Annotated in this window: 48 protein-coding genes and 1 pseudogene; 36 read left to right on the plus strand and 13 right to left on the minus strand. The window is 42.3% G+C overall.

Annotated features, from left to right (window positions below):
• Nucleotides 1-512 precede the first annotated feature (512 nt).
• From NBH01_RS17520 to NBH01_RS17590, 15 genes and pseudogenes are all read left to right on the plus strand, one after another.
• Entirely contained in the window at nt 513-3,665 is a 3,153-nt protein-coding gene (locus NBH01_RS17520) for a glycosyl hydrolase (protein WP_074856153.1), read from the plus strand.
• A 329-nt stretch (nt 3,666-3,994) separates the two neighbouring features.
• Nucleotides 3,995-6,141: pseudogene (locus NBH01_RS17525) on the plus strand (TIM-barrel domain-containing protein).
• Nucleotides 6,142-6,363: 222 nt separating this feature from the next.
• Complete coding sequence (locus NBH01_RS17530; RefSeq protein WP_074856155.1) at nt 6,364-8,217, plus strand: RagB/SusD family nutrient uptake outer membrane protein; 1,854 nt, start codon at nt 6,364-6,366, stop codon at nt 8,215-8,217.
• Nucleotides 8,218-8,239: 22 nt separating this feature from the next.
• Nucleotides 8,240-8,695, plus strand: a complete 456-nt coding sequence (locus tag NBH01_RS17535) for a DUF5004 domain-containing protein (protein ID WP_225680373.1) — start codon at nt 8,240-8,242, stop codon at nt 8,693-8,695.
• 17 nt (nt 8,696-8,712) lie between these two features.
• Nucleotides 8,713-9,768: a DUF4961 domain-containing protein gene (locus NBH01_RS17540; RefSeq protein ID WP_074856159.1), complete on the plus strand. Its 1,056-nt coding sequence runs from the start codon at nt 8,713-8,715 to the stop codon at nt 9,766-9,768.
• A 51-nt stretch (nt 9,769-9,819) separates the two neighbouring features.
• Nucleotides 9,820-12,945 carry a SusC/RagA family TonB-linked outer membrane protein gene (locus NBH01_RS17545; protein ID WP_143919434.1) on the plus strand — a complete coding sequence of 1,042 codons (3,126 nt, stop codon included), beginning with the start codon at nt 9,820-9,822 and terminating at the stop codon, nt 12,943-12,945.
• Nucleotides 12,946-12,956: 11 nt separating this feature from the next.
• The gene (locus tag NBH01_RS17550) at nt 12,957-14,717 is read left to right on the plus strand and encodes a RagB/SusD family nutrient uptake outer membrane protein (RefSeq protein WP_074856287.1); all 1,761 of its coding nucleotides are present in this window, start codon (nt 12,957-12,959) and stop codon (nt 14,715-14,717) included.
• Nucleotides 14,718-14,723: 6 nt separating this feature from the next.
• Nucleotides 14,724-17,813 carry a SusC/RagA family TonB-linked outer membrane protein gene (locus NBH01_RS17555; protein WP_129655015.1) on the plus strand — a complete coding sequence of 1,030 codons (3,090 nt, stop codon included), beginning with the start codon at nt 14,724-14,726 and terminating at the stop codon, nt 17,811-17,813.
• 22 nt (nt 17,814-17,835) lie between these two features.
• On the plus strand, nt 17,836-19,161 hold the full coding sequence (locus tag NBH01_RS17560) for a DUF5005 domain-containing protein (RefSeq protein ID WP_074856164.1): 1,326 nt from the start codon (nt 17,836-17,838) through the stop codon (nt 19,159-19,161).
• A 173-nt stretch (nt 19,162-19,334) separates the two neighbouring features.
• Nucleotides 19,335-21,323, plus strand: a complete 1,989-nt coding sequence (locus NBH01_RS17565) for a sialate O-acetylesterase (protein ID WP_074856166.1) — start codon at nt 19,335-19,337, stop codon at nt 21,321-21,323.
• Between the two features lie 56 nt (nt 21,324-21,379).
• Nucleotides 21,380-23,659: a GH92 family glycosyl hydrolase gene (locus NBH01_RS17570; protein WP_074856168.1), complete on the plus strand. Its 2,280-nt coding sequence runs from the start codon at nt 21,380-21,382 to the stop codon at nt 23,657-23,659.
• A 47-nt stretch (nt 23,660-23,706) separates the two neighbouring features.
• Entirely contained in the window at nt 23,707-25,863 is a 2,157-nt protein-coding gene (locus NBH01_RS17575; protein ID WP_074856170.1) for a GH92 family glycosyl hydrolase, read from the plus strand.
• 29 nt (nt 25,864-25,892) lie between these two features.
• Nucleotides 25,893-27,026 (plus strand): beta-1,2-mannosidase, encoded by a 1,134-nt coding sequence (locus tag NBH01_RS17580; RefSeq protein ID WP_074856172.1) that lies wholly within the window; start codon nt 25,893-25,895, stop codon nt 27,024-27,026.
• A gap of 11 nt (nt 27,027-27,037) precedes the next feature.
• The gene (locus NBH01_RS17585) at nt 27,038-28,576 is read left to right on the plus strand and encodes a family 43 glycosylhydrolase (protein WP_143919648.1); all 1,539 of its coding nucleotides are present in this window, start codon (nt 27,038-27,040) and stop codon (nt 28,574-28,576) included.
• A 40-nt stretch (nt 28,577-28,616) separates the two neighbouring features.
• Entirely contained in the window at nt 28,617-29,999 is a 1,383-nt protein-coding gene (locus NBH01_RS17590; RefSeq protein ID WP_074856175.1) for an SGNH/GDSL hydrolase family protein, read from the plus strand.
• A gap of 102 nt (nt 30,000-30,101) precedes the next feature.
• On the opposite strand, the gene NBH01_RS17595 is transcribed toward NBH01_RS17590, so the two are convergent.
• The 3 genes from NBH01_RS17595 to dxs all read right to left on the minus strand — a co-directional run bounded on the left by NBH01_RS17595 (nt 30,102) and on the right by dxs (nt 35,001).
• Nucleotides 30,102-31,553: a TrkH family potassium uptake protein gene (locus NBH01_RS17595; protein ID WP_011109098.1), complete on the minus strand. Its 1,452-nt coding sequence runs from the start codon at nt 31,551-31,553 to the stop codon at nt 30,102-30,104.
• Between the two features lie 161 nt (nt 31,554-31,714).
• On the minus strand, nt 31,715-33,055 hold the full coding sequence (gene trkA, locus NBH01_RS17600) for a Trk system potassium transporter TrkA (RefSeq protein ID WP_074856177.1): 1,341 nt from the start codon (nt 33,053-33,055) through the stop codon (nt 31,715-31,717).
• A 2-nt stretch (nt 33,056-33,057) separates the two neighbouring features.
• Nucleotides 33,058-35,001 carry a 1-deoxy-D-xylulose-5-phosphate synthase gene (gene dxs, locus NBH01_RS17605; protein WP_008764325.1) on the minus strand — a complete coding sequence of 648 codons (1,944 nt, stop codon included), beginning with the start codon at nt 34,999-35,001 and terminating at the stop codon, nt 33,058-33,060.
• A gap of 665 nt (nt 35,002-35,666) precedes the next feature.
• Here dxs and NBH01_RS17610 point away from each other — a divergent pair.
• The 5 genes from NBH01_RS17610 (at nt 35,667) to NBH01_RS17630 (ending at nt 43,937) form a co-directional block, all read left to right on the plus strand.
• Nucleotides 35,667-36,656, plus strand: coding sequence for a GSCFA domain-containing protein (locus NBH01_RS17610; RefSeq protein ID WP_008764326.1), 990 nt, complete (start codon nt 35,667-35,669; stop codon nt 36,654-36,656).
• Nucleotides 36,632-39,181, plus strand: coding sequence for a bifunctional UDP-N-acetylmuramoyl-tripeptide:D-alanyl-D-alanine ligase/alanine racemase (locus tag NBH01_RS17615; RefSeq protein ID WP_055229293.1), 2,550 nt, complete (start codon nt 36,632-36,634; stop codon nt 39,179-39,181). Before NBH01_RS17610 ends, NBH01_RS17615 begins: the two co-directional genes overlap by 25 nt.
• Before the next feature lie 208 nt (nt 39,182-39,389).
• On the plus strand, nt 39,390-39,611 hold the full coding sequence (locus tag NBH01_RS17620; protein ID WP_008760985.1) for a Sec-independent protein translocase subunit TatA/TatB: 222 nt from the start codon (nt 39,390-39,392) through the stop codon (nt 39,609-39,611).
• A 6-nt stretch (nt 39,612-39,617) separates the two neighbouring features.
• Nucleotides 39,618-40,448 carry a twin-arginine translocase subunit TatC gene (gene tatC, locus NBH01_RS17625; protein ID WP_008760986.1) on the plus strand — a complete coding sequence of 277 codons (831 nt, stop codon included), beginning with the start codon at nt 39,618-39,620 and terminating at the stop codon, nt 40,446-40,448.
• Between the two features lie 114 nt (nt 40,449-40,562).
• Nucleotides 40,563-43,937 (plus strand): DEAD/DEAH box helicase, encoded by a 3,375-nt coding sequence (locus tag NBH01_RS17630; protein ID WP_225678974.1) that lies wholly within the window; start codon nt 40,563-40,565, stop codon nt 43,935-43,937.
• A 370-nt stretch (nt 43,938-44,307) separates the two neighbouring features.
• Here the strand turns inward: NBH01_RS17630 and NBH01_RS17635 are convergent, their stop codons facing one another.
• The 3 genes from NBH01_RS17635 to NBH01_RS17645 form a co-directional block, all read right to left on the minus strand.
• Nucleotides 44,308-45,825 (minus strand): MFS transporter, encoded by a 1,518-nt coding sequence (locus NBH01_RS17635; protein ID WP_008764329.1) that lies wholly within the window; start codon nt 45,823-45,825, stop codon nt 44,308-44,310.
• A gap of 259 nt (nt 45,826-46,084) precedes the next feature.
• A complete protein-coding gene (gene kduI / locus NBH01_RS17640; RefSeq protein WP_061474330.1) occupies nt 46,085-47,005 on the minus strand; it encodes a 5-dehydro-4-deoxy-D-glucuronate isomerase in 921 nt (306 codons plus the stop codon).
• 32 nt (nt 47,006-47,037) lie between these two features.
• On the minus strand, nt 47,038-48,435 hold the full coding sequence (locus NBH01_RS17645; RefSeq protein ID WP_061474329.1) for a PTS galactitol transporter subunit IIC: 1,398 nt from the start codon (nt 48,433-48,435) through the stop codon (nt 47,038-47,040).
• 301 nt (nt 48,436-48,736) lie between these two features.
• Here NBH01_RS17645 and NBH01_RS17650 point away from each other — a divergent pair, with 301 nt between their 5' ends.
• From NBH01_RS17650 to NBH01_RS17665, 4 genes are all read left to right on the plus strand, one after another.
• Nucleotides 48,737-49,936: a glycoside hydrolase family 88/105 protein gene (locus tag NBH01_RS17650; RefSeq protein ID WP_225678975.1), complete on the plus strand. Its 1,200-nt coding sequence runs from the start codon at nt 48,737-48,739 to the stop codon at nt 49,934-49,936.
• Nucleotides 49,937-49,945: 9 nt separating this feature from the next.
• Entirely contained in the window at nt 49,946-50,914 is a 969-nt protein-coding gene (locus tag NBH01_RS17655) for a pectinesterase family protein (RefSeq protein ID WP_011109103.1), read from the plus strand.
• Between the two features lie 140 nt (nt 50,915-51,054).
• On the plus strand, nt 51,055-52,767 hold the full coding sequence (locus NBH01_RS17660; protein ID WP_061474328.1) for a pectinesterase family protein: 1,713 nt from the start codon (nt 51,055-51,057) through the stop codon (nt 52,765-52,767).
• A gap of 65 nt (nt 52,768-52,832) precedes the next feature.
• Nucleotides 52,833-57,368 carry a hybrid sensor histidine kinase/response regulator transcription factor gene (locus NBH01_RS17665; RefSeq protein ID WP_143919647.1) on the plus strand — a complete coding sequence of 1,512 codons (4,536 nt, stop codon included), beginning with the start codon at nt 52,833-52,835 and terminating at the stop codon, nt 57,366-57,368.
• Between the two features lie 888 nt (nt 57,369-58,256).
• Here the strand turns inward: NBH01_RS17665 and NBH01_RS17670 are convergent.
• From NBH01_RS17670 to NBH01_RS17690, 5 genes are all read right to left on the minus strand, one after another.
• Nucleotides 58,257-59,834: a DUF5123 domain-containing protein gene (locus tag NBH01_RS17670; RefSeq protein WP_008764335.1), complete on the minus strand. Its 1,578-nt coding sequence runs from the start codon at nt 59,832-59,834 to the stop codon at nt 58,257-58,259.
• 13 nt (nt 59,835-59,847) lie between these two features.
• Nucleotides 59,848-61,668 carry a RagB/SusD family nutrient uptake outer membrane protein gene (locus tag NBH01_RS17675; protein WP_008764336.1) on the minus strand — a complete coding sequence of 607 codons (1,821 nt, stop codon included), beginning with the start codon at nt 61,666-61,668 and terminating at the stop codon, nt 59,848-59,850.
• A gap of 19 nt (nt 61,669-61,687) precedes the next feature.
• Nucleotides 61,688-64,909 carry a SusC/RagA family TonB-linked outer membrane protein gene (locus tag NBH01_RS17680; protein ID WP_225678977.1) on the minus strand — a complete coding sequence of 1,074 codons (3,222 nt, stop codon included), beginning with the start codon at nt 64,907-64,909 and terminating at the stop codon, nt 61,688-61,690.
• A 219-nt stretch (nt 64,910-65,128) separates the two neighbouring features.
• The gene (locus tag NBH01_RS17685; RefSeq protein ID WP_008764338.1) at nt 65,129-66,622 is read right to left on the minus strand and encodes a pectate lyase; all 1,494 of its coding nucleotides are present in this window, start codon (nt 66,620-66,622) and stop codon (nt 65,129-65,131) included.
• A gap of 6 nt (nt 66,623-66,628) precedes the next feature.
• Nucleotides 66,629-68,200: a pectate lyase family protein gene (locus tag NBH01_RS17690; RefSeq protein ID WP_008764339.1), complete on the minus strand. Its 1,572-nt coding sequence runs from the start codon at nt 68,198-68,200 to the stop codon at nt 66,629-66,631.
• A gap of 283 nt (nt 68,201-68,483) precedes the next feature.
• Here NBH01_RS17690 and NBH01_RS17695 point away from each other — a divergent pair, with 283 nt between their 5' ends.
• The 9 genes from NBH01_RS17695 to NBH01_RS17740 all read left to right on the plus strand — a co-directional run bounded on the left by NBH01_RS17695 (nt 68,484) and on the right by NBH01_RS17740 (nt 84,518).
• Entirely contained in the window at nt 68,484-69,278 is a 795-nt protein-coding gene (locus NBH01_RS17695) for a LiaF transmembrane domain-containing protein (protein WP_225678978.1), read from the plus strand.
• Nucleotides 69,279-69,281: 3 nt separating this feature from the next.
• Entirely contained in the window at nt 69,282-70,094 is an 813-nt protein-coding gene (locus tag NBH01_RS17700) for a LytTR family DNA-binding domain-containing protein (protein WP_225678979.1), read from the plus strand.
• Nucleotides 70,095-70,665: 571 nt separating this feature from the next.
• Nucleotides 70,666-71,547 (plus strand): hypothetical protein, encoded by an 882-nt coding sequence (locus NBH01_RS17705; RefSeq protein WP_225678980.1) that lies wholly within the window; start codon nt 70,666-70,668, stop codon nt 71,545-71,547.
• Between the two features lie 12 nt (nt 71,548-71,559).
• A complete protein-coding gene (locus NBH01_RS17710) occupies nt 71,560-73,365 on the plus strand; it encodes a DUF5123 domain-containing protein (RefSeq protein ID WP_225678981.1) in 1,806 nt (601 codons plus the stop codon).
• A gap of 36 nt (nt 73,366-73,401) precedes the next feature.
• Nucleotides 73,402-75,801 (plus strand): BACON domain-containing protein, encoded by a 2,400-nt coding sequence (locus NBH01_RS26705; RefSeq protein ID WP_309569205.1) that lies wholly within the window; start codon nt 73,402-73,404, stop codon nt 75,799-75,801.
• A 43-nt stretch (nt 75,802-75,844) separates the two neighbouring features.
• Complete coding sequence (locus tag NBH01_RS17725; RefSeq protein WP_225678982.1) at nt 75,845-79,054, plus strand: SusC/RagA family TonB-linked outer membrane protein; 3,210 nt, start codon at nt 75,845-75,847, stop codon at nt 79,052-79,054.
• Between the two features lie 24 nt (nt 79,055-79,078).
• On the plus strand, nt 79,079-80,980 hold the full coding sequence (locus NBH01_RS17730; protein WP_250700204.1) for a RagB/SusD family nutrient uptake outer membrane protein: 1,902 nt from the start codon (nt 79,079-79,081) through the stop codon (nt 80,978-80,980).
• Between the two features lie 18 nt (nt 80,981-80,998).
• The gene (locus NBH01_RS17735) at nt 80,999-82,642 is read left to right on the plus strand and encodes a DUF5123 domain-containing protein (RefSeq protein WP_225678984.1); all 1,644 of its coding nucleotides are present in this window, start codon (nt 80,999-81,001) and stop codon (nt 82,640-82,642) included.
• A gap of 295 nt (nt 82,643-82,937) precedes the next feature.
• Nucleotides 82,938-84,518 (plus strand): glycoside hydrolase family 28 protein, encoded by a 1,581-nt coding sequence (locus NBH01_RS17740; protein WP_225678985.1) that lies wholly within the window; start codon nt 82,938-82,940, stop codon nt 84,516-84,518.
• Nucleotides 84,519-85,269: 751 nt separating this feature from the next.
• Here the strand turns inward: NBH01_RS17740 and xyl3A are convergent.
• Complete coding sequence (gene xyl3A, locus NBH01_RS17745) at nt 85,270-87,861, minus strand: xylan 1,4-beta-xylosidase (RefSeq protein ID WP_225678986.1); 2,592 nt, start codon at nt 87,859-87,861, stop codon at nt 85,270-85,272.
• A gap of 89 nt (nt 87,862-87,950) precedes the next feature.
• Nucleotides 87,951-92,324 (minus strand): hybrid sensor histidine kinase/response regulator transcription factor, encoded by a 4,374-nt coding sequence (locus tag NBH01_RS17750; RefSeq protein WP_225678987.1) that lies wholly within the window; start codon nt 92,322-92,324, stop codon nt 87,951-87,953.
• Between the two features lie 443 nt (nt 92,325-92,767).
• On the opposite strand from NBH01_RS17750, the gene mnmL reads away from it, so the two are divergent.
• The 3 genes from mnmL to nagB are packed head-to-tail and all read left to right on the plus strand — an operon-like array spanning nt 92,768 to nt 95,852.
• Entirely contained in the window at nt 92,768-93,742 is a 975-nt protein-coding gene (gene mnmL / locus NBH01_RS17755; protein WP_225678988.1) for a tRNA modification radical SAM protein MnmL/YtqA, read from the plus strand.
• A 55-nt stretch (nt 93,743-93,797) separates the two neighbouring features.
• On the plus strand, nt 93,798-94,994 hold the full coding sequence (locus NBH01_RS17760; protein ID WP_195584303.1) for an FprA family A-type flavoprotein: 1,197 nt from the start codon (nt 93,798-93,800) through the stop codon (nt 94,992-94,994).
• 45 nt (nt 94,995-95,039) lie between these two features.
• Complete coding sequence (gene nagB / locus NBH01_RS17765) at nt 95,040-95,852, plus strand: glucosamine-6-phosphate deaminase (protein ID WP_008761009.1); 813 nt, start codon at nt 95,040-95,042, stop codon at nt 95,850-95,852.
• The last annotated feature ends 243 nt before the right edge of the window (nt 95,853-96,095 follow it).

Raw genomic sequence — 96,095 nt, forward strand, 5'->3', positions numbered from 1 at the left:
TCGAACGATAGAAATCGCCAAGAAGTTCAAGCTGATAAGGACTAAAGGTCATGTCACTCTTTTTCATCTTTTATTCATTTTAGTTGATACTTATAGTAGTCAACCAAATCCAGGGTAAGACATCTACGTATTGTCTGATTACGGGAGATGGGAAATGGGATTGTAATGTGATGGCAACATTTGCCGTCACGTTGCCGTCACCTATTGCTGTCACGGACTTATTGGTTGATAACCATTGTGTTATCGCTGTCTGGTGACAGGTGATGGCAAATAATCGTTTTAATTCTCGTAGAAGAGAAGTGAGGTCATTCGATTATTTTTCATTTCTCTTTAGTGGTATTCCTGCTCTTGGACGTTCATAGTATATAGTTCAATAGATATTAGGTAAAAGATTAGGATTGGTGTTTGAAATTCTACAATATTCCTCCGGTTTGTTTATCCCCATTCTTTGTTAATGGCCGGAGGAGTTGCTGGAAATCCTCTGTTTTGACTAAAGTGAAAAATATGATATCATGAAAAATGTATTGGTAATACTTGCGAGTGCTGTGATTTGCTTTCTGTCAGGGTGCTCGAATGTGAAAGATGTGCCTTCGATAGCAGTTATTGAAAAAGGATTTCGTGAGATTCCTGATAGTATCCGGGTGGGATGTTATTGGTATTGGATTTCGGATAATATCTCCAAGGAAGGAGTGATTAAGGATTTGCATGCCATGAAGGAGGCGGGAATTACCCGTGCCTATATTGGCAATATTGATATAGGAGGAAATTCTTATGGAGACGTGAAGATCTTCACACCCGAATGGTGGGAAGCAGTGCATGCAGCACTGAAAACTGCAACGGAACTGGACATAGAAATAGGAATATTCAATAGTCCGGGATGGAGCCAGTCGGGAGGACCGTGGGTGAAGCCGGAGCAGAGTATGCGTTATCTGGCAGCTACCGATATGCAGGTGAAAGGTCCGCAAACTCTCTCGTATACAGTGCCCGAATACTCAGATTCCATGCAGCTGGTTCGTGTCATCGCCTACCCTGCACAAAGTAACGTGTTTAGAAAAGAGTGGAAAGTGCAACAGAAAGGATACGAACCGGTTGTCTTTGATATGCACCTTGATGAACCTCAGCCGATCCGCAGTTTTACTTTAACAACGAACAATTATGTATGGACGAAAGCCGAACTACAAGCGAAAGTCGGTGATTCTTATCAAACGATCCGGAAATTTGAGATAGATCGGACCAATGGTATGCGGTCTGTTGGATTTTTTACAAATGCTCCGGTCGTTCTATCTCTTCCTGCGACGAAATCCGGTGATTTTCGTCTCTTGCTGCATAAACCGATTAATTCTTATGGAGATATAGAAGCCACAGTCGCTCTTTCTACCGCGAAAATGGTGGAACGATATCCAGAGCAGTCTTTAGCGAAGATGTATCAGCGGCCTGATCCTAAATGGGACTCATATATGTGGGCTAAGCAGGACTGGTATAACGATTCGGAAGGATTTGTAATACCACAGGATAAGGTGACGGATCTGACGGCTTCTCTTTCGTCAGACGGAACTCTGACTTGGAATGTACCCGAAGGCGACTGGATTGTTTCCTGTCTGGAAATGAAAACGACCGGTGTGACGAATACACCTGCTACTCCTGAAGCTACCGGACTTGAAGTGGATAAGATGAGCAAAAAACATCTCAGCGCACACTTTGATGCCTATATGGGAGAAATCCTTCGCCGTATTCCCGAAGCAGATCGTAAGAGTCTGAAGATTGCCGTGCAAGACAGCTACGAGACGGGTAGTCAGAACTGGACCGATGATATGTTAGAGCGTTTCAAAAAGGTTTATGGATATGATCCTCTGCCATATTTGCCGGTTTTGTATGGTAAAGTCGTTGGTAATGAAGATGTGTCTTCACGCTTTCTTTGGGATTTGCGTCGTTTGATAGCCGATGGTGTTTCGTATGATTATGTAGGCGGACTGAGAGATATCTGCCATCAGCACGGACTTACTACCTGGTTGGAAAACTATGGACATTGGGGATTCCCCGGAGAGTTCCTGCAATATGGCGGACAGTCGGATGAGATCAGTGGTGAGTTCTGGAGTTTTGGTGATTTGGGAGTGATTGAGAACCGTTGTGCCTCTTCCTGCGGGCATATTTATGGTAAGAAACGTGTCTGGGCTGAATCATGTACGAGCGGAGGGCCTAACTTTACTCATTATCCGGGCAATATGAAAGCGCGAATTGACCGCTTCTTTTCTGAAGGAATCAATGCCTCTTTGCTTCATTTGTATATTCATCAGCCCTATGAAGATCGTAATCCCGGTGTAAGCGCCTGGTTCGGAAATGATTTTCATCGTAAAAATACGTGGTTCAGTCAGATGGATTTGTTTACTGACTATTTGCGGCGATCGAATTTCCTTTTGCAACAAGGTCTTTATGTGGCGGATGTTGCTTATTTCATTGGTGAAGATGCTCCGAAGATGACAGGTTCGATAGATCCCCAACTGCCTACAGGTTACTCTTTTGACTTTATCAATGCCGAAGTTCTTTTAACGAGAGCTACAGTGAAAGATGGCCGCTTGACTTTGCCTGATGGAATGAAATACCGTTTATTGGTGCTGCCTAATCAGAAATCTATGCGTCCCGAAGTCTTGAAAAAGATCAGTGAATTGGTACAGGCTGGTTTGGCTGTTTATGGCGATGCTCCCGAATACTCTCCGAGTTTGTCAGGTTATCCTGTAGTTGATAAGGAAGTACAACGGATTGGAAAAGACTTGTTTACTACTGATAACTATGGAACAGGAAAAGTATTCCATCGGGGCGTCGGCCTGCAGGAAGTGCTGGATAAACTGAATATCCGTCCCGATTTCTTCTGTAAAACGAATGCACCAGTCTTATTTATACATCGTACTTTGCTGGATGCAGAAATTTATTTCCTATCCAATCAGCAGGATAAAAAGATCACTTTCGATGGAGAATTCCGCGTTTCACAAGAGTTGTCACCGGAACTTTGGAGTGCTGCTACAGGAGAGATCCGTCGTTTGTCGGATTTTGAAAATACGGGAGATCATACCGCTTTGCAAATGGAACTGGAAGGAAATGAAAGTGTTTTCCTTGTCTTCCGCAAGAACGATAAAGCAACGGAAAAGAAAAATAATTTCCCAGTGAAAGAGACTGTCTATAGTGTAGATACTCCTTGGAAAGTCACTTTCGAAGCAGGTAAACGTGGACCGGAAGCACCGGTTGTCTGGTCTCAACTGACAGATTGGATGAATTCGGAAAATGATAGCATCAAATACTTCTCCGGACAGGCTGTTTACGAAACTGCTTTCACATTGGGAGAACTCCCGCAGAAGAGTTTGTATCTTGATTTGGGTCATGTAATGGTCATGGCAAAAGTGACTTTAAATGGACAGTATGTAGGTGGTGTCTGGACTTTCCCATATCGCCTGAATGTGACAGAATATCTGAAGAAAGGTGAGAATAAATTAGAAATAACGGTGGTCAACAATTGGCAGAACCGTCTTATCGGTGACCAACATCTTCCGGAAGACCAGCGTCCGACGTGGACGACAATTAATCCGTGGAAAGCTGATTCGCCCTTGCAGTCTTCAGGTCTGCTCGGTCCGGTGGAGATACAGGCTTTCGATTATGAAATAATTAAGCCTTAATGAATAGTCTCTATATGAGGAGTCACGCTCTGGGGAGAAGAATAAGTGATTCGGAAAACAACTTATTAACAGATAATTTTTCATCTTCATTTAGTGGTATTTTGGTACTGAACCGTTCTTAGTCTAAACGTGGTTTTTCATAGATTAAAGGTTAGTATAGGTATTTGATTGTTTTTTAGGTTTTTTCTTCCTCCGGCTAATGGTTTCTCTTTTTTTAGATGCCGGAGGAACCTTATGGTTATGTTGGTAAATAGGTAGATACTTTTTTAAAGTAAGAAGTATTTGTTTTCAGCTAGTTAATTTAGTAGATCAAAAAGTAGAAGATAAAAATGAAAAAGAATCTGTCATTGCTATGTCTTATAGCTATGCTGTTTGAAGTGCATACCGCTTTTGCCGGTGATGTGAAGACGGAAAAAGTCACATTAGTAGGAACAAGAATTGTAGAATTTGTCCCTGAAGGCTATGATGCCTCCCGAACTCCATCATTAATGTTGGTACGTGAACCGAAGAAAATTGGAGAAGTACCGCTGAATTGGACCTTGATATCACAATTTACATCAGTTGACGGTAAAGCTAACGCTTCATTGAATGTGCCTGCAGGAACCAGTTTGTATGGAGGCGGTGAGGTGACAGGTCCACTGTTGCGTAACGGGCAGAAAATCAAATTATGGAATACGGATAATGGAATGTACAGGGTAGACGGTGGTTCACGCCTGTATCAAACTCACCCATGGGTATTAGGAGTCCGTCCCGACGGTACAGCTTTCGGAGTTTTGTTTGACAGTTTTTGGAAAGCGGAGTTAATTACCAATTCTGATAAAATAGAATTCAATACCGAAGGAGCTCCCTTCCGTACATATGTGATTGACCGCAAAACTCCACAAGAAGTATTAAAGGGGCTGGCTGAATTGACAGGTACTATTAGTATGCCTCCAAGATGGTCACTAGGGTATCATCAATCACGTTTCTCCTATGTACCGGAGGCTAGAGTAAAAGAAGTAGCCGATACATTTCGTGAGAAAAAGATTCCATGTGATGTGATTTGGTTTGACATCAATTATATGGATGAATTTCGTGTATTTACCATCAATAACAGAGACTTTCCCGATCCTAAGCGTATGAATGATTATCTGCATGGCAATGGATTTCGTTCTGTTTATATGATAGATCCTGGAGTGAAAGTAGACGAGAATTATTATGTATATAAAACAGGGAAAGAGCAGGATGTATTTGTACGTGATGCTTATCGTAATGAATTTCATGGTAAAGTATGGCCGGGTGATTGTGCTTTTCCCGACTTTACGCGTCCCGAAACACGTACATGGTGGGCAGGTCTTTATAAAGACTTTTTGGCTAATGGTATAGATGGTATCTGGAATGATATGAATGAACCCTCTGTTTTTGACGGGCCTGGCGGTACAATGCCGGTGAGCAATATTCATTTAGGCGGTGGAAACTTGCCTACAGGTACACATCTGATGTATCATAATGCATATGGAAGATTGATGGTAGAAGCGTCTTATAATGGTATTTTGGCAGCTAATCCGGATAAACGTCCTTTTGTACTTTCACGTTCCAATATTCTTGGCGGACAGCGCTACGCAGCAATGTGGACGGGAGATAATGAAGCTACTTATGAACAAATGAAACTATCTGTTCCAATGTCTATCACTCTCGGACTTTCCGGGCAACCGTTCAATGGTCCGGATATAGGTGGATTTGCTGGAAATACAATTGCTGATCTTTGGGGACATTGGTTGGGATTCGGTGCATTTTTTCCGTTCTCTAGAGGACACGCTTCCTGTGATACAAACAACAAAGAACCTTTTGGGCATTTATTAAGGATATATAGAGAGAGTCACGTATTGCATTAGAACGGTGCTATCGTTTGATGCCTTATATTTATACCGCTTTTCATACAGCTCATACAGACGGACAGCCTGTTATGGCCCCTGTCTTTTTCGCCGATCTGAAAGATCAGGCACTGCGTGCTGAAGAACAAGCCTTTATGTTGGGCACTGATATACTGGTAGTTCCTGCTTTTGCAAAGAATCCCTCTTTGCCGAAAGGTATCTGGGAAGAGCTGTCTTTAATTAAAGGTGATACAAAAGGAAAATATCAATCGACATTGAAAGTGAGAGGTGGTGCTATTATTCCTGTTGGCAAAGTGATTCAAAACGTAAATGAAAACTCATTTGATCCGTTGACATTGATTGTTTGTCTAGATAATGAGGGCAAGGCAGAAGGTTCTTTGTATTGGGATAAAGGTGAAGGCTGGGAGTTTCAGAAAGGAGATTATAAGCTATTTTCTTTTGAAGCTGGACTGCAAGACGAGCATCATTTGACTTTGAAACTGGTAGATAGTAAAGGAACTGGTCGGATAGATCTGGGCGTAATAAAAGTGGAAGTATTACATAAAGGTAAACTATATAAAGGCAGTGGAACTTTAGATAAAACTATTACAATTAAAGTCTGATTGTATGTAATAGCGTTACAGCATTTTTAAAGGATTTCAATAAAGATATATTGCAGACCACAAAAAATGCAATTTTGTTTAGTGGTATCATGTTCTTTAATCGTTCTTATTGAAAAATTAAAATAAATATGTAAATGCAATCTAATAAAAAAAACTAATAATAATGAATATTACCGTTCACAGAGTTTATAAACGATTTATTAACTGCTATTTCTATTGTATATGAAAAGCTTATTTTATTTATTTTTACCTATTGCAGGTGTATGGTTGTTTTCATCTTGCGCTAATTTAGAGCAAGTTGAAACGACGGATCTTGATCGGGAATCTGTCTTTGCAGATAGTGCATATACGGCAGGGTTCCTTTCTCAAATTTATGTAGATGTTGGTTATGATGTTAAGCCCAATCGATACGCAACTAATGCTTTCGGGGTAACCAAGGAACATGGAGGTTTACAGACCGCTTGTGACGAGGCTGCCTATAAAGTTGTCTCTGATGTGACTAATGATGTGATGTTTGCTACTGGGACTATTAATTCGCTTAATGTATTGGAAGATGATGTTTGGAAGAAGGCGTATACTAATATCCGAAGGGTGAATTTATTTATGAAGTATGTAGATGGTGCTCCGTTACTTGAATCTACTAAGGTTCAGTATAAGGCGGAAGCCCGTTTCTTACGTGCATGGTATTACGCAATGATGTTACGTCATTATGGTGGAGTACCTTTGCTTGGTGATACCATATATGAGGTAGCGGATGATATGAAAACAAAGCGTGATACGTATGCTGATTGCGTGAAATACATTGTAGATGAATGTGAGTTGGCTGCGAAAGATTTGCCTGTTGTATTCAGCGGTATGAATAATGGACGCGCTACAGCCGGAGCATGTAAGGGACTGATTTCGCGTATTCGTTTATACGAAGCTAGTAAATTATTCAATGGTAGTGATTTTGGTATATCTACTAGTTGCCCAAAAGAATTGGTTGGTTATCCTGAATACGATAAAGAACGTTGGAAAGCAGCTGTCGATGCAGCTCTTGATGTGATAAAGCTGAACCGTTATGCCATTTATATACGTCATATAGAACATGGTGGATATCATCAAGGAAGTCCTGAACCAGGTTGGGGCTTTTATGCAATCTTCCATAACAATGACTTTGGTACAGTGACGGATGGTGATGGGGTGACTTACCCGAATGGATCCTATTGTGAGGCATTGTTCGAATGTAGACCAGGTGAAAGTAATCATCGTGAAGCGTTGTTTGGACCTCCTACTTGCGGTGGTAATGGTAATGGTGGTTATATTTATCATGATTTAGTAGAACAGTTCCCAATGAAAGATGGAAAACCAATAGGAACTAGCAGTGAATATCCTTATGATCCTTTGAACCCTGCAGAAGGCCGTGACCCACGTTTTGCCAATACAGTTGTTTGGAATGGTAGTGTAATGATGAGTGGAGGTGATAAAGACCACGTCGTCTATACTCATAAAGGGGTGGGGGCGACTACCGATGCTTTTGGAAGTGGTACGCCGACTGGATATTATATTCGTAAATTTAGTCATCGTCAATTGGCGGGCAATTGGTTTGTAGGTACTTCTCAAGCGTTTGACCTGATTCGCTATGCTGAGATTTTGTTGAACTATGCAGAAGCGGTCAATGAATATTATGGTCCGGATCATGAAGATGTTTTAGGCGAATATACTATAAGTCCTTTGGCAGTGTTGAAGTTGCTTCGTGAGCGCGCCGGAATCGATGCTGGAAAGGATGGCAGGTATGGATTAGCGGAAGACATAGATAAGGATTATGTGAAAATGCGAGATGCTATTCGCTTGGAACGTCGTATTGAACTGGCTTTCGAGGGACATCGTTTTTTTGACGTGCGCCGTTGGATGATTGCTGAGGAAACTGAAAATAAGCAGATGCATGGATTCGAAATTACGAAAAGTATAACAGAAAAAGGTAAGAAGGTTCCGGTACGTAAACATACCTTCCGTAAAGCAATGTATTTCCTTCCTATTCCTTATAAAGAAACGGTGAAATCTGACGATTTAGTACAAAATCCTTATTATGAATAATTTTAAGAAATAGAATATAGGTATGAAATTAAATATGCGATTTACAATAGGGGTTTTCTTTACATTGGCAATAGCTGTCAGCTCTTGCGATACGTTTAAAGACGAAATAACCCCTGACAATTATTCAGAAGTAGCTAAAAAAATAAATGCTAACTGGCAATTGTCGGCTGTTTCTAGAAATGGAATAGACATTACGGACATGATGGATTTTACGCGTTTCCATATTGTGCTGAATGAAGATAATACATACGAGATAGAAAATTATTTACCTTTTATTGTGAAGGCTAATGGTAGCTGGAGTGTAGATGATCCCATATATCCGTTTCATCTTCTTCTTAAAGAAAATGGAACCGAGGAAGAAGTGAAAACACTTATTGGGTTTCGAACAGTGGATGGAAAACGTCAGATGACCATCACTTTAAGTCCGGGATGTCATACAAATAAGTATATCTATACTTTTAAGCAAGTAACAGAATAACGTATTAAAGTAATTTTATGAAAACGAATATCAAAAAAAATAGGATTGCTTGGGTAGGGAGTAGCATTCTGATGGCGCTTGTTGTAGTCGGATGTGTTTATCTTGATAAAGTTAATATCAACCAAGGCACGGAAGAGAATCCCATTTATTGGACAAAAGCAGGAGAATTTGCAACTTTTACTATTGATGCGCATATCGAATGTGCACAAGATCAAACGAGAAAATTTCTTATGGCAATCTTAGTTCCGAAAAGTTGGAATGCACGTGAGAATACGACAGTGACCTATACGGCTACTGGTAAGGAAGATGGAGTAACCCCGTTTCCCATGTCACCTGTTGATCCCCAGTTAGTACCTAAAAATGTGGATGTACCTTGGTCGGAAGTGTTGAGGGCTGAATATGGTGTGGGCACCAATGTATTGAACGATATGGAATGGGTAGCCTTTAGTACGAATAAGATCTATACAATGCTTGAGCATGAGAACGCTACTATCAAAATAACGTTGAAATGTAAAACCGGACCTAAAAATCTCCGTTTTAAGCCTGCTTTCTTTATTAATTTTGCGGAAGACGACTTTCCTGGAGATGAAAAATATAGAAAGTATGTATCTAGTAACGAATGTTTCGAAGTGGTAGAAGGGGTAGGAGAAGTAACAGATTTCTGTGCTTTTCACTATAATAAAACTGAACCATTGGCTGCATTGCAAGATGACTTTGTGACATTCACTTTTCTAGGTGATACATATGAGAATGAACTTAAGGATGCTGACGCTGTCTATATGGAAGCTACAGCATATACTGATAATGGAAATACGTATGAAGTAAATGAAAAGAGTGCAAAATCATTAATGCCTAAGGAGGAGAGTGCTGTCAGTAATACCTTTAATTTAACAATTTGGCCAGCTGAATATTTTGGTATTCCAGAGGGGGAAACAATAACTCGTATTGAATACATATTCACAAACAAGGACGGTACACTTAATATTACGCGTACTGATGATAAAATAGCTGCAGAAGGGGGAGAGGCAGAAGGTGAAGAAGAACCTTTTATCTGCGAACTTGCCTGTGAATAAAATCATTAGGTGCTTATTCTTTTTATTAATGCTAAAAGAAAGATAAATTATATGTATAATATAGTAACTAAAAAAAGTGGACGGTTTTATTTTGTATTGCTTACTATGGGTATGCTTTGGGGAATAATGATATCTCCGAAAGTATTTGCACAGAAAGTAAGTAATGCTAACATTACTGGTAAGGTGGTTGACCAATATGGTAATCCGGTTTCGGATGTAACGATCACCATGAAAAATAGTGATTTTAAGGTTGTAACAGGGACTGATGGAGTTTTTTCATTTCAAATGAAAAAAGGAGATGTATTGCGTTTGTCGCATCCGGAGTTCATTCACAAAGAAGTCAAGGTTAATAAGTTGAAGAATACTGAGCGTGTATTCAAGGTAACATTAAATGAACAATTTATTAAAAATAAGGAAACTGTTAGTGGTCCTTACGAGTCTAAAAATAAAAAAAACTTTTTAGGATCTGCTGCTACTGTGTATACGGATGAATTGTCATCTATGATGGGGACAACGATTCTGCCAGCCTTACAAGGTCGTATGGCAGGTTTGAATGTTAGTCAATTTGCGGGAGCTCGTGCACATCAGATTGCTGCTAATTCAAGAAATGATCTGGCTGGTAGCATCCCTTTGTTTGGTGAAGGATTTTATAGTGACAACACTGAATTCAGCGTCGGTTCGCGTGGTAATGCTCCGATAGTGGTTGTTGATGGTATCCAAAGAGAATTATATTCACTCGACCCGGAAGCAATCGAGTCGGTATCTATCCAAAAGGATGCATTGTCATCAATGTTTTTGGGTATGCGTAGTTCGCGTGGTGCTTTACTGATTACGACTAAAGAACCTATAAAAGAAGGTTTCCAATTGTCCTTTACGGGGCGTTTTGGAGTACAGAGTGCATTGAAAACTCCTAAACCTTTATCGTCTTATCAATATGCATATCTGTTGAATGAAGCATTGCAAAATGACGGAAAGGATCCGCTTTATTCATATGATGACTTTAATAAGTTTCGTATGCATTCTAGCCCATATACACATCCTGATATAAATTGGTTTGATGAAATTTTGAATAAAAATGCTACTACACAGGCATATAACCTAAATGTGACAGGAGGTAATAAAGTTACGCAATATTTTGTTAGTATAGGTTATCAAGGTGAAAAAGGATTGTTTGCAAATCCTACAGATGGCGATGCGCATGATACTAATTTATCATATTCACGTTATATGATTTCTTCAAAAATAAACATTAACATTACTGACGACTTTACAGCAAAAGTTACTTTGCTTGGTCGCGTGGAAGATGGTAATCAGCCTGGTGTATCTTATGGAAGCTTGTTAAATTCTATTTATAATACTCCTAATAATGCCTATCCTATTAAAAATCCCAATGGAACATGGGGTGGTAATAAAACATTCGATAATAACTTGGTGGCACAATCAATAAACTCAGGTTATATTAAGGATAGCGCACGAGATATGGTAGGAGGTGTTAACTTGAAATACGATTTTGGCAAATTTGTAGAAGGTCTGTCGGTTCGTATGGTGGGTAATGTTTCTATTCAGAACCGTTCGTATGTTCAAAGAAGTAAACGTGCTCCGGTATATGCTTATGGATTTGATAAAGAAGGGAAAGAAATTTATACTTTGCATGGAGTCACAAATACGCAATCTAATTTCTTTAATTCTGTGACTAGTTACCAGCAGATGTATGGTCAGATTGCCATTGACTATAACCGGCGTTTTGGAAAGCATGGAGTAAAAGCCACTTTAATGGGCGATACTCGTCAAACATTGGTTAACTATGATTTGCCACAGTTACCTTCCAATATTATAGGTGATATAGCTTATGATTATGCAGAGAAATATTTTGTACAGGCTGCTTTGAGTGAAAGCTATTTCAACCGCTATGCTCCGGGCAACCGCTGGGGAACCTTCTATGCGTTCGGTCTTGGATGGGATATAAGTAAAGAGAATTTTATGGAAGATGCTGATTGGTTAAATCAGTTAAAGATACGCGGAACATTTGGTAAGACGGGTAATGGTATGGATAACTCTGGTTATTATGGATATCAACAAACCTTCTCAAGCAATGTAGCAGCAGGTTACCCAATGGGAACGAACTTGGGTGCGGGAAATCTTACAATGGAAAATACTCCATTGGCAAATCCGTACTTGACATGGGAGAAAGCGTATAAGTTGAATGTAGGTGTTGATTTATCATTGTTTGACAATCGTTTGAAACTGGCTGCAGATTATTATAATGATAAATATTTTGATTTGTTGCAAAGCAGAGGTAAGAGTATCCAGTTAATCGGACAATACTATCCAGCAGAAAATATAGGTAAGGTGCGTCGTTTTGGTGGAGAACTCTCTGTGACTTATCAAGATCGTGTGAACAATTTCAATTATTATGTTTCCGCTAACTGGAGTTGCGATCAAAGTAAATTGCTTTATATGGACGAACAGTATGTTCCGGAAGAATATTTGCGCCAGACAGGTCGTCCTGTAGGAGTAATGTACGGATTGGTAGCCGATGGATTTTTTACCTCCAAAGAAGAAATCGAAAATAGTCCGGTAATCGAAGGATTTAAAAATATTCAGCCGGGTGATGTCAAATACAAAGATTTGAATGGTGATAAAGTGATTAATGAGTTTGACCGTACTGTAATTGGCGGTGATAAACCGTACTCTTACTTTGGAATTGATTTGGGCTTTGAGTGGAAAGGATTGGAATTTTCTATGCTTTGGCAGGGAGCTTATAACCGTGATTATTATTTAGGTGATGTGACTTTGACCGAAGGTTTCCAACAGAATGGTCAGTTTTATGGTCAGGCATATGAAAATATGTTGGGACGCTGGACTCCGGAAACTGCTGAAACAGCCACGTTACCAAGACTGACGGCCGGTGGAAATAATTATAACCGTGGTAATGGCTGGAATTCTTCTTTTTGGTTACGTTCCGGAAACTATATCCGTTTAAAAAATATCAGCTTGGGATATAATCTGCCCGATTCATTCTGTCGTAACTACTTAGGTGGTTTGCGTGTAAAACTGTTTGTTAACGGACAAAACTTGTTTACGAAGTCTGCGTGCGATTTAGTTGATCCGGAAGTTAGTTTCACAAGCTATCCGTTGCAACGTTGCATTAGTACAGGTATTAATATCAGATTTTAATGAATTATTGTATGGTACGAAATAAATATTTAACATTTTTAGGTGCAGGCTTGTTGTTCATGGCTTCGGCTTGTAACGATGGATATGAGAAAGAACCGGTGGAGCAATTTACACTTGATTATTTGTTTTCCAGAGTTGATTCGGCTGGTGTACAATCCAGACGATTTCTGAACAATATCTATTATGAACATTTATATAGTGGATACAATCGGGTAGACGGTGATTTCTTGGATGCTGCTTCGGATGATGCTGTCTCCGTCAACAATAATGACCCGGCTGTTTATAAATTGCTAATGGGACGCTATTCGGCATTGACTCGTGTGACAGATATGGAATGGAGTGAATATTATCAAGGAATTCGTAAAGCAAATATCTTGATTAACAATATTGATGTAGTTCCTTTCAATCTGAAATATACAAATGCGTTGGGAGAGGTAAAACCTTTGAACTATACAATGAAGGCGGAAGCTCGTTTTTTGAGAGCTCATTTCTACTTTGAATTAGTGAAACGCTATGGCGGTGTTACTTTGGTGGGAGATCGGGTATACGAATTAAATGATGATATGGAACTTCCTCGAAATACATTTGCTCAGTGTATTGATTATATTGTTCGTGAACTGGATGAAATAAAGAATGACCTTCGTTCATTACCGATGCCGGATGGCGGCGATTATGCACATACACCTACGAAGGAGGCTTGTATGGCAATGAAAGCTAGGGTGTTGCTGTATGCAGCTAGTCCTTTATTTAATGAGAGACCTATAGAACCAGGGAATGAATTGATAGGATATGCTTCATATGATCCGGAACGATGGAATTTGGCGGCTCAAGCGGCTAAGGAGCTAATTGATGAGTTTGGGCCTAATGGTAAAAAAACGCTAGATTTGACAGCTGATTATCGTAATATATTTACAGAATTCTATAGCTCAACGGGTAATCCGGAATTGATATTCTTTCGTCCTATAGGTAAAGGAAAAGGTCTTGAAACGGCTAATGGTCCATTGGGATTTTCCGGAAATGCTTTGGGATATGGAAACACTAATCCGACACAAAATTTAGTGGAATCATTTCTAATGAAAGATGGAAAAACTCCGGGTAATAGTACAAAATATAAATATAATGCGAATGATCAATATAGAGATCGTGATCCTCGTTTGGAATTAACAGTATTGCATCACGGTTCTTTTTGGTTGAATACAGAACTTCAAACAAACTTCGGTGGAGAGAATAATCCTACAGGGGCAGAATATAGCCGAACTAGCTATTATATATCTAAGTTTATGAAAGATTATAAAACGCGAGGTGATTATGATGGTGAAGCATTACATCTGTGGGTGATGTATCGTTATGGAGAAGTATTACTGAACTATGCTGAAGCATTGAATGAATATCAGTCGGCACCTTCACAAGAAGTATTTGATGCCATTATTGCATTGAGGAAACGTGCGGGTATCGAAGAAGATGATAATTGTGGTTTGGGAGCATTAGAGTCGATGAATAAAACAGATATGCGTAAAATTATTCAAAACGAGCGACGTATTGAGATGGCTTTTGAAGAACAGCGCTATTGGGATATCCGTCGTTGGAGAATAGCTGAAGATATTTTCAAAGCACCTCTGGAAGGTTTGAATATTCAAATTGCCGGTGCTGTAACGACTTATCATAAAATAAATGTACTGTCAGCTACATTTGATGTGAAGCGTTACTTCTATCCTATCCCGTACTCGGAAGTGATAAAGAATAAAAATATGGTTCAAAACCCGAATTGGTAATATGTTATGAAAAGAATACTTTTAATATTATTAAGTATAAACCTGTTTGCGTTTGCCTTTGGACAATCGATAACAGTAAAAGGAAAGATTTCTTCCACTGATGGTGAACTGCTTCCGGGAGTAAATGTAAAAGTGAAGGATGCGACAATTGGTACAATTACGGATTTTGACGGTAATTATCAGTTGAAGGTAAACAAGGGTGAAGTGTTGGAATTCACTTATATTGGCTTTAAGAAACTTGCGATAAAAGTCGGAAATCAACGAGATTGGAATATAGAGCTAACCCCGGACTTAACTAATCTTGATGAGGTGGTGGTGGTAGCTTATGGTAAGGCTAAACGTCTTACGATGACTGGTGCCGTAAGTGGTATACAAGCACGTGAAATTCGTAATGTACCGACTAGTAGCTTGCAGAATGCATTAACTGGGAAACTGCCGGGATTTTTTAGCCAACAACAATCTGGACAGCCGGGTAAGGATGCTTCCGATTTCTTTATTCGTGGTGTGAGTTCATTGAATGCGGATGGTAATAAGCCATTAATTATAGTGGACGATGTTCAGTATACGTATGATCAGTTGTCGCAAATCAATGTGAACGAAATCGAAAGTATATCTATCTTGAAGGATGCTTCTACGACAGCCATCTATGGTATTAAGGGTGCTAACGGTGTGTTGGTGGTGAAGACTCGAAGAGGAGAACAAGGGAAGCCTCAAATCAATGTACGTTTGGAAGGCGGTATGCAGATTCCAGTGCGTACTCCAAAATTTTTGGACTCATATAATACGGCCATTCTTGTGAATGAAGCTTATGAAAATGATGGTATGCCCAGACCATTCTCAAAGGCAGATGTGATGGCTTTCAGAGATCATACAGATCCTTATGGACATCCGGATGTAAATTGGTATGATGAGATTTTTAAGAAAAGCGCTTTTCAGGAGAATGTGAATGTGGATATTTCCGGTGGTTCTAAAAGATTGAAATATTTTGTTTCTGCTGGTTATTTTACACAAGATGGTATGGTGAAAGACTTTGGAACGAAGGATAGTGGAGTGAATTCTAACTATTTTTACCGTCGTTTTAATTATCGTACTAACATTGACTTTGCTGTGACGGATAACCTAAGTATGCGTTTGGATATATCATCGCGTTTTATGAATATCAATGAACCTTGTAATATGAATGCAACAGGTGAAATTTACGACTTCTCAAAAATGCATCCTTATTCAGCTCCGGTATTGAATCCTGATGGTTCTTATGCTTATCTCAATGATACAGAAGGGTATAAACCAACCTTGAATGCTCGTTTGGCAAATGAAGGTTATAAGCGTACCCGTCGTAATGATAATAATATTCTGTATGGTGCTACTTGGAAAATGGATTTCCTGACTGAGGGACTTTCTGCCAATTATCGTTTGGCGTATTCAAGTGTAGATGAAAATCATCGTCAGGCAAACCGATCTCAATATCCTACCTATCATTACGATTCGTCAACTAATGGATATGTAATTAATCCGAATAAGGTGTATGATTATGGAACGTTTTCGGTGACCAGTGGTACGGATAAGGCTACCAAAGATTTGAATATCCAGGCTTCGGTGAACTATGCTCGTGTATTTAATGGAGGAGATCACGACATCAGTGCTATGTTTCTGTACAATCTTCAGACTACTACAGTAGATAGAGATGGGCTTGTATCAGCGGCTGTTCCCAGCAACTTTGAGGGATATACCTTGACAATGGGGTATAAGTATAAAAGCAAATATTTGATTGATCTCAATATGGCTTATAACGGAACCGACCGTTTCGGCAGGAATAACCGTTTTGGATTCTTCCCTGCAGTGGGCGTTGGTTATGCCATTTCGGAAGAAGACTTTTTTAAGAACGTAGATTGGCTGGCAGATAAAGTGCAACTTTTGAAAGTGAGAGCCTCTTATGGTCTGGTTGGTTCGGATGTGGCAGCAGGTAACCGTTATTTGTATGATCAGGTATATCAGAAGGGTGATGGTTATTCCTTTGGTGATTATCCAAAATTCACAGATGGTTATAAAGAAGGGGATTTGGGAACTCCTAATGCTACTTGGGAAAAGGCAAAGAAGTTTGATATCGGTTTGGATATGAACTTTTTAGATAAGTTCTCGTTTACTATCGACTACTTTTTAGATAAACGTTATGACCAATTGGTGACGAGAAATGATGTTCCGTTGGTTCTTGGTATCGGCTTTTCTCCGAACAATATAGCTAAGACAACTAATCAAGGTTTTGACGGGCAGATTAGCTATCAGGATCGTTTTGGTGATTTTGATTTTAATACAAATTTAGTTTTCTCTTATGCAAAGAATAAAGTCGATTATAAGGCTGAAGCTCAGCAGAGATATCCGTGGTTGGCAGAGACCGGAAAACCATTGAACCAGCCGTTTGGTTATAAATGGATTGGGTATTATACTCCGGAAGATGTTGCAAAGATACAATCTGGTGCTTCAGATGCCCCGGCAACTCCTTATACAGATATCCCAGTACAAGCCGGTGATTTGAAATATGCCGATTTAAATAATGATGGAACGATTGATGATTATGATAAAGGAGCTATTGGTAAACCGAACTTGCCTTCTACTACTTTAGGATGGTCGTTTGGTGGATACTGGCGAGGATTTAGCTTCAATGTATTGTTCCAAGGTTCATTCGATTATAGCTTTGCTATTAATGGTACAGGTATTGAGTCGTTCAAGAGTCAGTTCCAACCTATCCATACCAGTCGTTGGACATTGGAACGCTACCAAAATGGTGAACAAATAGATTTCCCGCGTTTGACAACCAATCCTTCTACAATTAATAGTGCCAGTACCTATATGTCAGATTTCTGGCTGATTAATGCTTGGTATATTCGTTTGAAAACAGTCGATTTGGGATATCAACTTCCAAAGAAGATATTGCCGAAAGCTATAGACAATATTCGTTTCTATGTGAATGCTTACAATTTGTTGACATTTACAGGTTATGATAAATATCAGCAAGACCCTGAAATTAAAACAAATACAGCAGGTGATGCATACATGAATCAACGTGTTGTGAATTTAGGTGTGCAATTGACATTCTAATTAACTGATAAAAGATATAGTTATGAATAAATATAAAGTTGGAAAATTCTTAATACTTCCTTTGTTGTGTGGAACATTTGAAGCTTGCGACAAATTCGAAGCCTTTCCTTTGGAATACAAGAACACTCCACAGGATGATGCAGTGGAAAATGTATTAAATTCTATAGATTCGGCATGGGAATTGGAACTATTGGAGTGTAATGATTATGTGGTGGCTTTTAAAGATAAGAAATACGATAAGTTATTTACTCGTACTTTAGGATGGAATGGAGGGGATGGAGTGCTAACGACTCAGTTGCCTGATGGAAATACCTTTTGGTCATTTAATGATAGTTTTTATGGAGTTGTAGATGGAGAAACCCGGTCGCGTGATGGAAATAAAGTAAATTTCCCACGTAACACTATAATGGTACAAACACCTGGAGATAAGGAAGAGAATCTTGTTTGGTTAGCTGATTTTATTCAGACTACTGATCCTGATGGCCCGCGCTATTATCAGGCACGTACTCATATTCGTCATCCGAAAGCATCTAAAACAGATGAGCAGATTCAGGACGGAGATATTGATCAAGACTGGTTATATTGGGCTGGCGATGCTACAGTGTATAATAATCAATTGCAAGTTCTTTGGAATGGAGTGGATAATACAGATGAAGAACATCTGATGAGACATGAAGGCATTTGTCTGGCTACTTATAGTTTAGAGGGAAAGCCGGGTGATGAAAGCTATATGAAACTCATAAGTGCGAATCATCATTTTAATGATGCTGATATTTATGGATATGGTTCTACTATGTATGAAGATGAAGACGGACATATTTATTTGTATGGTTCATATAATAATTATGATGTTATAGTTGCACGTACGGCTACACATAGTTTAGATAGTCCATGGGAATATTATGTGTGCAATGAAGAAGGAGAATATTCTTGGCAAAATACTTATCCAACTCAGGAACAAGTTGCTCTTTCGAAAATTCAGGCAGAGGATTGTAGTATGCCTTGGGTCTTTAAGAAAGGAGATAGCTATTATATGGTAGCACAAGCTAAATGGTTTGGACGTGAAATGTATATTTTCCGGAGTGATAAGCCTTATGGCCCTTTTGTAGATCGTAAAACTTTATTTGGATTTCCGAATACTTTGGATAAATTAGGGGTACAGACTTATGGTAATTTGTATATGGTGAATTTACATCCTCATTTGTCGCGGGAAGGTGAATTAGTATTTTCTACTAATACGGATCCTGCTGATGGCTTTGGAGGGAATTTTAATGCAGTAGGTAGTGCGGATCTTTATCGTCCTTATTTCTATCGTGTATACAATTGGGAAAAGCTTTTTGAGGAATAAATTCAATGGGTATTAAAAAAGAGGATTGTTTCTTGACTTAAACAGTGAGAAATAATCCTCTTGCTGTTATTTGAAAATATAAAAAAATAAAGAGATTAGTGGTAAATGCTCTTTTATTCGTTCTTATACTAAAGATCTTGTTATTTGATAAAATGTATAAAGTATAATCTGAAATGAACAAGTTATTTACGTTTTCATTATTCTGGTTATTGTGTGCGACTGGTATTGCGGCACAAGTAAAACTATCTCCGATATTCTCGGATAATATGGTGTTGCAGCAGCAAATAAAAGCTCCTATATGGGGTGAAACTAAACCTTATAAAAAGGTAGAGGTTACTACTTCCTGGGATCAGAAAAAGTATAAGGTACAAGCTGACCCTCAAGGGAAATGGAAGACGGAAGTCGTAACTCCGGTAGCCGGAGGTCCTTATAGTATCACTATTTCTGATGGAAAAAAGGTGAAACTTTCTAATGTGATGATTGGGGAAGTCTGGGTTTGTTCCGGACAATCCAATATGGAGATGCAAGTAGAAGGTTGGGGGAAGGTAATGAATTATCAGCAAGAGAAGGAAGAAGCGGAGAATTATCCGAATATCCGGTTCTTGTTGGTTGAGAAAGCAACAAGTCCGCAGCCGATAAATGAAATCAAGGTTGCAGAAAACGGCTGGCAGGTTTGTTCCTCAAAGAGTGTAGCCGACTTTTCTGCGGCAGGTTATTTCTTTGGACGTGATCTGCATAAATATCAGAATGTCCCTATTGGTTTAATTGATACTTCTTGGGGAGGTACGTATATAGAGACATGGACAAGCAAGGAAGCGCTAGCAACCATGCCGGATATGCAAAAAAAACTAGACGTACTGAATGGACTTCCGATAACAAAAGAAGACCGGGAGAAGAAGTTCCATTCGGATGTGGAAAACTGGAAAAAGGATGTTGCGAAGATTGATAAAGGATTTGTAAACGGTGAAGCTGTGTGGGCAGCTACAGGTCTGGAGGATTGTGCGTGGAAAACGATGAAAGTTCCAGGTCTGATGCAGGAGCAGGGATTAGAAGGCTTTAATGGTATTGTCTGGTTTAGAAAAACAATTGATATTCCGGCTAATTGGACTGATAAAGAGTTAACTTTGAATGTAGGTGTGATTGATGATAATGATTTCACCTACTTCAATGGTGTACAAGTAGGTCATACAGAAGGATGGATGGCACCCAGAAGCTATAAAATTCCGAAAGAACTGGTGAAAGGCGGAAAAGCTGTGATTGCCGTACGTGTAATGGATACCGGTGGTACGGGTGGTATTAATGGCAGCCCTGAGAGTATTTCACTCCATCGTTCTGAAACAGATGCAGTTCAGTTGGCCGGAGACTGGAAATATCAGATTTCTTTGAATATTAAAGATATCCCGCAGATGCCGGTTAATACGGCAAATGAACCGAATGTTCCTAGTTTCCTGTTTAATGCAATGTTGAATCCTCTTATCCCATTTGCTATTAAAGGAGCTATCTGGTATCAAGGAGAAGCTAACACAGGACAGGCATATCAATACCGTGAATTGATGCCGTTAATGATAAAAGACTGGCGGGATCGCTGGGGATATGACTTCCCGTTCTATATGGTACAACTAGCTAGTTTTACTGCTCAGCAAACTGCTCCTGTAGATGCAACCTGGGCAGAATTACGGGAAGCTCAGACGCAAACCCTGCATCTTGGGAATACCGGGATGGCTGTGACAATTGATATAGGCGATGCTTTCGATATTCACCCGAAGAACAAGCAGGAAGTAGGAAGACGTTTGGCGTTAGCTGCACGAGCGCAGACTTATGGAGAGAAAATTCCATATTCCGGTCCTATGTATGATACATATCAGATTGAAGGCAATAAAATACGTATTTACTTCAAACATACGGATGGTGGCTTAAAAACTAAAAACAATGAAATTCCGAAAGGATTCACTATTGCCGGTGTCGACCATAAATTTCATTGGGCTGACGCTGTGATTGACGGTAATTCGATTGTCGTTTCTTCTCCGGAAGTTGCTTTTCCGATAGCTGTACGTTATGCCTGGGCAGATAATCCAATCTGTAATTTATATAATGGGGCTGATCTTCCGGCATCTCCGTTCCGTACGGATGACTGGCAAGGGATTACTTATGGCAATAAATGATCATCGCTTCCTGGCATTTATCAACTGAAATATATGTTACACATTAAATAAAAACCATGAATAAACTTATTTATTTAGTAATCTTCTCTTTCTTTTCAACGGGGATATATGCCCAGATGAAAGATCTGGTACAATATGTGAATACATTGCAAGGTACCGATTCTCATTTTGGGTTAAGCTATGGGAATACATATCCTACTACAGGTATGCCTTATGCTATGCATACCTGGTCGGCACAGACAGGAAAGAATGGTGAAGGCTGGAAATATCAATATTTTGTAGATAATATCAGAGGATTCTGTCAATCTCATCAATGTAGTCCGTGGATGAGTGATTATGCTGTTTATTCGTTTATGCCGATGGTAGGTGATCTGGTGGTTAATCAGGATAAACGCGCTACGAAGTTCAGCCATGATAATGAGATTGCGAAGCCGCATTATTATAAGGTGACATTGGATAATGGCATCATGACTGAAATGGCTCCTACTACTCGTGGGGTACATCTGCGCTTTTCTTATCCTTCAACCGGAGATGCTTATCTGGTTATTGACGGATATACGGATATGAGTGAGATTAAAATCGATCCGGCAAAAAGACAGATTTCCGGTTGGGTAAATAACCAACGTTTTGTGAATGATTCGAAATCTTTCCGTAGCTACTTTGTTGTGCAGTTTGATAAAGCGTTCGAAGATTATGGTGTATGGGAAAATCAGAAAGACGAGATATTCCCTCAAAAACAGGAGGGAGAAGGCAAAGGATATGGTGCTTATATAAAATTTAAGAAAGGATCAAAAGTTCAGGCGAAAGCGGCTTCTTCCTATATCAGCGCAGAACAGGCACTGGTTACTTTAAACCAGGAACTGGGGAAGGATAAGAATTTGGAAACTACGAAAGTTCGTGGACAAAAAACATGGAATGAATTACTGAACAGAGTATTGGTAGAGGGTGGAACGGATGAACAGATGAAAACTTTCTATTCCTGTCTTTTCCGTGCCAACCTGTTTTCTCGTAAATTCTACGAACGTAAGGAGAATGGAGAACCTTATTACTATAGTCCGTATGATGGTAAAGTATATGATGGATATATGTATACGGATAATGGCTTCTGGGATACTTTCCGTTCTCAGTTCCCATTAACCAATATTCTTCATCCGACTATGCAGGGACGATATATGAATGCACTCCTTGCAGCACAGGAACAATGCGGCTGGTTACCTTCCTGGTCGGCTCCGGGTGAAACCGGCGGTATGCTGGGCAATCATGCTATTTCATTATTGGCGGATGCTTGGGCAAAAGGAATTCGTTCCTTTGATCCGGAAAAAGCATTGAAAGCCTATGCGCATGAGGCTATGAATAAAGGACCTTGGGGTGGTGCTAACGGACGTGGTTTCTGGAAAGAATATTTTGAACTGGGATACGTTCCTTATCCTGAATCAATGGGATCGAGTGCTCAGACAATGGAATATGCATATGATGACTTCTGTGGTTATCAATTGGCTAAAATGGTTGGCAATAAACATTATCAGGAAGTTTTTGCCCGTCAGATGTATAATTATAAAAACGTATTTGATCCGTCTATCGGATTAATGCGCGGAAAAGGTACGGATGGTAAATGGCAGGAACCCTTTGATCCGCTAGAATGGGGCGGACCATTTTGTGAAGGTAACGCATGGCATTACACCTGGTCGGTGTTTCATGATGTGCAAGGATTAATAGACTTGTATGGAAGTGATGAGAAGTTTACCACAAAAATGGATTCCGTATTTATTCTTCCCAGCGTTATTAAGCCCGGCACATATGGAGGTGTAATTCATGAAATGAAAGAGATGGAACTGGCCAATATGGGACAATATGCTCATGGTAACCAACCTATCCAGCATATGCCTTATTTATTTAGCTATGCCGGTCAGCCATGGAAAACCCAGTATTGGGTACGTCAGATCGTTGAAAGACTTTATAATTTTACAGAAAGAGGTTATCCGGGTGATGAAGATCAGGGGGGAATGTCCTCATGGTATATATTAAGCTCTTTAGGCATCTATGCTGTGTGTCCGGGTACGGATGAATATGTAATTGGAAGCCCTTTATTTAAGAAAGCTACAATAACACTGGAGAACGGAAATAAATTTGTGATTGAAGCTCCGGATAATAGTAAAGAAAACTTGTATATACAGTCGGCAACATTGAATGGAAGATTGTTGGATAAGAACTTTATTCGTTATGATGATATATCAGATGGTGGAGTGCTGAAATTTGAAATGGGAAGCCAGCCTAACAAGGAAAGATGTACTTCCAAATATGCGGCACCTTTCTCCTTATCTAAGAAAGACAAGTAATGAAGAACGATCAAGTCTGACAGGTAATACAATAAAGAATATTTATAATGAAGCATAAATTTTTATTTAGCCTTTTATTAGCTTTCGCTGTGGGAGGAGAAATGGTTGTGGGGCAGACTTCGACGGGGGATTATGCCCGTCAGGTCAACACATTGATTGGTACAAAAGGAACGGGGCTGACATCCGGATATCTTTACCCAGGGGCTACCTATCCTTACGGAATGGTACAGTTTACACCTTCTTATTTTTCCAAAAGTTCAGGATTTGTAATCAATCAGCTGAGTGGTGGCGGTTGTGACCATATGGGTAACTTTCCTACTTTTCCTGTGAAGGGAAAACTGAGTATGTCTCCAGATAATATCCTGAACTATCGTGTCAATCTCTCTGAAGAAAAAGGGCACGCAGGCTATTATGAGACCATGGTACAGGAAGATATCAAGGCTAAACTGACAGTGACCGAGAGAACCGGTATGGCAAACTATGAATATCCTGCCGGTCAACAGTATGGAACAGTGATTATCGGCGGGGGGATTTCTGCTACTCCGATAGAACAGGCTGCTGTCGTAATCACTGCGCCGAATAAGTGTGAAGGATATGCGGAAGGTGGCTATTTTTGTGGTATCCGCACCCCGTACAAAGTGTATTTCGTTGCAGAATTTGATACGGACGCCTTAGAGACCGGAACCTGGAAAAGGAATGAACTGAAACCAAATTCCTCTTTTGCAGAAGGCGAATACTCTGGTGTTTATTTCACCTTTGACGTCAGTAAGAAGAAAAATGTCCAATATAAGATTGGGGTATCTTATGTTTCGGTAGAGAATGCACGTGAGAATCTGAAGGCGGAGAATACCGGATGGGATTTTGTGCAGATTCAGAGTCAGGCAGAAGCTAAATGGAATCATTATCTGAGTAAGATTGAGGTAGAAGGCACCAATCCTGACCGTACTACCCAATTCTACACACATCTGTACCGTTCCTTTATTCATCCGAATGTATGTAGTGACGTCAATGGAGAATATATGGGAGCGGATTTCAGAGTGCACAAATCCCGTTCAAAACATTATACTTCTTTCAGTAACTGGGATACCTATCGCACACAGATTCAGTTATTGGCAATGCTTGATCCGGAAGTTGCTTCCGATATTGTTATTTCCCATCAGTTGTTTGCAGAACAGTCAGGCGGCTCTTTCCCTCGCTGGGTGATGGCGAATATAGAAACCGGAGTAATGCAAGGAGATCCGACTCCGATTCTGATATCCAATGCGTATGCTTTTGGTGCTCGTAACTATGATCCGAGACCCATCTTCAAGATTATGAGAAAAGGAGCTGAAGAACCGGGATCCAAGTCGCAGAACGAAGAAACTCGTCCGGGCTTGAGACAATATCTGGATAAAGGGTACTATAATGCTTCCGCTCAGTTGGAGTATACATCTGCGGACTTTGCTATCGGACAGTTCGCTTTACACGCTGTTGGTGATGAATTTTCAAGCTGGCGTTATTTCCACTTTGCCCGCTCCTGGAAAAATCTGTATAATCCGGAGACAGGATGGCTGCAGTCGCGCAATCCGGATGGATCATGGAAATCATTAGGTGAAGACTTCCGTGAATCGACTTATAAGAATTATTTTTGGATGGTACCTTATAACATTGAAGGACTGGTAGAGATTATTGGCGGTAAGGCAAATGCAGAAAAGCGTCTGGATGAATTCTTTACCCGTCTGGATGCCGGTTATAATGATGCGTGGTTTGCGTCGGGTAATGAACCGAGTTTCCATATTCCATGGATATACAATTGGATTGGTCGGCCGTATAAGACTCAGGAGGTTATCAACCGCGTTTTGAATGAACAATACTCCAGCAAGATTAATGGTCTGCCGGGTAATGACGACTTAGGTACAATGGGAGCTTGGTATGTATTTGCTTGCATTGGTCTGTATCCGGAGATTCCGGGTGTCGGAGGTTTAACGGTGAATACTCCGATCTTCTCATCTGTAAAAGTGCATTTGAAAAAAGGAAATATTGTGATTAAGGGCGGTTCGGAAAAAAACATCTATATTAGATCAATGAAACTGGATGGCAAGCCATATGACAGTACATGGATAGACTGGGATCAGCTTTCCAATGGTGCTACTATCGAATATGACACATCAAACAAACCGGATGTAAAATGGGGAATCAAAGTGCTTCCTCCATCTTTCCCTTAATTAGGTTTAACTATTAACTCTTATAAAGAATGAAAAGAAGATTCTTACATACTGCCTGGTTACTGATGGCCGCTGCGATGGTAACTTCGTGTGGTGAAAAGAAACAGGTAACCGAGTTCCCGGACTGGGCATGGGCTGACTTTCAGCGTCCGGAAAATACAAATCCGATTGTTTCGCCGGATACGACAAACTTGTTTTATTGCCCGATGAGGCAGGACTCGGTAGCATGGGAAGCCGGAGATACTTTCAATCCGGCTGCTACGATTTATGATGGAAAGGTAGTTGTCCTTTATCGGGCAGAAGATAATTCGGCAGTCGGTATCGGTTCACGTACTTCCCGTCTGGGATATGCTTACTCTGATGACGGATTACATTTTAACCGGATGCCGGTTCCCGTTTTCTATCCGGCAGATGACAGTCAGAAAGAACTTGAATGGCCGGGTGGTTGTGAAGATCCTCGTGTTGCAATGACGGAAGACGGATTGTATGTAATGCTTTATACGCAATGGAATCGTAAACAGGCGCGTCTGGCGGTAGCCACTTCCCGCGATCTGCAAAAGTGGGAAAAGTATGGACCGGCTTTTGCGAAGGCTTATGACGGACGTTTCTTTGACGAATTTTCAAAATCGGCTTCTATCGTTACAAAACTGGTAGATGGAAAACAAGTGATTGCCCGGATCGACGGTAAATACTGGATGTATTGGGGTGAAAAGTTTGTGAATGTAGCCACATCAGAAGATTTGGTGAACTGGACACCGATGCTGGATGAGAATGGTGACTTCTTGAAGGTCATTGTCCCCCGTGAAGGCAAATTTGACAGTGACCTAACAGAGTGCGGTCCTCCAGCTGTGCTGACTGATAAAGGTATTCTGTTGCTTTATAACGGCAAAAATAAAGCCGGTGCGGAAGGTGATACACTGTATACTGCCAATTCTTATTGTGCAGGGCAGGCGCTGTTCGATGCAAAAGATCCTGCAAAATTGATTGACCGACTGGACAAGCCATTCTATATTCCTGAATCTGATTTTGAAAAGAGTGGTCAATATCCTGCAGGAACTGTATTTATAGAAGGACTTGTATTCCACAATCAAAAATGGTTCTTGTATTATGGCTGTGCTGATTCGCGTGTAGCAGTTGCCGTATATGACCCGTCTAAAAAATAAAGAAATATTCCATGAAGAAGATAGGACTTTCTCTGTTTAGTATTTTTCTTGCGTTGCAGATAGTAGCGCAGGAAAAAAGCTATTTTACTAATCCTGTGATTCGGGGAGATATGCCCGATCCTTCCATGATTCGGATAGATGATACATATTATGCTACCGGAACATCCTCGGAGTGGGCTCCTTTTTATCCGGTGTTCACCTCAAAAGACCTGATCAACTGGAAACAGACAGGACATATCTTTAATGAACAGCCGTCATGGACTTCTAATTCTTTTTGGGCACCGGAATTGTTTTATCACAATAATAAAGTATTCTGTTACTATACAGCCCGTCAGAAAAGTACTGGAATCTCATATATAGGGGTAGCTGTTGCAGATTCCCCTTTGCATGAGTTCAAGGATTACGGTCCGGTTGTAGAGTATGGGACAGAGGCGATTGACGCTTTTATTTATGATGATAATGGTCAGCTGTATATTAGTTGGAAAGCTTATGGGCTGGATAAGCGTCCTATTGAATTGCTGGGATGTAAGCTCTCTGTCGATGGACTGCGCTTGGAAGGCGAACCATTTTCTTTATTGGTAGATGATGAAGAGATCGGTATGGAAGGTCAGTACCATTTTAAGCAGGGAGATTACTATTATATAGTATATTCTGCTCATGGCTGTTGCGGTCCATCCAGTGATTATGATGTATATGTGGCACGTTCCAAAAGTTTCCGCGGGCCCTATGAAAAGTATAGTGGAAATCCTGTTCTGCATGGTGGTGAAGGAGATTACAGGTCATGCGGACATGGTACGGCTGTGAAGACTCCTGACGGACGTATGTTCTATATGTGTCATGCATATCTGAAAGGGGAAGGATTTTATGCCGGTCGTCAGCCTATCTTACAGGAAATGGAAGTGACAGATGATCATTGGGTACGTTTTAAGACAGGAAGTGTAGCAGTTATGAAGCAGCCTGTCCCTTTCAAAGGTACAAAACAAAATCCGATACCGGGCTTTGAGGATAACTTTACGGGGAATAAGCTGAAGGTTGACTGGACATGGAATTATCCTTATTCAGATATAGATGCTGTGCTAAAGAGTGGAAAACTGCTCTTATCCGGCACTCCGAAAAAAGGAAATAAGTATGGGACGGCATTATGCTTGCGTCCCCAGTCTTCTCATTACAGTTGCGAGACAAAACTGACGAATGTCAATGAGAGTCTGAAAGGACTGACATTGTATGGGGATGATAAGAACCTGGTCGTTTGGGGAACCCAAGGAGATAAAGTTCTTTTGAAAGTAATCAAAGAAGGTGCTGAATCGGTACTTTATGAATCGGCTTTTGCCGGTAGAAATATATATTTGAAGATAGAGGTCGAACAAGGTTGTATTTTCCATTTCTATCAAAGTAGAGATGGTAAGACATGGCAATCTGTACGGAATACTTCTTTTAAGGGAGAATCTTTAATCCGATGGGACAGAGTGCAACGTCCCGGGTTGCTGCATAGCGGCGATAAGAATGTTCCGGCAGAGTTTGCCTATTTTAAAATGAAAAACTTGAAATAACAGAGATTGAATTGTAATTTCATAAAATATTAATTGAAACATGAAAAAGTTTATCGTATTGGTAGCAGCTGTCTGTATGGCATATACTGCTACATTTGCACAAACAGTAAAACCTTTCAAAGAAGGTGAAAGAGCAGTCTTTTTAGGAAATAGTATAACAGATGGCGGACATTATCATTCATACATCTGGTTGTATTATATGACGCGTTTTCCGAATATGCCTATTCGTATATTCAATGGCGGTATCGGAGGAGATACGGCATTTGACATGAACAAACGTCTGGATGCAGATATTTTTGCTATGCAGCCTTCCGTATTGATGGTTACATTCGGTATGAATGACTCCGGATACTTTGAATACAATGGTGATAAAGCGAAGGAATTTGGGGAAGAGAAATATCAAGAGAGCATTAAGAACTACCAGCAAATGGAAAAGCGTTTCAAGGAACTGCCCAAGACACGTATTGTAATGTTGGGAACTTCTCCTTATGACGAAACTGTTCAATTGAAAGAAGGGAATCTTTTCAAGACCAAAAATGAGACTATCAAAAGAATCGTAGAATACCAGAAGGAATCTGCAGCAAAGAACGGCTGGGAATTCTCTGATTTGAATGCGCCGATGGTAGCTTTGAACCAGCAATTCCAGCAGAAAGATCCTGCTTTCACTCTCTGTGGCTCCGACCGTATCCACCCGGATAATGACGGACATATGGTGATGGCTTATCTTTTCCTGAAAGCACAAGGTTTTGTGGGTAAAGACGTAGCGAATATGGAGATTAATGCCAATAAAAAGGAAGCTGTGAAGGCTGAAAATTGTACAGTCTCCAATATTAAGAAGATTGGTAATGAATTGAGTTTTGATTATCTGGCTGAGGCTTTACCTTATCCTCTGGATACGATTGCCCGTGGATGGGGACAAAAGAAAAGTCAGGCAGAAGTTACGAAAGTTGTTCCTTTCATGGAAGATATGAACCGTGAGATGCTGAAAGTATCGGGCTTGAAGGGTAACTATAAACTGCTGATTGACGATGAAGAAATCGGTACATGGAGTGCAGGCGAACTGGCAAAAGGCATTAACCTTGCAGCCGAATCAAAAACGCCTCAATATCAGCAGGCATTAACTGTAATGCATCTGAACGAATATCGCTGGGAAATTGAAAGATCATTCCGTGAGTTTGCATGGACACAATTCGCATTCTTCCAACAGAAAGGATTGCTTAATGCGAATAACAGAAAAGCTATCGAGGTGATGGATGAAAACGTGGAAAAGAATGCATGGCTGAAGGGACACCGGGATTCATATACCCGAATGATGTCTGACGCTGTTCGTGAAGCTCGTCAACAGGAAATGGATGTTCTTATTTCTAAGATTTATGAGGTAAACAAACCTGTAGTAAGAAAGATCGTTCTTAGAAAGATCTGAGTGTGATAAGGTTTTTTAAGGTGAAAAAGGTGTCGGTTGAAAAGCAGACACCTTTTTTAAATTATAAGCAGACTGCATATTCGATAGCCAGCTCCGTCCGATTTAATTTCTTTTCCAGAAATCGGAACTGAACAGCAGCAATACCGTAAACAACTCCAGACGTCCGAGAAGCATCAAAAAGGAGAGCAACCATTTGGCTGCATCAGGCAATTCACTCCACGAGAAGGCAGGGCCACACGTGCCGAGTCCCGGTCCCATGTTTCCTATACTTGATATGACCGTTCCGATAGATTCGAGAAATCCCACTCCGAAGCCCATCATGACAAGAATGCTGATAATGGCGATGATTGCATACAAAAATGTAAATGCCAGTACGGTAGACTGGATAGAGGGGGAGATCACCTGTTTATTCACCCGTACGGGCAATACTGCATTGGGATGCAGAATATGTTTAAATTCATTTTTGGCAACTTTGAAGAGGATAACCATGCGGATACATTTGATACCACCTGTCGTACTGCCTGCGCAAGCACCCATTATCATTACGATAAGAAGACAGCCCCAGAGAATGGAAGGCCAGAGCATATAGTCGGCAGTGGCAAAACCGGTTGAAGTCTGTAAGGAGATTACTTGGAACAGAGATTTCCGGAATGCTTCTTCTGCTCCCATCGAACTGGTCTGATAAAGCCAGACTGCTATGAAAACCGTGAAAAAGGCAACAGACATAAAATAAAACTTCAGCTCGGCATCATGGATAAACTTCTTTATTTTCCCATTGAACATCAGCAATAATAGCGTGAAGTTGACTCCCGAGAGGAACATGAAAACAGATATTACATAGTCTATGTAAGGCGAGTGGTAATATTCGATACTTGTCTGCTTGGTGGAGAACCCACCTGTACTGGTCGTGGTGAAAGCGTGGCAGATACTGTCGAAAAGTCCCATGCCCCCGAATACCAGTAATATAATCAATGTCCCCGTCATACCGGCATAGATGCCCCAGATCCATTTGGCGGTAACACCAATACGGGGATGTACTTTGTCATGAGTCGGCCCGCTGGCTTCGGCGGCAAATACCTGAATACCTCCCATACCGAAAATCGGAAGAACGGCAATCGTAAAGAATACAATTCCCAGACCGCCGATCCACTGAGTCATTGCCCGCCAGAAAAGGATTCCGTGAGGCATCGATTCTATATTATTCATGATGGTGGCACCGGTACTGCTGAAGCCGGACATTGTCTCGAAGAAGGCATCGGTGACACTTGGAATATACCCGCCTATATAATAGGGCAACATTCCAAAAAAGGAGAAAGCAATCCAGGCTACACTGACAATCACATATCCATCGCGGCGGTTGAGTGACTTTTCGGCCCCTCTTCCAATAGCAAGCATAATCACACCTACAAAGGCCGTGATAGCTGATGAAAGCAGAAAACTGTTTAAATCATCTTCCTTGTAAAATAGTGAAACACCACCGCAACACATTAACATAGCCGTTTCTATCAGTAACAGAAACCCCATGATGCGATATATCATCCTCGAATTAATCATTTTTTAAGTAATAGGTATTAAGTAATAGGTATTAAGTAATAAGTAATAGGTATTAAATATTAAGTATTATGCGCCAAGTATCAGATATAATGTCAAGTACAAGCAGCTACGGTTATTACCTATTACCTAATACTTATTACTTATTACCTAATACCTATTACTTAATTAAAGAACTTCTCAATCTTCTTGATCATCATACTCAGGCAGAATACAACGACATGGTCTCCGGGACGAATCAGCGTATCTCCGGTTACGAGCACTCCTTCGCCATTGCGAATCATACCTCCGATGGTTGTTCCTTTGGGCAATCCCAGATCCTTGATTAAATTTTTAGTAATCTTTGCTCCGGCGGGTACGGTAAATTCAGCCACATCGGCGTTGGCAAACGTCAGGCATTTGACATTGGATACATCGGCATCCAGCATCATCTGATAAATGTGGCTGGCGGCAATCATTTTCTTATTGATGACCGTGCCGATATCAAGACTTTCCGCCATGCCGATATAGTCGATATTCTCTACTTCCGCCACCGTCTTTTCCACTCCCATACGTTTGGCGGCGAGACAGGCGAGGATGTTCGTTTCCGAATTGTCCGTCAAGGCGACAAATGCTTCGGTATTCTTTAAACCTTCTTCGATGAGCAGGTCCATATCACGACCATCGCCGTTGATGATCATGGTTTTGTCGTCCAATAATTCAGTCAGCCGGTTGCAACGGTTGATGTCGTTATCTACAATTTTTACCTGCATATAATCCGGCACGTACTGAGCGGTACGGACGGCGATACGGCTTCCGCCCATGATCATGACGTTGCGTACATCGGCATAATCCTCCTTGCCGGCTATTTTCCGGATATAAGGAATATATTTGCGTGTAGTGGTGAAATAAACAATATCGTGCAGTTTGATAACATCGTCTCCGCGCGGAATGATGGTTGCCGTTCCGCGTTTGATGGCTACCACGTGGTAAGGGATGTCCGGTGCACCCAGTTGATGGAGGGGAATATTCAGTATTTCCGCTTTTTCGCGCATCTTGGTACCGATCAGTATCAAGGCGCCTCCGCAGAATTCCCACCATTGACGTACCCAGCTCATACGCATGGAAGATACGATTTCTTTGGCAGCAAGCATTTCCGGATAGATCAATGAGTCTACACCCAGTTTCCGGAAGAATTCCTTGTTTTTGGGCAGAAGATATTCGTAGTTGTCGATGCGGGCGACAGTCTTTTTGGCACCCAGATTGGTGGCTAGCATACAGGCAGTCATATTCCTGCTTTCGTCGGGGGTGACTGCGATGAACAAGTCCGCTTCTTTCACGCCTACCTCTTTCAGTCCCGAGATGGAAGAAGGAGAAGCCGTGACAGTCAACAAATCGAAGTTGGCGCTGAGGGCACTTAGTTTTTCTTCGTCATCGTCCATCAGGATAATGTCCTGTTTTTCCCGGGACAATAATTTAGCCAGGTGGGTGCCTACGTTTCCGGCACCTGCGATAATTATCTTCATCTTTAGTTAGTTAATTCTTTTATTTTGCTCATGTCGGGCAGAAGTTCACATTGCTTCAGCAATTCTTTTGTCAGGCTGTCTTCATCCATTCCGCAGAGCTGATATAACTCGGCTACCGTGCCGTGTTGCACGAATTTATCCGGAATTCCGATGCGTTTGACTGTCGGGGTATATTCATGGTCGGCCATGAATTCAAGTACGGCACTTCCCATTCCTCCCTGAATCGTTCCGTCTTCTATGGTGACGATGTGGCGGAATGTGCGGCCCACTTCGTGCAGCAGTTCTTCGTCCAGCGGTTTGAGGAATCTCAGATCATAGTGGGCGATGCTTCTTCCCGATTCGGACTCGGCACGGGCGATGGCACTCCTTGCTTTATTTCCGATAGGTCCTATGCTGATGACAGCTATATCTTTTCCGTCCTTCAATTTCCGTCCTTTGCCTACAGGAATTTCTTCAAGCGGGCATTTCCAGTCCACCAATACGCCACGGCCACGCGGATAGCGGAGTACGAACGGACCTTTATCCGGCAGTTGTGCCGTGTACATCAGTCGTCGCAGCTCATGCTCATTCATAGGGGAGGCGATGGTCAGATTAGGTATCGGACGCAGATAAGCCATGTCGAACGCACCGTGATGTGTCGGACCGTCTTCGCCTACCAGTCCGGCACGGTCGAGACAGAGAACTACGGGAAGATTCTGAATAGCCACATCATGGATAATATTGTCATAAGCCCGTTGCATGAACGATGAATAGATGTTGCAGAAAGGCTGCAAGCCATCCTTTGCCATTCCTCCGGAGAAGGTGACGGCGTGGCCTTCGGCAATACCTACGTCGAAAGCCCGCTTGGGCATTTTGGACATGAGGATGTTCATCGAACAGCCGGAAGGCATGGCGGGAGTTACACCTACGATCCTTGGATTGGCTTCCGCCAGTTCCACCAGTGTATTTCCGAAAACGTCTTGGAACAGGGGAGGCATTCCTTCCGTATTGGCTACGAAACGCTCTCCGGTGACGGGATCGAACTTGCCGGGAGCGTGCCATTCGGTGGCGTGTTTCTCGGCAGGGGCGAAGCCTTTTCCTTTGATCGTGTGGAGATGCAGTATTTTGGGACCTTTGAGGTCTTTAATGTCACGCAATACCCTCGAAAGGTTCTTTATGTCATGGCCATCGATAGGACCGAAGTAGCGGATGTTCATTCCTTCGAATATATTCTGTTGCTGGGCGGCCATTGACTTCAGACTGTTGCCGAAGCGGATCAGTGCCTTGCGACGTTCATCGTTCAGGATGCCGAGCTTGAACAACAGGCGGGAAGCCTTGAAACGCAGTTGGTTGTAGCGGTTCGAGGTTGTCAGGTTGAACAGGTATTGTTTCATACCGCCGACACTGCGGTCGATAGCCATGTCGTTATCATTCAGGATAATAAGCAGGTTGTTCGGGGTGGTAGAAGAATTGTTCAATCCTTCAAAAGCCAGTCCTCCGCTCATCGAACCGTCTCCGATGATGGCTATCACATGACGTTGGTCGTCTCCCTTCTTGGCGGCGGCGACAGCCATGCCGAGGGCTGCGGAGATCGAATTGGAAGCGTGTCCGCAGGTAAATGTATCGTATTCGCTCTCTTCGGGAGAAGGGAAGGGGCGAATACCTCCCAGTTTCCGGTTGGTGGAGAATGCTTCACGCCGTCCTGTGAGGATTTTGTGGCCGTACGCCTGATGTCCCACGTCCCATACAATACGGTCATAAGGTGTATTGTAGACGTAGTGCAGGGCTACGGTCAGTTCCACTGTTCCGAGGCTGGCAGCGAAGTGCCCCGGATTGCAGGAGAGTTCTTTAATAATGTCTTGCCTTAATTCATCGCATACTTCCGGCAGTTGGTCTACTTCCAGACGGCGCAGATCATCGGGGCTGTTGATTGAGTTTAGCAAGTTATATATCGGTTCATTCTTCATGATTCGAGAAAATTTGGTGCAAAAATACGAAAAAGAAAGCGGAAGCCCTTTCTTTTTACCTAAATTCTTATTGTTAAAGCGAAGTACGAGGGTGGAATGGCATTCGGTCGATGGTATATTGAAGTATGTGCCGTCGGGTTCCCGGAAGAACTGTAACTTTCTTTTTATTATGTGAAATGTGGATTAATATTACTAATCAAATGACATCTCTATTAGGGAAATAAAAGTTGCATGAAAAAAGAGAACATGAACTTGCAGAAACGTTCGTATCGTTATTAATAAATTTGATGATCGTTTATTATAGACGTGTCTTCCGTTTATTAGAAACTCTAAAATGAGATTTTGTAGGAAAAAGATTGAATTAATGCAACAAAAAAGGCTGCAAACTTCATAGAGCTTGCAGCCTTTGGGCTATATCAATCGTCTTATTCCTTAGTAAAATGAGAAGGAATAAGCTGTATTTGTTGTAATATGATACTGTATTTTATCCATGTTTTCTATTCTTTTATATCCGTTATTCATTGATTTTCTGTTTTCGGTCTACAAATATACAACATAAAAAGCCATTTGTCAAGTCTTGAATAGATTTGCGATTAAAATAAAGCGGAATATCGTATCTTTGTCGTACTTTTGCAAGAGAGAAACAATCGAAAGAAGGAGAATATATGGATTTTCAAACAAAGGTAGAACTACCGGCGGGCTTGCCGCCTGTCAGTCATGCGGAACGGATTCTTTTGATGGGGTCTTGTTTTGCAGAGAACATGGGCAGGTTGCTGGCAGAAAATAAATTTCGCGTTGACATGAATCCTTTCGGGATTCTCTATAATCCGCTGTCGGTCTCTACGGCTTTGGTGGAGATATTGAAGGGGAAGGTGTATCAGGAGAAAGACTTATTCCTATATAAGGAGTGCTGGCATAGTCCGATGCATCATGGCTTGTTCTCTGCGTCATCGCCGGAGGAAGTACTTGAAAAGATAAACACTCGCTTGTCGCAGGCCCACCGTTCGGTCCACGAACTTGACTGGCTGATGCTGACTTTCGGCACTGCCTATGTATATGAACAGAAAGAAACAAGGCAGGTAGTCTCCAATTGTCATAAACTGCCGGAGAGCTGCTTCAACCGCCGAATTCTTTCGGTAGATGAGATTGTGAACGAATATACTTCGTTGATAACCAGTATGGTGGCGCGCAATTCCCACTTGAAGGTCTTGTTCACGGTCAGCCCTATCCGGCATATACGTGACGGGATGCATGCCAACCAGTTGAGTAAATCGACCTTATTGCTTGCCATCGACCGCCTGCAACAGCTCTTTCCGGATCATGTGTTCTACTTTCCTTCTTATGAGATCGTTTTGGATGAACTGCGTGATTATCGCTATTATGCCGATGACATGCTTCATCCGTCTCCGTTGGCTGTCCGTTATTTGTGGGAACGCTTTTCGGAGGCCTTCTTTTCTGCCGAAACGAAGCAGGTGATCACTGCCATCGAAGATATTACTAAAGACTTGTCACACAAGCCTTTTCATCCGGAGTCGGAAGCGTATCAACGCTTTTTAGGACAAATAGTGTTAAAAATCGAACGACTTAACGGAAAATACCCGTACTTAGACTTTCAAAAAGAAACAGAACTATGTCATATACGATTGAATCCATAGCCGAATATATCGGTGCACGCCGTGTCGGAGAGCATGAAGCGACGATTGATTGGCTACTTACAGATAGCCGCTCTTTGAGCTTTCCGGAAGAAACCCTTTTCTTTGCTTTGCCCACCAAACGTAATAATGGTGCACGCTATATCTCCGAACTATATGATCGGGGAGTGCGCAACTTCGTGGTTACGGAAGAAGACTTTAAGAGAATGGAGAATGGAGAATGGAAAATGGAGAATGCTATGCAGCAGGATGGTGCGCAGCCTACTCCCAACTCTCGACTCTCCATTCTCGATTTCTCCAATTTCTTGATCGTGGCGAATCCTTTGAAAGCTTTGCAGAAGCTGGCCGAGGCTCATCGGGAGAATTTCAAGATTCCGGTAATCGGTATCACGGGCAGTAATGGAAAGACCATTGTGAAAGAGTGGTTGCATCAATTATTGAGTCCGGACCGCTGCATTGTCCGTTCGCCCCGCAGTTATAATTCTCAGATCGGCGTTCCCTTGTCCGTCTGGCAACTGAATGAAGAAGCCGAATTGGGCATTTTCGAAGCCGGTATCTCCGAAATGGGGGAGATGGGGGCCTTGAAGCGCATGATTAAACCGACTATCGGTATTCTGACTAATATAGGCGGTGCCCATCAGGAGAATTTCTTCTCATTGCAGGAGAAATGTATGGAGAAGCTGACACTCTTTAAAGATTGCGATGTGGTGATCTATAATGGAGATAACGAGCTGATCAGTAATTGTGTGGCAAAGTCGATGCTGACAGCCCGTGAGATTGCATGGAGCTGCAAGGATATCGAGCGCCCTCTTTATATCAGCAAGGTGACAAAGAAAGAAGATCATACTGTGATTGCTTACCGCTATCTGGATATGGATAATATCTTCTGTATTCCTTTTATAGACGATGCTTCCATCGAAAATGCGTTGAACTGCCTGGCAGCCTGTCTTTATCTGATGACTCCTGCCGATCAGATTACCGAACGGATGGCACGGCTCGAACCGATCGCCATGCGCCTGGAAGTAAAAGAAGGCAAGAATAGTTGTATACTCATCAACGATAGCTACAATTCGGACTTGGCTTCTCTGGATATAGCACTGGATTTCCTGGTACGCCGTTCGGAAAAGAAAGGACTGAAACGGACACTTATCTTATCGGATATTTTGGAGACAGGGCAGAGTACGGCTACGCTTTACCGTCGGGTAGCACAACTGATAAAGAGCCGGGGCATCAACAAGCTGATCGGTGTAGGAGCGGAGATTTCTTCGTGTGCCGCTCGCTTCGAAGGTACGCCGGAACGATACTTCTTCCCCGATACAGACGCCTTGCTAAGATCGGGCATTTTCAAAACCCTTCATTCGGAAGTCATTCTGATAAAAGGTTCCCGCGTATTCAACTTTGATCTGGTATCGGAAGAACTGGAACTGAAAGTGCATGAAACGATTCTGGAAGTGAACTTGGGTGCGATGGTTGCCAATCTGAATCACTATCGCTCCATGCTCCGCCATCCGGAGACGAAAATGATCTGTATGGTGAAGGCTGCTGCCTACGGAGCCGGATCATACGAGATTGCCAAAACATTGCAGGAGCATCATGTAGATTACCTTGCTGTAGCCGTTGCCGACGAAGGCTCCGAACTGCGTAAAGCAGGCATCACCTCCTCCATTATCATCATGGACCCCGAACTGACATCGTTCAAAACGATGTTCGATTATAAACTCGAACCGGAAGTGTACAACTTCCATTTGCTCGATGCACTGATTAAGGCGGCCGAGAAAGAAGGAATCACCAACTTCCCGATTCATGTCAAACTGGATACGGGTATGCACCGTCTTGGTTTTTCCGTCGATGAAATTCCGTTGTTGATCCGTCGTCTGAAAAGTCAGAATGCGGTTATTCCCCGGTCGGTATTCTCTCATTTTGTGGGAAGTGATTCGGCGCAATTCGACTTCTTCACCCGTCAGCAGATTGAACTGTTCGAGAAAGGTTCGCAGGAATTGCAGGAAGCTTTCTCACACAAGATTCTGCGTCATATCTGCAATACAGCCGGTATCGAACGTTTTCCCGGTGCGCAGTTTGATATGGTGCGTCTGGGGATAGGACTCTATGGGGTAAGCCCGATCGACAATTCGATTATCAATAATGTAAGCACGCTTAAGACTACGATTCTTCAGATTCGGGACGTGCCCGGAGAAGATACGGTAGGCTATAGCCGGATGGGACATCTGACGCGTCCTTCCCGCATTGCGGCAATTCCTATCGGGTATGCCGATGGCTTGAACCGCCATCTGGGACGTGGCAATGCTTACTGTCTGGTGAATGGCAAGAAAGCTCCCTATGTAGGAAATATCTGTATGGATGTCTGTATGATTGACGTGACGGATATCGATTGCAGGGAAGGGGACAAAGCTGTCATCTTCGGTGACGACCTGCCGATAACCACACTTTCGGATAAGTTGGGGACGATCCCTTACGAAGTGCTGACCAGCATCTCGAACCGTGTGAAGCGAGTCTACTATCAGGACTAAAGCGCAGGCGGTAAAAACAGAATTATATGTAGTAGAATAGTGAATGGAAGACTATAAAGGTTAACGATGGATAAATGGGCGGTAAATGATAACGGGTATACTTAAATTATTTCCCGTTTCCCGTTTATAGTTTCCTGTTTTTCTTTTATAGTCTGCCGTTTTTCTTTATATTTGCACCAACTAATAAACCTCTATAATTAATAAACATATGACAAACTTATTATTATTAGGCTTTTTGCCTAGTGGCTCTGAATGGATCATTATTGCTCTTGTTATTCTTCTCCTTTTCGGTGGTAAGAAGATACCCGAACTGATGCGTGGCTTAGGTAAAGGAGTAAAGAGCTTTAAAGATGGTGTGAACGAGGCAAAAGAAGAAATCAATAAGGCAAAAGACGAAATCGACGCACCGGCAGATTCAGCTAAGAAATAATAAGCAATGGCAGAAATGACCTTCTGGGATCATTTGGATGAGTTGCGTCGGGTACTTTTTCGTGTTATCGGAGTCTGGTTTGTATTGGCAATCGGCTATTTCGTAGCGATGCCTTATTTGTTCGACCATGTAATACTGGCGCCTTGCCATAATGATTTTGTATTTTACGACTTACTACGCTTTATCGGTCAGAAATTCGATTTGACTGATGAATTTTTTACGCAGGAGTTTAAGGTGAAGCTTGTCAATATCAATTTGGCAGCTCCTTTCTTTATACATATGTCGACAGCTTTCTGGATGTCGGTAGTGACGGCTATGCCCTATATTTTCTTTGAGGTCTGGCGTTTTATCAATCCGGCCCTTTATCCGAATGAGCGGAAAGGAGTCAGGAAAGCCTTGACCATAGGAACCGGTATGTTCTTTATCGGGGTGCTTATGGGATACTTTATGGTATATCCGCTGACACTCCGTTTCCTCTCTACCTATCAGCTGAGTTCGGAAGTCGAGAACATTCTGTCGCTCAATTCGTATATCGATAACTTTATGATGCTGATTCTCTGTATGGGACTGGCTTTTGAACTTCCGCTGGTGACTTGGTTGTTGTCTTTGCTGGGAGTCGTCAATAAGTCTTTCCTGCGCAAATATCGCCGTCATGCAGTTGTCATTATCGTAATAGCTGCCGCTATCATCACTCCGACGGGCGACCCGTTCACACTGAGTGTTGTGGCTATTCCGCTTTATCTGCTCTATGAAATGAGTATTCTGATGATAAAGGATAAGAAGGAAGTTCCTGAGTTGGAAGAAGAAGAGGAAGAAGAAGGCGTGGCAAAAGTCTGATAAGCCAATTATTTATCGTTCGTTTCCCCAAGTGTGTGTCAAAAGTCGATAGTAACTCAATTGAGGCTGACTTTTGACACACACATGTAATTTTTATAATATCCCTTTTGTCGTATGGAAAATGAAGGAAGAGAATCTTATGAAATTCTTTTAGCCGTTTGTAAGGCGGATCATTTGCAGCTGACTATTGGCTACAAACAGATGCGCGACTTGCTGGAAAGGCTTTGCCGCCTACATATGCACAACGGTAGTCTGCAGATGACCGATCTTTCCGCACGAATTAGTTTTGTAGCGGCCAAAGTGGGGCTTTCTGTAGCGGAGCAAAACAGACTGCATACCTTCCGACTGACCTCCAATGCCATTCTGAACCGACAACAGGAACCTACCCGCGAACACCTTCTGCGGGATGCGAAAACGCTGGCTTTCTTCATCCGTAAACTTTTTGAGGAAGATATTCCACAGGAACTGTATCGTTTGCTTCCCCGGACGGATGCAACTTATATCGTAGCTCCTCCAGCACACAAGCAGGTGCAGCGGATGCGCGTCTGTTTCCAGTATTCCGACGAGCAGTATCTGTATGTGACTCCTTTGGATGAAATAGCTGACGAACCGTTGCGTGTCCGTTACAATATTCCTCAGATCAATGAAGAATTTGCGGAAACCTGTCAGTTGCTCTGGCGCCATGCACAACTCAACTTGCTGGATGTCGCTGTTGACGAAGCAGGAATTCTGACCCCTTCGTTCATTGTCCTTGAACCGGATTATCTGCTTGATATCAGTTCATTGGCAGAATGTTACCGTGATTATGGACATCATCCGGCAAACTATTTCCTTTCCCGTCTTCAGCCGATAGAGAATGCACGCCCGTTGCTTTTAGGAAATATAGCCAACCTTTTCCTCGATGAGTGGATACATGCGGAAGGGGAGGTGGATTATCTGAAATGTATGCAGAAAGCTTTCCGGCGTTATCCGATTGAACTGGCTGCTTGTGCCGACCTGCGTGATCGGGAGAAGGAACGTCAGTTCTTTGATGACTGCAAACTCCATTTTGATCATATCCGTGAGACGGTGAATGATACTTTTCATGCCGCCGGCTACGAACTGGACAAGACGGATGCCGTGCTCGAACCTTCTTATATATGTGAAGCGCTCGGCCTGCAAGGGCGGCTCGACTATATGCAGCGCGATATGTCTTCTTTCATCGAAATGAAATCGGGAAAGGCTGACGAATATGCGATTCGCGGAAAAGTGGAACCGAAAGAGAATAATAAGGTGCAGATGCTGCTTTATCAGGCAGTTCTGCAATATTCGATGGGGATGGATCACCGGAAGGTAAAGGCTTATCTGCTCTATACACGCTATCCGTTGCTTTATCCTTCCCGTCCTTCATGGGCAATGGTCCGCCGTGTGATCGATCTGCGCAACCGGATTGTAGCGGATGAATATGGCATCCAGTTGCAGAACAGCCTGGAATATACGGCACAAAAACTGGAAGAAATAAAAGCCTCGGTACTAAACGAGCGGGGATTGTCGGGACGTTTTTGGGAGACGTATCTGCGCCCTTCTATCGATAATTTCCAGGAGAAGTTGAAATCTCTCTCCACTTTAGAGAAAAGCTACTTCTATGCACTCTATAATTTTATAACGAAGGAACTTTATACGTCCAAGTCCGGTGATGTGGATTATGAGGGACGTACAGGAGCCGCTTCTTTATGGCTTTCCACTTTGGCGGAGAAATGCGAATCGGGGGAGATCATCTATGATTTAAGAATTAAAGAGAATCACGCAGCCGATGAACATAAATCCCACCTGTTGCTGGTGCCGTCCGGAGAACTTCAGAGAACGGTGGCGGATGATGCGCAGCACACCCTCCCTAACTTCCGTCAGGGCGATGCCATCGTGCTTTACGAACGGAATGCGGATACGGATAACGTCACCAACAAGATGGTATTCAAAGGCAATATCGACTATCTGAACGAGAATGAAATCTGCATCCGTCTGCGTGCGACCCAGCAGAACTCTTCCGTACTTCCGTCTGATAGCCTCTATGCTATTGAGCACGATGCGATGGATACTACTTTCCGTAGCATGTACCAGGGACTTTATGCTTTTATGTCTGCTACAAAAGAGCGTCGTGATTTGCTGCTCTTTCAACGGGAGCCGCAATTTGATGTGGCATTGGATAAGCAGATAGCCGAAGCTGCCGATGACTTTACTCGTATTGCTTTGAAAGCGAAAGCAGCAAAGGACTATTTTCTGCTGGTAGGGCCTCCGGGAACCGGTAAAACGTCTTGTGCACTGAAGAAGATGGTCGAAACCTTTTATAAAGAGGAAGGAGCCCAGATTTTATTGCTCTCATACACTAACCGTGCCGTAGATGAAATCTGTAAAGCACTTTCTTCCATTCGTCCGGAAGTAGATTTCATTCGTGTGGGAAGCGAGCTTTCATGTGACGAGAACTATCGGGATCATTTGATAGAGAATGAACTTGCTACCTGTATGCGTCGTACAGAGGTTTGCGAACGTATTAACCGCTGTCGTATATTAGTCGGTACAGTAGCATCTATCTCCGGCAAACCGGAACTTTTCCGATTGAAGCATTTCGATGTGGCTATTGTAGATGAGGCTACTCAGATACTGGAACCTCAGTTGTTGGGTATACTTTGTGCCAAAGGGGAAAACGGGAAAGAGGGTGTTGGCAAATTTATCCTGATAGGCGATCATAAACAACTTCCGGCTGTCGTCTTGCAGAATTCGGAACAATCGGAAGTATATGATGAAGCCCTGTCTGCTGTCGGACTGAAGAACTTGAAAGATTCTCTGTTTGAAAGACTGTATCGCACAGCCCGTCAGCATACCGATGCCCATCGTACTTACGATATGCTCTGCCGTCAGGGACGTATGCACCCCGAAGTGGCTCTGTTCGCCAATCAAGCTTTCTATGAAGGTCGGCTGCTGCCTGTCGGACTGCCGCATCAACTGGAAGATTCCGGAAATATCAACCGGCTGTCTTTCTATCCTTCGCAGCCCGAACCGATGGGGTCTTCTGCTAAAACAAACCATTCGGAAGCAAAGATTGCTGCCCGTCTGGCCGCAACTGTCTATAAAGAACACTCGGAAGCATTTGATGCCTCCCGCACATTGGGGATCATTACTCCATATCGTAGTCAGATAGCTTTGGTCAAGAAGGAAATAGAAGCTCTCGGCATTCCCGAACTGAATCAGATATTAATTGACACTGTAGAACGTTTTCAGGGAAGTGAACGCGATGTGATTATTTATTCATTCTGTGTGAACTATCCGTATCAGTTGAAATTCCTTTCCAATCTGACAGAAGAAGACGGAATTCTGATTGACCGGAAACTGAACGTTGCCTTGACACGTGCAAGAAAACAGATGCTGCTGACAGGTGTGCCGACGCTGTTGGAGCGTAATCCACTCTATAAAAGTTTATTAAAATTAATAGAGAGCCTCCGGAATATTGCATAATTTTTGCAGACGTTAGTTTTTATTCTCTCTTTATGCAATTCATTAACACCTATTTGTTGAACAAACCCCTATCTTTGCAATACGTTTTTTTCATAGAGATTTAGATTTAAGGTTAGAAGAATTGTGGAAGTCGTGAGACTTCCCTTTTTTTCATCTTAACGTTTACTATCCTTCATTGTTTGAATGTGCAAGATATTTTGTAAAATAGTACAGGATGGCTATGAAGAATAAGTAAACCTAAAAAGCCTTCTTCGTGAGAAGAGGCTTTTTTGTTTTTGGAACTTTTTGAATAAATAATTGGTTAAAAAAACAGGAGGACAAACTCATGCTGAGTGCCCTCCTGTTTTTTATTCTATATAATTATATCGGATTAATCCAATACGATAGGCTTATATTTAGGAACCAGTGCTTTCATAATAACCCAACCGATCAGGTAAGCTACTGCGCATACGCAGAAGATTACAAAGTAACCGGCAGGCTTGCCTTCGAAGCCCATGAATGTCATCGCAGGATGTACAAACTGTGCTCCTTGTTCCAGTAGTTCTTTTGTCATTTCCACTTCTTTGCCGTCAACCATTGTCGTTCCGGAAGCATATACAAATAAGTTACCTGCCACTTTCTGAAGAATCATTGAACCGATACCACCGGCCATACCACCGATACCGGTGATACTTGCAATTGCTGTTCGGGGGAACATATCACCTACTGTAGAGAAGATATTGGCCGACCACGACTGGTGGGCAGCTCCGCCGATACCGATCAGGATCACGGGGAACCACGGAGAGAATGTTCCCAATGGCTGTGCCAGCAATACCACTAACGGGAAGAATGCGAAAATCAACATTGCTTTCATACGTGCCGCATAAGGGTTCATGCCGGTCTTGTTGATGAAGATAGTAGGAAGCTTGCCACCGTAGATGGATAACATCGTGATTGCGTAAAGCGTGAAGATAAGTCCCATTCCCAGAGGATCGGAAGTTTTGATACCGAATTGGGAGTTCAGGTAAGACGGGGTCCAGAACAGGAAGAACCACCATACACCGTCAGTGGTAAATTTACCGAAGACAAATGCCCAAGTTTGTTTGTAGCTGAAACATTGCCAGAATCTCATCTTTTTCTCGTCTTTCTCCTCTGTTTTCGGACCTGCACCGGCCTCATTCTGGTCTTGTTCGATATATTCAAGTTCGGCTTTGTTTACGTGCTTGCTCTTTGAAGGAGCATCATACATAAATACCCAGAAGCCCATCCAGATAAAACCAAGTCCACCAATAACGATAAACGCCATTTCCCAGCCGAAAGCTTTGGCAAGGATAGGAATGGTGAGCGGAGCGATCAAGGCACCGATAGAAGCACCGGCGTTGAAGATGGAAGTAGCATAAGCACGGTCCTTCTTCGGGAAGTACTCGGCAGTTACTTTAATAGCAGCGGGGAAGTTACCGGCTTCTCCGAGAGCAAGTATACAGCGTGCAGCCAGGAAGCAGTACATACTGACAGTAGCGATGGTTACCACCACGTCTCCGGTAGCTCCGGCAAGTTCGGCAGCACTGTGCAGTCCTACCTGTGCTTCTGTTACAATACCACAGACTGCGTGCAGACAGGCACCGGCAGACCATACGCCGATAGCCCAGAGGAATCCTTTCTTCGTTCCCATCCAGTCCACAAAGCGACCGGCAAAGAGCATACATATTGCGTAAACAATAGAAAATACGGAAGTGATAGTACCGTAGTGTGATTCATCCCAGTGAAATTCCGGTTTGATAAATTCATCCCAGGTGAGCGATAGTACCTGGCGGTCGAGATAGTTAACTGTAGTAGCAAAAAATAGCATCGCACAGATCGTCCATCTGTAGTTTGTCATTTTTTCGCCTGTTTTTTGAAATGCATTCATGATAATGGATTTAAATAGATTTTGATTTGCTGACAAAGGTCGGTATTTCAGCTGGATTTTTTTTGTAATAATTGGTCAAAATCATGTATAATTCGTTGCATTATACATATTATTTGTACATAGTAATGTATTATCGTAACAATTTGGTCTCTTTGGGGGAAGAATATGACAAATCCGGAAAGCTTCATTCCTTTCCCGTTTCGAGGAAAGAATGAAGCTTTTCGGATCACTTGATATGTACTAAAGAGCTGCGCAAAGATTAGCGCATTTCTATATATTTGATCTTATCCATGTCGCCATAGTCAAGATTTTCACCGGCCATACCCCAGATGAACATATAGTTGCTGGTTCCGGCAGCTGCGTGGATAGACCATTCCGGTGACATGATAGCTTGTTCGTTCTGCATCCATACGATGCGTTCTTCCTGAGGTTCGCCCATGAAGTGGCAGATGGAGTTGCCTTCCGGCACGTTGAAGTAGAAATATGCTTCCACACGGCGACTGTGAGTATGTGCCGGCATGGTGTTCCATACACTACCCGGTTTCAGTTCAGTCAATCCCATTTGCAGTTGGCAAGGACCTTCTTCAAGTACGTTGTTAACAATCAGTTGGTTGATAACGCGGTCGTTGCTTTCTTCCATCTTTCCTGCCGCGAAAGAGTTTGCTTTCAGAGAACCTTTGCGTCCGTCGATAGTGATCAACTGAGTTTTGTACTCCTTGTGAGCAGTAGCGGAGTTGATATAGAATTTTGCAGGTTTGCTGGCATCTTTACTCTTGAAAGTAACTTTCTGCTTGCCTCTGCCTACATACAATGCATCTTTGAAGTTCAGCGTATATTCCTTGCCGTCAACAGTTACGATACCTTCGCCGCCAATGTTGATAACACCCAGTTCGCGACGTTCGAGGAAATACTTAGCTTTCAGCGGATCGATAGTTTCAAGTACCAGCTCTTTTGTTGCAGGTACGGCGCCACCGAAGATGAGGCGGTCGTACATGGAATAAGTCACGTTGATTTGATCAGGAACCATTACTTTTTCCATCAGGAAGCTACCACGCAGGCGGTTTGTATCATACGTTTTCACGTCTTGCGGATTGCAAGCCACCTGCATCTTGTAATTTACCTGGGCAGAAGCAGACATAGCTGCGATACCCATCATCATTGCAATTGCTAATTTTTTCATCTTTCGAATCTTTATTTGGATTATACTTATATTTAATCGTTAGCTGCGTTTTTCGCATCATTTCTTTTCATGCGGATGCGATTGTAGACTGCCATTCCCAGTGCAAGGGCTACGAGGATGGCAGGACCGACAATCTTCAGACTGTAAGTCAGATGGAAGATACCCCAGCAGAAGAGGCTGGAAGCAAAGTCGAGCGCTCCGCCTTCGAAGCCGGTGGGGATATTTACTGTCGGGTCACCCGTAGCGGCATATACGTCTTTGGCAGCCATCGTGAAGAATCCTGCCAGTTCTGTTACGAAGTACAGACCTACGATCAATGCTACCAGTCCGATGATGAATGATTTCACCACATTACCTTTGGTAATAGGCAGAATCATCGGGAATAGGTAGAACATACCGGCCAGAGAAGCCAGCGGTAAGAAACGGTTACCCGGAAGGATCACTGCAAGGAAGATAGTAACCGGGATCAAAAGCAGGGATACAACCAGCGTTGTCGGGTGGCCGATAACAAGTGCAGGGCTCATACCGATGCTCAGGCCTGTATTACTCTTATATTTTTTAGCGATGAGTTCTCGGGTTGCATCAGAGATAGGTTTCAAACCTTCAATGAAAAGGCTGGTGATACGTGGAATCAACTCCATAACCGCTCCCATTTTGATACCCAATCCAAGGATACCCGGAATGCCGTCCAGTACTTCTTTCCAACTGGCACAGCCCAAAGCTCCGATACCGCAACCAATCACGATACCCAGGAATAACGGTTCACCCATCAGACCGAATTTCTTCTTCATTCCTTCAGAGTCGATATTCAGTTTGTCGAATCCCGGAATTTTATCTAAAAGCTTGTTGATTACAATCGCGAACGGAACGAAGCTCTGGCAGAAAGGCTGCGGGATAGAGATACCGTCCATCTTATCATAGAACTTCTGAAAAGCAGGAGCAGTCATGTCTGCCATTACCAATGTTATAATGTAGCAAATGATAGCGGCGAAAAATCCCCAGAAAATACTATCGGAGGCGAAGTATACGATAGCCCCGATAAATGCGAAGTGCCAGTAGTTCCAAAGGTCAATATTAACAGTACGGGTTGTTTTGGTCAGCAGCATTAACAGGTTTACTCCCAGACAAACAGGGATAATGAAAGCGCCGACCGAGGTATTATAGGCAACTGCTGCTGCCGAAGGCCATCCCATGTCGAAAATACCGAGTTCCAATCCGTAGATTTCTACCATTTTACTTAATGCCGGACCAAGACTACTGGTCAACAAGGCTGTGACTACAGATAAGCCGACGAAACCGACTCCCACCAACAAACCGCTTTTGAGCGCTTTGGGGAGTTTAATACCGATACATACTCCTAAAATTGTGAAAATGATCGGCATCATTACTGCCGCTCCCAGACCGATAATGTACTTGAATACTTCTTCCATTCTGTTCTATTTTTTCTCTGTTTTTAATGATAAATTACTGTGTTTCCCCAGAGGGTATTAGTTGTAAACCGTGCCAAAAGTACGACCTTTTCCGCTTTATTCCAAAACGAAACTCTTAATTTATCAGTTAATGCATCAAAAATGGACATTTTTGACGTTTACGTGCACAAAATTAGTCGTTTCCGTGCACGAAAAACAAAAAATACACCTTCTTAACTAAAAAATCCCACTCTGTTTGGAGGAAATACACTACTTTCGTAGCATGAAAAAATAGCATGTATAATCCTTAAAACAATAAACCATGAGACGAAGCTCTTTTTATAAATTTTTGATATTAGTAATAATAATGTCAAGCACCATTTCACTGTCGGCGCAGCAGGTGGATGAAAAACTGCCTTGGTCGGTGCGGATGACTGAATCGGAGATGATTCGTTGCCCGGAATCCTGGCAGCTCGATTTTCAGCCCAGACTGAAATGGGACTATTGCCACGGACTGGAATTGGGGGCGATGCTTGATGTATACGATACTTATGGAGACAAGAAAATACGGGATTATGCAATTGCTTATGCAGATACGATGGTGCATGAGGATGGAAGTATTACTGCATACAAATTGACCGATTACAGTCTGGACCGTATCAATTCCGGAAAAATCCTGTTTCGTATCTATGAGCAGACCAAGGATGAAAAGTATAAGAAGGCATTAGACTTGCTCTATAGCCAGTTTGCCGGACAACCTCGTAATGAAGACGGAGGATTCTGGCATAAAAAGATATATCCGCATCAGATGTGGCTGGACGGACTTTATATGGGAGCTCCTTTTTATGCAGAATATGCTTTCCGTAATAATCGCCCGCAGGATTATGCAGACGTCATAAATCAGTTTATTACCTGTGCCCGTCATACGTATGATCCGAAGAATGGTCTTTATCGTCATGCGTGTGATGTAAGTCGCACGGAGCGCTGGGCCGATCCGGTGACAGGACAGTCAAAACATTGTTGGGGACGTGCATTAGGCTGGTATGCGATGGCGTTGGTAGATGTGCTTGATTTTATTCCGAAGCATGAGGCCGGAAGAGATTCGTTGCTTGCAATCTTGGATAATGTAGCAGTTCAGGTAAAGAAACTGCAAGACCCGGAGACCGGTGGATGGTATCAGGTGATGGACAGAAGCGGTGACAAGGGTAATTATCTGGAATCATCCTGTTCGGCAATGTTCATATACAGTCTGTTTAAAGCCGTACGTATGGGATATATCGATCCGTCTTATCTGGATGTAGCAAAGACTGGTTATGAAGGTTTTCTGAAAAATTTCATTGAAGTGGATAAAGATGGAGTGGTGACTATAACGAAGGCCTGTGCAGTAGCAGGGCTGGGAGGGAAGGTTTATCGTTCCGGCGATTATGACTATTATATAAATGAAACGATCCGTAATAACGACCCGAAAGCAGTAGGACCATTTATTATGGCGAGTCTGGAATACGAACGTTTGCAAAAGTAATTTCGATCGATGAAAAGGAGTATTTTGAAAGGAATGGCGTTGTTTCTTCTGCTTTGTTCAGGAGGAACTTTGGCCTGTGCACAACAGCAAAAACAAGACACGATAGTCGTGTCACGTGACGGAACGGGAAAGTATCGGGATATTCAGGAAGCCGTGGAAGCGGTACGTGCTTTTATGGATTATACGGTGACTATATTTATAAAGAATGGTATATACAAAGAAAAACTGGTGATTCCTTCATGGGTGAAGAACGTGCAGCTGGTAGGTGAAGATGCCGAAAAGACGATCATCACGTATGATGATCATGCCAATATCAATAAAATGGGCACTTTCCGCACTTATACTGTAAAGGTAGAAGGAAGTGACATTACTTTTAAGAATCTGACCATTGAGAACAATGCCGCTCCTTTGGGGCAGGCAGTTGCGCTCCATACCGAAGGAGACAGGCTGATGTTTGTCGGCTGTCGTTTTCTGGGAAATCAGGATACTATTTATACAGGATCGGAGGGTAGCCGCCTGTTATTTACTAACTGCTATATTGAAGGAACTACAGACTTCATCTTCGGCCCTTCTACAGCTTTGTTTGAATATTGCGAATTGCATAGCAAGCGCGATTCATATATTACCGCGGCTTCTACTCCGAAGGAGGTGGAGTTTGGTTATGTTTTCAAGAACTGTAAGCTGACAGCCGCTCCCGGTATCAAGAAAGTCTATCTGGGACGTCCTTGGAGACCTTATGCTGCTACGGCTTTTATTAATTGCGAGTTTGGCGGACATATCCGTTCGGAAGGCTGGCACAACTGGAAGAATCCGGAAAACGAAAAGACTGCCCGTTACGCTGAATTTAAAAACACGGGTGAAGGTGCGGATGCTTCCGGACGTGTGAAATGGGCTAAACAGCTGACTGATAAAGAAGCGGTGCAATATACTCCGCAGAATATATTTAAGGAATGCAGTAATTGGTATCCTTATAAATAACATCAGTTCGATATAAGAGTAATCCGCATGGTTTCCCCTCCTTTTGGAAGGAGGAGAATTGAGTTACTCAAATTTATATCGAATTCACGTTAAATAGAAGTCATAAGGGAACTTTAATTTTGAACCAACAAAATAAGATTATGAAAAACAGACTGCTATTGCTGTTTATAGTATTTATCCTTTTCTCCGCCTTTCGTGCGGATAAGCCCGTATTGACCATCTTTACGATAGGTGACTCTACGATGGCTAACAAAAATCTGTACGGTGGAAATCCCGAACGCGGCTGGTGTATGGTGCTCCCCGGATTTTTTTCAGAAGATATACGTGTTGATAATCATGCCGCCAATGGCCGCAGTTCCAAAAGTTTCATATCTGAAGGCCGATGGGCAAAAGTGATTTCCCAGGTAAAGAAGGGAGATTATGTCTTTATCCAGTTCGGACACAATGATGAAAAGGCTGATTCTGCACGCCATACTGATCCGGGAACGACCTTTGATGACAATCTCCGTCGTTTCGTCAATGAAACTCGTGTTAAAGGAGGGATTCCTGTGTTGTTCAACTCCATTGTTCGTCGTAATTTTGTACAGCCGGAAGATGCCTCGATTGCCACAGATGCCCGTCGTGCTCCGGGTGAACAGGAACTGCCGAAAGAAGTAAACGTCTTGTACGATACGCACGGTGCCTACCTTGATTCTCCGCGTAATGTGGCAAAAGAGATGGGAGTGGCGTTTATCGATATGAACAAAATTACCCATGATCTGGTGCAGGGACTGGGCCCCGCAGAATCGAAGAAGTTGTTTATGTTTGTCGAACCTGAGAAAGTTCCGGCTTTTCCGAAAGGCCGGGAGGATAATACCCATTTGAATGTGTACGGAGCACGGACTATCGCCGGGCTGACTGTAGATGCTATCGCAAAGGAAATACCGGAACTGGCAAAATATGTCCGTCATTATGATTACGTAGTGGCACAAGACGGAACAGGTGATTTCTTCACAGTGCAGGAAGCGATAAATGCAGTACCCGATTTTCGCAAGAATGTGCGTACTACTATCTTGGTCCGTAAAGGCACTTATAAAGAGAAGATTATTATTCCGGAATCCAAAATAAATATCTCTCTGATAGGAGAGGATGGTGTGGTACTGACAAATGATGACTTTGCCAATAAGAAAAATGTGTTTGGTGAGAATATGGGAACTTCGGGATCGTCGAGTTGCTACATTTATGCTCCCGATTTCTATGCGGAGAACATCACTTTTGAAAACTCGGCAGGACCGGTAGGACAGGCTGTTGCCTGTTTTGTATCTGCCGACCGTGCGTTCTTTAAGAATTGTCGTTTTCTCGGTTATCAGGATACCCTTTATACGTATGGCAAGCACAGCCGTCAATATTACGAGGATTGCTATATCGAAGGAACGGTTGACTTTATCTTCGGATGGTCTGTAGCTGTATTCAATCGTTGTCATATTCATAGCAAACGTGATGGTTATGTGACGGCACCCTCTACAGATCAAGGCAAAAAGTATGGATATGTCTTTTATGATTGCCGGTTGACTGCTGATCCGGATGTTGCCAAAGTATATCTGTCTCGTCCGTGGCGTCCGTATGCACAGGCTGTATTTATCCGTTGTGAACTGGGGAAACATATCCTTCCGGAAGGCTGGCACAACTGGGGAAAGAAAGAAGCGGAGAAAACCGTATTTTATGCCGAATACGATAGTCATGGCGAGGGAGCCAATCCGAAAGCCCGCGCAGCTTTCTCTCGTCAACTGAAGAATCTGAAAGGCTACGAGATGGAAACGGTTTTGGCTGGTGAAGACGGCTGGAATCCGCTAAAGAACGATTCTGTTAAATAAACACCGAATATAGATGTAAGTTCAGCTAAATCATTATCTTTACACCATTCAATATGTGTGTAATAATGATAAAAAGAATCTTATATCTAATTCTTTTGTGCCTGACCGCACCTGTAGTGCAGGCACAACAACACAGTTTTTTCACCCATTATTCTACCGAGGATGGGTTGTCTCAAAACACGGTGATGAGCATGTTGCAGGATCACAAAGACAACCTCTGGTTTGCCACATGGGATGGAATCAATCGTTTTGATGGCTATAACTTTAAAACTTATAAAGCACGTCAGGGCAATTACATCAGTCTGACCAATAACCGTGCCGACCGGATGTATGAAGACCGGTACGGCTTTCTGTGGTTATTGACTTATGACAACCGTGTCCACCGTTTTGACCCGAAAACGGAGACGTTCGAACAAGTTCCGGCAGCAGGTGAAGAAGGTAGTACATACAACATTCACGCTATTCAGGTATTGCCCGATGGTACGGTCTGGCTACTGACAGAACATGATGGAGCTATCCGTGTAGTCACACTTCCTCAGAAGAATTATACGACGAAATCAGATATTTATTCAACGAAGTCCGGTCTGTTTCCTGCCGATCACTTTTATCAGGTCTATCAGGACAAAGCCGGCAATCACTGGCTGCTGACTGATAACGGTTTGGGAATGATACGCCCCGGTGAGCAGCAACCAGTGAACTACTTTGTGGAGACGAAAGGGAAACAGGACGGTATGAATCAGGCATTTTATGCAGTCCGGGAATGCGAAGACGATATCTGCTTTGCTTCAGACAGAGGGAGAATCTGGTGTTATCAGAAACAGGGCGGAGAGTTTCGCCTGCTCGAACTTCCGACGAAAGCCCGCATTACTTCTATACACACCGTGAGCAATGGCAATACTGTAGTGACAACAGATTCGGACGGGTTCTTTCTTTGCAACCTGAAGACAAACAAACATACGCATTATTCTCCCGTGACCTGTAAGGAATTGTCTGCACAACCGATTCTTTCGGCTTATGTAGACCGCACGTCAGAGGTATGGTTCGAACAGGAAGAGCCGGGAGTTGTCGTTCATTTTAATCCTGCCACCGGCGTGGTAAGGCGTGAGCAGATGCGGGTGGAATATAGTAACGCCGATCGTTCGCGTCCCGCTTTTCATATCCATGAAGATGTACACGGGCATATATGGGTACATCCTTATGGCGGAGGATTCTCCTATTTTGATCGTGACCGGAACTGTCTCGTTCCTTTTTATGATGATTTGGGCAGTAACAACTGGCGCTTTTCTAACAAGATACATGCCGCTTTTTCTGATAAACAGGGGAATTTGTGGCTTTGTACCCACTCCAAAGGACTGGAGAAAGTAACATTCCGCAACGTACCGTTTTCAATGCTGACTCCCGTTCCGCATGAATATGAATCTTTGAGCAACGAAGTGCGGTCGGTATGCGAAGATAAACAGGGGAATTTGTGGGTCGGACTGAAGGACGGAATGATCCGCCTGTACGACTCGAACCGGAAATTCATAGGGCATCTGACAGGTAATGGAACCATTTCGATGACAGGTACACCTATGGAGGGTACAGCCTATTTCATTATGCAGGATTCAAAAGGGATTATCTGGATTGCTACCAAAGGAAACGGTCTGGTGCGTGCCGAACAGACTTCTCCCACAGGTCTGTCTTATAAACTGACCCGTTATCAGCACGACGCCAATGATATGTACAGTCTGAGTGACAACAATGTATATTGTGTTTATGAAGATCATCATGGTCGTATCTGGGCGGCTACTTTTGCAGGCGGTATCAACTATATTTCTCAGGGAGAACATGGAGAGACCGTCTTTATCAATCACCGGAATAATCTGAAAGGATATCCGATTGATGTCTGTTACAAAGCACGTTTTATCACTTCGGATAATAACGGACGCCTTTGGGTAGGTACTACCACAGGCGCCGTTGCTTTTGACGAGAACTTTAAAAAACCGGAAGATATACAGTTCCACCACTTCTCGCGTGTTCCGAACGATACGAAGAGTCTAAGTAATAATGACGTGCATTGGATTATCGCTACCCAGCAGAAGGAACTCTATCTGGCTACTTTCGGAGGGGGACTGAATAAACTGATTTCCATTAGCGAAGACGGTCACGGTGAATTTAAATCCTACTCAGTGCTCGACGGACTTTCTTCGGACGTCTTGCTTTCCATCCGTGAAGATCATAAACAGAACCTTTGGATCAGTACGGAAAATGGAATCTGTAAGTTTGTTCCTTCCGGCGAGCGTTTTGAGAATTACGATGAACGTAGTATCAGTTTCCGTGTCCGTTTCAGTGAAGCGGCTTCTACGCTCACATCCGGTGGAGATATGTTGTTTGGAACCAGCAACGGATTATTCATGTTCACTCCGGATTCTATCCGAAAGAGTAGCTATGTGCCTCCTGTAGTTTTTTCTAAGTTGATGGTAGCGAATGAAGATGTAATTCCGGGAGAGAAGTCCATATTGAAAGTCGATTTGGATGATACACAGGAACTAGTGCTTTCTCATGATGAGAATATCTTTTCCGTTCAGTACGCTGCACTCGATTATACGAATCCGCAGAATATACAGTACGCATACATTCTCGATGGTTTCGAGAAGCAGTGGACTTTTGCCGACCGGCAAAGAAGCGTGACCTATACTAACCTGCCGAAGGGAGATTATATATTCCGTGTCCGTTCTACCAATAGTGACGGGGTGTGGGTGGACAATGAGCGCATCTTGAACATCACGATTCTCCCTTCTTTCTGGGAGACGCCTTTGGCGTATGTGCTGTATGTCTGCTTTGTGCTGCTGATTATTTTTGTTGCGGTTTATATCCTGTTTACCATTTATCGGTTGAAGCATGAGGTGTCTGTAGAACAACAGATTTCTGATATCAAGCTGCGCTTCTTTACGAATATATCCCATGAACTCCGTACTCCTCTGACATTGATTGCAGGTCCGGTGGAACAAGTTCTGAAGAACGATAAACTGCCGGCTGATGCACGGGAACAGTTGGTAGTGGTCGAACGGAATACCAACCGTATGCTTCGTCTTGTCAATCAGATTCTGGACTTTCGTAAGATTCAGAACAAGAAGATGAAGATGCAGGTACAACAGTTGAATGTCGTTGCCTTTGTCCGCAAGATTATGGATAATTTTGAGTCGGTGGCGGAAGAACACAACATCGATTTCCTTTTCCAGACAGAGAAAGAGGCTTTGAATCTTTGGGTGGATGCCGATAAGTTTGAAAAGATTGTGTTTAACCTTCTGTCCAATGCGTTTAAATATACTCCTAATGGGAAAATGATCACCGTCTTTATCCGTGAAGATGAGGGCACGGTGTCTGTCGGCGTACAGGATCAGGGGATTGGTATTGCCGAAAATAAACGGAAGTCTCTCTTTGTGCGCTTTGAGAACTTGGTGGACAAGAATATTTTCAATCAGGCAAGCTCCGGCATCGGTCTTTCTTTGGTGAAGGAACTGGTAGAGATGCACAAGGCTACGATTTCCGTTGACAGCCGGCTCGGTGAGGGAAGTTGTTTTAAAGTGGACTTTCTGAAGGGCAAAGAGCATTATAATAGTTCAGTGGAATTTATTCTCGAAGATTCGGTTGCTCCGCTGAGCATGGAACGTATTGTGGATATCGCTAATTCTTCGCTTCAGACAGAAGCTGCCATCGCAGATGCACCGGACCTGGAAGTATCTGCAGCCAAAGAAGAGGCTGAGGAAAGCAGTTCGAAAGAGCTTATGTTGCTGGTAGAGGATAATCAGGAATTGCGTTCCTTCCTGCGCAGTATTTTCGCTTCAACTTATCGGGTGGTAGAGGCTTCCGACGGTATGGAGGGATGGAGCAAGGCTTTGAAGTATCTGCCGGATATTATTATCAGCGACGTCATGATGCCGGAGAAAGACGGTATCGAAATGACGCGTGAACTTCGTGCGGATATGACGACCAGCCATATTCCTATCATACTGCTTACTGCCAAGACGACGATAGAAAGTAAATTGGAAGGACTGGAATATGGGGCGGATGATTATATCACCAAGCCTTTTAGTGCGACTTATCTTCAGGCTCGTGTGGAGAACCTGTTGATGCAGCGTAAGAAACTGCAAAATTTCTATCGTGATAGTCTGACGCATGTGACGGTGTCTGAAACTCCGGTTGCTCAAGGGGAGACTTTAACAGTTCATGCATCTACTGGCCCCGAGAGTAGTGCAGCGGAAGAGCCTGCGATGCCGGAAATGTCTCCTAACGATCGTAAGTTTATGGATAAACTGGTTGATTTGATGGAGCAGAATATGGATAATGGGGAATTGGTAGTGGATGATTTGGTTCGTGAACTGGCTGTCAGCCGTTCGGTGTTCTTCAAGAAACTAAAAACGCTTACGGGATTGGCTCCTATCGAGTTCATAAAGGAAATGCGTATCAAGCGTGCCGCACAATTGATTGAAACGGGAGAGTTTAATATGACTCAGATTTCTTATATGGTCGGTATCAATGACCCGCGTTATTTCAGTAAATGTTTTAAGGCGCAGGTCGGTATGACTCCGACAGAGTATCGGGAGAAAGTCGGTCGGTAATTGGAGCTTCTTGCTGTTTTATCTCCTTAGAAGTTTCATTGAATAAATAGCGTTCAGCCGTTTCAGCTTTCTTCGGAAAAGCCTTGATAGAAGGTGATAGCGGCTGAAGGCACCATTTCGTACCCTTGCGTAGACGTGCTCTGAGCGGGGGGGCGTGGTTTCAGTTCTTTCAGGTTTATAGTTTGAGTTTCTGCTTTTATAGTCGATAAGCTATGTATATCTTAATTTCTGAACAAAGGCTGGTTGATATGTAGGCAAAGGCTGACTGACGTACGGGCAAAGGCTTGCTGACCCGTCGGCTCAGGCTTGCTGACGTGTAGGCTTAGGTTTGCTGACAAATAAGGTGGGAATGATAGAGACAGTGTTGGCAATATGATGAATGAATAGAGCCTCTGTTTAAGTAAAACAGACCTTTGACTTTTAGTAAATAGAACTTCTGATTGGAACAAATGCAGGCTCTGTTTTTGAAACTGAAAGAGCTGAATGCTGAAATCTCTTTTCGGGGACTACTGCTTTCAGCTGTATCTCCTTCTGACAGGGATTTTGCAGAGATAACTGAAAGAACTGAATACCTGGATTTCAACTTTATTTAGTAGGTGGCTGATTCTTTCATTGTTAGCCTGACAGGCAGGCTTTTTTATAAATTTGTATTAGAGTAAATAGAAAGAAGTACAAGAGTTGTTATGATGATGTACTAGAGTCACTCCAAGGATGTAGAAGATTTAAGGAAAAGATGTATAAGAATTGGATGAATGATGTACAAGACGGGAGTGAATCATGCACTTCTTTGGAAGAATATAAAAAGATAGCGATATTCGAATCCGGACATCGCTATTTTTTTATATACAGTGTCTGAAACAGACACTTAGGGTTTATTAATTATCAGATTTATTCTTTAATCCATCTAGGGTCGCCAGCTTTGGAATCTTTGATATCTTCAGCTCCAACAGTGAAATCTCCACTTTCAGGATTTGTGAATTTAGGGTCTATTTCTGTAGCATTACATGCTGACGGGTCTGTATAAAGTCCATTGGTTGCATCCCATAGGTTTGCACTGTTATGGTAGTAATTCTTAGAATAGCTAGCCTGAGCTTTCATCTTTCCCTTCTTTGCCCAGTATCCTAATGTTCCGACACCGATTTGGGAGAATACACATTTCTCAACAGTTAATTTGCCTGTAGAAGTAGAAACCTTATCCATTAAGAACAATCCATTATTATTGCTGCCTCCATCATAAGAGCATACTTTGTAGAAAGTGCAATTGGTTACACTTACAGTAGCTGATGTCATATTACAACGTAGGAAGGTACGTATACCATTACTAAAGGTTGAGTTTTGGATAGTTAATGTTCCTAATGTCGTATTGGCTCGAAGGTCGAAGCCGTCACCACCGGAACCTGTAATATTATCTGCCCAGCAGTTCTCAAACAAGGCTGTTCCTAAAGTTGCCGTTACATTACAGTAAAGAATCTGATTCTTATAGTTTCTGATTTCGCAACCGCTGACTGTTAAAGTTGAAATATTAGCTCCACCTTGCAACTCTATGAAGTTTGAAACCAACTCTTCTGCTCCCGGAGTGTCACCACGGAAAATTACATTGTTGATTTCTATGGAAGAAGCGCCGGCTTCAGCTTGTAAGCGGCCATAGATGGTAGGCATGTTTGCCTTGTCATAACCGCTGATGATAACAGATTTGTTTAGTGCATAATCTCCCAAAACAAACGAACCGGATACAAGAACGATGTTTGCACCATCTGCTGCTCCTTCGAGTACGGTAGCAAGATCATCACCTTCATATACAGGAGTCTTTCCCTGAAAGTCAATGGCTGTTTTAAATGTAACGGTACCACGGAGCTTATCTACATTGTATAACTTGGCTGTATACGATGTGCTTTCTTCCAGTCCGTCTATATAAGCCTTTTTGTTGGCTATATCTGTACTTTTCAGAGTATATGTTATGTCTGCTTTTCCATCTGCACTCAGCACGATTTTGGTTGCCGTTGCATCAATAGCATCCCATGTAAGCGTTACTGCATGTGCTTCTATATTTTCGTCTTTCACAGAATTGAAGATATTCTCTGCTTCTGTCATGAAGGAAACAGCCGACCATTTTGATTCATTGATCTCTTCACTCAAGGCTCTGATTCTTGCTGTATATTGAGTTTCACCCAATAGTCCTTCTACAGTATATGTGTTGTCCGTAATCCCTTCATATGTTTTCGGAGTACCTTCGAAAGTCATATCTTGATTTTCATAAAGCTCGATCGTATATGATGTGGCATTTGTCACTGCTGTCCATTTAAACTTTACATTTGTCTTTTTTTGGATAACAGCTTCTACATTTGTCGGTGAGAATAATCGGTCAAATATTCCCGTCGTGACTTCGTCATCCGGTTCTGAACAGCTTACTGTAAAGGCAGACAGAACCAGGCTAAATAATACTGTATATATATAATTCTTTTTCATAATTCATTCATCATTAATAGTCATAATCGTTTGTTAGCACACCGTTACTTCCGTCTATAAATACTTTCCAGATAGGCCAGAATTGCTTGGTATCGGGATTGTTATCATACAATTGGTCAATAAGCAGCAAAGCAGCAGCCTGGTCTGCAGATTCTTTCGGTACAATCCATTCCTTACTTTTAGAGTAGCCTAATGTTTGTCCTATTTCATCTGTATCTCCATGGTTTAATCCATACATTTTGTAGGAAGTTGCATCTGTTCCATCCAAGCCCTCATTATAATAGATTTTCAAAGGAAGATCAGCGTATTCACCTTCACGGTTATATAATCGTGTCATTTTCTCTTTGGCTTCATTCATTTTACTTCCTAGAAGATTCCAACGGATCAGGTCGACTTTGCGTATTGCTTCTCCTGCAAATTCAAATTTACGCTCGTCTACAATTACGTTAAAGAATGCATCCTGACTGGCTTTTGCCTTCGTTAATATAGCACTTGCTTTTTCGGCCGGGTATGAACGGTCGAGAATTGCTTTCAAATATTTTCCTGCATCAGACGATCCTTTAGGACCTTCCAGTTCATTGATAGCTTCTGCTGCCATTAAATAAATATCAGCCATACGCATTACTTGCCAGTTCATGCCATCATCATTTGAAGAGTCAACTACACGGTTCATCCACTCGAAACGAACTTTACCAAAACTCCATCCACCCCAGCATTTATTGGGTGCTTTCCAGGCAATGTCTCCATCGTTGTCACTTGTCCATTTAAAAGGTACACAAGTGATATCACGACGAACATCTTCTACATCATAATCATAAAACAAAGTCGGAATAGGGCCGTTTATGCCTCCTTTGGCTAGTTTTGTCCATTGGTCTTTCTTTTCGTGTTTCACTCCCCAAGTGTAGATGACACGTCCACGGGATGCCGAAAATGGAATCTCGAAAATAGATTCTGCTCCTGCAATTGTTCCTTCAGCACATAGTGCTTTAAAGTTAGCTTCAAATGTGCCTAATGTGTTATAGCCTTTGCTGATGATGTCCAGACATTCATTTTTTGCAATTGTATATAGTTCCTGTCTTTCTGTTGCATCTTCTGTATTGTAACGGATCCCATCCGGATGTTGTGAGTAACCTGCCGCAAATAATGCAATTCTCGCACGTAATCCTTTGGTGAAGGTTTGGCTTACTCGTTCTGTTGATTTAGTAAAGCTGTTTTCGTTAGGCCAGCCTACGTAGTCTTGTGCTATAAGTAAGTCGTTCAACAGTCTTCTCATGATAACCATACGGTCGGTCTTAGGCAAGTCGATTGTTTCTGTGGTGTTGGGCTCAAAACGGGCAGGGACATCACCGAACGCTTTAATCAGATCGAAATAGATAAAAGCTCTTAAGGTCAATAGTTCACCGTAAAACTGGCGCATATTGGCGTTACTCATATCGCTGTACTCGTCCATACCGGTTATAGCGCTGTTTGCACGTTCTATGGCTTCATAAAGTTTGGCCCAAACGTTGTTGTCCGTATTCATGTATTGATTATCGGTAGTGGCATTGTATGTTACCAAGGCTCCTTCTTTATCAGTGAAAGCTCCTTTCTTCCCCGTATTATTCCAGATTTCACAGTCGCTGTTGACTCCGAAGTAGGCAATATAACGTCCACGATAAGAGTTTGTTTCACCGAATGACTGGTGCAGTCCCATCACTACATCATTGACCAAAGCCTCGTTAGAAAAAACTTCTGTCTTTTCCATAGATGACTTTTTGGAAGTATCTAATATGTCATCACAAGAAGAAAAAGCAAATAGTGATGCTGCTAATGCTGTATATAATATTTTTTTCATTACTTACTAGTTTTACTGATTAAAAATTAAGGTTCAAACCGATTACAAACTGACGGCTCTTAGGATATGCTGAATAGTCTACACCCGGAGTCAGTTGGCTGCCATTTCTGCGGCAAGTAGAAACTTCCGGATCGTAACCGCTATATCCCGTGATACAGAACAGATTGTATCCCGTTACATAGAAACGAAGGTTATTGATTCCAACTTTCTTGGTTAGATGAGCAGGCAGAGTATATCCCAATGTCAAAGTGCTCAGACGAAGGTATGAACCGTCTTCAACAGCCCAATCCGAGAATACGAATTTGCTCATATAAGGTGACCACACCGTGGTGTTCTCGTTCATTTGCGCCAATTGGTTCATGTCTGTTACCAAATTGCCGTTTCCGTCAATATTAGTCCAACGTTTTGCAGCGGACATTTCAGAAGTCATGTTTCTGTATAAGTACTTGGAAGTAGAAGTTGTTTCGATCTTATTAGCGTTATAGATGTCGTTACCATAGCTCCATGTAAAGTTGGCTGCCAGGTCGAAACCATATAGGCGGGCATTGATGTTGAATCCACCTGTATGCAGGGGATTGGCATCGCCAATGATCGTTTTATCCTTTTCACCATTCGCATCTCCACTATTATCCAAATCTTTTAGTTTCATCATACCTGGGCGCGCAGTTCCTACGGCAGAAGATTTGTTGACGTCTTTCTTCAGAGTCCAGGTATCGGTTGTTGCATCATAACTCTCAAAATCGGAAACCTCATAACGTCCGGCACTTACATAACCATACATTTTTCCAACAGAACCACCTACTTCCGGCAAGAAATCCTGACCTATTTCTGTAGAAGCCCAATAAGATTGTGCTTGTTCGTTAGTAAGCTTCTGTAAAGAACCGAGAGATTTGATCTTATTTTTATTAAAACTGATATTGGCTCCAATGCTCAGACCAAAATTCTTTTTATCAACGGCTACCCAGTTGACGCTGGCTTCAAGACCTTTGTTTTCAGTCTCGCCCATGTTACGGTATTGGTAGTTATAACCAGTTCCGGATGTCGGGAACATAATTAACAGGTCTTTTGTATTATTCCAGTAGCCTTCAATTGTTCCGCTTAATCTGCCTCCTAAAGTAGTGAAATCCAAACCGACATTTCTTGTAATGGTTGTTTCCCAGGTGAGATCGCTGTTTGCCATATATTTGCTTGGAGCAATGTAGGAATTGACACCATTGATCCATGGAGTTTTATTTAACTCATATAATTGAGAGATCTGTCCCGAAGGAATATTATTGTTTCCGGCTGTACCATAGCTAAAGCGGAGCTTCAGGTCATCCAACCAATTTTTGGTATTCTCCATGAATGATTCAGAAGATATACGCCATGCGACAGCGGCAGAAGGGAAGAATCCCCATTGGTTACCTTTGGCAAACTTCGAAGAACCATCGGCACGGAAAGTGGCGCTAAACAAGTATTTGCTGTCAAAGTCATAGTTTGCACGTCCGAAGAATGAGAACAACACATCATCCGGATAACCATAATTGGTCACTTCATATGGGTTTCCTTTTGTGGAATAGTTGATGCAGTCGTCTGCCGTATATTCAGTCGGGAAGCCATGTACAACGTTTCTTAATTCTCTCTCTCTGGTAACAATATATTCTTGACCAGCCAATAGGTTTAAATGGTTTTTGTTATTCTTAAAGAACTTCTTGAAGTCATAACTTAAGGTGTTTGTACTGCGGAAGGCAGTTCTTGTACCACGAGTAAAAGAAATAGCAGGTTTACTCTTATCTTCATCGTCTACGTTATTTCTTACATAGTAAGTAGTCACACCATAATAGCGGTCTGCATTATTTCGATAATCGTCATAACCAACTTCTGCTTTTAGTTTTAAATCTTTGATTATTTCCCAAGTGATAGAGCCGGCAAGGTTATAGTTGATACGTTCTTTGCGGGTGTCATTATCTCTTAGGGAGATTAACGGATTAATCAATAGAGAATTGGCATCTTCTTCGTCTGCATTGAGTGCATCAGAGATACCAGGTACAGGATATGGAGTATACAACAAAGAATATTTCAGGCGTTTGTCCGTGTTCAATGAACTGTTGGCATCATTGGAACCTCCACCATTGATTTTGGTTTTGGAAAAGCGTGCTGAAAAATCTAAAGAAACGTTCTTCAGTGGCTTGTGATTCAATTTTAAATTGAGGTTATCACGTGCATAGTCAGACATTTGCATGATAGCTTTATCATCAATATGAGAGTAGCTGAACGAATATTTGAACTTATCGCTACCACCATTGATGCTTAGATTGTGATTAAATGAATGTCCGGTACGTCCGAAAGTTAAATCCTGCCAGTCATTGGTAGCTACGTTGTCATACATGTCAAGGTCTTGATAATTACCAAAATACTTGATATAATCATCATTCTTATTTGTAAGTTGAGCCAGTTCATACTGCCATTTGGTATAATCGCTTGCGGAAAGTACATCTAATGTTTTTGCCACTTTTTTCCACGCATAATAAGCATTGTAGCTAACACTGACTTTGCCTTCTTTACCACTCTTGGTAGTAACAATAATTACACCATTAGCACCACGTGCACCGTAGATAGCAGTTGAAGAAGCGTCTTTCAATACATCGATTGATTCAATATCTGTAGGTGGAATATCTGAGATACTTTCCACTGGAAATCCGTCTACAATAAAGAGAGGTTCGTTACTTTGTGTGATTGAACCACCTCCACGTACGCGAATACTCATTTGTGCGTCAGGAGAGCCCTCTGTAGTTGTAATTTGTACACCTGCCATTTTTCCTTGCAATGCTTCAGTCGCAGACGCTACAGGAATGGCTGCTAAAGTTTCTGAATTAACGGATGCTACTGATCCTGTTATGTCTTTACGCTTGGCAGTACCATAACCGATAACTACAACTTCATCCAACGCTTTTGCATCATCTGATAGTGTAACATCAATCTTGCTTTTTCCTTTGATAGCGATTTCCTGCGTTTTCATACCAATATATGAAATAACTACAGTGGCGTTGGCAGGGACTTTTAGAGAGAAATTTCCATCCAGGTCAGTAATTGTACCATTGGTAGTATTCCCTTTTTCTACAATGGAAGCACCGATAATCGGTTCTCCGGTTGTGTCTTTCACATTACCATTTAAGGTAATAGTCTGCGCTGATACGCTGAGCGATAATGCTGCGAAAATCATTAGCAGCAAAGTGCGCATGTTTTTCATTCCTTTAGGCATCTTTTGTTCTTTTATATTAGATTATTAATATTCGAGTGTGTCCACTCTTAGAGTTCTTACTGGTGCAAAATTATGTTTTTGGGGCTTGTGGGATGTGTAATATTTGTTTTTACGATAGTATTTTTTGTTTTTCCGGCATAAAATGGATAAAGACGAGGATTTATGGGGAAATGTACTCTCGTCTTAATCTTTTATAACTGTTTATTCGGGCTTTTAGTTTTATTTTTTAGAATCCGCAGGATACAGATGATTCACTAGCTCGTTCAGATATACCTCCAGATTGGTGTATTCTTTACTCAAACCATATTGTGCGCCGTCACTTGGATCATTCGGATTCAGATTGTACTTTTTCTCCCATTCGTCCGGTATGCCATCTCCGTCGGAGTCGGTTGGGGTCGGTTCGGATTTATATTCGGGCCAGCCTCCTACATCTATCGGTTGGTCAACCATTCCGTTGGTGCTTCCATGAGACCCTTCATAAGTGTAATTCCCTTTGCGGGTTTCTTCTACGATTCGTTGGTCTACGGCATCGCGGCGGTGAGAAGCTCCGGCAAATTGCAGTACATCTTTATAGGCTTTCTTTGCCGGTTGCAATGAAGTATGCTCTGCTATATCAAATGCTTTTTTGGATAATAAATTTTTTTCCGGTGCGAAGTCGTTCTTGACGATCAGACCAAATGTATTATCCATATTGACTTTATAAAGAGCTTCTTTCTGCTTGTCAGTCAGGCTGGGACAGGTGGCGTCCATAAAGTTTCCTTTGAAGTGGAAGGTTCCATGTACCCCTGCCTCATTTTGATTTTTGCCGTCGTCTGCATAAGCGGTGAACAGGCGTCGGTATGAACCTTTGGTAGCACTATAGGGACCCGGCTTATAGTAATTATTGAGAAAGTTGTACGAACCGCCTTCACCGGCATAAGCCCCGTCACTACCATAATTGTAGATTACATTATTGAATAATTCCACCTTTTCTTCTTCCGGTTTGCCGGTATAACGGCTGCCGCAGAGTCGTGGAGTACGATTGGTGTGATGTGCCAGCAGATTATGATGGAAGGATGCTTTTTGTCCACCCCAGATGCCACCATAGCCATGTGCTCCTTTCTCATGAATAGAGTTGGCGAGGCTTTCGCTGATGATACACCATTGAAGGGTGAATTGACTGTTATCATAGAAAGTGGCACATTCATCCGTACACCAGCTCAGAGAGCAATGGTCTATGATTATGTTACTGTTTCCTTTGGTACCGTTCATTGCATCGTCACCTTTTTGCTTGATGTCCGCTCCCATACGTGAACGGATAAAGCGGACAATCACATTGTCTGCTTGAATGGAAAAGGTGTAGTTCTTCAGACAGATGCCATCTCCGGGAGCTGTTTGACCTGCGATTGTCACATCTCCATTGCTGAGTTTTAAAGGTTTCTGCAATTCAATGATGCCGCTGACTGCGAAAACGATTGTACGGGGGCCTTTTTTGTTGATAGCCCAGCGGAAAGTTCCTTCCGAACCGTCATCTGCCAGTGAAGTTACAGTGTATACTGTTCCACCGGCACCTCCTGTTGTATATTTCCCTGCACCGTCGGCACCCGGGAAGGCTGGAACTTTTGAACGGTCGGGAGTAATATTCTCTTTGTACGAATTGTCAGTATTTGTATTCCCTTGAATAGAAGGGAGCATAAATAAGGCACATAGCCCTATCAGGATTTTTTTGTTCATAGCTATTTAGTTATTGGTTGGGTATAAGGAATTTACCAAACTATTCAGATAGACTTCAAGGTTGGTATATTCCTTGCTTAAGTTATATTTGTTTCCGTCACTACTGTCGTTGGGATTCAGTCCGTTGGCTGTTTCCCATTCGTCCGGTATCCCGTCTTTGTCACTATCCTGCTGTGCGCTGGTAGTGGATGCGTATTCACTCCATCCTTCCACATCAGCTTGTGTATCGATCAGTCCGTTCGTTCCTCCGTTTGAGCCTGTGTATGTGTAAGTGCCTTTCTGGGTTTCTTTTACAATACGTTCATCGATATGGTCACGCAGGTTGGAAACACCAGCGTATAGTAATACAGACTGATAGGCATCTTGTGCAGACTGAACGAACGAATAATCATCTAAGATAGGAAAACGTGAAGATACAAGCAAATCTTTTGTTGAAACTTCGTTGTTTTTTACGCAAAAAGCGGTTGAGGAGGTATTATCTGCATTTGCATTGGCCAATTCTGTCTTTTGTGAATTAGATAACTTCTCATGTGTTTCGAAATAATTCCCGTTTATATAAAATTTTCCATATACTCCTTTTGCCTGTTGATTCTTGCCATCATCTAGATAAGCGGTGAAAATACGGCAATGTACTTTCGCTATGGCATTAACAGGGCCCGGCTTATAGTAGTTATTCATGATATTATAAGAACCTCCCTCTCCTGCATAGGCTCCTTCACCAGTCCAATTATAGATTACATTATTGCATAAATCGACTTTTTCCATATCCTCTCTGTTGGAGTAGCGACTTCCGCAGAGGCGGGGCGTGCGGTTACTATGGTGAGCCAGCAGATTATGGTGGAAGGTTGCAGGGCTGCCTCCCCATATTCCGCCATATCCATGGCCTCCTTTGTTATGAAGAGAATTTGTCAGACTCTCGCTGATGATACACCATTGCATGGTAAAGTCGGTATTTCCATAAAATGAAGCACATTCGTCCGTACTCCAGCTCATTGAGCAATGGTCGATAATAATATTCCTTTTGCCGGGATAAGAATCTTGATACCCATTCATCGAATCATCTTCCGTCTTACATTCATCCCCCATGCGTGAACGGATAAATCGGATAATGACATTGTTTGCGTTGACACGTAAAGTATAATTTTTCAGGCAAATACCGGGGTGGGGAGCTGTTTGACCTGCGATGGTTATATCATCATTCTTTATTTGCAGCTGTTTGCTTAAAGGGATGACTCCACCAACAGCGAACACAATCGTCCTTTTGCCCGACTTCTCTATCGCCCAACGGAGAGTACCTTCTGAACCGTCATCTTTGAGAGAAGTTACTGTATATACTGTTCCTCCGGCTCCACCACTAGTTAGTTTTCCGGCTCCTTCGGCACCGGGAAAAGCTGCGACTGTCGAACGGTCGGGAGTCGGATACTCCGGCAGCTGATCCTCTCCCGAATCATCCGGATCAGTAGAATCTCCCGGCTGTTCTGTTGGAGGATTTGTGTCCTGTTCGAGATTTTCTTCCGAACAGGCTGTGAATGATATGAAGACAGATGCAAGAAAAGCTCCTAAAAAAGTTTTATTCATGGCATTAGTTCTTTAAAATATTGGTTGTACTCACGTATTGTGTTAATTATATGGTTGCAAATGTATAGGGAAGAAAAGACGTCGGTGTGCAATATTTGTTTTTCACATTGTATTTTTTGTTATTAGATTCAATTAGAGCATGGTTTAATGTGCTTTACTCTGTTCCATTCACCGATTTTTATCCGGTATTCATCGGTTTTCTGACCGGAAATCATCAGAAAAGCCTGTAAGAGCACAAAGAAATGATGTATCTTTGAACCATCAATCATTAATCATAGAAACGATGGAACAGAAATCTAAATTCTCATCTGCTACAGTTTTCTCAGGAAAACTTCTGATAGCTTCATTATTTATCCTTTCAGGAATTTTGTTATTCGCCCGTAACATGGGTTGGATTACTGCTGAATTGTTCAATATAATAGTATCATGGCATTCTCTCCTTATTATATTGGGAATTTATTCGATGATACGCCGCCATTTTGTTGGTGGAATTATCCTTGTATTGGTAGGTGCTTATTTTCTGTTAGGAGGTCTTTCGTGGTTGCCTGAAAATTCTCAGGCAATGGTCTGGCCGCTGGTTTTGATCATAGCCGGAGTTTTATTCCTCTTCAAATCCCGCCACAGAGGACCGTGGGATGACAAACAGCGTATGTTTCGTGACCATAGAGAATGGATGAAGCATGGGCACCATGGTCATGCGGGCATGAACTTTACAGACAATCAGCAGCAATGTGAATCGGAAGATGGTTTTCTGCGTTCTGATAACACTTTTGGGGCTGCACGTCATGTAGTACTCGATGAACTTTTTAAAGGAGCAGTCGTCCGTACCTCTTGTGGAGGAACAACGATTGACCTGCGCCATACTCATATCGCACCGGGAGAAACATATATCGATATCGATTGTAGCTGGGGAGGAGTCGAAATATATGTTCCTTCCGACTGGAAAGTAGTATTTAAGTGTAATACTTTCTTTGGCGGCTGTGATGACAAACGCTGGCAAAACGGGAATATCAATAAGGAAAGTGTATTAGTCATTCGGGGAAGGCTTTCTTTCGGGGGACTGGAAGTTAAAGACTAACGTATGAAAGCACATCCGATTATAGATTATCCTTATTGCTGGGTGCCGATGCTGGTGGTAGCGCTGGTATTGGTTGTAGCTCAGGTAATGATAATGAGTGTATACACAGGTGCGGACTATGTGCCTGCTGTCATAGACGGAATAGCGACAATCGGTTGGTTGATGGCATTAGGTTATTTGGCCTGGTTTGTTGTCGGAGTAGTCTCTATCTTTCAGACAGAAGTCATTACTCTGGTGGCAGGAATACTGATCTGGATAGCCGGCAGCTTTATGGTTTACGATATTGTAACAAGGATAGCCGGTATACCTTATATCACTTTTGCATCTACCATCCCTTTTCGTCTGTTGTTTGGCATTCCCACCTGGGTCGCCATTCTTCTTTGGTATCGCTTGATTGTCGCTAAAGAAGATGCACTGAATCAGGAACTGGAAAAAGAATTGATAATGCATCAACCAGTTAGCCTGCCGGAAGAACCGCAGATAGAACAGATCGACCGTATCACAGTGAAAGACGGTTCGAAAATTTATTTGATTAAAACGGATGAATTAATCTACATACAAGCATGCGGAGACTACGTTATGCTGATTACTCCTTCGGGGGAATATCTGAAGGAACAGACAATGAAGTATTTTGAGACTCATTTGCCTTCCGATACCTTTGTTCGTGTTCATCGTTCAACGATTGTCAATGTCACTCAAATCTCCCGTGTAGAACTGTTTGGGAAGGAAACGTACCAGCTATTATTGAAAAATGGGGTTAAACTTCGGGTAAGCCTTTCGGGTTACAGGTTGTTGAAGGAGCGGTTAGGTTTGTAGAAAACGAGATTATTATAGAATAGTAACATGATGAGATGTCAACAGTAAAATAGAAGGCTTTCAGGATTGAGAACATAGGAAGTTTAAGAACAGTCGATCCTGATAGACAATTTACGAACCGTGAAGTATATTTGAATCGTTTGGTACAAGAAGTAATCGAAGCGAAGAACAAATAGGAACGGCAGATTTTTCGTTCAAAACGATTGATTTTGGAGATATCTCCCTTGAATGTTTGATGATAACATTCAAGGGAGACATTGTTTTAAGGGTATTGCACACATAGGGAGTACTATTTGGTCCAAGTCTGTTTTATCCCCCTTTTCTACTAAATCTTACTCTTTATTTAGCTTATGTTTTCTCAATTTTGCACTTGTGAAAGAGCATAACTTTCATCTTAGTGAGAAAAAAACATCAATGTCAAATGAAAATCTAAGCAAAATGAAAAACATGAACTTGTTACATCAAAGCATGAATGCACCTTGAAAGTATTAACCTTCTTTTAAAGAAAAGAATCAAATATTGGTTCCTTCTTTTATTTATGCATATCTTTAAATTAAATAAACTAATATTTATGAGACATCTAGTAAAGATTTTATTTGCATCGTTTCTGATTTTCTTCTCTTGTTCTCAGCAAGTAGATGATGGTTGGGAACTAAATGAGCTTCCTAAAGAACCCGGAACGCATCCTGTTGGCGTTGGCTTTAGCCGGGCAAGTCTTGAAACATTCGCAGAGGAGGGAATTACGGAGATTGGAATTTACGTGTATCTGAAGGACTCTATGGTATATGGCAAGAACCTTCCTTTAAATGATGGTAATTTGGAGGTTGATCTTCCTTTGGGAGAGAATCTACAGACTTTCGCAGTTGCGAACGCCGATCGTCTGACTGATACCGACAGCCTTTCCAAAGTAGTAGTCTATCAGGATCTTTATGCGCAGAAGCAGGTGTACATCTCTGAAATTAAGGATTTTACTTCCGATTATTCTGCCAATAGCCTTAGTCTTGAATTGAAGCGTCTGGTAGGACATGCGGTATTTCAGCCCAGAGAGACAGCGGAAGAAATAAATAGTATTACCCAGTTTGATCACTTGAATGTAACCTTTACAAATGTAGGCGTTGCCTATAAGGTAAAGACCGGTGCATGTGTGCAGGAAGACGTTACGGTCAGTGTCGATAAGGCTGCCGGTTTCAGTGCATCAGTTTATTCGTTCCCTACGGCAAGTGCTGATTCAAGAACCTCAGTCGATGTAGTGTACATGAAGGGTGGGGAAGAAGTGAACCGTACAAACAGCCCGCTTGATACGGGAATCGCCTTTGAGTCCTCCAAACGTTCTACCGTTTACATGCCTATTCTGGAAGAAGCATATCTGCAGAATTCGTGGGCCCGCAGCCGTGCGGTAGTGAGCAAGAGTTCCTTGGTTCAACCGTTTACAATAGAAGAATCTGAATTTTAAAACAGGAGTCTTATGAGAAAAAATATATTATATTCTTTAGCGGGCTTGACGCTTCTGCTATGTATGTACGCTTGCTCTGACGATGAGAAATACTCAACTTCGGTGGTGACGCAAATTGAATTATTCCTGAATGACAAACCGTGGGCGGTAAATACCGGATTGTCAACCAAACCTCTTTTCATATACAAAGAAAACGGGGAATATTTTGCGAATTATACTTCCCACTATCGGTTTCAGTTGCCTAACGGGAAATATAGGATTATATCGACTATTCAGACAGATTCGATACCCTGTCCGGACAATCTGAATGATATTGTTATCCGGCAAGATATGGGTGCAAAAGTTAAATATGATATTTCAGCACCGGTGGAATACAGTTCTCCGTTCAACGATCCGTTGAGTATCCGTATGTATAGCCGGACAGGAGTGCTCCGTCTGAGAGCGACAGACAAGAAAGCGGACAAACGCTATTCTACAGTGCGTGCCGTACTTTCTTGCCCTATCTCGGCTTATAAAATATCAGAAGCTAAATACATAGAGACTCCGGTTGAAGTCATTCGTGATAAATCGACTAATAGCGGTGGCGTGAACTATACGGACGACATGGTATTGTTTGAAACCCAGACAGTAGGTAAAGAAGTGGGAGTCCGCATTGATTATCTGGATCAGAATAACAATGTGATACAGTCAAAGACTATAGATGGTACATTCCCGATATTGCCTGATGATACCACACAGGTGGCATTTGCTTTGAATAATGCAGATGAGCCTATGATTCAGGATTATAAAGTGACCATTGCTTCTGAAGGCTGGAACGATGAAGAAATAAATCCGGAGGCTCCGATGAGAATACCGGAAGGTTATAGATACGTCAATCCGGAAGAAAATCTGGAACAGATATGCAAAGCGATGATGGTAGATGCTACAGTGACGGATGTAAAGCTCTTCTTGAAAGCAGGGGGAACTTATAACTTAAAAAGACAGTCTGATTTACCGAAGAGCTTATATATACTGGGAGAAAAGCCGATGAGCGGACAGGAACTTGCCTATATGGAAATGGGTAATATGAGTATTTCTACCGGAGATAATAAGATTGATGCTATTCATTTTGAAAATCTGAATATAAAAACAACAGATTCGGACTTCTTTAAGTTCAAGAATCAGCAGTTCCATGTGAAGGAAATTTCATTGAAGAACTGTGATATCAGTGATCTCGGACGTACCATGTGGTATCAAGAAGTGAATGCAGGACTTGCACAGACTGTCGATTACCTTATTATTGATGATTGCCGTTTCTTCGGTCTGAATTCCAGCGGTAGCGGATTATTCGGTTTGTCAACTAAACAAGATGCTCCTATTTACAATTTCATATTCAGGAACTCTACTTTCCATGCGAATAATCTGACGAAAGCATTGATTACAGGTTTAGGTTCAATGACTGGTGACTTGAGCATTACCATTGAACATTGTACGTTCATTGGAATGGCGCCTGTGGGCATGACCTTCTTCGATTTATCACCGAAAAAGACCAGTAGTTTTGCATTGACTGTTAAGAATAATCTCTTCAGTGGTATATCCGGACCTGGTAGTGGTACGTGGTTTAATCTGAGAAATGTAACAAACCGCACTTTTACGGACAATTATCATACGCAAGGTTTTGTTATGAATACCTGGGGAGTAAACGATAATGAACTTCCGCTCGAAACAACATCAATGGACGGTCTTTTTACTGATGTTGAGAATAGGGATCTGACTATTAAGGATAAGAGTTCAGAGGTATATACTAAGAATATTGGTGACCCGCATTGGATTAAATAGTAACCAGAGTATAAACGAATAATAGATATATAGAATATGAGATCATATCTAATGATATTATTAGCAGGATTCCTTTGGGCTTGTAGTTCGGATGATGAGAAGAACGAAGTAGTGTCAGCGAAAAACCTGGAAGTCTCAAAGAATGAGGTAAAGCTTACCAATGTAGGAGGATCTTTTACTATCAACGTGACTGCTTCCGGCGATTGGACTGCCGAAGTTGTGAGCAGCAATAGTGGCTGGCTAACTCTTTCAAAGACTAGTGGCAGCGGAAATAGTGACCTTCGTTTGTTCTTCACAGAAAATACGGATGACGCAAAGCGTGAAGGAAAGATCAAGATTGCATTGTCAAATGCTGATTCTAAACAGGAACAGGAGATAGCTGTAGAGCAACTAGGCACCGATCCTGATATTTTACTGGATTATCCTACTGATGAAATAAGTTATGAAGGTGGTGAATTGTTAGTAACAGTTGTTTCCAACGTAGAATGGGAAGTATATATTGCGGAAGAATACTCTTGGATTAAAAAAGTAGAAAATCCTGATGCCAGAGCATTTGCGACTACTGAATGCAAGTTTATGATTGACCCTAATGTTGATGTGGAAAGAAAAGGTGAGATTGTTTTCAGAACCGTAGGCGATTATGTATTAAGTAGGACTGTAGAACTGACTCAAGAAGTATCTGATGCTTATTTGGATCTGAAATATAAGGAGTATGCATTACCGTATCGCAATAATAAGTTGATTATTCCTGTTGACTTAGGAGACAGAGAAGGTGCCAGGTATAATATTGATATTGATAATGAATGGCTTACCTGGAATAAAGATGAATCAACTTCTTCTCAAATAGTCTTGGATGTTGCTGATAATGACCACTCTGATTTACCCAGAATAGCCAGGATTAAAGTAAGAAATGCTGCTTTGGAAGAAACAGTAGAAGTTCTTCAATATGGTAAACCGAATGTAACAATCGGGGATGATATGACTACTCTATTGGCTTTTCCGGGAGCAGAAGGATTTGGTCGTATAACCACCGGTGGCAGAGGAGGAAAAGTATATCATGTGACAACCTTGGAGGACGGTGACCAGGAAGGAACGTTACGTTATGCTGTTAACCAACGCGACACTCGTACGATTGTTTTTGATGTGGCGGGTACTATTTTCTTGAAGAGTGACTTGAAGATAACTCGCGGTAACTTGACAATTGCCGGACAAACGTCTCCGGGACAAGGTATTTGTATTGCTACTTATCCTGTGATACTTGCTTCAAACAATATCATACTCCGATACTTGCGTTTCCGGGTAGGAAATGAAGGTGGTGGAGAACCTGATGGACTGGGAGGTATGGAAAATACGAATATAATTATTGACCATTGTTCTGTCAGTTGGAGTGTAGACGAATGTTTATCTGTATATGGAGGTGAAAACCTGACCATTCAATGGTGTATTGCTTCCGAAAGTCTTCGTACAGCCGGGCATGGTAAAGGAAAACATGGATATGGTGGAAACTGGGGCGGAACTAATGTCTCTTATCACCATAACTTGTTGGCACACCATGAAAGTCGGGTTCCCCGTCTTGGTCCGCGTCCGAAGACTCAGGAAAACGAATACATGGATATGCGTAATAATGTATTCTACAATTGGGCTGGAAACGGATGTTATGGCGGTGAAGGTATGAATGTGAATATCGTGAACAACTATTACAAACCGGGACCTGCTACTCCGAAAGATAAATACATAAGTTATCGTATTGCCGGAATTGGTGTCAGAACCCAAGATTATTGTCATAACGAAGATGGTACTCCGAATACATGGTATCCGATGATGCATAAATGGGGAACGTTCTTTGTAGACGGAAATGTAATGGAAGGTAATGCGGAAGTTACTGCAGATAATTGGACCAAAGGTATTTATGAACAGATTGACAATTCAAAATGTGATAATACTTTTACTGATGAAGTTAAAGTGGCTATGCATCTCACTACTCCGTTGGCAACAGGTATGATTACCACCCATTCAGCGGAACAAGCATTTGATCTTGTAGTAGGCTATGCCGGATGTTCCAAACAACGCGATATTATCGACATTCGTATTGCGGAAGAAACTCGTACTGGAACGGCTACATATATCGGTAGTGTGACAGAGAATGCTGCCAACGCACCCGGATTGATCGATATCCCGAATGATGTGAAACCGGCAGGAGCAGCAAGTGCATGGCCCGAACTGACAAATAATAATATGGCACCGGAGGGCTTAAAAGATTCGGATGGAGATGGAATTCCAGATATTTGGGAAGACGCATACGGATTGGATAAAGAGAATCCGGATGATGCTGCCGCTTACACTCTGGATACACGCTATTCTAATCTGGAGGTATATCTACACAACTTGGTTCAGCATCTGGTCTATGCCCAGATTCAAGGAGGAACGATTAAATAAGGCAAAAGTACTATTTGAATAAGTAACTTAAAAAAATACTATAATGAATAAACTAATCATAAGTATATTCACCCTGTTATTGGTAACGGTCAGTGGTTTCGCACAGACCGTCACCGGTACGGTGACAGATAACTTCGGACCGGTGATCGGTGCCGCAGTGATGGTACAAGGCACACAGGTAGGTGCTACTACTGATATAGATGGGAATTTTACGCTGGTGAGTGTTCCCGATGTGGATAAGGCAGTTCTGATCGTGCGTTATGTCGGAATGAATGAAGTGAAAGAACCGTTGAAAGGGCGTACTTCCGGCATTCATATCCGGATGACGGAAGCAATCGGACAATTGGATGACGTGGTAGTAATCGGTTATGGTACACAGAAAAGAGGTAGCCTGACAGGTTCTGTAGCAAGTGTATCGGGCAAGGTTTTGGAAAAAGTTCCCACTGCTTCTGTTGCTGAAGCTATTGTAGGAAAATTGCCGGGGGTACAGGTAACGTCAGTAGATGGTTCACCGGATGCGGAGATTAAGATTCTTGTACGTGGTGGAGGTTCCATTACACAGGATAATAGTCCGCTTATTTTGGTAGATGGATTTGAAGTTAGTAGCTTGAATGATATTCCACCGACAGATGTAGAGTCAATTGATGTACTGAAGGATGCCGCTTCTACAGCTATCTATGGTGCCCGTGGTGCCAATGGTGTCATTCTGGTAACTACCAAACAAGCCAGAGAAGGGCGCGTTTCTATCAATCTTAATACCTATTTGCAAACAAAAACTCTGTCAAATAAGCTGGATGTAATGGATCCTTATGAGTATGTATTGATGCAGTTCGAAAATGCTCGTCAGAAAAGTTCCAATCCGACAGGGTTTTATAACAAGTATGGACGAGCTTATGAGTACTATATTTATCAGGGAGATGAAGGAACAGACTGGCAAGACGAAGTATTTGGAACTAATCCGGTGGCCAAATATGTAGACCTTAGCATTAATGGTGGTACAGAGAAAACAAAATATAAAGTTTCATTTATCCATCAGGACCAGCCTAGTGTGATGGTGGGCAACGGATTGAAGCAGAATAACCTGAACGTGGCTATTAATACCAAATTATTTAAGTTCCTTACTTTTGAATATCGTACCCGGCTGTTGCATAAAGAAGTGAATGGTTCCGGTACGGATGGTGTCAGCTTGCTGAATGCTCTTCGCCAGGCTCCCACCGAGGGACTGGATGAATATATGACATTGCCCGAAGATGATACTTACTATGATCCTGATCAGTTGGATGAAGTAACTCGTTTTAATCCAAAAGAGGAATCAGAGAAAAACTATAAGAAGAGAATCAACAAATCTCTTAATACAATGGGGGCATTGACATGGAATATCATGAAAGGTATGACTTTCCGTACGGAGTTTGGCTTTGAAAACAATACTCAGGAGTCACGCCGTTTCTGGGGAACCGATACGAGTACTGCTAAAAATAACTCCAATCAGCCGGTGGCTGAATGGAGCATGTCTCAAGGTTCCAAATGGCAGCTTACAAATGTATTTAACTACAACTTTATGTTGAAAGATGTACATGATATTCAATTGATGCTTGGACAAGAAATCAAGAGTTCCGTATCAAGTAGTAAGACTTATACTACTCGTTTTTTCCCAAAGAGCACTACTGCGGAAAAAGCATTTGATAATTTATCATTAGGTACTCCTTATGAAAATTCATCCTCTGCAAATTCACCGGTACGCATTTCTTCCTTTTTCGGTCGTATCAATTACGGATATAATGAAAAATACTTTGCTACGTTGACTTTGCGTGGCGATGGTTCATCAAAGTTTGCTTCTAATAATCGCTGGGGCTTCTTTCCGGCAGGATCTGTAGCATGGCGTATGTCCAATGAGGACTTTTTGAAAGATAACCCTACTGTATCTAATTTGAAATTGAGATTAGGTTATGGTATTTCCGGTAATGACCGTATTCCTTCCGACCTTTACAAGAAACTTTATGGAATCAGCAGCAGTCGTCCGGCAGGTTGGGCTGAAACGAGCCGTTATTATTATAAATTCTATAACACTAACTACTTGTACAATCCGGATGTTAAGTGGGAAACAACCATTACCCGCAATATTGGTATTGATTTTGGTTTCTTTAAAGAACGTTTGAGTGGAAATCTGGATTTCTATTTTAATACGACTAAAGACCTGTTGGTTCCTTCAGATATCCCAGGATATACCGGATATACGAAGATAATGACGAATGTAGGACAGACTTCTAACCGTGGTATCGAATTGTCTTTGACCGGTTATATCATCGACCGTCCGGATTTTACGTTGAATGCAACATTCAATATCGCTCGTAATAAGAATAAGATTGATAAGCTGGCAAACGGTGAGAAAGAATGGATACTTTCTTCCAATTGGGCAGGCTCTCAGTTGTTGAACACAGATGACTATCGTGCTTATGTAGGTGGTACAAGCGGTTTGATGTACGGATTTGTAAATGATGGTTTCTATACAGTAGATGATTTTGATTCGTTTGATGAAAAGTCCAGAACCTGGCATCTGAAAGATGGGGTTGTAAACTCCAGCCCGTTATCAGGTGAACCTCGACCCGGTAACGCTAAGTTTAAGAAATTGACTCCGGTTGACGAGAACAGCGCTAATCCTTATACATTGACCGATGAAGACCGTACGGTTATCGGTAATACAACTCCGAAATTCTCCGGTGGATTCGGATTGAATGCTACGTATAAAGGTTTCGACTGCTATGTATTCTTCAACTATATGTACGACTTTGATGTATTCAATGCCAATAAAGTGATGATGACTACATGGGCAAGTAATAATTACAATAACTTCAGTATGGATATTTCTTCCCGGAAACGTTGGCGCAACTTTGATGATATGGGTAATGAAATCCGTTACAGTCCGGAGATTCTGGCAGAATTTAATAAAAATGCGACCATGTGGAATCCGACTTCCATCGGACGTCCCCTTGCAATGTCCTATGCGGTGGAAGACGGTTCATTCCTTCGTTTGAATACAGCTACAATCGGGTATACATTACCGCATACCTGGACCAGAAAAGTGGGATTGAGCAAAGTACGTTTTTACGTAACAGGATACAACCTGTTTACAATTACCGGGTATAGCGGCTACGATCCTGAGGTGAATATAGCTACCGGCTTGACACCGAATATTGACCATGACAGATATCCGAGAAGTCGCACATATACATTTGGTGCGCAACTGACCTTTTAATTAATCAACTAAAATGGAAGAACAATGAATAAGAAACTATTATATTCAGCCATCGCCTGTACGATGCTTTCTTTCACATCTTGCAATGATTTTCTAGATGTTGAAACTCCTTCAGGATTTCTCCCCGAATATGTCTTATCTTCGGAAGATGAGATTAAAGCTTTGATGACCCGGATTTATTCTGCAATGACAGAAGACGGAATGTACGGAAGTAATTTTGCGAGTGGTCTGAATACCAATACAGATGTGGAACTGACATCTTTTAAAAATAATACGGTAGCTTCTACAGGAGCAGATATCGGCTGCTTTGATTCAAGACCTTATTGGACAGTATTAAACGATACTTGGAATAGAATGTATTCTACTATCAATTATGCAAACGATTTTATAAAGGGATTGGAGGAATCTCCGTTATTCTATGTTCAGGTAAAAGCGGAAGAACCTACTGAGGTTCAACAAATGTATGGAGAAGTAAAAACTCTTCGGGCCATGCTTTATCTGGATCTGATTCGGACATGGGGAGATGTCGTATTTGTTACAGAACCATCTAAGTCGACCGATGATTTCTTCGGTGTAGGTACGACAGACCGGAATAAGATTCTGGAATATCTGATTGATGAATTGATTGAAGCAGAACCGATGATGAAGTATGCCGCCGATCTTGATTATGGTGTGGAACGTGCATCCCGCGAGTATTGCCAGGCATTGATCGGACAATTGGCATTGTATCGTGGAGGTTGGGCTTTGCGTCCCGATAAGGACAAACCGGCTAGTGTAGGGTACATGGAGCGTGGTGACAATTTCGAGCATTACTATGACATAGCTATCACTTATCTGGGCAAGGTAATCAAAGAGGGTAAACATGACTTGAAACAGAGTTTTGAAGATTTATGGTATAATGAGTGCAACTGGAATACGGCAAAGAATGATGATATTCTCTTTGCGGTTCCGATGCTGAAAAGTGTGACTAGTCGTTATGGTTATAATGTAGGTGTAACGATCGCCGGAGACAAGCATGAATATGGAAGTGCGAGAAATTACCTGTATTTTGGCGGTACTTATGTCTATTCATTTGATAAAGAAGATTTGCGTCGTGATGTCACTTGTGCTCCTTATAAATATGATAAGAATCTGAATCAGGAAATCGATATGGGATTCTCTGCTATGGGAGTTGGTAAATGGTCGAAGTTAAAAATGGAATCTCCTTTAGGAGCGTCCAGTGGTGCCGGAACAGGTATTAATAGTGTGCGGATGAGGTTTGCCGATGTACTGTTGATGTATGCCGAAGCAGTAAACGAACGTTTTGGTCCGCGTGATGACGCCAAGGAAGCTTTGAAGAGAGTAAGGCGCCGTGCTTTTGCTTCTTCTCTGTGGGCTGATAAAGTAGAAACGTACGTAGAAAAACTGAACAATGAAGAAGATTTTTTCAAAGCGATTATGAACGAACGTAAATGGGAATTTGGTGGAGAAGGCATCCGTAAGTATGATTTGGCAAGATGGAATAAATATAGTGAAGTCATCTATAATCTCTATTTTGAAATGATTAACTGGGGATTGGTAGCAGATGGAACCTATGTGGAAGGAATCGAAAAAGTGCCTGAGAATATTTATTATAAATCGATACCCGATCCCAAACAACCGGACAGAACTATTCTGGACATTATCGGAATTGATGAATACGGACCGGGAGTCGGTAGACCTGCGGGATACACTACTTTGGAATATGCTGCCAGTTGGAGAATCTTGAATACGGAAACCCAGCAGTTTGAAACAATGAAAGATATCTCATGGAGCTTTAGAGGATTTATCAACATGAATAATGATAAAGTCGTGAAACCGACTGATCCGTTGAGGTATTTATGCCCATATCCTTCAAAGGTGATCACAGACCATCGGGGATTGATTCGGAACTATTATGGATATTAATCAGTAAAAATGAACGTTATGATAAAGTTATTATATAGATTAACGATGGTTGTAATACCTGCTCTGTTGTGGGGAACACTTTTCACCAGTTGCGAGGACGATAAATATAACAAGATAGACGATCTGTTTCAGCCCAGATTGGTCTTGGAAAAACCGGAAGTAAAAAGCAATTCCATAGCTTTGGTGTGGTATAAGGTGAATGATGCGGTGTCTTATACGGTAGAATTGCATCAGGATACTTATTATAAAAGTCTGTTTATGACAGTGGATACTACCGATCCATTCGTATTTCTGGACGATATTCCTTATGGGACTACATTTTATATCCGTGTACGTTGTAATGCGGAAAATGCTATGCATAATTCACAATGGACTTATACCAATGCTTCTACTGAGGCCCGGCCCGCATATGCCAAATTGCTGGAAGATGTTTCAAAAACAGAGATTACGGAGAACTCCGCAGTCATTCGTTGGAAAGTAGACCCGCAGAATCCGGTAGACAGTATCAGTGTAATGCCGGCAATGAGCGACGCAGCGTTTGTTTCCCGTTATCTTACTGAAGATGAAAAGGAGCAAGGCCGTGCGGATATAACAGACTTGGAGAAGAATACATTGTATACAGTGAATATTTATGATACCGGAAAGCCTCGTAAGTATGATAAACCTTATAATCAGGTGACATTGCGTACTGCCGGACCGGCAGCAGGTTCTATCGAAGTCGGTTGGGATGATGATTTATCGACAATGCTGAAAGAAAATAACGATAATGCAGATATTCCGGAGGGTACCGAATACTTTCTGCCGGCAGGTTCTGCTTATCGCGTGACTCCATTCTCAATTAAGAAAGGCTTCCGATTGGTAGGTAGCACAGAAGGTGAGAAACCGGTAGTTACCATGGAGGGTTCATGGAATATATTTTCCGGTTCCTACATATCCAGCCTGGAATTTTCAAATGTTGAATTCAGACAAGAAGTGAATAACAATTACTTCTTCAATACCGGCAATGCTTATACAATGGAGAACGTCAGCTTTATCAACTGTAATTTTGTCAGCATCAGACGTGGTTTCTGGCGTCATCAGGGAGCTAATGCGAAATACCTGATAAACTTCGAAATGGAAGGCTGCCTGTTCGATCAATGTGGATGGCAGACAGGATGCTATGGTACGTTTAACTTCCAGTCATATGATAAGGACAACAGTGTTTCTTATGACCATATTGAGCGAGCTACGTTCCGGCATTGTACGTTTAGCAGAGATAATAACGGGACAGATGGATATGGATGGGGGAATGTTTTCTATGCGCCTTATCTGGATAAACCGATACATTTGGAATTTAAGAATGTAACCGTCTATAATTACTGTCGTAATCAGCGAATGATTAATATTTCGTCCGCAGTTGGTTCTGAACTGGTGATTGAAAGTTTTGTGCTTGCTTCACCGTGCGGTGAACTGAGTTCACTTGCCGCCAATACTACTACATCCTATTCGAATAACTATACAACGGTGGATTATGCTCTTGGCGGTGGTAAGATGAATGCAATCGATTTGGATATTACAGCAGCCGATCTTTTTGTTGATCCGGAAAATGGTAATCTGACAATTAAAGATCCAAGTTCTCCGATTGTGACTAACCGTGCAGGTGATACTCGTTGGCTACCTTAATCGGGCTGGGTATAACTGATCGTTAAGAAAACGCCGAATAAGGGGGGATATTACCTTTATATATGAAATAGCCCTTGGAAAAGGAATTCGGGGGCTATTTTCCACTCTTTCGATTAGATATTCCACCCGGAATTCTTGTTTTTTGCGAATCTTTGCACAGCTAACGAATATGTAAACTTACACTTAAGGCTTTTCTTTTTCGTTAACAGGAGACTAAGCCGAAAATCCGATGCAAGGGTCAAGCGGCAGGTATATATTGAATTTCAATAGGATTATGATAATAATAAGTAAAGAAATGAATACATTTTTGAAAGAGGAATTGAAAATAGTGTTGGCAAGTCTCTTGCTATTGACTTCTTGCCAGACATATTCGAATCCGGAAAATACAGCGAAGGATGTGGAAGACGTATATAAAGACCTTCCATTCTCGATGCCTAAAGTCGAGCAACCTTCTTTTCCTGATTATCAAGTTAATATTCGTGACTTCGGAGCGCAAAGTGACGGCGTGACATTGAATACGGAAGCGATTAACAATGCTATCAAAGCGGTAAATGCCAAAGGAGGCGGTAAAGTCATTATTCCGGAAGGCCTGTGGCTGACCGGACCTGTCATTCTTTTGAGTAACGTCAATCTGCATGCAGAAAAGAATGCGCTTGTTGTCTTTAGCAGTGACACGTCTCTCTATCCAATTATTAAAACGTCCTTTGAAGGACTGGATACAAGGCGCTGTCAATCACCTATTTCAGCAATGAGTGCGGAGAATATCGCTATCACTGGCCATGGTGTTTTTGATGGAGCAGGAAATAGTTGGCGTCCTGTCAAGAAAGGGAAAATGACGGAAGGACAATGGAAAAACCTGGTGAACTCAGGAGGAACTGTTGATAAGGACGGAAAGGTATGGTATCCCAATGAAGGAGCTTTGAAAGCGTCGATGCTTATGGCAGACTGGGGAAATAAACGGATAGACCTCAACGATGGAGACTGGGAAGAGATGAAAAGTTGGTTGCGTCCTGTCATGTTGAGTATTGTAAAGAGCAAGAAGGTGTTCCTGGAAGGTGTGACTTTCAAGAACTCGCCAAGTTGGTGTCTTCATCCCTTGTCCTGTGAGTCTCTGACGTTGAATGATGTAAAAGTATTCAATCCGTGGTATTCGCAGAATGGAGATGCGCTGGATGTGGAATCCTGTAAGAATGTACTGATAACGAATTGCTTTTTTGATGCCGGCGACGATGCCATCTGTCTGAAATCAGGAAAGGATGCGGACGGACGCAGACGTGGAGAACCTTGTGAGAATGTGATTGTTAAGAACAATACAGTGTTGCACGGTCATGGAGGATTCGTCATCGGCAGTGAAATGTCCGGTGGTGTCCGGAATGTATATGTATCGGGATGTTCTTTTATTGGTACTGATGTGGGGTTAAGATTCAAGAGTGCCCGAGGCCGTGGCGGTGTTGTCGAGAATATCTATATTGATAATATAAACATGATCGACATCCCGAATGATGTGCTGGTTGCTGATTTGTACTATGCTGTCAAGAGCGGAAAAGATGAGCCTGTTCCTGATATCAGTGAAGAAACACCGGCTTTCAAGGATATTTTTATTTCGAATATATTCTGCAAAGGTGCAGGACGGGCCGTTTTCTTCAATGGGCTTCCCGAAATGCCTATCAAAAATATCTCTATCAAGAATATGGTGGTAACCAATGCGAAGAAAGGCATCTTTATCAACCGTGTCGATCAAGTGAATATGGAGAATATTGAGGTTAAGACTCCAGATGATTTGACGATTCAAATTGAGAATGCAACAGGTATAACCATTAATGGAAAAGAATACGATTCGATCTTTGCGAAACGGCTACTTACCATAAACAAGTAATGATCTGCGAAGGGTTGCATATACATTTATTCAATCCTTCGCTTTTTTTTGATCCCTATATATTAATAGAATGAAACTGATAGACCCGTTCCTGACTTTGTATGCTGTTCTTCCTGTCATCTATTAATAGAAAAGTTCCTCTTCTCCCTTTGCAAACTTCTTTTTCTCTAATAGTAAACTTGTTTTTGTTTAAAGATAATCTATAAACGCAACTTGCATTTATAGTTTATATCTAAAGAAAGATATCTTTTCTATTAGAGCAAAGGAAGTTTACTTCTAATATAACAGAACTTATCTATTAATACTTGACATGACAAGTAATATAGGATGTCGGGTGAAAGATGAAAGATTGGAAATAGATCTGTCACCGATCTTTCACCAGCCGTAAAGCACGATGAATACACACTTTGAAGGAATAAGGTGATAGGTGAAAGATGAAAATACTTTTTTTGTTTATGTAGAGCTTGATGGGGTGACTAAAAAGTCGATTCTATCTCGAATCTCCTCCTTCGGGAAGCTACCCTTTATACACATCTATTTTTTTTAAGAAATAGGCATATAAAGAGTTAAATTAATTAAGGCTATTCATGGTAAGCATAGTCATTATTTAATCTTTTTTTTCCTAATAACACCTTTAAATATTCCAATTTGTAAGGATTTAAAGATGTGTATAAAGGGTAGCTTCCCGAAGGAGGAGATTTAAGATACTATTGACTTTTTAGTCAGCCCCTTTAATTAATCCCTTAACTGTCTATTGAACCTGGACGTTGACCGTATGTAAATCACCGGTGTTTGAGCTACTTCCGTAAAGCACTTTATATGTTCCGGCTAAAGGATGTATAGTGTTGGTAGCAGTATCGAACCATTCGAATGAATCGTATGGAAGCTCAATGCATACATTTTCTGTTTTTCCTTTGGCTATACTGACCCGTTGGAAGCCGCGAAGTGTTTTCTGAGGACCTTCTTTATCATCCGGACGGGAAATGTAAACCTGTACTACCTCTTCGCCATCCCGCTGCCCGATATTGCTGACCGGAATAGTCAGTACCACCTTTTCACCTTTACGGACTTTCGACTGGTTGAGTTCGGCCTTTCCATACGAGAAACGGGTATAACTTAAACCATGCCCGAAAGGAAAGAGCGGCGTTTCGTTCATAAAACGATAGGTACGCCCCTTCATGGAATAATCTTCATAGTCCGGTAATTGCTGCATATTCTTATAGAATGTGACAGGCAGGCGTCCGGCAGGGTTATAGTCTCCGAAAAGCACGTCTGCAATGGCAGTACCGCCAGCCTGTCCGGGATACCATGCCTGTAGAATCGCATCGCAGTTCTCACTTTCGGGCACCATTGCCATAGCCGAACCGGAGAAGTTGACAAAGATCACTCTCTTTCCGTTCTTCTTCAGCAGAGCGAGGACTTTGCGCTGAATGGCAGGTAGTTCAATTTCTGTGCGGTCGCCTCCCTTGAATCCGGGGTCGGATACTCTCATGGATTCTCCTTCCAACAATGGTGAGATTCCACCGGCAAAGATGACCACATCTGCGCTTTTTACTTTATTAATAATCTCTTTGGCATCCATGGGAGTTAATCGGGCAAGGTCAAAACTTAATGCTGGGTTATCCTTTACCTGAATGAAACGCAATTCGATATCATAACTCTTTCCGGCTTCGTACTTGAAAGAGTACAGATTGGTGTGGCTCTTGATATTGGTACCTTCCGCAACTTGTTTTCCGTTGAGCAGCAGGGTGATTCCTCCGTTTGTCATAAACCGGAAGGTGGCGGCGCCGGAAGCTGTCGGGCAGAAAGTAGTACGATAAATAGCTGTGAAGTTTTTAAGTCCTACACCCGGAGCGAATACCGTAGCACCATCCGCGTTGAAATGGAAAGGAGTAGTCAGCCGGTCGGTGGCGGCAATCTCACCTTTATATTCACGGTTGTTCCAGTAAGTGGCGGTAAAACCTGCCTGCCCGTCTATGCTGCATTGATTGAACAGGCTGTGCAGAGTCGTATCATTTGTCAAACCGCATACGGGTTCGTAGATGATCTGCGACGGAGATAGTTTGGCGCATATTCCTTCCAGCAGGGTGGCGGTGTGCGAGGGGAAACCGTTGTAGTTGCCCCATTGCATCACAGAGTCGTTGGCATTGGGCCCGATGACAGCTACCTTCATCTGACGGTTCAGGGGAAGCAGGTTGTTCTTGTTCTGAAGCAATACCAGGCTTTCGTGCGCCATTTTCAGTGCCAGTTCTTTATGTTCGGGACAGTCCACTATTGAATATGGAATTTCACTCCAGGGATGAGTCGGGTTCATTTCCCCCAGTTCGAAGCGGGCTTTTAGTAATCTTCTGACGGAGGCGTTGATTTTTTCTTCGGAAATCAATCCTTTCTGTACGGCTTCGGTGATGCTTTTGAAGTTTCCGCCGCATTCAAGGTCTGTTCCGCTCAATACTGCATCTGCCGAGGCATGGGCGGCATCTGGGTGAGTACCGTGCTTCCTTTTCAGAAAGAAATCTCCGATTGCGCCGCAATCGGTGACTACAATCCCTTTGAATCCCCATTCTTCACGAAGAATCTGAGTCAATAATCGTTTGCTTCCACAGCAGGGCTCACCTTCGAAGCGATTGTAGGCACACATCACTTCTTTTACGTCTGCTTTCTGCACCAGGTCTTTGAAAGCAGGAAGATAAGTCTCCCATAAGTCTCTCGGTGCTATATTTTCCGCGTTAAAGCTGTGGCGGTTCCATTCGGGGCCGGAGTGTACGGCAAAGTGCTTGGCGCAGGCATGGAGCTTGTCGTATTCGGCATCTTTCGGTCCTTGCAGTCCCCGGACTACTGCCATACCCATACGTCCGCTCAAGTAAGGGTCTTCGCCATAAGTTTCCTGTCCGCGTCCCCAGCGCGGGTCACGGAAGATGTTGACGTTCGGAGTCCACATGGTCAGTCCCTGATAGCGTTTGTATTGTCCTTTCTCGTTGGCATGCCGGTTTTTGGCGCGTGCTTCGTCGGATACGGCATCGAATACTTCATACAGTAATCCGTCGTTAAAAGAAGCCGCCATACCGATTGCCTGTGGAAAGACGGTTGCCAGTCCGGAACGGGCTACCCCGTGCAGTGCTTCGTTCCACCATTCATATGGTTTGATGCCCAAGCGAGGGATGGCCGGAGAACCGTTTTGCAGCAATGCTACTTTTTCTTCTAGCGTAAGGCGTTGAAGGAGGTCGTCTGCCCGTTGCTCAGCAGTCAGTCGTGTATCCAGATAGGGATACTTGCTTGGTTGTTGCGCCTGTACGTTGATCGCGAAGATTCCGGTGAGACAGGCGATGATCCATTGCTTTTTCATTTTCTTGTTTTTTTGGTTATAGATTTGAGATTGCAATAGTACGGGCTTTTCATTATTTTAGCGGGGAATATCCGGTAGAAAAAGTGGATTTATTTTTTCTTCTCTTTATATTCCGATGGTGTAATTCCTATAACCTTCTTGAAACATTTGCTGAAATATTTCGGATCGTTGAATCCTGTCATATAGGCTACTTGCGAGAAGTTGTATTCTCCGCTGTCTATCAGTTGGACGGCTCGTTTTATTCGTATCTCACGGATGAAATCTACAGGAGTCAGTCCGATGATTGACTTTAGTTTCCGGTAGAATATAGTGCGGCTTAGCATCAGTCGTTCGGCAAACTCATCGATGGTCAGCTCTGTATTATCCATCTGCTCTTCCATAAATTCCATTACTTTTTGCATGAATTGCTCGTCGTAAGGAGTGATCTGGGGTTGAGAAGGTGTGAAAGCGTTGAGGTTGTCAGCGGTTACTATATCTTTTCCTTCTGTCAGTTTTAGCATGTAAATCTCTTGCAGTGATTTGCGTTGGCGAAGCAGGGAGGCGATGCGCGTTTTCAGATACGTGGAGCTGAAAGGCTTGGTGATATAGTCGTCTATCCCTTGTTCCAGTCCGGCGATGCGGTCGTCCAGTGAAGCCTTGGCGGAAAGAACGATGATCGGGATGTGACAGATGCTATTATTTTCTTTGATTTGCCTGATCATATCCAGACCGTCCATAACCGGCATCATTACATCGCTGATAATCAGATCAGGTATGTTTTCTATAGCGTGTTGCAATCCTTCTTCTCCATTGGAGGCGGTGATAACGGTATAGCTTTCCGATAAGATACTTTTAAGGAAAGCTTTCAGTTCTTCATTATCCTCTACTACCAAGATGGAGAGACAGTCGGGGTCAGCATTACTGTCGGGTTCTTCTATTTCTTCTTCTTCTGCTGCTGCTACTTCCACTTCTTCGGGCGTCTTCATGCTATCTACCGGATGAGGCGTTGAGATTTGACTGTCGTTCAGAATAAATTCCACTTGCCCGTCTTGCTCGAATACTTCTTTCTGAAGAGGTAGGGTCACAGTGAAGCGGCTTCCGGATCCCGGTTCGCTGGTTACTTCGATGGTGCCGTGGTGCATGTCCACCATTTCCTTCACTAGTGAAAGTCCGATGCCGGACGACGGTTGGAGCATGTTGTAACGTGCTAGAGTCTCGAAACGCTGGAATAAGGAACGTAGCTTGGTAGGTTCGATGCCGATGCCTTCGTCTGCAACGGTAATAATCACTTTGTCCGTTTGTGTGGCCACTTCTATCGTAATCGCTTTTTCGGCAGGCGTGTATTTAAAGGCATTGGATATCAGGTTGAAGAATATCTTTTCAAACTTATCCCGATCTATCCAAGCATGAATAGATTTGAGGTTAGTCTGCAACCGATAGTCAATCTTCTTTTCTTCAGCAATAAGGCGGAAACTGACCATTACTTTTTCAAGTAATGAGATCAGGTCAGTCTTTTCTACAAGAACTTTCATCTTCTGGTTCTGTATCTTCCGGAAATCCAGAATCTGATTCATCAGACGTAGCATGCGTTCGGCATTCTTCTGTACTACTGTCAGGTGCTCACGTGCTGTGTGAGACAAGTCTTCGTTTTCCAGCACTTCGTTGACCGGACTGCTGATCAGTGTCAGCGGAGTACGGAGTTCATGAGAAATATCGGTAAAGAAGCGTAGCTTGATATTTGATAATTGTTGTTCAATATCTACCTGATGGCGCAGGCGGTAAATGTAGAAAAGTACATAAACGATGCAGCCGGTAAAAAGAATAAAGAGGACGATATAAAGCAACCATGCCCAGGCTGTTTCCCAGAAGGTAGGCAATACGTTGATAGATAAAGTATGTATATTGTCCATCCATACTCCGTCGCTGTTGGTAGACTTGACCTGAAGCAGGTATTTGCCGTTCGGCAGATTGATGTAGCTGGCAGAACGGCTTTTGTCTACGTCATTCCATTCTTCTTCCAGACCTTTCAGACGGTAAGCGTACCGGATTTCTTTGGAGTCCACATAATCGAGTGCGGCAAACTGGAAAGTAACATTACGTTGAGACGGTTTGAGGTGCAATTCTTTCAGATCATCAATTGCTATGGTAGAAGACTGACCTTGTACTTTCAGACCGGTAAAAACTATCGGAGGAATATATGTACTTTTCTTCATTTCTTCGGGGGAGATCTCAATGAATCCTTTGTCGGTCCCGAATACGATCTGATTGCGTGCATTCAATACAGGACCTGCTTCAGAAAAGCTGAATTCCTGATGCAAGGAGCTCAGCCCGTAATTCTCGAAGGTAGTCCGTTGCGGGTCGAGCTTGGAAATTGCATTTTCTGAAAGTATCCATAGATTGCCCTGAAGGTCTTCCTGCATGGCTTGTACCAGGTCTGAAGCCAGCCCGTCGTCTGTGGTAAAGGTCTTGAATTCTATCTTGCTGCTGAGCAGGTTTTTCGATATGATCTGACTGATACCTCCCGTGAAGCTGGCTACATAAGTGCGTTTGAGTCTGTCGGTATAAATATACATCACATCATTGCCGCTTAAACTGGTGCTTACTCCTGACTCACAACAATTACGGTAGAATTTGATTTCCTCCGGTCTTTCAAACTGATTGGAGAAGGTGAGTAGTCCATTGGTGGTTCCCACTAACAGTACACCGCCCGGAGCTTCGGAAATGTGGCGGACTTTCGAAGCATAGCTTGTGGGATAATTCTTTAATTCATTATCACTGTGAATAAACTCTATATCCCCGTTTTTAGTATAAGTAAGCAGGTTTATTCCGCCGATATAGCATCCCACCCAAATGCGTTTGCGGCTGTCTTGGAAAATACTGTATATGCTGTTACCGCTCAGACTGTACGGATTATCGGATTGATGTACGAACTGCTGTATATAGTAAGAATCCTTATCTTTCTTTTTTAACAGGTAAATACCGTCTTCTTTCGTTCCCATCCATATATTGCCTTCATGATCTTCCAGAAAGCAGTATGCGCTTGTGAAACTTTGGGGAGATTTACTGATTTTTCCTTGTGGAGTGAGGTAACCTTCCAGCTGTCCGTCCGGTCCGAAGATTCTGATTACTTGGGCTTTTGAAGAAGTCCAGAGTCTTTTTTCGCTATCGCACAAGAAAGCACGGGTTTCAAATCCATGGTCTATATGAATCAGGTTGTACGTATGTGGGAAGAAAGATATTTTGTTAACACCACGCGTACTTGTCAGCCAGCAGTTGCCCTGATTGTCCAATGTATATGAACGGACGAAAGGGCTGTAGACTGATTTTGGATTGTTTACGTCTGTGAGCATCGGCATCAGTCGTTTTTTGTCACGATCATAATAAGAAAAGTTTCCTTCCGGTGGGAGAATCCATAAGACATTCTGATTATCTTCGAAAATGACATTCTTATTCTTTCGCTCATATCGGATCACCTCATTTGCCGGGGTGAATAAGTGTTGCATCTCCTTGGTGGAAGGATTATATCGAATTACTCCCGCGGCTTTGGGAAATACCCATAGTTCTTTATGGCGGTCCTGATATACTGATTGCACAATATTTGAAGGCTGTGTTGCCGTACGTATATCGATCAACTCAAATTCATTTTCTTTTGTCCTATAAAGGAGCAGCCCATTTTCTGTAGCAAAGGACAAGATATTGCGATCAAGCTGTTTGACTTCATAAATATAAGAAATAGAGTAGGGGATTTCAATGAATTTGAATTTTTGGGTTTTCAGGTTATAAGACGCCATCTTATCTGCTTGCGAGATCAGGTAAATCGTTCCGTCTGCTTCCTTGATATACTGGAACGGGAAGTCGCTGTCAATCTGCTTTTCACCGATAATGGAAACTCCCTTATCGGTGAGAATCCATTCGTCTCCCTCAGAATCTTCAAAGACTGTTTGTATATGATTTCCTTTCAGATTCTGGTTGAAAGTACTGTATAAAGTGATTCCTTCTCCTTGCTTGCAGAGCTGTTCGTCTATACGGGCGACATAGCCGTTTTCAAATGCAATCCAAGATATTCCTTTCGGGAGAGAAAATATCTGGCTCATATCGTTATTTTGTTTCATGGATTCCTCCATGTTACGAAGGACATCAACGAACTGCTCCGTCTGGTTGTCAAACAAATAAACACGTCCATCATAAGTCTGGCACCAGATATCACCGTATTTAGTTTCTACAATGTGATTAAGTCGGTTGGTATTTAGGATATATGCATCTTTATAAGATGTCTTGTAGTTCTTAAACGTATATCCGTCGAATTTATTGAGTCCGTTCCAGGTGCCGAACCACAGGAATCCTTTCTTATCCTGTATTATAGTCCTGACTATTCCTTGTGACATTCCGTCGTTAACAGAATAATGCTTGATCTGATAGATTGGTTGGGCTATTGCTGTACAATAACTTAATAGAATGATAAGGAAGAAAAATGGGCGTTTCATAATATTTTCATTTTAGTCAGAACAAAAATAAGTAAAAGGATGGAAAACAAGAAGCCCGGACGCTACATTGAACGGATAATACGAAAGTTTGCCTATTTTTTCCTCCCTTTCGCTGTCTTGTCTGCCTGCTTATGCTAAAAATCCTCTTTATATTCTGTTTTTAGAACATAAAGAGGATAGTTTATTGACGAGAGTCGCATGGGGTATGGTGAGATGAAATCATAATTGGGGAATAATTGCACAAGACTTTCACAAGTATCCTCCCGTCAATGCTTAAAATCACACAAAACTAACTAAATAGTTTCTGCTTTCGCAATAAATATTAATTTATCTTATGCACTTTATGTTTTTTTTAATATATTGAAGATATTTTGGGGCATCTTTCCGTAACTCGCTGTTTTTTCTTATGTTTGCCACACAAATAACAAATGAATTAAATAGATATGTCTTATCAAATACAATATAATGATTTCCCAACCTTTCTGCGAAAACATTTTCCTTACAAAGTGCAGAAAATATCATTAAATGCCGGCTTTACTTGTCCCAATCGGGATGGGACGAAGGGATGGGGCGGTTGTACGTATTGCAATAACCAGACTTTCAACCCGGACTATTGCCGGACGGAAAAGTCGATTGCTACCCAACTGGAGGAGGGGAAATGTTTCTTTGCCCATAAATATCCGGAGATGAAATATCTGGCGTACTTCCAGGCATATACCAATACTTATGCAGAACTGGAAGGACTGAAACGTAAATATGAAGAGGCGCTGCAGGTAGACGGGGTAGTAGGATTGGTGATCGGTACGCGTCCGGATTGTATGCCGGAAGAACTGCTCCGGTATCTGGAAGAACTGAACCGCCATACATTCCTGATGGTGGAATATGGCATTGAGAGTGCCAGTGATGAAACTTTGCGGTGTATCAATCGCGGACATACGTATGCGGATACGGTAGAGGCTGTTCAGCGTACCGCCGCCTGTGGCATACTGACGGGCGGGCACGTCATCCTCGGTCTTCCGGGAGAGACACATGATACAATGGTAGAGCAGGCAGGAATCCTTTCCGCGCTTCCTCTGTCCACACTCAAAATTCATCAGTTACAGTTGATTCGTGGTACTCGCATGGCGCATGAATACGAAGAGAATCCGGAAGGTTTTCATCTGTTTACGGAAGTGGACGAATATATTGACCTGGTGATTGACTATGTAGAGCATCTTCGTCCGGATCTGGTATTGGAACGTTTTGTTTCGCAGTCTCCCAAGGAACTACTGATTGCTCCGGACTGGGGACTGAAGAATTATGAATTTGTAACTCGTTTGCAAAAAAGAATGAAAGAAAGGGGAGCTTATCAAGGTAAGAAGTACAGGGATTCAGAAAAAAGAGTTATTTTTGCGGAAGATAACTTCACCACAGAATAAATCTCTGTCCTCAGAGGATCATAGCTGGTGAGCAGAAATTAATTAAAGTTGAAGAATGGAACAGAAAACAAGAATTAAAGGAAATGTCCACTATGTGGGAGTAAATGACCGTAATAAACACCGTTTTGAGGCGTTATGGCCGTTGCCCTATGGAGTTTCGTATAACTCTTATTTGATTGATGATGAAATGGTGGCGTTGGTGGATACTGTAGATATCTGTTATTTTGAAGTCTACTTGCGCAAGATCAAGCAAGTAATCGGCGAACGTCCTATTAACTATTTGATTATAAATCATATGGAACCGGATCATTCGGGCTCCATCCGATTGATTAAACAGCACTATCCGGATATTATTATTGTCGGCAATAAACAAACCTTCGGCATGATTGAAGGATTCTACGGTGTTACCGGTGAGCAATATCTGGTGAAAGACGGAGACTTCCTTGCATTAGGCAAGCATATGCTTCGTTTCTATATGACCCCGATGGTGCACTGGCCCGAAACGATGATGACATTTGATGAAACGGACGGAATCCTTTTCTCCGGTGACGGATTCGGATGCTTTGGCACTGTAGACGGAGGATTTTTGGATACCCGTATCAATGTAGATAAGTACTGGGGCGAAATGGTGCGTTACTACTCCAATATCGTTGGCAAATACGGTAGTCCGGTACAGAAAGCCCTGCAAAAGTTGGGAGGACTGCCCATCACTACCATTTGCTCTACACACGGACCGGTATGGACAGAGAATATTTCCAAGGTGATCGGTATCTACGACCGCTTGAGCCGTTATGATGCGGACGAAGGTGTGGTTATCGCTTATGGCAGTATGTATGGAAATACGGAACAGATGGCGGAAGCTATTGCTGCGGAACTCTCAGCACAGGGAATCAGGAATATTGTGATGCACAATGTGACGAAGAGTGATCCTTCTTATATTCTTGCAGATATTTTCCGTTATAAAGGATTGATTATCGGTTCTCCGACATACAGTAATCAGATTTTCCCGGAAGTGGAATCGTTATTGTCCAAGATTCTGGTTCGCGAACTCAAAGGACGTTATCTGGGCTACTTCGGTTCCTTCACTTGGGCAGGAGCTGCTGTGAAGCGTATGGCTGAATTTGCGGAAAAGAGTAAGTTCGAGCTGGTAGGCGATCCGGTAGAGATGAAACAGGCGATGCAGGATATTACCTATACCCAATGTGAGAATCTGGCACGTGCGATGGCGGACCGCTTGAAAAAAGACCGCTAAATAAAGAATGAACAATTATTTACTAACCTATAAAACAATCGACTTATGAGACTTATTATTCAGCCGGACTATCAGTCCGTATCTCAGTGGGCTGCACATTACGTTGCCGCAAAAATAAAAGCTGCCAACCCAACTCCGGAAAAACCTTTTGTATTGGGCTGTCCTACGGGATCTTCACCTCTGGGTATGTATAAAGCTTTGATCGATTTAAATAAGAAAGGAATCGTTTCTTTCCAGAACGTCGTAACATTCAATATGGATGAATATGTAGGCTTGCCGAAAGAACATCCGGAAAGCTATTACTCTTTTATGTGGAATAACTTCTTCAGCCATATCGATATCAAAAAGGAAAATACGAATATCCTGAACGGTAATGCTCCCGACCTGGATGCAGAGTGTGCACGTTACGAGGAAAAGATTAAGTCTTATGGTGGCATCGACCTTTTCATGGGTGGCATTGGTCCAGACGGACACATTGCATTCAACGAACCGGGTTCTTCACTGACTTCCCGTACCCGTCAGAAAACGCTGACTACGGATACAATCATTGCGAACTCCCGTTTCTTTGACAACGATATTAACAAAGTTCCGAAGACAGCTCTGACTGTTGGTGTAGGCACTGTGCTTTCTGCCAAAGAAGTGATGATTATCGTAAATGGTCACAATAAGGCCCGCGCATTGTATCATGCAGTAGAAGGTTCTATCACTCAGATGTGGACTATCAGCGCTTTGCAGATGCACGAAAAGGGTATTATCGTTTGTGACGATGCTGCTACGGAAGAGTTGAAAGTAGGTACTTACCGTTACTTCAAGGATATCGAAGCAGGTCATCTGGATCCGGAATCATTGATTAAGTAATAGCATTGACTATAAAGAAACGAGTGTGAATTCTAAGTCCTCTCCAAACAATATCTATAAAATCTTACCCAAGTTTACGAACATTAACGTATCCTTGGGTAAGTTTGTATATAGACATACCTACTCTTCAGAAGTGTATAGCTACTTCCTAAACCTAAGATATTTTCGAAGTTAAGGACCTTTTTATTATACGGCTAATGTTACAAATGGAGTCTGCCTTCGTATCACAGCAAAAGACCTTGC

Source organism: Bacteroides sp. B1-V-101, assembly GCF_023656585.1.
GTDB classification, from domain to species: Bacteria; Bacteroidota; Bacteroidia; order Bacteroidales; family Bacteroidaceae; genus Bacteroides; species Bacteroides thetaiotaomicron.

Coding starts and splice junctions, on each gene's coding strand:
- NBH01_RS17700 (WP_225678979.1), top strand. CDS start 69,282: ATGAAAGCACATCCGATTATAGATTATCCTTATTGCTGGGTGCCGATG.
- NBH01_RS17710 (WP_225678981.1), top strand. CDS start 71,560: ATGAGAAAAAATATATTATATTCTTTAGCGGGCTTGACGCTTCTGCTA.
- NBH01_RS17670 (WP_008764335.1), bottom strand. CDS start 59,834: ATGAAAAAGAATTATATATATACAGTATTATTTAGCCTGGTTCTGTCT.
- NBH01_RS17570 (WP_074856168.1), top strand. CDS start 21,380: ATGAATAAACTTATTTATTTAGTAATCTTCTCTTTCTTTTCAACGGGG.
- NBH01_RS17675 (WP_008764336.1), bottom strand. CDS start 61,668: ATGAAAAAAATATTATATACAGCATTAGCAGCATCACTATTTGCTTTT.
- NBH01_RS17735 (WP_225678984.1), top strand. CDS start 80,999: ATGATAAAGTTATTATATAGATTAACGATGGTTGTAATACCTGCTCTG.
- NBH01_RS17620 (WP_008760985.1), top strand. CDS start 39,390: ATGACAAACTTATTATTATTAGGCTTTTTGCCTAGTGGCTCTGAATGG.
- tatC (WP_008760986.1), top strand. CDS start 39,618: ATGGCAGAAATGACCTTCTGGGATCATTTGGATGAGTTGCGTCGGGTA.
- NBH01_RS17560 (WP_074856164.1), top strand. CDS start 17,836: ATGAATAAATATAAAGTTGGAAAATTCTTAATACTTCCTTTGTTGTGT.
- NBH01_RS17580 (WP_074856172.1), top strand. CDS start 25,893: ATGAAAAGAAGATTCTTACATACTGCCTGGTTACTGATGGCCGCTGCG.
- trkA (WP_074856177.1), bottom strand. CDS start 33,055: ATGAAGATAATTATCGCAGGTGCCGGAAACGTAGGCACCCACCTGGCT.
- NBH01_RS17615 (WP_055229293.1), top strand. CDS start 36,632: ATGTCATATACGATTGAATCCATAGCCGAATATATCGGTGCACGCCGT.
- NBH01_RS17695 (WP_225678978.1), top strand. CDS start 68,484: ATGGAACAGAAATCTAAATTCTCATCTGCTACAGTTTTCTCAGGAAAA.
- NBH01_RS17630 (WP_225678974.1), top strand. CDS start 40,563: ATGGAAAATGAAGGAAGAGAATCTTATGAAATTCTTTTAGCCGTTTGT.
- NBH01_RS17685 (WP_008764338.1), bottom strand. CDS start 66,622: ATGAACAAAAAAATCCTGATAGGGCTATGTGCCTTATTTATGCTCCCT.
- NBH01_RS17565 (WP_074856166.1), top strand. CDS start 19,335: ATGAACAAGTTATTTACGTTTTCATTATTCTGGTTATTGTGTGCGACT.
- mnmL (WP_225678988.1), top strand. CDS start 92,768: ATGTCTTATCAAATACAATATAATGATTTCCCAACCTTTCTGCGAAAA.
- NBH01_RS17530 (WP_074856155.1), top strand. CDS start 6,364: ATGAAAAGCTTATTTTATTTATTTTTACCTATTGCAGGTGTATGGTTG.
- NBH01_RS17575 (WP_074856170.1), top strand. CDS start 23,707: ATGAAGCATAAATTTTTATTTAGCCTTTTATTAGCTTTCGCTGTGGGA.
- NBH01_RS17725 (WP_225678982.1), top strand. CDS start 75,845: ATGAATAAACTAATCATAAGTATATTCACCCTGTTATTGGTAACGGTC.
- NBH01_RS17655 (WP_011109103.1), top strand. CDS start 49,946: ATGAAAAGGAGTATTTTGAAAGGAATGGCGTTGTTTCTTCTGCTTTGT.
- xyl3A (WP_225678986.1), bottom strand. CDS start 87,861: ATGAAAAAGCAATGGATCATCGCCTGTCTCACCGGAATCTTCGCGATC.
- NBH01_RS17645 (WP_061474329.1), bottom strand. CDS start 48,435: ATGGAAGAAGTATTCAAGTACATTATCGGTCTGGGAGCGGCAGTAATG.
- NBH01_RS17750 (WP_225678987.1), bottom strand. CDS start 92,324: ATGAAACGCCCATTTTTCTTCCTTATCATTCTATTAAGTTATTGTACA.
- NBH01_RS17520 (WP_074856153.1), top strand. CDS start 513: ATGAAAAATGTATTGGTAATACTTGCGAGTGCTGTGATTTGCTTTCTG.
- NBH01_RS17635 (WP_008764329.1), bottom strand. CDS start 45,825: ATGAATGCATTTCAAAAAACAGGCGAAAAAATGACAAACTACAGATGG.
- dxs (WP_008764325.1), bottom strand. CDS start 35,001: ATGAAGAATGAACCGATATATAACTTGCTAAACTCAATCAACAGCCCC.
- NBH01_RS17595 (WP_011109098.1), bottom strand. CDS start 31,553: ATGATTAATTCGAGGATGATATATCGCATCATGGGGTTTCTGTTACTG.
- NBH01_RS17610 (WP_008764326.1), top strand. CDS start 35,667: ATGGATTTTCAAACAAAGGTAGAACTACCGGCGGGCTTGCCGCCTGTC.
- NBH01_RS17650 (WP_225678975.1), top strand. CDS start 48,737: ATGAGACGAAGCTCTTTTTATAAATTTTTGATATTAGTAATAATAATG.
- NBH01_RS17665 (WP_143919647.1), top strand. CDS start 52,833: ATGATAAAAAGAATCTTATATCTAATTCTTTTGTGCCTGACCGCACCT.
- NBH01_RS17540 (WP_074856159.1), top strand. CDS start 8,713: ATGAAAACGAATATCAAAAAAAATAGGATTGCTTGGGTAGGGAGTAGC.
- NBH01_RS17545 (WP_143919434.1), top strand. CDS start 9,820: ATGTATAATATAGTAACTAAAAAAAGTGGACGGTTTTATTTTGTATTG.
- NBH01_RS26705 (WP_309569205.1), top strand. CDS start 73,402: ATGAGATCATATCTAATGATATTATTAGCAGGATTCCTTTGGGCTTGT.
- NBH01_RS17730 (WP_250700204.1), top strand. CDS start 79,079: ATGAATAAGAAACTATTATATTCAGCCATCGCCTGTACGATGCTTTCT.
- NBH01_RS17590 (WP_074856175.1), top strand. CDS start 28,617: ATGAAAAAGTTTATCGTATTGGTAGCAGCTGTCTGTATGGCATATACT.
- NBH01_RS17705 (WP_225678980.1), top strand. CDS start 70,666: ATGAGACATCTAGTAAAGATTTTATTTGCATCGTTTCTGATTTTCTTC.
- kduI (WP_061474330.1), bottom strand. CDS start 47,005: ATGAAAAAATTAGCAATTGCAATGATGATGGGTATCGCAGCTATGTCT.
- nagB (WP_008761009.1), top strand. CDS start 95,040: ATGAGACTTATTATTCAGCCGGACTATCAGTCCGTATCTCAGTGGGCT.
- NBH01_RS17550 (WP_074856287.1), top strand. CDS start 12,957: ATGGTACGAAATAAATATTTAACATTTTTAGGTGCAGGCTTGTTGTTC.
- NBH01_RS17760 (WP_195584303.1), top strand. CDS start 93,798: ATGGAACAGAAAACAAGAATTAAAGGAAATGTCCACTATGTGGGAGTA.
- NBH01_RS17660 (WP_061474328.1), top strand. CDS start 51,055: ATGAAAAACAGACTGCTATTGCTGTTTATAGTATTTATCCTTTTCTCC.
- NBH01_RS17555 (WP_129655015.1), top strand. CDS start 14,724: ATGAAAAGAATACTTTTAATATTATTAAGTATAAACCTGTTTGCGTTT.
- NBH01_RS17585 (WP_143919648.1), top strand. CDS start 27,038: ATGAAGAAGATAGGACTTTCTCTGTTTAGTATTTTTCTTGCGTTGCAG.
- NBH01_RS17690 (WP_008764339.1), bottom strand. CDS start 68,200: ATGAATAAAACTTTTTTAGGAGCTTTTCTTGCATCTGTCTTCATATCA.
- NBH01_RS17740 (WP_225678985.1), top strand. CDS start 82,938: ATGAATACATTTTTGAAAGAGGAATTGAAAATAGTGTTGGCAAGTCTC.
- NBH01_RS17535 (WP_225680373.1), top strand. CDS start 8,240: ATGAAATTAAATATGCGATTTACAATAGGGGTTTTCTTTACATTGGCA.
- NBH01_RS17680 (WP_225678977.1), bottom strand. CDS start 64,909: ATGCCTAAAGGAATGAAAAACATGCGCACTTTGCTGCTAATGATTTTC.